Here is a 110377-nt window from a genome sequence, read left to right on the forward strand (position 1 = left end):
CAGGAACGGCTGGACCTGGAGCACTACCTGCGCCCCCACCACGACGACCCGGACGGCACGCTGATCCGCTGGGCGCATCAGTTCCTGCACACCGATGCGCCCAACAGCACGCGCGAGACGCTCACGCGCATGAACGCCCACATCAGCCAGAGCCTGAGCTACCAGGCCCGCGAGGAGGAAGGCACCCAGACACCGCTGGAGACGCTGGCCATCGGTGGCGGCAGCTGTCGCGACTACGCCCTGCTCATGATGGAAGCCGCGCGGCGGCTGGGCATCGCCACCCGCTTCGTCTCAGGCTACCTCTACGACCCCATGCTCGACGACGGCAACGACGCGCAGGAGGACCAGGACGGCCCCGCCGAGCGCGTCGTCGGTGCCGGCAGCACGCATGCCTGGCTGCAGGCCTACCTGCCCGGCGCGGGCTGGGTGGCCTTCGACCCCACCAACAACATCATGGGCAGCGGCCGCCTGATCCGCGTGGGCGTGGCACGCGACCCGGCCCAGGCACCGCCCATCGCCGGCAGCTGGTTCGGCGAACCCGAGGCTTATGCGGGCATGGAGGTGGTCGTGAAGGTCACCAAGCGCCGCGACTGAGCGGCCTCGTTCCGAAATCGCGCCGGCCTGTAGGACCCGTCCCCGACATGACACCGGCGGGGGCAAATCCCGAGCCCCCCGGCGCGACGCCGCGCTAGGCTGGCGCGCCGCTCGAGGGCGGAACGAATCACAAGTCTTGGAGACATTTCCCATGGATGCATTTCAGCGCCAGCCCCTGCGGCTGATCACGGCTGCGGCCGTCCTTGCCCTAAGCGCCTGCGGCGGCGGGGGCGGCTCGAACGTCGCCTTTGCGCCCCTGCCGGCCCCGGCACCGAGCCCTGCGCCGTCGCCGGCCCCCACGCCGGCCCCGGCCCCCGTCCCCGAAGAAACCCGCCTGCAGGACGGCCGCAACAGCTTCGTGCCCGCCGAGCCCACGGCCACCACCTTCACGGCACTGGCCGCCGCCCCGGGCGACGCGGTCGATGTCAGCACCACCAGCCGCTGGGCGGGCGTGATGGGCGGCGCCGCCTACCGCGTCGAGGTGCCCGCCAACTGGAACGGCAAGCTGGTCATGTACGCCCATGGCTATGCCGGCACCGGCAACACGCTCGCGGTGAGCAACCCGTCCATCCGCCGCTACCTGATCCAGAACGGCTATGCGTGGGCAGCCTCCAGCTACACCAAGAACTACTACGACGTGCGCGCCGGCGTGGAAGACACCAACGCCCTGGCCCTGGCCTTCACCGACATCGCCAAGGCACGCGGCCGCGCACTGGCCACGCCTTCGCGGGTCTACATCACCGGCCATTCGATGGGCGGCCACATCACGGCGTCGGCCATCGAGGCCGAGACGCAGGCCACCGCCGTGCACAAGGTGAGCTACGCCGGCGCGGTGCCCATGTGCGGCGTGCTGGGCGACACCGAACTCTTCGACTACTTCTCGGCCGCCCAGCTCACGGCCCAGGCTCTGGCCGGCGTGCCCAAGTACCCCCTGACGAACTGGAGCGACATCCAGAACCTGGTGCTCGGCCAGCTGTTCTCCACCGTCACGGCGACCACGCTCACGCCCACCTCACCGCTGGGCCTGCAGTACGCCTCGGTCATCAAGAACCTGACGGGCGGCGAGCGGCCACTGTTCAGCATCGGTTTGACGCAGGGCGGCTCCTTCCAGGCGCCGCTGGGCCTGTTCGGCAGCGATGGCACGGTCGCGGGCATCCTGAACAAGAACGTGACGGACACCAACCGCTTCACCTACACCATCGACGGCGATGCGACCGCCTCGGCGGCACTGAATGCGTCGGTGCAGAAGCTCACCGCCGACACCGACGCCAACCGCCTGCGCCGCGACGGCCTGCGCTGGATCCCGCGCAACAACGGCGACATCAAGATCCCGGTGGTCACGCTGCACACGCTGGGCGACCTGTTCGTGCCCTTCAGCATGGAGCAGATCTACCGCCAGCGCGTGGTGGCCAAGGGCAACGGCAACTGGCTGGTGCAGCGGGCGATCCGCGGCATCACGCACTGCGACTTCACGGTCGCCGAGCAGGAGGCCGCCTTCGACGCCATGATCAAGTGGGAGCGCGACGGCGTGAAGCCCTCCGGCGACGACGTGCTGACCGCGGGCACCGTGGCCAACACCAACTATGGCTGCGTGTTCACCAACAACACCCTGGGCCAGGACGACAGCCAGCAGGTGGCCGCCATCCGGACCGTCCTGGCCGGCGCCGCCCCCTGCCCCCAGTGAAGTGAGGGCCGACGGTAGCCGGCGCGGGCAGCCGCGTCGATGGCTGCGATGACATGACAGCAGAACGCCGGCCCTCGGGCCGGCGTTGCGCATCTGGGGCTTCGCTCGGGGCCCCGCTCAGGTGTGCCGCGACTCAGGCGGGCTGCACGCCGGCCGGCCGCGGCCGTTGAACGGACTGGCGGCCGCCGACATAGCGGTCCACCGCCAGGCCGTCGGTGCTGATCTCCGGCCGCTGGCCGGTCACCAGGTCCGCGGTCAGCTTGCCCGAGCCACAGGCCATGGTCCAGCCCAGGGTGCCGTGGCCAGTGTTGAGGAACAGGTTGCCCCAGCGCGTGCCGCCGATGATGGGCGTGCTGTCGGGCGTCATGGGGCGCAGCCCGGTCCAGAAGCTCGCGGCCCGCAGGTCGCCGCCCGGGAACAGCTCGCCCACCACCTTCTCCAGGGTGGCGCGGCGCGCCGGCTTCAGGCTCAGGTCGAAGCCCGACAGCTCGGCCATGCCACCGACGCGGATGCGGTCGGCGAAACGGGTGACGGCGATCTTGTAGGTCTCGTCCAGCACGGTGGACTGGGGCGCCAGCGATTCGTCCAGCAGCGGCACGGTCAGCGAATAGCCCTTGACGGGGTACACCGGCAGGTCCAGGCCCAGCGGCTCCATGAGGGCGCGCGAGTAGCTGCCGAAGGCCAGCACATAGCGGTCGGCTTCGAGCCATCGGCCGTCGACCTGCACGCCACTGATGCGGCCACCATCGGTGCCCAGCGCCTGAACCTGGCTGCCGTAGCGGAATTCCACGCCCAGGCCCCTGGCCAGTTCGGCCAGCCGGGTGGTGAAGAGATGGCAGTCGCCGGTCTCGTCGTTGGGCAGGCGCAGGCCGCCGACCAGGGCGCCGCCGGTGCGGGCCAGTGCCGGCTCCACGCGCGCCAGGCCTTCGCGGTCCAGCAGTTCATAGGGCACGCCGCATTCCTGCAGCACGGCGATGTCGCGCTGCACGGCGTCGAGCTGCTGCTGCTTGCGGAAGAGCTGCAGCGTGCCGCCGGTGCGCTGCTCGTAGTCGATGCCGGTGTCGGCGCGCAGGCTGCGCAGGCAGTCGCGGCTGTACTCGGCCACGCGCATCATCCGTTCCTTGTTCACGGCATAGCGCTCGGCGGAGCAGTTGCGCAGCATCTGGGCCATCCAGCGCAGCTGGAACAGGCTGCCGTCGGCGCGGATGGCCAGCGGCGCATGCTTCTGGAACATCCACTTGAGCGCCTTGAACGGAATCCCGGGCGCGGCCCAGGGCGTGGAATAGCCCGGTGACACCTGCCCGGCATTGCCGAAGCTGGTCTCCAGTGCGGCGCCGGGCTGGCGCTCCAGCACCGTCACCTGGGCGCCCGCACGGGCCAGGTAGTAGGCCGTGGTCGTGCCGATCACACCGCCGCCGAGAACAATGACTTTCATGGCCAATCCCGCTGAGAAAGAAGACTCCAGGAGTCGATTGCAGGACTTTATTCAGGCCACGCCCGAAGATTTGATGGTTCTTCTGGTGATCTGCAGCAAAATCCGCTGACCAACCCTGTGCATCCGCCCGCCGACCCGCCGACCCGACGACATGCCCGACTTCGCCACCCTGGACCGCATCGACCGCAAGATCCTGGACATCCTCCAGCGCGAGGGCCGCATCGCGATCACCGACCTCGCCCAGCGGGTGGGCCTGTCCACCTCACCCTGTTCCGAGCGGGTCAAGCGACTGGAGCGCACCGGCGTGATCAGCGGCTATCACGCCCGCGTGGCGCCGGAGGCGCTGGGCAAGATGCTGCTGGTGTTCGTGGAGATCAAGCTCTCGTCCAAGTCGGCCGATGTCTTCGACAAGGTGCGCAACGAGCTGCTGCACATGCCGGAGGTGCTGGAATGCCACTTGGTCTCGGGCGGCTTCGACTACCTGGTCAAGGCCCGGCTGCGCGGCATGGGCGAATACCGGCACCTGCTGGGCGACATCCTCAAGAAGCTGCCCGTGCCGGCCGAGTCGCACAGCTATGTGGTGATGGAGGAGGTCAAGGAGACGCTGGTCCTGCCGGTGGACCGTTGAGCGCTGCAGCGCCGCCCGCGGCGGCTCACTGCGAGGCTTCTGCCTTCATCGCCAGCTGCACCCGGCCGCCGGCCGTGTGGAAGCTGATGGTCGGCGCGGTGAAGTCCGACAGCGGCGCACCCAGGCTGATCTCGCCGCTGCCATGCAGCATGCACTCGTCCCGGCGTAGCGCGACCTCGCTGCTGCTGCCGTCGGCATCGCGGAAGCGCACCCAGGTGCCGTAGCTGCTCACGTCGGTCAGGATGCAGCTGCCGTTGCGGGCCTCGATGCGCGCATGCAGGCGCGAGACCCGCGGATCGTTGACCACGAAATCGGCCTCGTTCACCCGGCCCAGGTGGATGGGCAGGTCGCGCGCGCCGAAGGCGGCATGCACGTCCAGCCACGACAGCTCGATCTGCCCGAAGGCCGTGTCGATGCCGGGGCGCGCCAGCGTCGACAGCGCCGCCGGCAGCGTGAGCAGGTCCACCACCTCGTCCTGCCAGTCGATGCGGTGGACGGTCGGCGTCTCCTGCCGGCCGCGGATGCTGATCGGGCCCAGGCTGCGATGCCGCACCTCGGGGCCGATGCGCTGGTCCACCACCGATTCGGTCGCCCAGATCTGGCCCGGGCCCGCGAGGTCGCTCAGCCGCGAGGCCACGTTGACGGCGTCGCCATAGAAGTCGCCATCGACCTCGACCACCTCGCCGCTGGCGATACCGATCTGCAGGTCCATGCGCAAGGCCTCGGGCCACTTGAGCAGGCGCTTGTGGTGGCTGCGCTGAACCTCGAGCATGGCGGAGATCGCCGGTGCACCGGCCGGGAAGAGCGCGAAGATGCCGTCGCCCAGCTTCTTGATCACCCGGCCGCCATGGGCTTCGCACACATCTCCGACCCATTGCACCAGCCGCGTGACGGTGTCGGTGGCCCGGGCGTTGCCCATCGCCTCGAAAACCCGCGTGCTGCCGGTCAGGTCCGCGAAAACGACCGTGGTTGCCATCGTCAAAGTTCAACGAATTGTTTCCAGCAATTATCTCCAGACGTACGAAATCGCGCGAGTGCGGGGCCTGAATTGACTTAAGTCAACTGCTTTGGATGTTGCTTTGTCCACAATGCCACCTTGATCCCCCGCTTTGGGGGCGCGAAGTTTCCCCTGGATCCGCGTGGAATGCCCGCGCCGGCGCCAGCGGCCCATGGAAAGGCAAATTTGTGGAAACTTTTATCTACGTTGCGGTGGGCCGCGCGGCTGCGTAAGGTGTTCGTCAGGCGACCTCGCATCACTCCATGAAGTCCTTGAACGCGATCTCCCGCTGGCTCCGGGCTCCGGCCCAGATGGCCGCGCAGACAGGCACCGAGCGCACGCTCCAGCAGGTGCGCGCCGCCATGCTTGCCGCCCTCGAACGGCATGGCCTCCTGGCGCAGTGGCGCCGCCTGGCGGACCGGGTGACCTACGCCACCGAGCTCGAAGCGCTGTGGTACCTGCGGCAGGATCTCCTGGCGGCGCTGATGCCCGCCTGCGGCGAAGTGCGCGCACGGCAGGAGATGCAGCCGATCAACGCCCTCTTCGGCCGCTCCGAGGCCTTCCGGCCCCGCTTGCGCGCCGGGCTGCGGATGCCCTGAGCGGCCTCGGCCGGGGATCGACGGCCGGCCGCGTGCCGGCGCCGCCCTTCAATGCGCGTGACCGTGATGGTCGTGCGTTGCGGCATGGCGGCTGCCACCCACGCCGTGCCCCCAGACGACAAAGGCTTCCTTGCCCTCCACCGCGAGATCGACGGTGGCCCCCACCGGCAGCAGCACCTTGGTCGGTACATGGCCGAAGGGCAGGCCCGTGAGCACCGGCGCCTTGAGCTGGCTGCGCAGCCGCTCCACCACCGTCTGCAGCTTGAAGCCCCGGTCGTGCGGCGCGGCGCGGTAGCCGGTGAACTGGCCCAGCACCACGGCCTTCTGACGGGCCAGCACACCGGCCAGGCGCAGCTGCTCCAGCATGCGCTCGATGCGGTAGGGATGCTCGCCCACGTCCTCCAGAAAGAGCACGCCCTTGTCCACCTGCGGGAAGTACGGCGTGCCCAGCAGGCTGCACAGCACGGCCAGGTTGCCGCCCCACAGCGTCGCGCCGCGAATGGGCCTGAAGCCCGGCACCTCGTCACGTGCCGGCAGGCGCCAGCCGGTGCCTTCGCCGTAACCCTCGACCAGGTCGTCGAAGCAGGCGGCGGTGATCTCATCGATGCCTTCCTCGGCACCGAAGTCGCTGCACAGGGTCGGACCGGACCAGGTGGCGGCGCCCGTGCGCGCCAGCACCGCGAGCTGGAAGGCCGTGAAGTCGCTCATGCCGACGAAGGCCGTGCCGCGCTCGATGGCCTTGGCCACGGCCTTGTAGGGAAGGCCGTCGAGGATACGGGTGAGGCCATAGCCGCCGCGCGAGGCCAATGCCACGTCCGCGCCGCTGGCCGCGGCCCGTGCGATGGCGGCGATGCGGGTGGCGTCGTCGCCGGCGAATCGCTGCTGCGCGGACAGCGCGGCCTCGTCGATCTCCACCTCATGGCCCTGGGCCCGCAGCCAGGCCACACCGCGGCGGAAGGCCGGCTTCTCGCGCACGGCGCTGGAGGGGGAGTAGATGTAGATGTGCTTCTTGTTCACTCGCGGGAGTATCCCATCGGCCCTCGGCGGGCCCGCCACTGGTCGGCCAGCGCGCGGGCCGCGTCCGGGCGCAGGTCCTGAACGGGGCGGCGGCGGGCACCCCATGCGCGCAGGGCCGCCTCATGGCCCTTGTCGGGGAAAGGCGCCGCCCAGGCGCGCGCCGCGTCCTCGGCCGCAGCAGCGTCCACGGCCAGGGCCGATGGCGAGATGACGAGCGGCGGGCCGGCGATGGCACCCTGCCCGGCCAGAAGGCCGGCCAGGTCCGCCATGTCGGGATGCAGGATCAGTCCGACCTCGCCGACACCCAGCGCCGCCAACCACTGCCGCAGCACTTCCGCATGCCATTCGCGCGTGTGCAAGGCTTCCTTCTTGGGCTTGTCGCTGCGACCGAAACCGATCAGGTCAGGGATCAGCACGCGATGGCCCGGCAGCAGGTCCGGCAGGTGCCGGAACAGGTGGCCCCATTGGCCCGCACCGTGCAGGCACAGCACCACGGGGCGGCGTTGCGTGCAATCGCCCGCAACGCCGCCCCGGTCGACATAGGCCAGCCGCAGGCCGCCCAGCGCCGGCAGTTCGCTGACGAAGGCATGCGGCTCGTCGAAACCGGCGAAGCGCGCCTCGGGCGTGCGCAGCGCGTCGTCGCGCACCGGCTGCGCCTGCGCCCGGGCCTGGGCACGCCGCCCGCGGAAGAAGTCTTGCAGCAGCGCCCCGCATTCCTCGTCCATCACGCCGCCCTGCACCGCGGTGTGGTGGTTGAGCTGGCCGATGCCGAAGAGGTCGAGCACCGATCCTGCCGCGCCGGTGCGCGCATCGGCCGCACCGAAGACCACACGGTCCAGCCGCGCATGCAGCATGGCGCCGGCGCACATGGCGCAGGGCTCGAGCGTCACGTAGAGGGTGCAGCCGTCGAGCCGGTAGTTGCCCAGCGCCTGCCCGGCCGCCCGCAGTGCCGCCATCTCGGCATGGGCGCTGGGGTCGTGCGTGGCGACCGGTGCATTGCGCCCGGTGGCCACCATGCGGCCGTCGCGCACCAGCACGGCACCCACCGGCACCTCGCCTGCGGCGGCGGCGGCGCGGGCCTCGTCCAGCGCCAGTGCCATCCAGCGATGGTCCTCATCCTGCGGTGCACCGTCCGCGGGCAGCCCGGCTGAGGTCTGGGACAGCGGCTCGACCATCGGCATCAGCGTCCGACGCCGGCCCGGTCCATCCAGGCCTCCAGCCCCGCGGCCTCGCCGCCCTGCGCGGCATGCAGGCGCCGCATCGCCGCATGGGCTTCGGGCCGATGCTGGTTGAGCTTGAGCTTGCATTGCCAGCCGACGACCTTCAGCTCGAAGGCGACGATGCCGGCCAGCATGCGGCGCTGGTAGTCCTCGCCCAGATCGCGCCATTGCTGTGCATAGGGCGGCTCGTGCTGGCCGATGAGTTGCTTGAGCAGGGCGTCCTTCGTGTCGGCCTCCGGCAGCAGGGTGGCGCGCACGCGGCAATGGACGGCGACGTAGTTCCAGGTCGGCACCCGCTGGCGGTCCGGGTAGACCGTCGGCGAGACGTAGCCGTGCGGCCCCAGGAAGACCACCAGCGCCTCGGGCCGCGCCTGCAGCTGCTTCCACTGCGGATTGGCGCGCGCCACGTGGCCCAGCAGCGTCCACTCGCCCGTGTCGTTCGAGGTCAGCACCAGCGGCAGGTGGGTGACGAAGGGAAAGCCGTCGTCGTCGTTGGTCACGAGGCTGGCGAAGGGATGCTCGCGCATCAGCTGCTCGGCGAGCGCGGGATCCTCGGCGTCAAAATGGGCGGGCAGGTACATGGCGGACCTTGAAAGGCGAAGCGGGCGATTGTCCCGCCTGCCATGCCCGAGCCCCGCACCCGCCCTCTCTCTTCGCATGCAGGACTCACTTTTCGGCGACGACCTTCCCCTTCCCGCGCCCCCGCGCCCGGCACCGGCCGACGTGGGGTCAACCGCCGCGCCGCCAGCCGCGGACGAGGCGGCCCCGCCCAAGCGCCGTGCCAAGGCCGGCATGCCCAAGGTGGAGCCGGCCGATGTCGACGAGCGCCTGCGCGATCAGGCCGTGCGCCTGCCGCCGTTGCTGCGCCTGGGCAGCTCTTCCTGGCATTTCCCGGGCTGGGCAGGCCTGGTGTGGAACGGCGACTACGAAGGCTCGGTGCTGTCGCGCCACGGCCTTGCGGCCTATGCGCAGCATCCGCTGCTGCGCACCGTGAGCCTGGATCGCAACTTCTACCGCGCGCTCACCGCCTCGCAGTTCGCCGCCTATGCGGCGCAGGTGCCGGAGGACTTCCGCTTCGTGGTCAAGGCGCCGTCGGCTGTCAGCGATGCCCTGGTGCGCGCCGAGGATGGCCGGGGCCAACGCCCCAACCCGGCCTTCCTCAACCCCCAACTGGCGGTGCAGGACTTCGTGGAGCCGGCCCTGCAGGGCCTCGGCACCAAGCTGGGTGCGCTGGTCTTCCAGCTCAGCCCCCTGCCGGGCACGATGCTGGCGCACATGCCCGAGGTGCTCGCGCGGCTCGACGCCATGCTGGCCGCCCTGCCCCCGCTTCAGCCCGCCGCGCCGGACGCGGTGGTGGCCGTGGAAGTGCGCAACCCCGAGTTCCTGACGCCCGACTTCGCACGCGTGCTCAAGGCCCGCGGCGCCACCTACTGCCTGGGCCTGCATCCGAAGCTGCCGCCCATCGAGGACCAGTTGCCACTCCTGCGCGCCCTGTGGCCCGGCCCGCTGGTCTGCCGGTGGAACCTCAACCGCCTGCACGGCGCCTACGGCTACGAGGAGGCCAAGGGCCTGTACGAGCCCTTCAACCGCCTGGTCGATCCCGATCCGCATACCCGCGGCCTGCTGGCCCGCGTGATCGCGGGCACCACCGGCGCCGGCCATACGGCCTACGTGACCATCAACAACAAGGCCGAGGGCAGCGCCCCGCTGTCGGTGCAGGCGCTGGTGGACGCGGTGCTGGGCGAGACGTCCTGACCGCCTGACGGTCTCACTCCCTCGCCGCCTGATCGCATGGGCGCCTGGGAGACCGGGCGATCAGCCCGGCGCCGCCGGGCACGCCGCCGGCTGACCCGCCTGCAGGGCCGCGATGTGCCGGGCGATGGCGTCGGACACCTTGGACACGATGCGCTGGCCCGCCTGCGCCACGCCGTCGATGCCGCCCGGCGCCGCTTCGCTGCCGCGCCAGCTGCAGGTGCTGCGCTGGCTGCTGTCGGCGCGGCGCACCGTCCAGCTCAGGGCCGCCTCGACCTGCGCGCCCTGCGTGGCATCGAAGCGCTGGACCTGCACCGCGATCCGCCAGGGCAAGACTCCGGCCACGCCCGGTCCGCGGGTCGCATCGGTGGCGCCGAGGCGCGCCGCCACGCCGGCAGCGAGCGCGTCGCGCAGTTCCTGCTCGAAGGAGGCCGCCCAGCGGCTCTGCTCCAGCACCTGCACTTCGGCGCCGGCCGGGCCGCGCACCACCATCTGCGGCCGCGCCAGGCGCTCCGGCACGGCCAGCGGCGCCATCTCGATGGCCAGGCCGCCGGCCGGCGGCGCCACCAGCGGCTGGGGCGCGGCCGGCTCTGCCAGCGTGTAGTAGCGGTCGGGCTCGGAGGCACAACCTCCGAGGACGGCCACGGCAAGCGCCAGGGCGGCGGTCGCGCCGATGCGTCGTGTTGCAAAGCGGCTCATCGCTTCTTGTCCTCGGGTTTGCCGCGCAGCAGCGATTCGGGGTGGCGCTCCAGGTAGTCCGTCAGCACGCGCACCGAGCCGGCCGCGCGCGTCAGTTCCTGCAGCGTCGCGCGCAGGTCCTGCTGCACCGGTGCGTCCTCCGACAGCGTGCGGGTGGCGGCGTCGATGGTCTTGCGCGCGTCCTTGACGGCGGCGGCGATCTCGGGGGTTACGTCGTTGTTGATGCGCGTGACGGTGGCCTCTGCGCTGCCCAGCGTCTTGTCGAGCGTGGCGAGGGTCTTGCGCAGGTCGCCCGCGATCTCCTGGAAGGGAATCTTGTTGACCTTGGTCGCGATCTCCTGCAGCTGCTCCTGCAGCTCGTCGAAGCTGCCGGCCACGGTGGGGATCTGGATCGGGTCCTGGTTGGTGTCGACCTTGACCGGCTTCTCCTTGGGGAAGAAGTCCAGCGCCACATAGAGCTGGCCCGTCAGCAGGTTGCCGGTACGCAGCTGCGCACGCAGGCCGCGGCTGATGAGGAAGCGCGTGCGCTCCTGCTGCGTGAATCGCGGCTCCACCGGCAAGGGCGCCTGCTTGCCATCGCGCGTGTCGGAGCGGCGCAGACGGTCGGGGTAGACCGTGACCACCACCGGCATCAGGAACTCCCGCTCATTGCGGTCGAACTGCACGCCGATGGACTTGACCTCGCCAATGATCACGCCCCGGAAGTCCACCGGCGCGCCGGGCGCCAGGCCGCGCAGCGACTGGTTGAAGTACATCAGCAGCGTCTGCGGCGGCCCGTCCGGCGGCTTCATGGCCGTGGCTTCGTCGTCGGCCAGACCGAAGACCGTGTTCTCGTCGGCCTGCGGGCCGCGCACGTCGTCAGGCGCGGCGAAGGCGATGCCGCCCAGCACGATCGAGGCCAGGGACTGGGTGCGCACCTCGAATCCGCTGGCGCCCGCCTGCACCTGCAGGCCGCTGGCATGCCAGAAGCGTGTGTTGGCTCCGACGAAGCGGTCGTAGGGCGCATCGATGAAGACGCGCAGCGCCACGCCGCGGCCATCGCCATCGAGTTCCACCGAGGCCACCTGCCCCACCCGCACGCGTCGGAAGTACACCGGCGAGCCGATGTCGAGCGAACCCGCATCGCGCGAATGCAGCTGGAACTGCCGGCCGCTGGCGTCGCGCGTGATGATCGGCGGCTGCTCCAGGCCGGCGAACTCGCTGGCGGTTTCTTCCTCGGCACCCGCATCCGCGCCGATATAGGCGCCCGAGAGCAGCGTGTTCAGGCCCGAGACGCCCGAGGTGTCGAAGCGCGGCCGCACCACCCAGTAGCGCGCGTCCTTGGCGGTGAAGCCCTCGGCGGCGTTCTTGTCCAGCTCGACCGTCACGCGCACATGCGAGCGGTCGCGCGCCAGGCGGATGTTGTGCACGGTGCCGATCTGCACGTCCTTGTATTTCACGGCCGTCTTGCCGGCCTCCAGGCCCTCGGCAGTCTTGAAGGTGATGACGATCTCGGGCCCGCGGTTCCAGAGCACCTTGGCCACCAGCGTGATGCCCACCATCGCCGCGACGATGGGGATCAGCCAGATCAGCGAGGGCACCCAGTCGCGGCGGCGTACAACGCGGGGGCGTGCCAACGCAGGCGGCGCGGCGGGCGCGCCGGCATCGGCAGGGGTCTGGCCTTCGCGAGGCCCGGGTTCACTCATTCACTCTCCTATGCCCTCGCGGGCGCACTTCGGCCGACCTGATCGGCGGCCTCTTCGTCGTCGGGCATGCCGGCGTCCCAGATCAGCCGCGGGTCGAAGCTCAGCGAGGCCAGCATGGTCAGCACAACCACGGCACCGAAGGCAGCAATCCCCACGCCAGCCTGCACCACGGCGAAGCCCTGGATGCGCACCAGCCCCGCCAGCAGCGAGACCACGAACACGTCGAGCATCGACCAGCGGCCGATGAACTCCAGCACCTGGTAGAGCCGCGCGCGCTCGCGCTGGCGCCAGCGGCTGCGGCGCTGCGTGGTAATCACCAGCACGGCCAGCGCCGCCAGCTTGAACAGCGGCACCAGGAAGCTGGCCGTGAAGATCAGCGCCGCGAGCCCGTAGGAGCCCGAGATCCAGAAGAAGATGATCCCGCTCAGGATGGTGTCCTGCTGCGTGCCGAGCAGGCTCTTGGTGATCATCACGGGCAGCAGGTTGGCGGGCAGGTACAGCACCACCGCGGCAAGCAGGTACGCCCAGGTGCGCCGCAGGCTGTCGGGCTTGCGGGCGCGCAGGCGTGTGCCGCAGCGGCCGCAGTGCTCACCCGGCTGGGCGCCTTCCCACACGGTGCCGCAGCGGTGGCAGTCCAGCAGGCAGGCGTCGTGCGCGGTGACGATCGCGCCGCCGCCCTCTTCCACCGGCAGGTGCGGCGTGGCCTGGCCCGCGAGCCGCGCCAGGCGCTCGCGCGTGGCGCGGGTCCGGCTCCTCAAGGCGCGCCCCCGGCGGCGGCTTCGCGCTCGAAGGCCATTTCCCAGAAGCTGCGCGGATCGAAGGACAACAGCGTGGTCAGCAGCACCGTCAGGCCGACGAAGGCCCACAGCGCGGGGCCGAGCACCACCGTCGCCATGCCGAAGAGCTTGACGATGGCCACCAGCACACCGAGCAGGAAGACCTCGACCATGCCCCAGGGCCGCAGCGACTGCAGTGCCCTCACCAGCACGGCAAAGCCGGGGGGGCGCTGCGATGGCGCAGCCGCCGCATCGCCATCGGCCTGCCCGGCCTTCCACACCCGCGGCGCAACCTGCAGATAGAACAGGATGCACAACTGCGCCAGCGGAAAGATCAGCGTCGTCGCCAGCACCAGCAATGCGACGGGCGACATGCCTTCTCCGGCCAGCACCACCACCGCACCGGCCAGCGTGGTCTGGCTCGTACGGCCCTGGAGTTCGATCTCGACGATGGGAAAGAGATTGGCGATGGCGAAGAGGATGAGGCTGGCCAGCGTCAGCGGCAGCAGGCGCTCGCGCTGCTGGCCAGGGTGACGCGCCAGCTCGGTGCCGCAGCGGGGGCAGTGCGCGATCTCCCGGGGACGAAGCCGCGGCGCGCGGAACACCGCGTCGCATCCTTCGCATACCGTCACGTCGGGCACCACATTCATCGGCGGGCATTCTGCCAACACGCCGTGAAGTCAGCGGGGCGGCAGGCGCACCAGCCCACGGCATCCGCCGGCCAGTCCTGCTGTAGGACGGTGGCTCGCCCTATTTTTACCCGGGCACATTGCATACTCGATTTCAGCCGGGTAATATTCGACGCATCATGGATGCTCCCAGTGCGCCGCAGCTGACGGCTTTTCTCGGCTACCAGCAGATCGCCCACGGTCCGCGCGAGTCGGTGCTCGCCGAATTGCGCCGCCGTCAGGACAACCCGCCCGCCATCGTGTTCGACGACCACAGCGGCGAGCGGGTGGAGCTGGAGGCGGCCCCCGGCTGCGGCACGCCCTGCCCCGCGGAGGCCGACATCGCCGGCAGCACCCGCCACGCCCGTGGCGTGGGCCGGCCGCGGCTTGGCGTGGTGGCACGCGAAGTCACGCTGCTGCCGCGGCACTGGGAATGGCTCAGTCGCCAGCCGGGCGGCGCCTCGGTGGCGCTGCGCCGCCTGGTGGACGACGCCCGCCGCGTCTACGCGGACCGCGACGCGGTGCGCGCCTCGCGCGAATCGACCTACCGTTTCCTGAGCACCGTCGCGAGCGCCCTGCCCGGCTTCGAGGAAGCCGCGCGCGCCCTCTTCGCCGGCGATCCGGCGCGCTTCGCCGAGCAGACCCGCGACTGGCCGGAGGACGTGGCCCGATACGCCCGCCACCTGTCGGCGAACAGCTGGGCCACCACGCCGGAGCAGACCGCATGAGCGCGGGCCCGGCCGCTCCGAAGGGCGCTCCCGCCAACCGTCCGCTCTGGAAGACCTTCCTCTTCTTCCTGCTGCCCATGCTGCTGTCCAACGTGCTGCAGTCGGCATCGGGCACGATCAACAACATCTACCTGGGGCAGATGCTGGGCGTGCATGCGCTTGCCGCCGTCTCGGGCTTCTTCCCGGTGATGTTCTTCTTCATCGCCTTCACCATCGGCCTGGGCGCGGGCGCCTCGGTGCTGATCGGCCAAGCCTGGGGCGCGGCCGAGCCCGAGCGGGCACGGGCCGTGGCGGGCACCGCGCTGTCGGTGGTGCTGGTGTTCGGGCTGCTGGTGGCGGTGTTCGGCGGGCTGTTCACGCGACCGCTGCTGCATGCGCTGGGCACGCCGCCGGACATCCTGCCCGACGCCACCGCCTATGCCCGCATCATCCTGATCGCGATGCCGGGGCTGTTCGTCTACCTGCTTTCCACGGCCATGCTGCGCGGCGTGGGCGACACCATGACGCCCCTCTACACGCTGGCCATTTCCACGGCCACCGGCCTGCTGCTCACCCCCGCCCTGATCCGCGGCTGGCTGGGCCTGCCGCAGCTGGGTGTGGCGAGCGCGGCCTGGGCCACGGTGGTGGGCTTCGTGCTCGCCAGCCTGTGGATGGGCCTGCACCTGCGCCGACGCGGCAGCCCGCTGGCGCCCAACCGGGTCCTGCTGCGGCACCTGCGCATCGACTGGCAGTTGCTGCGCGCGGTGCTCAAGGTGGGCGTGCCCACGGGCGTGCAGATGATCGTGGTCTCGCTGGCGGCGGTGGTGCTGCTGTCGCTGGTCAACGGCTTCGGCTCGGCCGCGACGGCGGCCTATGGCGCGGTCAACCAGGTCATCGCCTATGTGCAGTTCCCGGCCATCTCCATCGCCATCACGGCCTCGGTGCTGGGGGCGCAGGCCATCGGCGCCGGCAAGGCCGATCAGCTGGGCCGCATCACGGCCACGGCGCTGGGCATGAACCTGGCGCTGACCGGCGGGCTGGTGCTGCTGGCCTACCTGGCCTCGCGGCCGTTGATGGGCCTGTTCATCACCGACCCGGCGGTGATCGAGGTGGCGCAGCAGCTGCTGCACATCATGCTGTGGAGCCTGGTGGTCTTCGGCATGGGCTCGGCCCTGGCGGGCGTGATGCGCGCCAGCGGCTCGGTGCTGGTGCCGACGGCCATCACCATCGGCGCCGTGCTGCTGGTGGAGGTGCCCGCCGCCTGGTGGATGAGCCACCGCTTCGGGCTCAAGGGCATCTGGATGGCCTACCCCCTGGGCTTCTGCGCCATGCTGCTGATGCAGACGGCGTACTACCGCGGCGTGTGGCGGCACAAGAAGATCCGGCGGATGGTCTGAGAACGCAGTCGCGGATGGCCAGGTCTTCCGGCCACCCGCTCATGTGTCCCGGCCGGCTCCCTTGTCAGGCCGCGGCGTGCCCGCTGGCCGTCTTCAGCCGCAGCGAACTGCACACGCCCGACACCGCCGCGAAGGCGGCCGCCACGCCCAGCGCCACCTCGGGGCCCATGCGCAGGTGCGGGTCCCACACGCTGAAGATGGTGGCGAGCACCACCGCGCCCACGGTCTGCCCCGTCAGACGCGCCGTACCCAGCATGCCGCTGGCGGCGCCACTGCGGTGCGGCGGCGGCGCAGTCACGATGGTGTGGTTGTTGGGCGATTGGAAGAGCCCGAAACCCACGCCGCACAGGGCCATGCGCCAGGCGATGTCGCCGTTGGTGGGCGCATCGGGCAGCAGGGCCAGCAGCGACAGGCCGACGGCCAGCAGGCCCAGGCCGATGCCGCCCAGCAGCCCGTCGGGCACGCGCCCGATCAGGCGGCCCGCGATGGGCGCGGTGGCCACGATGGCCAGCGGCCACGCGGTCAGCAGCAGGCCGGCCTGCACATGCGTGCGGCCGAAGGCGTCGAGCAGCAGGAAGGGCAGCGCGATGTAGGCCAGCATCTGCGCCGCGAAGGCACTGACGGAGGTGCCCATGGACAGCGCGAAGACCGGAATGCGCAGCAGGTCCACCGGGAACAGCGGCACCCGCATCGACCACTGGCGCCGGATGTAGACCGCGCCGAGCAGCAGGCCGCCAGCCAGCCACAGCCAGCCGTCGAGGCGCCCGCCCGTCTGGCCGTCCTGCACGCCCAGGCGGTCCACCCCCAGGAAGAAGAGGGAGAACATGCCGATGTTGAGCAGCACGTCAAGCACCCGCATGCGGTCGCCCAGCGCCGGGCCGACGTTGGCCGGCAGCGCCCGCCAGCCCAGCCACAGCACCGCCACGCCCAGCGGGATGTTGATGGCGAAGAGCCAGGGCCAATCGGCCACCGCCAGCACCGCGGCCGCCACCGACGGGCCGGCCACCGACGAGGCCGCCACCACCATCGAGTTGATGGCCATGCCCTTGCCGAGCTGGCTGCGCGGATAGGTCAGGCGCACCAGCGCCGCGTTCACGCTCATCAGCCCGGCCGCACCCACCCCCTGGACGGCGCGCGCCGCAATCAGCCAGCCCAGGCTACTGGACATCAGCGCGCCCAGCGAGGCCACCGTGAAGAGCGCCATGCCAGCCATATAGACGCGGCGGAAGCCGATCTGCTCGCCCAGCCGCGCCAGCGGCAGCAGCAGCACCAGCGTGGCGATCTGGTAGGCGTTGACCACCCACACCGCATGGGCCGGGCTGGCGTTGAGCGACCGGGCGATGCCAGGCAGCGCCAGATTGAGGATGGTGCCGTCGAGCACCGACACGATCATGGCCACGATGATCACGGCCATCGCGCGGCCGCGCTGCGGTTGCGGCAGGCCGTCGTAGGCCGGGCCCTCGGTCGCCGCCGGGGTCATGCGCCGCTCCGTGCCGCCAGATCGGGATGCGTGGAGACGATGTCAGGCGGCGGGCAAAGGGAGGGCGTCGGCATCCGGCGATTCTGCGCCGCGCGCCGCCACGGTGCGCGCCCGCGGGTCGATGGCCGAGTGCGCGCCGGGGTGGTGCGCGCTCGGCAATGCAGGAAGCTCAGCGTTCGTCGAAGAGCGGCTCGCTGCCCGAGGGCCGGGCACCCTCGATGGCCAGCATCCGCAGCTTGAGCAGCGCCCCGCCGGGCGCCGAGAAGCCGCCCGGCCGGCCGTCCGCGCCCAGGATGCGGTGGCAGGGCACGACCGGCGCGAAGGGGTTGTGGCCCAGGGCCTGGCCCACCGCCCGCGCCCTGCCCTTGCCGCCCAGCGCCTCGGCCAGTTCGCCGTAGGTGCGGGTCTGGCCAGGCGGGATCTGTCGCGCCAGCGCATAGACGCGACGGTGGAAATCCGGCACGCCGCGCTCGTCCAGCGGCAGCTCGCACAGGTCGCGCGGCTCGCCCGCCAGCAGGGCGCGGATGCCGTCGATGGCCTTCAACACCCAGTCGGGGGGCGGCACGGCATACGACGCGTCCGGGCAGCGCCGCAGCAGGTGGGCCCGCACGCCGCTGACGCTGCCGTCGACCTCGGGCAGCAGCACGCTGCGCAGGCCGGCCTCGCCCCAGGCCAGGCCGCAATGGCCGATGGCGGTGTCGAAGACGACGAGGCCGGTCATCCCAGGCTCCGGTTCAGGCGATCAAGCCGGCGATGGCAGCCGTCGGCCGCGCACGCCCAGCGTCACCAGCGTGAGCGTCAGCGACAGGTACAGCCCCGCCGCCATGCCCAGCACCATCGGCAGCGGCCGGCCGTCGTTGAACAGGCTGACCACCGCCATGCCCACCGCGCCGCCCAGCATCTGCAAGGTACCCATCAGGGCCGCCGCCGTGCCGGCGATGGCGCCGTGGTTCTCCAGCGCCAGCACCGCGGTGGTCGGAATCACCAGCCCCATGAAGGCGCTGGCCACGAAGTACAGGCCGATGAGCACGGCCAGCGAATCGCCCCCCGTCAGGTAGTGGGCCAGCATCAGGCTGATGGCGACGCTGGCGCCCACGACGCCCACGCGCACCAGCGGCACCAGGCCGAAGCGGGCCGACAGCCGGCCGTTGAGCTGCGCCGCGCCGAAAAAGGCCGCCGCGTTCACGCCGAAGGCGATGCTGTACTGCGTGGGCGTGAGGCCGTAGTGGCCGATCATCACGAAAGAGGACGTCGACAGGTAGATGAAGAAGCCCATCATCGCGAAGCCGCCGATGAAGACCAGGCCGAGGAAGTGCGCGTCCAGCAGCAGCCGGCCGTAGGCGCGCAGGGCGCTGCCCAGGCTGCTTTCCACGCGGGCCGAGGGCGGCCGCGTTTCTTCCAGGCTGAAGGCCAGCAGCGCCAGCCCGGCCACCGCAGCCACGGCGATGGCCCAGAAGACGGCACGCCAGCCCGCCACCGCGATCACGCCGCTGCCGGCCAGAGGCGCCAGGATGGGCGAGACGCTGAACACCAGCATCAGCAGCGACATCAGCCGCGCCGCATCGGGCCCGGTGTGCAGGTCGCGCACCACGGCGCGCGGGATCGCCATGCCCGCCGCCGCGCCCAGGCCCTGGACGAAGCGCAGCACGATCAGCGTGTGGATGTCGGTGGCCAGCGCGCAGCCCACGCTGGCCAGCGCGAACAGCGCCATGCCGAAGAACATGGGCGGCCGCCGGCCCACCATGTCCGACACCGGGCCGTAGAGCAACTGGCCGATGCCGATGGAGATGAAGAACACCGTCAGGCTCAGCTGCGCAGTGCCGAAGTCGGTGCCCAGCTGTTGGCCGATGGCCGGCAGCGCCGGGAGGTACATGTCGATGGCGAAGGGGCCGATGGCCGAGAGCAGGCCGAGGACGACGGCGATGCGGAGGAACCGGGGAGACGAAGACATAGGCGGCGCATTCTCCCGGCTTGGGCACGAGGCTGCCCGTCGACCCGGCTGCGGCCCCGGGCTGTCACGGGCATTGGGCCAGACCGGGGCCAGGCGCCAGCGGCAAGCCTGTCCAGCCAGATGACGGACAGGGCTGGAGGCGGCGCCCTTCCCTGCCCGCCGCAGCCGCCGCCTCAGAGCCGTCGCGCGCCCTCGGCGTCGAACAGGTGCACGCTTTCCGCGCCCCATTGCAGGTGCACCGCCTCGCCCACGCGGGCGCGCAGCGTGCCGGGCACGCGCACCGTCAGCAGTCCCAGCGGCGTGGCCACCTCGGCATAGGTCTCGGGACCGGTCGGCTCGATCAGCTCCAGCACGCCCTCCAGGCCGGCATCGGCGAAGACGACGTTCTCGGGCCGCAGGCCATAGAGCAGCCGCGTGCCGGCCGGCTGCGTTGCCAGCGCCGGGTGGCGCGACGGGTCGCAGGGCATGACCAGCCCGCCCGCCTCCACCCCGCCTTCGGCGCCCGTCGCGGCATCGATGAAGTTCATAGCGGGCGAGCCGATGAACTCCGCCACGAAGCGATTGGCCGGGCTGCCGTAGATCTGCTCGGGCGTGCCGAACTGCTGCACGATGCCGTCCTTCATCACCGCGATGCGGTCGCCCAGCGTCATGGCCTCGACCTGGTCGTGCGTGACGTAGACGGTGGTGGTCTTCGTGCGCTGGTGCAGACGCTTGATCTCGGCCCGCATCTCCACCCGCAGCTTGGCGTCCAGGTTGGACAGCGGCTCGTCGAAGAGGAAGAGCGCCGGGTCGCGCGCCAGCGCCCGGCCCATGGCGACGCGCTGGCGCTGGCCGCCCGAGAGCTGGCCGGGCTTGCGGCCCAGCAGCGCCTCCAGCTGCAGCATCTGCGCCACGCGCTGTACGGTGGCCTCGCGCTCGGCCTTGGGCACCTTGCGCAACTCCAGGCCGAAGGCGATGTTCTGCGCCACCGTCATGTTGGGGTACAGCGCATAGCTTTGGAACACCATGGCGATGTCGCGGTCCTTGCTGGGCAGGTTCGTGACCTCGCGCTCGCCGATGTGGACCGAGCCCGAGGTCGGCGCGTCCAGGCCCGCGATGATCGACAGCAGCGTGGACTTGCCGCAGCCCGAAGGGCCAACCAGGATCAGGAACTCGCCGGCCTCGATCTCCAGGTCGATGCCCTTGAGGATGTGCGTGTTGCCCGCGTAGGTCTTGTGCAGTTGGCGGATGCCGAGTGCGCCCATGGTGTTCATCCCTTCACCGCGCCGGCCGTCAGCCCGCGCACAAAATACTTGCCTGCCACCACGTAGACGAAGAGCGTCGGCAGCGCAGCGATCAGCGCCGCGGCCATGTCCACGTTGTATTCCTTGACCGAGCTGGTGGTGTTGGCCAGGTTGTTCAGGCCCACCGTCACCGGCTTGCTGTCGGCGCCGGAGAACACCACGCCGTAGAGGAAGTCGTTCCAGATCGCCGTGAACTGCCAGATGACCGTCACCACCAGGATGGGCACCGACAGCGGCAGAACGATGCGCCGGAATATCTGCCAGAAGCTGGCACCGTCGAGCATGGCCGCCTTGACCAGCTCGGGCGGCAGGCCCACGTAGTAGTTGCGGAAGAACAGCGTGGTGGTGGGCAGCCCGGCCAGCAGGTGCATGAGGATCAGCCCCCAGATGGAGCTGGCGATGCCCAGCCAGCCCAGCACCTGGCTCATGGGCAGCAGCACCACCTGCATGGGCATGAACACGCCGAAGAGCATCAGCGCGAACATCGTCTCGCTGCCGCGGAAGCGCCACTGCGCCAGCACGTAGCCGTTGAGCGCGCCCAGCAGCGTGGAGAGGGCCACGGCCGGCACCACCATCAGCACCGAGTTCATGAAGAAGGGCTGCAGGCCGCGGCAGTCGGTGCCGGTGCAGGCGGAGCTCCAGGCCTTGGTCCACGCCTCGAAGGTGGGATGCGTGGGCAGCGCCACCATGCTGGTGGCCCGCACCTGGTCCATGTCCTTGAAGGAGGTGACCAGCATCACGTACAGCGGCGCCAGGAAGTAGGCCGCGAAGAGCAGCAGCAGCGCCCAGAGGATGGTGCGGTGAACGACGCGCATGGGTGTGTCCTCAGCCCTTCTTGGTCCGCAGTTCGGAGTACAGGTACGGCACCACCACCGCCGCCACGGTGGCCAGCATGACGGTGGCGCTGGCCGCGCCCAGGCCGATCTGCCCGCGGGTGAAGGCCATGGCGTACATGAAGGTGGCCGGCAGGTCGGTGGCGAAGCCCGGGCCGCCCGCAGTGAGCGCCATCACCAGGTCGAAGCTCTTGATGGCCAGGTGGCTCACCACCAGCACGGTGCTGAAGAACACCGGCCGCAGGCTGGGGATGATGATGCGCCAGTAGATGCGCGGCAGGCTGGCACCGTCCACCTGCGCCGCCTTGATGATGGCGTCGTCGATGCCGCGCAGCGCCGCCAGGAAGAGCGCCATGACGAAGCCTGCGCTCTGCCACACACCTGCGATCACCACGCAGTAGATGGCGCGGTCGGGGTCGACCAGCCAGTCGAAGCTGAAGCCGGCGAAGCCCCAGGACTGCATCAGGTGCTCCAGCCCCATGCCGGGGTTGAGCATCCACTTCCAGGCCGTGCCGGTGACGATGGCCGAGATGGCCATGGGGTACAGGTATACCGTGCGCAGCACGCCCTCGGCGCGGATCTTCTGGTCGAGCAGGATGGCCAGCAGAAGGCCCAGCAAAGTGCTGCCGCCGATGAAGAGCACGCCGAAGATCAGCATGTTCGTCATCGCGACACGGAAGCGTTCGTTCTCCCACAGCGTGAGGTAGTGGTCCAGCCCGGCGAAGTCGTAGTTGGGCAGCAGCCGCGACTCCGACACCGACAGGTAGCCGTTCCAGGCGATCAGCCCGTAGATGAACAGGAAAGCCAGCACAAAGCTGGGCGCGATGACCAGCTTGGGCAGCCAGGGCGTGGGCAGGCGGGAAGGCGCGGACATGGGGGCTCCCTGGTCGGTCGATTGCGCGGCAGGCCCCGGCGCGCGCGGCGCCCGGAGGCCTTGCCCTTCATTCAGGCGTGCGGATGCCTCTCAGCGGGCCTTGGCCGCGGCCGCGATCTTGGCAACGGCGTCCTGCGCGCTCATCTTGTCGCTGTTCCAGTACTGGCTCACGGCGTCCTTCAAGGCGCCTTCTACGGCCGAGGGCACCGCCATGCTGTGCGCCGCGCTGGGCACCAGGGCGCCCGACTTGGCGGTGGCCGCGAAGTCCTTGGCCGAGAGCTTGGCGCAGTCGTCGAACTTGTCCATGGGCACGTCCAGCCGCACCGGGATCGAGCCCTTGGCCAGGCTGAAGGTCTCCTGGAAGGCCGGTGACATGATGGCCTCGGCCAGGTCGTTCTGGGCCTTGATGCGGTCGTCGCCCTTGACCTTGAACATGGCGAAGGAATCGATGTTGAAGGTGAAGGCCTGCGCGGTGCCCGGCGCGGCCATGCACAGGAAGTCGGTGCCCGGCTTCTTGCCCGCGGCCACGAATTCGCCCTTGGCCCAGTCGCCCATGAACTGCATGCCGGCCTCCCCCTTGATGACCATCGCGGTGGCCAGGTTCCAGTCGCGGCCGGATGCGGCCTTGTCGGTGTACGGCTTGATGCGCTTGAAGGTCTCGGCGGCCTTGATCATGGTGGGGCTCTTGAGCGCCTCCTGGTCCAGTTGCACCAGCGCCTTGCGGTAGAAGTCGGCGCCGCCCACGCCCAGCACCACCGTCTCGAAGGTGGTGAAGTCCTGCCAGGGCTGTCCGCCGTGGGCCACGGGCGTGATGCCGGCCTTCTGCAGCGCGTCGGCGGTGGCGAAGAACTCGTCCCAGGTGGTGGGCGCCTTGGCCTTCGCCTTCTTCAGCGCCTCGGGATTGATCCACAGCCAGTTCACGCGGTGCACGTTGACCGGCGCGGCCACGTAGTTGCCCTTGTATTTCATGATGGCGGCCACGGTGGGCGGCAGCGCGGCGTCCCACTTGTTGGCCTTGGCCACGCCGTCGATGCTGGTCAGCACGCCTTCTCGCGCCCATTCCTGGATGGCCGGGCCCTTGATCTGGGCGGCCGAGGGTGCGTTGCCCGACACCACGCGTGACTTCAGCACCGTCATGGCCGAATCGCCACCCCCGCCGGCCACCGCGAAGTCCTTCCAGGTGTCGCCCTTGGCCTGCAGCGTGGCCTTGAGCGCGGCCGCGGCCTTGGCCTCGCCGCCGCTGGTCCAGTAGTGCAGCACCTCGACCTCGCCGGCCTGGGCGGCACCGGCCAGCGCCAGCAATGCGGCCGCGGCGGCGGTGCGGGTGATGGAAGCAGTCGGATGGTTGCGCATGGCCAGGTCTCCTTAAGTCGCCCCGCGGGGCCGTTGAGTGGTCGGCGTCGTCGCCGCGGCCGGATTATTAAAGTCTCTTTAATTTATTAATCTAAGGTTAAACCCGAGGCCGAAGCGGCCCTGCTTCGTTAATCTAGTCGCCATGCACATCCTGCTTGCCGAAGACGACGCCCTGCTGGCCGACGGACTGGCGGCCCAGCTGAAGGGCGCCGGCTTCGCGGTGGAGCACGCGCCCAACGGCGCCGTGGCCGAATACCTGCTGGGCCGCCATGCCTTCGACCTCGCCATCCTCGACCTGGGCCTACCACTGCTGGACGGCCTGAGCCTGCTGCGCAAGGTGCGCACCGAGCAGCCGCTGCTGCCCATCGTCGTGCTCACCGCGCGCGACAGCCTGGAGGACCGCGTGAGCGGCCTGCAGGCCGGCGCCGACGACTATGTGACCAAGCCCTTCGACTTTCCCGAGCTGGAGGCGCGGCTGCATGCCCTGCTGCGCCGCACCCGCGCGCGCGGCAGCGGCCTGCAGGTCGGCGGAATGCTGCTGGACCGCGACAACCGCCGCGCTACCGTGGGCGGCGAGGCCATCGAGCTGAGCGGCCGTGAATGGACCATGCTGGAACTGCTGGCCGAGCGCGCTGGCGAGGTCGTGACCAAGGACGAGATCGTGCGTGCCTGGATGGGCGACGAGGGCGACAGTGCCGCCGTGGGCAATGCCGTGGAGGTCTACGTGCACAAGCTGCGGCGCAAGCTGGAGAAGCCGGGCCTGGTGATCCGCACGGTGCGCGGGCTGGGCTACCTGCTCGAAAGCCCGGCGCCGGGGCCGACTGCGGGCGCGCGTGGCTGAGTCGCCCTCCCCCGCGCCCGGCCGCTTCGCGCCCACCCTGCGCCGCCAGCTGCTGCTGTGGCTGCTGCTGCCCCAGCTGGTGTTGTGGCTGGCCGGCGGATTGGCGGCCTACCAGCTGGCGGAGCGCTACACCAATGCGGCTGTGGACGCGAGCCTGCTGCAGGCCTCGCGCGCCCTCGCCCGCCAGCTGCGCCCGCTGGACAACGGCCTGCTGATCGACTTTCCTCGCGCCGCGCAGGACGTGCTGGAAGCCGACCCCGACGACCGGCTGCACTACATGGTCAGCACGCCGCCCGGCGCCTTCATCCTGGGCAACCACCAGCTGCCGCTGCCGCCGGCCGCCGTGATGGCCCGGCCGCCCATTGGTCAGCCCTACTTCTACGATGCGCTGCTGCCGCCCGCCAACGACGAGGTCGGCACGCGCCAGCCGCTGCGCGTGGCCGCCCTCTTCCTGCGCCAGGGCGGCCGCGACGACCCCGACGCGGTGCTGCTGGTGCAGGTGGCGCGCAGCCGCACCAGCCGCGAGGAACTGGCGCGGGGCATCCTTTGGGACACGCTGCTGCCCCTGGCCGGCCTGATCCTGCTGATGACCACGGTGATCTGGCTGGGCATCCGTGCCGGCCTGGCGCCGCTGCTGCGCCTGCGCCGCGAAGTGGAAGGCCGCGCGCCCACCGACCTCGCCCCGATCCGCCTCGACGCCGCGCCGGGCGAGGTGCGCGCGCTGGTGATGGCAGTCAACGGCCTGCTGGCCGCAGTCCAGCACAACCTGGCGCAGCAGAAGCGCTTCATCAGCGATGCCGCGCACCAGATGCGCACGCCGCTGGCCGGCCTCAAGTCGCAGGCCGAAGTGGCGCTGGCCCTGGCCGGCGACGAGGCCCAGCGCGAGCGCCTGCGCCGCGTGCACGAGAGCGCCGACCGCAGCGCGCACCTGGTCAACCAGCTGCTCACCCTGGCGCGCGCCGAGCCCGACACCGCCGCAGCCCGGGGCTCGCCGGTGGACCTGCGGGCGCTGGCGCAGGAGCTCACCGCCACGCTGGTGCCGCGGGCGCTGCGCGAGGGCATCGACCTGGGCTTTGCGCCCGTGGAGGAAGAAGGAAGCCCGGTGGATGAGATCGCGGCAAATGCTTCCGACGCCGCCGGCAATGGCGATGCCAATGCCGACGAAACGATGGACTCCGCCGCAATCGCCGCGCCCGCCGCGGCGTCACCTCTCATCGTCGTCGGCCATGCCTGGCTGCTGCGCGAGGCCCTCAGCAACCTGATCGACAACGCCCTGCGCTACGCCGGACGTGGCGCGGTCGTGACGGTGGATGTTCAGCGCGAGGGCGACGAGGCCGTGCTGAGCGTCACCGACGACGGCCCGGGCATCGCGCCCGAGGACCTGCCACGCGTCTTCGAGCGCTTCGTGCGCGCCACCGACCAGGGCAACGGCTGCGGCCTGGGCCTGCCGATCGTGAAGGAGATCGTGGAGCGCCAGGGTGGGCGCGTGACGCTGGCGCCGGTCCAGCCGCGCGGGCTGTGCGCCCGCACCCATCTGCCGCTTGCGCCGACAACCTGAAACCTCGCGCCGCGGCCAATGCCGGCCGATCGTTCAAGAACCGTTCGGGCTGAGCCTGTCGAAGCCGGGGCACAAGCCCTTCGCCCCGCTCAGAGCGACAGCGTCGAGTGACCAGGATTGCGCGCAAAGACAGCGCTCAGGCCGCAGGCACCGGCACCCGGTCCGCCCCCTCGAAATCCGCATGCGCCGCCAGGAAGTCCAGTACCGCCCGCACCCGCGCCGGCAGCCGCCCGGGCCGGCCCAGGTAGACGGCATGCAGCGGCTCCAGCTCGTGCGGATTGAAGGCCTCCATCACCGGCACCAAGCGCCCGGCGCGCAAGTCGGGCAGCACGTGATAGATGGACAGACGCGCCAGCCCCACGCCTTCCAGCGCCAGCAAGCGCAGCGCCGCACCGTCGCTGGCGCGGGCGGTGCCCACCACCGGCATGGCGACCGCACGGCCATCGACGACCAGCGGCCAGTCGGGCACGTTGCGGCGGTAGGTGGAGCCCAGGCGGTTGTGGCGCGCGAGTTCCTCCACCGTGGTGGGCATGCCGTGCAGCGCCAGGTAGTCAGGTGAGCCGACGATGGCCTGCGCCGTGTGGCCCAGCAGCCGGCCCACCAGATCCGAAGGCGGCAGCTTGCCCCAGCGGATCGCGATGTCGCAGCGTTCCTCCATCAGGTCGACCACGCGGTCGGTCAGCAACACGTCCACCTGCAGCTCCGGATAGGCCTCCAGCAGCCGCGGCACCAGCGGCAGCAGCAGCCGATGCCCGAAGGGAATGCTGGCGTTGATACTGACCCGCCCCCGCGGTGCCGCGCCGGCGCCCACGCAGCGCTCGGCCTCGTCCAGGTCGGCCAGCACACGCAGGCCGCGCTCGTAGAAGAGCTGCCCTTCGGCCGTGAGCTGCAGCTTGCGGGTGGAGCGGTGCACCAGTTGCACCGAGAGGCGCGCTTCCAGCCGCGCCACCAGCTTGCTGATGGCCGAGGGCGTCAGGCCCAGGTGCCGGGCTGCGGCCGAGAAGCCGCCCCGGTCCACCACCTGCACGAAGGCCTCCAGTTCGCCAGCGCGGTTGACCTCGACCCGCGCGTGAGCCGATTTGTGAATTGGCTTCACAGCTGCTTGTCCAGAGAGCGTCCTAGTCATCGTGACGCGATCAGACCACAGTCACGGCCATCATGCCTCTCGCACTTCTTGCCCTCACCGCCGGCGCCTTTGGCATCGGCACCACCGAATTCGTCATCATGGGCCTGCTGCAGCAGGTCGCGGCCGACCTGCACGTGTCCATCACGGCGGCCGGCCTGCTCATTTCCGGCTATGCGCTGGGCGTCGCCGTGGGCGCGCCGGTGCTCACGCTGGCCACGCGGCGCCTGCCGCGACGCACGGTGCTGATCGCGCTGATGGGCGTGTTCACCGCCGGCAACATCGCCTGCGCCCTGGCGCCGGACTACGCCACGCTGATGGCCGCCCGGGTGCTCACCTCGCTGGCGCACGGCACCTTCTTCGGCGTCGGCGCCGTGGTGGCGGCCGGCTTGGTGGCGCCCGAACGGCGCGCCTCCGCCATCGCGCTGATGTTCACCGGCCTCACGGCCGCCACGCTGCTGGGCGTGCCGGCCGGCGCCTGGATCGGGCTGCAATGGGGCTGGCGCGCCACGTTCTGGGCCGTGGCCGTGGTCGGCGTGGTCGCGCTCGCGGTGCTGATGCGCTTCGTGCCGCGGCAGGTGCAGGCCGAGGCGCCCGCCACGCTGGCCGAGGAGCTGTCGGTGCTGGCCCGGCCGCAGGTGTGGCTGAGCCTGGCCATCACCATCCTGGGCTTCGGCGGCGTGTTCGCCTTCTACACCTACGTGCAGCCGGTGCTGACGCAGGTGACCGGACTTTCCGTCGCGGCCGTGTCGCCGCTGCTGCTGGTCTTCGGCGGCGGGCTGGCGGTGGGCAACATCCTCGGCGGCCGGCTGGCCGACCGGGCGCCGATGCCGGCCGTGATCGGCACCCTGGTCGCGCTGGCCGTGGTGCTGGCGCTGGCCCCGCTCGCCATGCCGCATCGGGTAACGGCGGCGGTCTTCCTGGCCGCCCTCGGCGTGGCTGCCTTCGCCACCGCCGCGCCGCTGCAGGCCCGCATGCTGGAGCAGGCGGCCGGCGCGGGTCAGAACCTCGCGTCCAGCCTGAACATCGCCGCCTTCAATCTGGGCAACGCCCTGGGCGCGTGGGTGGGCGGCGCTGTCATCGACCACGGGCCCGGGCTGCAGGGCCTCGGTCCCGCAGCCGCCGGGCTCACGCTGGCCGGGCTGGCGCTGGCGCTGGTCAGCCGGGCGATGCAGCGTCGTCGCCTGTCCGCCGACACGCCTTCCGCGCCGCGCCGCTGCAACGCTTGACCTTCACATCCAAGGAGAAACCACCATGGAACACCGACTGCTTGGCCGCTCCGGCTTCCGCGTCCCCGTGCTCGGCTTTGGCGCCGGCACCTTCGGCGGGCAAGGGCCGCTCTTCAGCGCCTGGGGCCGCACCGACGTGGACGAGGCCCGCGAGATGATCGCCATCTGCCTGGAGGCCGGCGTGTCGCTCTTCGACACGGCCGACGTCTACTCCGACGGGGCCTCCGAACGCGTGCTGGGTGAGGCGCTGCAGGGCCGGCGGCACGAGGCCATTCTGTCGACCAAGCTCACGCTGCCCGCCGGGCCCGGGCCCAACGACCGGGGCTGGTCGCGCCATCACCTGATCAACGGCGTGGACGCCGCGCTGCGCCGCCTGCGCACCGAACACATCGACATCCTGCAACTGCATGCCTTCGACGCCGCCACGTCCGTCGAGCAGATGCTGCGCACGCTGGACGACCTGGTGCGCAGCGGCAAGGTGCGCAGCATCGGCGCCTCCAACTTCGCGGGCTGGCAGCTGATGAAGGCACTGGCCGCGGCCGACCGGCTCGGCACGGAGCGCTTCGTCGCCAACCAGACGTACTACTCGCTGGTGGGCCGCGACTACGAATGGGAGCTGATGCCGCTGGGCATCGACCAGGGCCTCGGCGCCATCGTCTGGAGTCCGCTGGGCTGGGGCCGGCTCACGGGCCGCATCCGCCGCGGCCAGCCGCTGCCCGAAGGCAGCCGCCTGCACCAGACGGCCGGCTTCGCGCCGCCGGTGGAGGACGAGCGCCTGTTCCGCGTGGTCGAGGCCATGGACACCGTGGCCGAGGAAACGGGCCGCACCCTGCCCCAGATCGCCATCAACTGGCTGCTGCAGCGGCCCACGGTGAGCAGCGTGCTCATCGGCGCGCGCGACGCGACGCAACTGCGCCAGAACCTCGGCGCCATCGGCTGGCAGCTGAGCGCCGCGCAGATGGCCCGCCTGGACGCCGCCAGCGCCGTAACGCCACCCTATCCCTACTACCCGTACTGGAACGGCCAGTTCACCGAACTGGCACCGCCAGCCGTGCCGCGGGGTTGAGGCCAGGCGCGCGCAGCGACCTCGGCCTTGCTCGCCTGCAAGCGAGCCCTCCGCCGAAGGCAGTCCCGCTCAACCGCCGCGCAGTTGCGCCTTCAACTGCGCCCCCACCTCCGGCCGCTCCAGGAAGGGATCGGCCGGGTTCTGGATGGCGACGATGTTCTCCATGCGGCTCTTCACGTTGCCCAGGGCCTTGGCGCCCGTGTGGCTGAAGACATAGAACTGGTTGTCGCTGATGGCCTGGAAGACCTTGTGCGCCACTTCGGCCGCCGTGACCTTGCCGCTGGTGACGGCCTTCTCGGTCATCGCCTGGCCGATGAGCTGGCTCTTGGTCAGCTGGCCTTGCGCGAGCGAGCCGCCGGGCCGGTTGCGCTCGCTGTGGGTGATGCCGGTGGGCACGAAGTACGGGCACAGCAGGCTGGCGCCCACCTGGTCGGTCACCAGGCGCAGGTCCTGGTACATCGTTTCGGTCAGGCTCACCACCGCGGCCTTGGCGGCGTTGTAGATGCCCATGTTGGGCGGCGTCAGCAGCCCGGCCATGCTGGCCGTGTTGGTGATGTGGCCGCGGTAGGCCGGATCCTTCTCGGCGGCCTCCAGCATCATGGGCACGAACAGGCGCACACCGTGCACCACGCCCCACAGGTCCACGCCCAGCACCCACTCCCAGTCGGCCACGGTGTTCTCCCACACCAGGCCGCCGGCGCCCACGCCCGCGTTGTTGAAGACGAAATGCGGCGCGCCGAAGCGCTCCTTCACCGCGGCGGCCAGCGCCTCCATTTCGCTGGCGCTGGAGACGTCCACCTTGCGCGCCATCACCTGCACGCCGGCGGCCTTCATCTCGGCCTCGGCCTTGTCGAGTGCATCCTGCTGCACGTCGACCAGCACGAGGTTCATGCCGCGCGCGGCACCGATGCGCGCGCACTCGAGGCCGAAGCCGGAAGCGGCGCCGGTCAGCACCGCGGTCTTGCCGTGGAAGTCCTGGATCATGGAAGTCGGTCCTTTTGCCGTTGTCTCTGAATGCGGATGAAAGCCGCTGTGCGAGCGATTGGAGCGCCCGCGGTGCCGGCGGGCTGTCCTGCAGGCGACGTTGACAGACTGGTCGCCAACCGCCCTGGTTGCGGTCAGCCCGCGTCCGCCGCCTTCAGCACATAACCCGTACGCGGAAAGTGCACGTGCAGTGCGCCCGCGCGCTCATCCTCGCGTGCCAGCGTGAAGTGCGTGCGGGTGGCCGCCACGAGCGTACCGGCGGTTTCTTCCAGGCCGAAGCTTTCGGCACGGATCGTCACCGCGCTGCCCAGCGGGATGCCGTGGTCGTCCTGGAAGGTGCTGTCGGTCAGCAGGGTCTTGGGTGCGGCGGCCTTGGCGATGGCCAGCGCATCGGCCGAGCTGATCTTCTCGAAACTGCCGTGGCCGATGGCCTTGATGCGGTCCATCCAGTCGACCACCGCCGGCGTGAGCTGAAGGATGGACTTCACGGCATTCACGCGGCTGGTGTACCAGAGCGGGTGATAGGCCGCGAAGTCGGCGATGCACGGCACCTCGCCCAGCAGGTGGCTGCGGTCGTCCAGCATGTCGGACAGGCGCCGCAGGTAGTTTTTGTACGCCGCAGCCGCATCGGCCGGCCGGATGCGCGTCATGTTGCCCGCGCTCATCTTGCCGCGGTCCTCGCCGAAGACCTTTGCCGCTTCGGCCGGGAGGTTTGCAAAAAGTTCGGCCGCGCCTTTGGGCTGAAGGTTCCAGGCCATGGCGGCCCAGAACAGCGTGCTGTCGGCCCATTGAGCCACGATGCGGGCCAGGCCCTTCTCGGGCTCCGGGTAGAGCGTGGGTTCCGGATGCAGGTGTTCGAGCACATCGGCGATGAGAGCAGTATCGCAATACACGTCGGCCCCCACCTGAAGCACCGGCGTGCGGCGGTAGCCGCCGGTCAGCGCCACAAGGTCAGGCTTTGGCATGACCGAGGGAATGATGACCGATTTCCAGGCCAGCTTCTTGTGGCCGAGCAGCAGGCGCACCTTCTCCGAGAAGGGTGAGGCGGCGTAGTGGTGCAGGATGATGTCTGCCATGGAGACTCCGGAAAAGGCGGCGGCATGGCGCCGGATTCAGCGGCGCAGGCCGCTGCGTGGGTCGGATGCGAAGAACGGTGGGCCGGACCGGCGATGCGGCCCGGCAAAGGGCCCGCTCAGCGCGGCATGGCCCGGGCCAGGATGGCATCGAAATCGGCGCCCTCGCCCAGTGTGCCGAAAGTCTGGCCCCAGTCGCCACCGATGCGCGAGGCACAGAAGGCTTCGTGCACCGCGGCGGGTGCCGTCTGCACCAGCAGGGCCGCCTGCACGGCGAGCGCCACGTCCTGCGCCAGGCGACGGGCCTGCGTCTCGGTGGCCATGGCCTCCACGCGCATGGGCAGGGCGTCCATCAGCCGGTCGAGCGCGGGATGCGCGCCGCGGGCGGGAGCGAGTTCCTCGGCCAGCGCGGCGGCGATGTCGCCCTTGCGCAGGGCGCGCAGCAGGTCGATGGCCATGATGTTGCCGGCGCCCTCCCAGATGGAGTTGACCGGCATCTCGCGGTAGATGCGGGCCAGTACGCCTTCGCCGCCCTCCTCCACGTAGCCGTTGCCGCCCAGGCATTCCATCGCTTCCTGCGCCAGCGCGGCGCCGCGCTTGCAGATCCAGAACTTGGCGATGGGCGTGAGCACGCGGGCCAGCAGGCGCTCGCGCGGATCCTGCGTGCGGTCGAAGGCGCGCGCGAGGCGGATCGACAGGGCCACGGCCGCTTCGCTCTCGAGCGCCATGTCGGCCAGCACGTTCTTCATCAACGGTTGCTCGATCAGCGGCCGGCCGAAGGCGCTGCGCTGCGCCGTGTGGTTGAGGGCCTGCGCCAGCGCCTGCCGCATCAGGCCGCTGGTGCCCAGCGAGCAGTCGAGCCGAGTCATGGTGCCCATCTCGAGGATCTGCGGCACGCCTCGGCCTTCCTCGCCCACCAGCCAGGCCGTGGCGCCGTGGAACTCGACCTCGGAACTGGCATTGGCCTTGTTGCCCAGCTTGTCCTTCAGGCGCTGGATGCGCAGTGCGTTGCGCGTGCCATCCGGCAGCACCCGCGGCAGGAAGAAGCAGGTCAGCCCGGCCGGCGCCTGCGCCAGCACCAGGAACGCATCGCACATGGGCGCCGAGAAGAACCACTTGTGGCCGGTCAGCACATAGCGCTCGCCCCAGGCATCGGCGCCGTCGCGCACCGCCTGCGTGGTGTTGGCCCGCACGTCCGAGCCACCCTGCTTCTCGGTCATGCCCATGCCCATGGTCACGCCCGGCTTGTCGCGCCAGACGGCCAACTGCGGGTCGTACCAGCGGCTCTGAAGCTTGGCCGCCCAGTCGGCGTAGATGGCGGAATTGCCGCGCAGGCCGGGCGTGGCCGCATAGGTCATGGAGATGGGGCAGAGCATCGAAGGCTCCAGCTCGGTGAAGAGCATGAAGCCGGCGGCGCGCTGCACGTGCGGCGAGCGGCCTGCGCCGGCCGATGCCGGATCGCCCGCCTCCGCCCACGGCGTGCCGTGCAGCCCCGCGCCCACGGCGGCCGTCATCAGCGCGTGGTAGCTGGGATGGAACTCCACCTCGTCGATGCGCCGCCCGAAGCGGTCGTGCGTGTGCAGCACCGGCGTGTGCACATTGGCCAGGCGCGCATGCTGCTGCATCTGCGCCGTGCCCACCTCGCGACCCAGCGCCAGCAGGGGCGCCAGTTCCAACGCCGGCGCGTTGAAGCGCAAGGCGTCCTGCAACGCGCGGTTGGTGGCGAACAGGTCGTAGTCCACCAGCGGTTCAGGCTGGTTGAAGACCTCGTGCGTGACAAAGGGGTTCATGCCTGCCTCCTGGCCTCGGTGCCGGTTGCGGTGCCCGGCGCTCCGGCCGGGCGGGATCAGCACGTCAGATCAGACCAGCTTGACCAGCTGCTTGCCAAAGTTCTTGCCCTTGAGCAGGCCCAGGAAGGCCTCGGGCGCCTTCTCGATGCCTTCGGCGACAGACTCGCGCGGGCGCAGCTTGCCGGTGGCCACCAGTGTGCCCAGCTCCTTGAGCGCCTCGGGCCACACCTCCATGTGCTCGCTGACGATGAAGCCTTCGAGCTTCACGCGGTTGATCAGCAGCAGCGTGGGGTTCTGGATGGGCAGCGGCTGGCCGTCGTAGCCGGCGATCATGCCGCACAGTGCGATGCGGGCAAAGGCGTTCAGGCGCAGCAGCACCGCGTCGAGGATGTAGCCGCCCACGTTCTCGAAGTAGCCGTCGATGCCGTCGGGGCAGGCTTCCTTGAGCGCGGCGCTCATGCTCTTGACGTCGGGGTGCTGCCGGTAGTCGATGCAGGCGTCGAAGCCCAGCTCGTCGGTCACGTACTTGCACTTGTCCGGACCGCCCGCGATGCCGACCACGCGGCAGCCACGGGCCTTGGCCAGCGCGCCGAAGGCGCTGCCGACGGCGCCGCTTGCGGCCGTGACGACCAGCGTCTCGCCCGCCTTGGGCGCGATGATCTTGACCAGGCCGTACCAGGCCGTCACACCGGGCATGCCCACCGCGCCCAGGTAGTGCGACAGCGGCACATGCGTGGTGTCGACCTTGCGCAGCACGCCGGGCTGGTTGGCGTCGACCACGCCGTATTCCTGCCAGCCGCCGAAGCCGACCACCTTGTCGCCGACGGCGAATTTGGGATGGCGGCTCTCGACCACCTCGCCCACCGTGCCGCCCTGGAAGGTCTGGCCCAGGGGCTGCGAGGCGGCATAGCTCTTGGAGTCGTTCATGCGGCCGCGCATGTACGGGTCCAGGCTGAGGTAGTGGTGGCGCACCAGCACCTGGCCGTCGGCCAGAGCCGGCGTCTCGCCCACGACGAGCTTGAAGTTCGACAGCTCGGCCTCGCCGGTCGGGCGGTTGTCCAGATGGATCTGCTTGTTCTGCGGCATGGTTGGCTCTCTCTGTCAGTCGGTGGAAAGGGGTTTGAGGTCATGCACGCCCCGGCCATCGACCGGCAGACGCTTGACGTACTTGAAGGTGCCGGTAGCGTGCGTGCACAGCCGGCCGGCTGCGTCGACGATGCGCGCCTCAGTGAAGGCCATGGTGGCCGTGCGGTGCATCAGGCGGCCATAGGCCACCAGCGGTCCGCGGGCGGGCTGCATGAAGCTGGTCTTCATCTCGATGGTGACAACGCCGATCTCCCGCTGCACGCTGCGTGCGGCGGTGGCCATGGTCACGTCGAGCAGCGTCATGCAGGCGCCGCCGTGCGCCACCTGGAAGCTGTTGAGGTGCTCATCGGCCGGCGTGTAGTGCAACTCCGATTCCCCGCCCTCGAAGCGGTGCATCGTGAAGCCCAGGTGGTGGACGAAGGGAATGTCGACGCCGAAGGAAATGTTCATGGTCTGGAAGGCTGCCGCACGAGGCGGCGCGGGTTCGATGGAAAGGCGGGCTCAGGCCGCGCCCAGCACGACACTGGTGCCGCCATCCACCGCCATCCACTGGCCGGTGATGTGCTTGCCCGCGTCGCTGGCGTACAGCAGCGTGATGCCCTTGAGGTCTTCATCATCGCCCAGGCGATTGAGCGGCGCGGCGGCCTTCATGTTGTCCTCGCCCAGCTGGTCGATCAGCCCCGAGGCCATCTTGGTGCGGAAGAAGCCCGGACAGATGGCATTGACGTTGATGCCATGGCGGCCCCACTCGGCGGCCAGCGTGCGGGTGAAGCCGATCACCGCGGTCTTGGAGGTGTTGTAGGCCAGGGTCTTCATGCCGATCGGATTGCCGTTGAGGCCCGCGATGGAGGCGATGTTGATGATGCGCCCGGTCTTCTTGGGGATCATGTAGCCATTGGCGATCTGCTGGCTCAGGATGAAGTAGCCGCGGACGTTGAGGTTCATCACCTTGTCCCAGGCAGCCACCGGATGCTCCTCGGCCGGGGCACCCCAGCTGGCGCCGGCGTTGTTGACCAGGATGTCCACGGCGCCCATGCGCTCCAGCGTCTCGTCGGCCAGGCGGCGGGTGTCCTCTTCCTTGCTGCAGTCGGCAGCGATCCAGCGCGCATCGATGCCGGCCGCCTGCAGCTCGGCCGCGGCCTGCTCCAGGTCCTCGGCCTTGCGCGAACTGAGCATGACCCGCGCGCCGGCCTCGCCCAGCGCATGGGCCATCTGCAGGCCCAGGCCGCGGGAGCCGCCGGTGATCAGGGCGACCTTGCCCTTGAGGTCGAACAGTTGCTGGACGGTGCGTGCGGTCATGGGTGAAAGGTCTCCAGAATTAGGGCCGCGGACGGCCTCAGGGCTTGATGCGGGAACGGATGTAGATCAGCACCACGCCGGCCAGCACGGCCACGCCGCCCGGCACGCCGATGGACCAGCCCAGCGGCTCGTCCTGGCGGGCGGTGGCGATGCCCAACACCACCGTGAACAGGCCGGCATAGATCAGGATCCAGCTCAGCTTCTCGGTCCAGTGGCGTTGCTTGGGCGGGCGGACGGGTGCTTGGGAGGTCATCAGAAGGCGTCTTCGGGAAGGTCTGCGCAGACCGGTTCGCGGCTCTCGACCACGTTGAGCCAGGCGCCGATCTTGGGCAGTTCGTAGCGGAAGAAGTAGGTCGCGGCGCCGAGGCGGCCGGTGGTCGACACCGAGGTCGCGCCATTGTCCTTCTCGATGGCCTTGTCAGCGACATCCAGCCACATCCACGCCAGGACCATGTGGCCGAAGGCCTGCATGTAGGGCACGGCGTTGACCAGCGCCTCGGCCGGGTTGCCGGTGGACCAGGCGGCCTGGATGGCGGCGGTGACGCGGCCGAAGGCCTGGCCCAGCGCATCGGCAAAGCCGGCGAGCTCGGGCCGGGCCGCGGCGCGGCCGATGGTGGCCTGCACGCGGGCGCCCAGCAGTTGCAGGCCCTTGCCGCCTTCCATCAGCACCTTGCGGCCCAGCAGGTCGGCGGCCTGAATGCCGTGCGTGCCCTCGTGGATCATGTTCAGGCGGTTGTCGCGCCAATACTGCTCCACCGGGAAGTCGCGCGTGTAGCCATAGCCGCCGTGGATCTGGATGGCCAGCGAATTGGCCTCCAGACACCATTCGCTGGGCCAGCTCTTGGCGATGGGCGTCAGCACTTCCAGCAGCAGGCGGGCGTCGTCCGCGGCCTCGGGCCTGCCGGTCTTCTGCTCGTCCACCAGGCGCGCGCAGTACAGCTGCAGCGCCAGCGCGCCTTCGCAGTACGCCTTCTGCGCCAGCAGCATGCGGCGCACGTCGGCGTGCTCGATGATGCGCACCTGGGGCCGGGTCGCGTCCTTGCCGGCGGGGCCCACGGGCCGGCCCTGCGGCCGGTTCTTGGCATAGTCCAGCGAAGCGTGATAACCCGCCATGCCGAGCATGACAGCGGCCGTGCCGACGCCGATGCGGGCCTCGTTCATCATGTGGAACATGCAGGCCAGGCCCTGTCCCGGCTTCCCGACCAGGTAGCCCACCGCGCCGGCGTTGCCGCCGACGGGGTACTTGCCTTCGCCGAAGTTCAGCAACGTGTTGGTGGTGCCGCGCCAGCCCAGCTTGTGGTTGAGGCCGGCCAGCGCCACGTCGTTGCGCTCGCCGGTCAGCCTGCCCTCGGTGTCCACCATCTTCTTGGGGACGATGAAGAGCGAGATGCCCTTGACGCCGGGGATCAGCTTGCCCTCGGCATCGGGGATCTTCGCCAGCACGATGTGGACGATGTTCTCGGTCAGCTCATGGTCGCCGGCGGAGATCCACATCTTGTTGCCCTTGAGCCGGTAGCGCGGGCCGAGCGGATCGTTCTCGAAGCCCTCGCCGTCCGGCACCGCCCGCGTGGCCACGTCCGACAGCGAAGAACCGGCCTGCGGCTCCGACAGGCACATGGTGCCGGCCCAGCGGCCCGAGAACTCGTTGAGCGCGAACACCTGCTTCTGCATCTCGGTGCCATGCACCATCAGCAGGTTGGCATTGCCGCTGGTCAGCATGTTCGAGCCGATGCTCACCGAGGCCATGGCGAAGAAGGAGTTGGCCGCCGCCTGCACCGTATAGGGCAGCTGCATGCCGCCGATGTCGTAGTCCTGCGCGGCGGCCATCATGCCGCTCTCGACGAAAGCCGCATGGGCCTCGTGCGTGGCGCGGGGCAGGATCACCTTCTCGCCGTCGAAATGCGGCTCCTCCACGTCCACCGTGCGATTGGCCGGCGCGTACTTCTCGCGGGCGATGCGCTCGCAGGTGTCCAGCACGGCATCGAAGGTCTCGCGCGAATGGTCGGCGAAGCGCTGACGCTCGTTCAGGCGCTCGGCATGGAGCCAGTCGTACAGCAGGAAGTCGAGGGTGTCGCGATAGCTCATGGTTGTCTCGTCGTGAAGAAGACCGCGCCCGTGCTTGACGCGGGTTTGGCGCAGTAGCGGCCTGGACGCCTTGTGTTCAGCCCTGCGCCGAAATCAGGGCCATCGTGCCAGCCGCCTTGACGGCCAGCGTGCGCTGCCCATCGGCTGCGACGGCGTAAACCTCAGCCTCGGCGAAGCTCAGCTGACGCCCCGCACGCAGCACCCAGGCCTCGCACTCCAGGCGCACACCGCGGGCGCCTCGCAGGAGGGTGGTCTTGAACTCAGCGGTGACGATCCAGAAACCGTCGGGCGCCATGGTCTGTGCCGCAGCCCCCATGGTGTGGTCCGCAATGGAGGCCATCACACCCGCATGCACCACGCCCGTGTGCTGCAGGTGGCGCGGCGCGAGCGTGAGCGCCGTGCGCACCCGCCCTGCTTCGCCGCCCGTGGCCTGCACGCCCAGGTCGGCCATGAAGGGCGCACTGGCGAAGAAGCCCTGCAGCGTGGGCAGATCGACCTTCATCGCCATGCCTTCGGTACGCGTCCGCTGAGGATCAGAGAACCTCGAACACGCCGGCAGCACCCATGCCGCCGCCGATGCACATGGTCACCACCACCTTCTTGGCACCGCGGCGCTTGCCTTCGATCAGCGCATGGCCGGTCAGGCGCTGGCCGCTCACGCCGTAGGGATGCCCCACCGCGATGGCGCCGCCGTTGACGTTCAGGCGGTCGTCCGGCAGGCCGAGCTTGTCGCGGCAGTACAGCACCTGCACGGCGAAGGCCTCGTTCAGCTCCCACAGGTCGATGTCATTGACCGTCAGGCCCAGCTTCTTGAGCACCTTCGGGATGGCGAAGACCGGGCCGATGCCCATCTCGTCGGGCTCGCAGCCGGCCACCGAGAAGCCCAGGAAGCGGCCCAGGGGTTTGAGGCCCTTGCGCTCGGCATAGGCTTCGTCAACCACCACGCAGGCGCCGCCGCCATCGGAGAACTGGCTGGCATTGCCGGCCGAGATCAGGCCGCCGGGGATGGCCGGGCGGATGCCGCTGATGCCTTCCTTGGTGGTGCCGGGGCGGATGCCTTCGTCGTTCTCGACGGTGACTTCCTTGGTGATCAGGCCCAGCTGGCCGTCGGCCACGCCGGCGAGCACGGTGATGGGGGCGATCTCGTCCTTGAACTTGCCGGCTTCCAGCGCGGCGGTGGCGCGCTGCTGGCTGCGCGCGCCGTACTCGTCCATGGCCTCGCGACCGATGTTGTAGCGCTTGGCCACCTGCTCGGCGGTCTGCAGCATGTTCCAGTAGATCTCGGGCTTGTTCTTCACCAGCCAGGGATCCGTCAGCATGTGCTTGTTGGCCTCGTTCTGCACGCAGGAGATGCTCTCCACGCCGCCGGCCACGTACACCTCGCCCTCGCCCGCGATGATGCGCTGGGCGGCGGTGGCGATGGTCTGCAGGCCCGAGGAGCAGAAGCGGTTGATGGTCATGCCCGAGGTGGTGATGGGCAGGCCGGCGCGCAGGGCGATCTGGCGCGCGATGTTGCTGCCGGTGGCGCCTTCGGGCGTGGCGCAGCCCATGATGACGTCGTCGACCTCGGCGCCATCGATGCCGGCGCGCTGCACCGCGTGCTGCACGGCATGGCCGCCCAGCGTGGCGCCGTGGGTCATGTTGAAGGCACCCTTCCAGCTCTTGGCGAGCGGCGTACGGGCGGTGGAAACGATCACGGCGCGGGTCATGGTGTCTTCCTTTGAATGGAGGCGGAAACGGAAGCGGGCTGCGACGCGTTGCGCAGCAGCTGCTGGTAGAAGCCGATCATGTCGCCGTAGGCGGCGATGCTCAGGCGTTCGTTGGTGCCGTGGAAGCGAGGCAGGTCCTCGTTGTTCACACGGATGGGCGAGAAGCGGTAGACCGCCTTCGAGATGCCCGTGAAATGGCGCGAGTCGGTGGCGGCGGTCATCAGGCCGGGAGCCACCACCGCATCGGGAAAGCGCTCGCGGATGCTGCGCTCGATGAGCGCGTAGCCCGTGCTGTCGGTGGGCGAGACCGGCGACGGCTCGGCGTTGCCGGGATAGGCCTTGATCTGGATGTCGTCGTCGGCCAGCGCCTTCTTCAGGTGGGCCTGCACGCTTTCCAGCGTGTCGCCGGGCAGCACGCGGAAGTTGACGGCGGCCTCGGCGCGACCGGGCAGCACGTTGTCCTTGTTGCCGGCACGCACGATGGTCAGTGCGGTGGTGGTGCGCAGCATGGCGTTGCTGCTGGGGCTCTTTTCGAGCTGGCCGCGCACCAGCGGCTCGGTGAGCCACAGGTTGGAGAGCATCACACGATTGAGCGGGCTCATCTCCGGTGCCAGAGTGCCGAACATCTGGCCTGCCACGCCGCGGATGCCGCCCGGCATGGGCGCCGCTTCGAGCCGCGCCAGCGCCGCGCTCATGCGGCCGATGGCGCTGTGTGCGGGCGGCATGGAGGAATGGCCAGGCGAGGTGTCGAGCGTGAGGAAGAAGGTGCCATAACCCTTCTCCGCCAGGCCGATCAGCGCCGCCGGCTTCGACAGGCCGGGCAGCACGCCGTCGAGCACCAGCAGGCCCTCGTCGAGCACCCACTCCAGCTCGACGCCGCGCGACTGCAGCAGCTCGGCGATGGGCTTGGCGCCGCGCAGACCGCTGACTTCCTCGTCGTCGCCCATCACGAAATAGAGGGTCTGGCGCGGCTGGAAGCCGGCGGCCAGCAGCGACTCCACAGCCTCCAGCTGGGCGAGCAGGTTGCCCTTGTCGTCCATGGTGCCGCGGCCCCAGATGAAGCCGTCCTTCACCTCGCCAGCGAAGGGATCGACGCTCCAGGCACGCTCGGTGCCGGGCGCGATGGGCACCACGTCCTGGTGCGCCATCAGCGCCGCCGGCATGGCCTTGGGGTCACGCCCTTCCCAGGTGAAGAGCAGCGCATGCCGGCCCACCACCTCCTTGCGCAGCGCACCGTGCACGCGCGGGAACTGCTGGGCCAGGTATGCCTGGAACTTGTCGAACTCAGCGCTGGACTCGCCGGAGCCGTCCATCGCCGAGATGGTGCGAAAGCGGACCGCGCCGGCCAGCCGCTGCGCCGCCGAAGCGAGGTCGACGTCCGCCTTCGGCGCGGGCGCCACGGCAATCTGCCGCGAGCCCTGGCGCCAGGTGTTGATGCCCAGCGCCGCGGCAAGAAGCACCAGCGCGGCGAGAACGATCAGCAGAAGGCGGCGGATCATCGGCGGTCGGTTCAGCGGCGTTGCGGCCTCAGGCCTGGTCGAAGCCCTTGCCTTCGGCTGCCAGCTTGCGGATCAGGCCCGCCGGCTCCCAGAACTTGGCATCGTCGTTCGGGTTGCGCCCGAAGCGCTGCATCGCCTGCACCACGTTGAACAGGCCCTGCTGGCTGGCGTAGTGCATCGGGCCGCCGCGGAAGATCGGGAAGCCGTAGCCCGTGATGTAGACCATGTCGATGTCGCTGGCCTTGCTGGCGATGCCGTCTTCCAGGATGTGCGCGCCCTCGTTGACCAGCGAATACACCAGGCGCTGCACGATCTCCTCGTCGCTGATCTTGCGCGGCGTGATGCCCAGTTGCTTGCGGTGCTCGGCAATCATGTCCTCCACCAGCTTGGACGGGATCGCGTCGCGCTTGCCCGCCTGGTAGTCGTACCAGCCGGCGCCGGTCTTCTGGCCGAAGCGGCCCAGCTCGCACAGCTTGTCGGCCGTGCGGCTGTACTTCATGTCGGGCTGCTCCACCGAGCGGCGCTTGCGGATGGCCCAGCCGATGTCGTTGCCCGCCAGGTCGCCCATGCGGAACGGGCCCATCGCGAAGCCGAACTTCTCGATGGCCTTGTCCACCTGCGCCGGCGTCGCGCCTTCGTCCAGCAGGAAGCCCGCCTGGCGGCTGTACTGCTCGATCATGCGGTTGCCGATGAAGCCGTCGCACACGCCCGAGACCACGGCCGTCTTCTTGATCTTCTTGGCCAGGCTCATCACCGTGGCCAGCACGTCCTTGCCCGTCCTGGCGCCGCGCACCACTTCCAGCAGCTTCATCACGTTGGCCGGGCTGAAGAAGTGCATGCCGATCACGTCCTGCGGACGCTTGGTGAAGGCTGCGATCTTGTCGACGTCGAGCGTGGAGGTGTTGGACGCCAGGATGGCGCCCTGCTTGGCCACGGCATCGAGCTGGGTGAACACCTTCTCCTTGACGCCCAGCTCCTCGAACACGGCCTCGATGATCAGGTCGCAGTCCTTCAGGTCGTCGTAGCTCAGCGTGGTCTTGAGCAGCGCCATGCGCTCCTCGTACTTCTCGGGCTTGAGCTTGCCCTTCTTGACCTGGGCCTCGTAGTTCTTTCGGATGGTGGCCACGCCGCGGTCCAGCGCTTCCTGCTTCATCTCCAGGATGGTCACCGGAATGCCGGCGTTCAGGAAGTTCATGCTGATGCCACCGCCCATCGTGCCGGCACCGATCACGCCCACCGTCCTGATGGCGCGCTGCGGCGTGTCGTCGGGCACGTCGGCGATCTTGCCAGCCGCGCGCTCGGCCATGAACAGATGGCGCAGCGCCGCCGATTCGGGCGTGAACATCAGGGCGATGAAGTTCTGGCGCTCGAAGGCCATGCCGTCGTCGAACTTCATCTTGGTGGCGGCCTGCACCGCCTCCACGCACTTGAGCGGCGCGGGATAGTTCTTCGACATGCCGCCCACCATGTTCTTGGCGAACTGGAAGTAGGCATCGCCCTGCGGATGGCGGCAGGGCAGGTTGCGCACCAGCGGCAGGTCGCCGCCCTTGGCGGCCACCTCGCGGGCGAAGGCGATGGCTTCTTCGAGCACCGACTCAGCCGAGCCGGCCATCTTGTCGAACAGCTTCTGGCCCGGCAGGCCGGCCAAGCGCTCGCTCTTGACCGGCTCGCCGCTCACGATCATGTTGAGGGCGGCCTCGACGCCCAGCACGCGCGGCAGGCGCTGCGTACCGCCAGCGCCGGGGATCAGGCCCAGCTTGACCTCGGGCAGCGCCACGTTGGTGCCCGGTGCGGCCACGCGGTAGTGGCAGCCCAGGGCCAGTTCCAGCCCGCCACCCATGCAGACCGAATGGATGGCGGCCACCAGCGGCTTGGTCGAGGCTTCGAGCGCGAGGATCACCGACAGCAGGTTGGGCTCGGCCAGCGCCTTGGGCGAGCCGAATTCCTTGATGTCCGCGCCGCCGGAGAAGGCCTTGCCCGCGCCGGTGATCACCACGGCCTTGACGGCCGAGTCGGCCAGGGCCTTGGCCAGGCCGTCGGTGATGCCGATCCGCGTGGCATAGCCCAGGCCGTTGACCGGCGGGTTGCTCATGGTGATCACGGCCACGTCGCCGTGGACTTTGTATTCAGCCGTCATGCTGCGTTCCTTGGGTTGCGATGAGGGAGCGTTCGGAGCCTTGCGCAGGTCGCCGGCGAGCCCGGCGTGCGCTGTTGTCTCCTAAAAAAGCACGAGTGTTCTTTTCGGGGCATTCTAGGCAGATCGCATGTCGCGACAACCGGCGCCAGTCGCTCCCGGGACAAACAGCCGCGAGCTTGCACCGGCGACCGCTCGAAGGCAAAAAAGAAGGGGCTCGCGCCCCCACTTTCGGCAGGGCCAAGGCCCTTGCATGGAAGCTTCAGACCTCCAGCCATTCCTTGCGGATGTTGGCGTCCGCCCGCAAGCCGTCGGGGGTGCCGTCGTACACGATGCTGCCGTGGCCCATGACCAGCGCCCGGTCGGAGATGTGCATGGCGATGGTGAGCTTCTGCTCGATGAGCAGCACCGACACGCCCTTGTCCTTGAGCGTGCGCAGGTACTGGCCCACCAGCTCGACGATCTTGGGCGCCAGGCCCTCGGTCGGCTCGTCGATGATGATGAGTTCGGGGTCGCCCATCAGCGTGCGGCACAGCGTCAGCATCTGCTGCTCGCCGCCCGAGAGCACGCCGGCCTCGGTGTGCTGGCGCTCCTTGAGGCGCGGGAACATCTGGTACATGTCGTCGAAGCCCCAGCGGCTGCCCTTGCCCGCGCCCTTCTGGCCCAGCATCAGGTTCTGGTGCACGGTGAGCTTGGGGAAGATGTCGCGGTTCTCCGGCACGTAGCCGATGCCCAGATGTGCGATCTCGTAGGCCTTGCGGCGCAGGATGTTCTGGCCTTTCCAGTGCACCGCGCCCTCCCCGTGGACCAGCCCCATGATGGCCTTGGCCGTGGTGGAACGGCCCGAGCCGTTGCGCCCCAGCAGCGCGACGATCTCGCCCGGCTGGATGGCGAAGGAGACGCCATGCAGCACGTGGCTCTTGCCGTAGTAAGCATGCAGGTCTTCGACCTTGAGCGTCATCTCAGTGTCCTCCTTGTTCGTCGGCCACTGGCGATCCCAGGTAGGCCTCCTGCACGCGCGCGTTGGCGCGCACGGCCTCGGGCGTGTCGAAGGCGATGACCTCGCCGTACACCACCACCGCGATCTTGTCGGCCAGGCCGAAGACCACGCCCATGTCGTGCTCCACCGTGAGCAGCGTCTTGCCGACGGTCACTTCCTTGATCAGGTTGATGAAGTGCGTGGTCTCAGTCTTGCTCATGCCGGCCGTGGGTTCGTCCAGCAGGATCACGCTGGCGCCGCCGGCGATGGTCACGCCGATCTCCAGCGCGCGCTGCTCGGCATAGGTCAGGTTGACGGCCAGCACGTCGCGCTTGCGCTCCAGCCCCACCTGGCGCAGCAGCACCTCGGTGCGCTCGTTGGCATCGTCCAGCCGCGAGAGGAAGCGCAGGAAGGTGTAGCGGTAGCCCAGGCTCCACAGCACGCCGCAGCGCAGGTTCTCGAACACCGACAGCTTGGGGAAGATGTTGGTGATCTGGAAGCTGCGCGACAGCCCCTTTCGGTTGATCTCGTACGGCTGCTGGCCATCGATCCGTTCGCCGTGCAGCAGTACCTCGCCGCTGGTGGGATGCAGCCGGCCGCTGATCAGGTTGAACAGCGTGGACTTGCCCGCGCCGTTGGGGCCGATGACCGCGATGCGCTCGCCGGCGCGCACCGCCAGGTTGGCGCCGCGGATGATCTCGGTGCGGCCGAAGCTCTTGCGAAGGTCCTTCAGTTCGATCGCGTATTCGCTGTTGCTCATGCTTGGCTCTCCACGCGGGCCATTGAATGTCGGGGTGCCATGTTCATGCCCTTCATGCGGCCGTCTCCTGACGCTTGATCTGCGCCTCGATCTCCTCCTGCGCCTGGCCCCAGCGGCGGGCGAAGCGGCGGCGGACCTGGTCGAACAGTGCCAGACCCACCAGCGCGACGGCGGCGACCAGCGTCCAGTGCGTGGCCGAGGACGTGTCCAGGGCGATGCCAAAGAAGCTCACCGTCGGCCCGAGCGCCGCATTGAGCTGCATGTGGTAGAGCATCTCGACGATGCCCGCGAAGCCCGCCGCCATCAGCGCGCCCGTGGCCGCCAGGCCGACATAGAGCCAGGTGAAGCGACCCAGCTTGCCGAAGCGCGCCACCCGCACGTTCATCATGATCAGGCTGGCCACGCCGCCGGGCGCGAACATCACCATGAACAGGAAAACCAGCCCCAGATAGAGCAGCCAGGCCTTGCTCAGCTCCGACAGCAGGATCGATGCGAACACCAGCAGCACGGCGCCGATGATGGGACCGAAGAAGAAGGTCGCGCCGCCGAGGAAGGTGAACAGCAGGTAGCCGCCCGAACGGATCGTGGAAAGGCTGTCCGACGCGTTGACGATCTCGAAGTTGATGGCAGCCAGCCCGCCACCGATGCCGGCGAAGAAGCCCGCGATGATGAACGAGAGATAGCGCACGCGCTGCGTGTTGTAGCCCACGAACTCGACGCGCTCCGGGTTGTCGCGCACCGCGTTCAGCATTCGGCCCAGCGGCGTGCCGGTGAAGGCGAACATCAGCGCCGTGCAGATGAAGCAGTAGACGGCGATCAGGTAGTACACCTGGATCTGCGGCCCGAAGTTCCACATCAGGAACTTGCCGTAGACGCGGTCGGTGGTGATGCCGCCCTCGCCGCCGAAGAAGCCCGGGAACATCAGCGACATGGCCGCCACCAGTTCACCGATGCCCAGGGTGATCATGGCGAAGGTGGTGCCCGACTTCTTGGTGGTGACGAAGCCGAAGAGGGCCGCGAAGAAGGCGCCCGCCACGCCGGCCACCACCGGGATCAGCACCAGCGGCATCGGGATCTGGCCCTTGGAGGCCATGTTCATCGCATGCACTGCGGCGAAGGAGCCCAGGCCAGTGTAGACGGCATGGCCGAAGCTCAGCATGCCGCCCTGCCCCAGCAGGATGTTGTACGACAGGCAGATGATGATCAGGTAGCCGATCTGCGAGAGCATCGTCAGCGCCAGGCTGCTGGTGAACACCAGCGGCGCCACGATCAGCACCAGCGCGAACAGGCCCCACACGAGGATGCGGCCGAGGTTCAGCGGCTTGAAGCGGTAGTAGGTCGTCGGCGAAGTCATGGGAAGGGCACTCATCGATCAGTCCTCACGGGTTCCAAGCAGGCCCTTGGGCCGGAAGATCAGGATCAGCACGAGGAAGAGGTAAGGCAGGATGGGCGCCACCTGCGAGATCGTGAGCTTGAGCAAGGGATAGCCGAAGGTCTGCTCGGTCACCGCCATGCCCAGGGCACGCAGGCCGGAGGCCATGGACTGGTCCAGCGCCACGGCGAAGGTCTGCACCACACCGATCAGCAGCGAGGCCAGGAAGGCACCGGCCAGCGAACCCATGCCGCCCACGACCACCACCACGAAGATGATCGACCCCACCGAGGCGGCCATGGCCGGCTCGGTGACGTAGGTATTGCCGCCGATCACGCCGGCCAGGCCGGCCAGCGCGGCGCCGCCGCCAAACACCAGCATGAAGACGCGCGGCACGTTGTGGCCCAGTGCCTCGACCATCTCCGGATGCTTGAGCGCCGCCTGGATCACCAGCCCGATGCGGGTGCGGGTGAGCAGCAGCCACACGGCCAGGAGCATCAGCAGCGCCACCAGCATGATGAAGGAGCGCGACTTGGGGAACTGCGTGCCGTACAGCGTGAAGAGCGGCCCCTGCAGCGCCTCGGGCAGGCCGTAGGGCACTGTCGAGCGGCCCCACACCAGTTGCACCACTTCGAGGATGAGATAGGACAGGCCGAAGGTGACCAGCAGTTCGGGCACATGGCCGAACTTGTGGACCCGGCGCAGGCTGTAGCGCTCGAAGGCCGCGCCCAGCACCCCCACCAGCAGCGGCGCGATGAACAGCGCAGGCCAGAAGCCGAGCACGCCCGAGAGCGTGTACGCGAAGTAGGCACCCAGCATGTAGAAGCTGGTGTGCGCGAAGTTGAGCACCCCCATCATGCTGAAGATGAGGGTCAGGCCGGAGCTGAGCATGAAGAGCAGCAGCCCGTAGCTCACGCCGTTCAGAAGAGAGATGAGAAAGAATTCCACTGTCGTCGAGCCTCAGGAAAACAACCGGCCCCGGGACCGGAGTCGGTCTCCGGCGGGCGCGGTGAGCATGGCCGGCGCGGCGCGCCGGCTGGCAGCGGAGGGGCCGCATCCGGGCCGGCGCGCAACATGCCGGCGCGGCCCGTGCTACCCGACGGTATCAGGACGGCCGCTTCATCTGGCAGCTGGTCGGCGTGCTGGCCACGTAGGGCTCGTAGTACTTGACCGGCGCCAGCGTGTAGCCCGTGTTCTCGGGGCTGTAGGGGTACTTGGCGCTGGCCTTCTCCCAGCGGGTGATCCACAGGCCCTGCTGCAGCTGGTGGTCGGCCTTGCGCATCTCGACGTCGCCATTGAAGCTCTTGAACTTCATGCCTTCCATGGCGGCCGCCACCTTCACCGGGTCGGTGGACTTGGTCTTGACGAAGGCCTCGTTCAACATGGAGAAGGCCGTGTAGATCACGGTCGTGTACATGTCGTCGTTGAACTTCTTCTTGTAGGCCTCGGTCAGCGGCTTGATGGGACCGTCGGCGTTGTAGTGGCTGTAGCCGACCTGGTAGACCTTGCCATCCGACGCTGCGCCCATGGCCGTGGGCGTGCCGCTGGTGACGGCGTAGTAGGTGTAGTACTTGACGTTGAGGCCGGCGTCGTTGCCCGCCTTGATCAGCAGCGCCAGGTCGGAGCCCCAGTTGCCGGTGATCACCGTGTCGGCGCCCGACTGCTTGATCTTGGCGATGTACGGCGCGAAGTCGCGCACCTGCGCCAGCGGATGCAGGTCGTCGCCCACGATCTGCACGTCGGGCCGCTTGCGGGCCAGGTTCTCCTTGGCGAACTTGCTGACCTGCTGGCCGTGCGAATAGTTCTGGTTGATCAGGTAGACCTTCTTGATGTCCGGCTGATCCTTCATGTAGGTGGTCAGCGCCTCCATCTTCATGGAGGTGTCAGCGTCCAGGCGGAAGTGCCAGTAGCTGCACTTGCTGTTGGTGAGGTCCGGGTCCACCGCCGCGTAGTTGATGTAGACCACCTCCTTGCCCGGGTTGCGCGCGTTGTGCTTCTCGAGCGCGTCCATGATGGCCAGGGCCGGGCCGGAGCCGTTGCCCTGCACGACATAACGCGCGCCCTGGTCCATGGCCGAGCGCAGCGCGGCGGTGGTCTCCTGCGGGCTCAGCTTGTTGTCGATGCCGATGATCTCGAACTTGACGCCGGCCGCATTCTTCTTGTTGAACTCCTCGGCCAGGAACTGGAAGGTCTTGAGCTGGTTGGTGCCCACCGCCGCCATCAGGCCCGACAGCGGGTCGAGCCACGCGATCTTGACGGTCTCGCCCTGCTGGGCGAAAGCGGGGGCGCCGAAAGCCAGGATGCAGGCGGCGGCAGTCAGGTTGAAAGAGGTCTTCAAGGCATGTCTCCTGTGTGGTGTCCCGGGTGCCGGAACTTGCACGAGCGTACAGTGCTTCACTGCGCGCTCGCTAGGGGAAAGCCCCGCGATTCCCCTCTGGAGAAAGCCTTTTCTATCACCCGGGCGACAGCCGCCGCCGCACCATTTCTACCCTCGGGTAGCACACGACTGGTGCATGCGCGTCAGGGCCGCTTCATCTGGCAGCTGGTGGGCGTGCTGGCCACGTAGGGTTCGTAGTACTTGACCGGCGCGAAGGTGTAGCCGGTGTTCTCCGCGTCGTACGGATACTTGCCGCCGGCCTTCTCCCAGCGCGTGATGTACAGGCCCTGCTGCAGCTGGTGGTCGGCCTTGCGCATCTCGACTTCGCCGTTGAAGCTCTTGATCTTCATGCCCTCCAGTGCCGCGGCCACCTTGACGGGGTCGGTCGACTTCGTCTTCACAAAGGCCGCATCCAGCAGCGCGAAGGTGTGATAGATCGAGTTCTGCGTCATGTCGTCGTTCATGCGCTTCTTGAAGTCGGCCATCAGCGGCTGGATCGGCGGGCCCATGTTGTAGTGGCCGTAGCCCACCACGTACACCTTGCCGGCGGCCGAGGCGCCCATGGCCGTGGGCGCGCCCGAGCCGAAGGCGTAGTAGGTGTAGAACTTCACCGTGTCCAGCAGGCCGGCGTCGTTGGCGGCCTTGATGAGCAGCGCCAGGTCGGAGCCCCAGTTGCCGGTGATCACCGTGTCGGCGCCCGACTGCTTGATCTTGGCGATGTACGGGGCGAAGTCGCGCACCTGCGCCAGCGGATGCAGGTCGTCGCCCACGATCTGGATGTCGGGCCGCTTGCGCGCCAGGTTCTCCTTGGCGAACTTGCTCACCTGCTGGCCGTGCGAGTAGTTCTGGCCGATGAGGTAGACCTTCTTGATCTCCGGCTGGTCCTTCATGTAGGTGGTCAGCGCCTCCATCTTCATGGAGGTGTCGGCGTCCAGGCGGAAGTGCCAGTAGCTGCACTTGCCGTTGGTGAGGTCCGGGTCCACCGCCGCGTAGTTGAAGTACACAACCTCCTTGCCGGGATTGCGGGCGTTGTGCTTTTCGAGCGCATCGATGATGGCCAGCGCCGGACCGGAGCCGTTGCCCTGGGTCACGTAGCGTGCGCCCTGGTCCATGGCCGAGCGCAGCGCGGCCGTGGTCTCCTGCGGGCTCAGCTTGTTGTCGATGCCGATGATCTCGAACTTGACGCCCGAGGCATTGGTCTTGTTGAAGTGTTCGGCCAACAGCTGGTAGGTCTTGAGCTGATTGGTGCCGACCGCAGCCATGAGACCCGAGAGCGGGTCCATCCAGGCGATCTTCACGGTCTCGCCCTTCTGGGCGAAGGCGCTGGTGGCCATCACGGCCAGCGCGGCGGCGGCAAGGTGCTTCAAGCGGACATTCATCGGTGTTGTCTCCGGGTGTTGGGTCCGCGCAGCGTAGCCACCGGGCCGCCGCCGGCGCTCAGGGAACACCCGAAAAAAAGGCCGCGGATGCGGCCTTCCCTATCGCGCAGGCGACAGCCCGCCGTGAATGGCTCAGAGCCCGGGCAGCTTGTAGTCCTTGAGCAGCTCGCGGATGCGCGTCTTGAGGATCTTGCCGGTGGCGCCCAGCGGGATCGCGTCGACGAACACCACGTCGTCGGGGATCTGCCACTTGGCCGTCTTGCCTTCGTAGAACTTCAGCAGTTCCTCGCGCGTGACCTCGGCGCCGGCCTTCTTTGCCACCACGACGATGGGCCGCTCGTCCCACTTGGGGTGGAACACGCCGATGCAGGCCGCCATGGCCACGGCGGGATGGGCCACGGCGATGTTCTCGATGTCGATGGAGCTGATCCATTCGCCACCGGACTTGATCACGTCCTTGCTGCGATCGGTGATCTGCATGAAGCCGTCAGCGTCGATGGTGGCTACGTCGCCGGTGGGGAACCAGCCGCCCCCGCGCAGCGGGTCGCCGCCCTCGCCCTTGAAGTACTCCTTGACGATCCACGGGCCCTTGACCAGCAGGTCGCCGTAGGTCTTGCCGTCCCAGGGCAGCTCCTCGCCGTCGTCGCCGACGATCTTCATGTCCACGCCGAAGATGGCACGGCCCTGTTTCATGCGCAGCGCCAACTGCTCCTCGGCAGGCAGCGACAGGTGCTTGTTCTTGAGCGTGCACAGGGTTCCCAGCGGGCTCATCTCGGTCATGCCCCAGGCATGCAGCACGTCCACGCCGTACTGCTCGCGGAAGGCGTTGATCATGGCCGGCGGGCAGGCAGAGCCGCCGATCACCGTGCGGTTGAGCTTGCTGAACTTGAGGCCCTGCGCCTGCATGTGGCCCAGCAGCATCTGCCAGACCGTGGGCACGCCGGCCGCGAAGGTCACACCCTCGGCCTCGATCAGCTCGTAGACCGACTTGCCGTCCAGCGCCGGGCCGGGGAACACCACCTTGGCGCCCACCAGCGCCGCGGAGTACGGAATGCCCCAGGCATTGACGTGGAACATGGGCACCACCGGCAGCACCGAATCGCGCGCCGACAGGCACATCACGTCGGGCAGGCAGGCGGCGTAGGCGTGGAGGATGGTCGAGCGGTGGCTGTAGAGCGCGGCCTTGGGGTTGCCGGTGGTGCCACTCGTGTAGCACATGCTGGAGGCCGAGTTCTCGTCGAAGCTGGGCCAGTCGTAGGTATCGGCCTGGCCCCCGATCCAGTTTTCGTAGCTGACGAGGCCGGGCACGCCGGTGTCGGGCGGCAGCCTGTCGGCATCGCACAGGGCCACCCACTTCTTCACCGTCGGGCAGCGCGCGTGCACGGCCTGGACCAGCGGCAGGAAGCTGAGGTCGAAGCACAGCACCTGATCTTCGGCATGGTTGGCGATCCAGGCGATCTGGTCGGGATGCAGGCGCGGGTTGATGGTGTGCAGCACGCGGCCGCTGCCCGAGACGCCGTAGTACAGCTCCAGGTGGCGGTAGCCGTTCCAGGCCAGCGTGGCCACCCGGTCGGAGAACAGAAGGCCTTCGGCCTCCACGGCGTTGGCCACCTGGCGGGCGCGGCGTGCGCAGTCGGCCCAGGTGTAGCGGTGGATGTCGCCCTCGACACGGCGCGAGACGATCTGGCCGTCGCCGTGATGGCGCTCGGCGAACTCGAGCAGGTTGGAAATCAGCAGGGGGCGGTCTTGCATCAGGCCCAGCATGTGGGAGGCTCCTTGGTGGCGAAGGCGAAGGGGATCGTGTGTCGCATGGCTGCGCGGCAGCCCGGGCGTGGAATGCTGGCGCCGGGCGCGCCGGCCATGGACAAGGCCGGCCGAGTATTGCGCAGTGCAGCATGCGCACCCCATCGGGAATCCCCGTAAATCCGGCGGGCGAAAGGGCTTCACGGACAATCTGGCGATGAGTTCCCTGCCCTCGTCCAGCCCCTTCGTGCCCAGCGTGGAGGGCCATGCCGCACCGCACTGGCGCGAAGGCTTCGCGAGCCTCGGCCCGGCCTTCTTCACCCGCCTGCGCCCCACGCCCCTGCCCTCGCCGACGCTGATCGCCACCAGCGAGCCGACGCGGCAGTTGCTGGGCTGGTCGCGCGACTGGCTCGAATCGCCCGAAGCCCTGCAGGCCCTGGCCGGCAATGCCGTGCTGGAAGGCAGCGATCCGCTCGCCACGGTCTACAGCGGTCACCAATTCGGCGTCTGGGCCGGGCAGTTGGGCGACGGCCGTGCGATCCTGCTCGGTGAGACCGACAGCGGCTTCGAGGTCCAGCTCAAGGGCGCGGGCCGCACGCCCTACTCGCGGATGGGCGACGGCCGGGCCGTGCTGCGCTCCAGCATCCGCGAGTTCCTGTGCAGCGAGGCGATGCATGCCCTGGGCATTCCCACCACGCGGGCGCTGGCACTGGTCGGCTCGCCCGCGCCGGTCGCCCGCGAAAGCATCGAGACCGCCGCTGTCGTGACCCGCGTCGCGCCCAGCTTCATCCGCTTCGGCCACTTCGAGCATTTCGCCGGCCGCGGGCAGCACGAGGAACTGCGCCAGCTGGCCGATTTCGTCATCGACCGGTTCTACCCCGATTGCCGCGGCGACACCCGCTTCGGCGGCAATGCCTACGCCAGCCTGCTCAATGCCGTGAGCGAGCGCACCGCCGCACTGATGGCGCAGTGGCAGGCCGTGGGCTTCTGCCATGGCGTGATGAACACGGACAACATGTCCATTCTGGGCCTGACCATCGACTACGGGCCCTTCCAGTTCCTCGATGGCTTCAACCCGGCCCACGTCTGCAACCACAGCGATTCGCAGGGCCGCTACGCCTACAACGCCCAGCCCAACGTCGCCTACTGGAACCTCTTCTGCCTGGCGCAGGCCCTGATGCCGCTGATCGGCGAGGAGGAACTGGCGCTGGCCGCGCTCAAGTCCTACCGCGAGGTCTTCCCTCTGCGCTTCGAAGCCGCCATGCTGGCCAAACTGGGCCTCGCCCAGCCCGTGGCCGGCGATGCCGCCCTGCTGGAGGCGCTGCTGCGCGTGATGGCGGCCGAGCGCATCGACTGGACCATCTTCTGGCGCCGCTTCGCCCACTACCGCGCCGGCGGCCCGGCCGATCCGCTGGACGACCTGTTCGTCGACCGCACGAGCTGGCGACACTGGCTGTCGGCCTTCGAGCGCCGCCCGACCGAGGCCGACGCGGCGGCGGCCGTGGCTACACTGCGCGCCAATCCGCGCTTCGTGCTGCGGAACCACCTGGGCCAGCAGGCCATCGAAGCTGCTCAGAAGGGCGACTTCTCCGGCGTCCACACCTTGCTTGCGCTGCTGGAGGCCCCATTTGACGAGCATCCCGGCATGGACGCCTATGCCGACTTCCCGCCCGACTGGGCATCTGCCATCGAGATCAGTTGCTCCTCATGACCGAACCGACCATCCGCAAGACCGACGCCGAGTGGAAGGCCCTGCTGGCCGAAAAGGGCGCCGAGCCCGCCGCCTTCAACGTCACCCGCCATGCCGCCACCGAGCGGCCCTTCACCGGCAAGTATGAGGCCCACTGGGCCGACGGCAGCTACCACTGCATCTGCTGCGGCGCCAAGCTGTTCGACTCCGACACCAAGTTCGACGCCGGCTGCGGCTGGCCCAGCTTCTCGGCCGAGGCCGTGCCCGGCGCCATCACCGAGCACGTGGACCGCTCGCACGGCATGGTGCGCACCGAGACCGTCTGCAGCCAGTGCGGCGCGCACCTGGGCCACGTCTTCCCCGATGGGCCGGCGCCCACCGGCCTGCGCTATTGCATGAACTCGGCCTCGCTGGACTTCAAGCCCGAAGACGGCGAATGAGCCACCACGAAGGCGCCCACCCATTCCCTGCATGAAAGCCCTGCTCGACTTCCTGCCGATCGTCCTGTTCTTCGGCGCCTTCAAGTTCTATGGCATCTACGTCGCCACCGGCGTGCTGATGGCCGCCACGGTGGTGCAGATGGCCATCGTCTACGCCATGGAGCGCCGGCTGCAGCCCATGCAGAAGGCGACGCTGGTGCTGATCCTGCTGTTCGGTGGCCTCACCCTGGCGCTGCACGACGACCGCTTCATCAAATGGAAGCCGACGGTGCTCTACGGCGCCATGGCCCTCGCGCTGGCCGTGGCCCTGTGGGGCATGGGCCGCAACGTGCTCAAGATGCTGCTGGGCAGCCAGCTGGTGCTGCCCGATCGCATCTGGCGCCGCCTGGGCGTGGCCTGGGTGTTCTATTGCGCCTTCATGTCGGCCATCAACGCCTACGTCGCGCTGTACTTCAGCACCGACGCGTGGGTCAACTTCAAGCTGTGGGGCTACGTCTTCCCCATCGCATTCCTGGTGGCGCAGGGCCTGTATGTGGCGCCGCATCTGCAGGCCCAGCCGGACGATAAGGAGTCGGCATGACCGGGGTCACTTCGGGCCTGCCGCGCGTGGAGGAACTCGAGGCCGCATTGCGCGCGCTGCTGCAGCCCACCCATCTCGAAGTGCTGGACGAAAGTGCCGCCCACGCGGGCCACTCCGGTGCCAGTCCGGCGGGCTGGGGCACCCACTTCCGCGTGCGCATCGCATCGCCGCTTTTCGAGGGCCGCACGCGGGTGGCGCGGCATCGCCTTGTGTATGATGCCGTCCAGCCTTTTGTTTCACGCGGCCTGCACGCGATCGCCATCGAGACACTTTGAGCAAGCGCTGCGCCGGTCCCACCGGCACCTGCCGCCAGGCCTCTTTCCCCCTCCCCTCCATCGGCCCGATTCCGGCGCCAATCCGACCCTCCTAGCCGTTTTCCGATCATGAAAAAACAAGTGCTCCACGTCCTGGCCGCTGCCGCGCTGGCGGCTTCGCTGCCTGCCCTGGCGCAGAACGCCGCCATCGTCAACGGCAAGCCCGTACCGAAGGCACGCATGGAGGTGCTGGCCCAGCAACTGGCCGCCGCCGGCCGGCCGGTGACGCCCGAAATGCAGGACCAGCTGCGCGAAGAAGTGATCACGCGCGAAGTCTTCATGCAGGAAGCGCAGAAACAGGGCCTGGACCGCAGCGACGAGTTCAAGGCGCAGATGGAGCTGGCCCGCCAGGCCATCCTGATCCGCCAGCTGTTCGACAACTACCGCAAGACCAATCCGGTCACCGACGCCGAGATCCAGGCCGAGTACGACAAGATCGCGGCGGCCAACAGCGGCAAGGAATACCACGCCCGCCACATCCTGGTGCCGACCGAGGACGAGGCCAACAAGATCCTGGCCGAGCTCAAGAAGGGCGCCAAGTTCGAAGACCTGGCCAAGAAGTACTCGAAGGACCCGGGCTCCGGCGCCAACGGCGGCGACCTGGACTGGACCACCCCGGCCAGCCTGGTGCCTGAGTTCTCGCAGGCCATGGTCAAGCTCAAGAAGGGCGAGACCACTGCGGCGCCGGTCAAGTCCGAATTCGGCTGGCACATCATCCGCCTGGACGACACGCGCGAGATGCAGTTCCCCAAGCTGGACGAGGTGAAGGCCCAACTGACGCAGCAGATGCAGCAGCAGAAGCTGCAGAAGTACCAGGAAGAGCTGCGCAGCAAGGCGCGCGTCGAATAAATCCGCCGGCCACCGCCGGGTGGCGACGGTTCGGGGCGCCCGGCGCCCGACTCGTCAATTCATGAATCGCGGCCCGGATGCTTCCTGCGTCCGGGCCGTTTCGCCATCTGGCGCCGCCAGGCCCCACCCGCCGCGCTCCGCGCCCTGCAACAGCAGGGTCTGCAAGGCCGTGGCCGCCGCAGCCGGCACGTTCAATTCCACGTCGCGGCCATCGGTGGTGCGCCAGCGGATGGTCAACTGGCCTGCCGCATCGCTGCCCACGGGCACCGACAGCGTGACCTCGCCCACCACCGGGATGACCCCTTCGAGCAGCGAGCGGGATCCGGCGGGCGCCTGGGGCGGTGTGGCGAAATCCGCATCGCGCAGCGCCTGTGCGCGCGCGGATTCGGCCAGCAGATCCGCCGCCCCTTCGGGCAACGGCACCGCGCCCCATTCCGCCGCCACATGGGCGCGCGAAACCGCCTGGTGCAACGGGCCGTAGAGCGCCAGCAGCAGGCGGCGCGTGATCCAGAGGCTCAGCCGCTCCCCGGTCTGCGTGCTCAGGTGCAGCAGCAGCCGGTCTTCCGGCGCGACGTACTCGACGGTGATCTGGTGCAGTTGCATGGGCGCGAGTATGCGCGCCCTGCCCTGCCGCTCAGCCGACCCAGCGGCGTGCGTTGCGCCAGATCTCCATCCAGGGGCTCGGCGCCGCGCGGTCGCCCGAGGTCCAGCTCATCTGCACGTTGCGGAACACGCGCTCCGGGTGCGGCATCATGGCCGTGAAGCGGCCGTCGGCCGTGGTCACCGCCGTGAGGCCGCCCGGGCTGCCGTTGGGATTGAGCGGATAGCGTTCGGTGGCCTGCCCCGCATGGTCCACGAAGCGCATGGCGGCGATGGCGCGGCCCGCGTCGCCGCGGTGGCGGAAGTCGGCATAGCCCTCGCCATGGGCCACGGCGATCGGAACGCGCGCGCCGGCCATGCCGGCGAAGAACAGGCTGGGCGAATCCAGCACCTCCACCTGCGACAGGCGTGCCTCGAAGCGCTCGCTGCGGTTGGTGGTGAAGCGCGGCCAGTCCTGCGCGCCCGGGATGATGTCGGCCAGCTCGGCGAACATCTGGCAGCCATTGCACACGCCCAGGCCGAAGGTGTCGGCGCGGCCGAAGAAGTCGCCGAACTGCTGCGCCAGCCGCGGGTTGAAGGTGATGCTGCGCGCCCAGCCGATGCCGGCGCCCAGCGTGTCGCCGTAGCTGAAGCCGCCGCAGGCCACGATGCCCTGGAAGCGGGCCAGATCGGCCCGGCCGCTCTGCAGGTCGGTCATGTGCACGTCGACCGACTCGAAGCCGGCCTCGTGGAAGGCGTAGGCCATCTCCACATGCGAATTGACCCCCTGCTCACGCAGGATGGCCACGCGCGGCCGGGCACTGCCCACGAAGGCAGGTGCAGTGCCGAAGCCTTCCGGCAGATGCAGGTGCAGCCCGGTGTCGGCCGGGTCGCCGGCGGCGGCGTGCTCGGCATCGGCGCAATCGGGGTTGTCGCGCTCGCGGCAGATCTTCCAGCTCACGCTGTCCCATACCTGGTGCAGGTCGGCCACGGTGGCGCTGAACACGGCCTTGGTGTCGCGCCAGACCTCGACCTTGCGCTTGCCGGCGTCGATGGGCGAGCTCTCAGGCCGGGTCTTGCCGACGAAGTGGCTGAAGACGGACAGGCCGTGCGCCCGCAGCGTCTGCATGACCTCGTTGCGCTCGGCCGTGCGCACCTGCAGCAGCAGGCCCAGCTCTTCGTTGAACAGCGCCTTGAGCGTGAGCTCCTCGCGGCGGGCGCTGACCTGCTGCGCCCAGTTCTTGGCGTCGCCGGTCTCCATGCGGCTGTCGCTGATGCCGTCGCCCTCGGTGACGAGCAGGTCGACGTTGAGCGACACGCCCACGTGGCCGGCAAAGGCCATCTCGCAGGCGGCGGCGAACAGGCCGCCGTCGCTGCGGTCATGCAGGGCGAGCAGCTTGCCTTCAGCGCGCAGCTGGTTGACGGCGTCCACCGTCTTGACCAGCAGTTGCGGGTCGTCCAGGTCGGGCACGCGGTCGCCGGTCTGGCCCAGCACTTGGGCCAGGATGCTGCCGCCCATGCGGTGCTGGCCGCGGCCCAGGTCGATGAGCACCAGCGTGGTGTCGGCCTCCTGCGCGTCGAGCTGCGGCGTGAGCGTGCCGCGCACGTCGTCGATGCTGGCGAAGGCGCTGACGATCAGGCTCACCGGCGAGCTGACCTTCTTCCTGTCGGTGCCCTCGGCCCACTGCGTGCGCATGGACAGCGAATCCTTGCCGACGGGAATGGAGACACCCAGCGCCGGGCACAGCTCCAGGCCCACGGCCTTGACCGTCTCGTACAGCGCGGCATCCTCGCCCGGCTCGCCGCAGGCCGCCATCCAGTTGGCGGACAGCTTGACGCGCGCCAGTTCGATGGGCGCGGCCAGCAGGTTGGTGATGGCCTCGGCCACGGCCATGCGGCCCGATGCGGCGGCGTCCATGGCGGCGAGCGGCGTGCGCTCGCCCATGCTCATGGCCTCGCCGGCGAAGCCACGGAAGTCGGCCAGCGTGACGGCGCAATCGGCCACCGGCACCTGCCAGGGGCCGACCATCTGGTCGCGGTGCGTCAGACCGCCCACCGTGCGGTCGCCGATGGTGACCAGGAAGCGCTTGGAGGCCACGGTGGGATGGGCCAGCACCTGGATGGCGGCCTGCTGCAGGTCCACGCCCGTGAGTTCCAGCGGCTTGAAGTTGCGGTGGATGCGGGCCACGTCGCGGTGCATCTTGGGCGGCTTGCCCAGCAGCACGTCCATGGGCATCTGGACGGGTTGGCTCCCTCCCCCGCTGGGGGAGGGCTGGGGTGGGGGCACGCTGCCCCCATCCCCGCCTTCCCCCAGGGGGGGAAGGGGCAAGACCACGTCGCCGACGACGAGTTCGCGCTCTTCCGTAGCCACGCCGACCACGGCGAAGGGGCAGCGCTCGCGCTCGCAGAAGGCACGGAACTGGTCCAGCGACTCCGGCGCGATGGCCAGCACGTAGCGCTCCTGGCTCTCGTTGCACCAGATTTCCTTGGGCGCCAGGCCGGACTCTTCCAGCGGCACGGCACGAAGGTCGAAGCGGGCGCCGCGGCCGGCGTCGTTGGTCAGCTCGGGAAAGGCGTTCGAGAGGCCACCGGCGCCGACGTCGTGGATGGCCAGGATGGGGTTCTTGTCGCCCTGCTGCCAGCAGTGGTTGATGACCTCCTGCGCCCGGCGCTCGATCTCGGGGTTGCCCCGCTGCACCGAATCGAAGTCCAGCTCGGCCGCGTTGGCGCCCGTCGCCATGGAGCTGGCGGCGCCGCCGCCCATGCCGATGCGCATGCCGGGGCCGCCCAGCTGGATCAGCAGCGTGCCGGCGGGGAACTGGATCTTGCGGGTCTGCGTGGCGTCGATCTGGCCCAGGCCGCCCGCGATCATGATGGGCTTGTGGTAGCCGCGCTGGACGGTATCCACGTCGCTCGCGACCGTCTGCTCGTACTCGCGGAAGTAGCCCAGCAGGTTGGGCCGGCCGAATTCGTTGTTGAAGGCCGCGCCGCCCAGCGGGCCCTCGGTCATGATCTGCAGCGGGCTGGCGATGTGGGCGGGCTTGCCGTAGCTGCCCTCCTCGGGCCACAGCTTGCTGACGGTGAAGCCCGTCAGGCCCGCCTTGGGCTTGGAGCCGCGGCCGGTGGCGCCCTCGTCGCGGATCTCGCCGCCCGCGCCGGTGGAGGCGCCCGGGAACGGCGAGATGGCCGTCGGGTGGTTGTGCGTCTCCACCTTCATCAGCACATGGTGCAGTGCGTCTTCCTTGGCGTAGGCAGGCGCGTCGGCGCCCAGTTCGCTGCGGGCCACGAAGCGCTCGATGGCATGGCCCTCCATGACCGAGGCATTGTCCGAATAGGCGATGACCGTGTGCTGCGGACTCGTCTTGTGGGTGTGGCGGATCATGCCGAACAGGCTCATCGGCTGGCGCTCGCCGTCGATGGTGAAGTCGGCATTGAAGATCTTGTGGCGGCAGTGCTCGCTGTTGGCCTGCGCGAACATCATCAGCTCGACGTCGGTCGGGTTGCGGCCGAGCTTGCCGAAGGCGTCGACCAGGTAGTCGATCTCGTCCTCGGCCAGCGCCAGGCCGAAAGTGGTGTTGGCCTCGACCAGGGCGGCGCGACCGCCGCCCAGCACGTCCACATGGGCCATGGGCTGTGGCGGCAGCTCGGCGAACAGGGCGGCGGCACCGTCCACGCCCGGCAGCACCGATTCGGTCATGCGGTCATGCAGCAGGCCGGCCACCTGGGCCAGGGCCGTGGCGTCCAGCACCGGCGCGCGGCCCAGCAGGGGCGCCTTCAGGCCGATGTGGTACTGCGTGACACGTTCCACGCGGCGCAGCGCCAGGCCGCAGTTGCGGGCGATGTCGGTGGCCTTGGAGGCCCAGGGCGAGACGGTACCCAGCCGTGGGCTGACGACCAGGGTGGCGCCCTGGGGCGCAGCACCGGCATCGAAAGGCTCGCCGTAGGTCAGCAGCGCGGCGAAGCGCTCGCGCGTCGCGGCATCCATCTCGGCATCGGCCAGCACCAGGTGCACGAAGCGCGCCGTGATGGCATTGATGCGCGCATCCACCGCCTGCAGGCGGGGCAGCAGCTGGCGTGCGCGGAAATCGCTGAGCGCCGCCCCTCCTTCGAAGATGGTCACGACGGGAGGAACGGTGGATGCGGGCTGCGTCACGGTGGGCGGGGCCTGGGGCCGGAAGAACAGAAGGGAGAGAGCGGCAACCGGCCGCTGACTGGGGCCGTTCGCGAAAACCCGGCATTTTAGGGGGCGAGTGGGATAATCCCTGGATGAGCATTACCTACCACGACGCCGAAGGCATTGCCGCGATGCGCGTCGCCTGCCGCCTTGCGTCCGAGGTGCTGGACTACCTGACGCCCTTCATCAAGCCCGGCATCACCACCAATGAGATCGACCGGCTGGCGGCCGAGTACATGGTCACGCAGGGCACGACCTCCGCCACGGTGGGCTACAAGGGCGCGGGCGACGTGCCTTTTCCCAAGTCGCTGTGCACCTCGGTCAACCATGTGGTGTGCCACGGCATCCCCGACGACAAGCCCTTGAAGAAGGGCGACATCATGAACATCGATGTCACCGTCATCAAGGACGGCTGGTACGGCGACAACAGCCGGATGTTCGTGATCGGCGACGCCTCCATCGCCGCCAAGCGGCTGTGTCAGGTCACCTTCGAGGCCATGTGGCACGGCATCCTGCAGGTCAAGCCCGGCAACCACCTGGGCGACGTGGGCCATGCCATCCAGCGCTTCGCCGAGGGCAACGGCTACTCGGTGGTGCGCGAGTTCTGCGGTCACGGCGTGGGCCGCACCTTCCATGCCGAGCCCCAGGTTCTGCACTACGGCCGCCCGGGCACGATGGAAGAACTCAAGCCCGGCATGATCTTCACCATCGAACCGATGATCAACGCGGGCAAGCGCGACATCAAGGAAGACCACCGCGGCGGCCGCTACGACGGCTGGACCATCGTGACGCGCGACCGCTCGCTCTCCGCGCAGTGGGAGCACACGGTGCTGGTCACCGAGACGGGCTACGAGGTGCTGACCCTGTCCGCCGGCAGTCCGCAACCCCCGGCCTTCGTGCCTGCCGCCAGCGGCCAGGCGGCGCCCCTCGCCGCCTGACGCGCCCGGCTGGCATGGGTTTCTCCGTCGCCGTCGACCTGCCTGCCAGCCTGCGCGAGCAGCTGCGCGCCGGCAAGAGTGCCGTGTTCGAGCGCCTTCTGGCGCCGCAGGGCGTGCGCAACATCCACGCCGTGCTCAAGGAGTTGGCGGCCGAGGCCGATGCCGCCTTGCGCGCCTTGTGGCAGGACGCCGGTTTCGGCGACCAGTTGGCCCTGGTGGCCGTCGGCGGCTATGGCCGTGGGGAGCTCTTTCCGTATTCGGATGTCGACGTGCTCCTGCTGCTGCCCGAGGGCGGCGAGGTCGAGCCGGCTCGGCTGGAGGCCTTCATCGGCCGTTGCTGGGACGCCGGCCTCGAAATCGGCTCCAGCGTGCGCACACTGGGCGAGTGCCTGAGCGAATCGGCGAAGGACGTCACGGTGCAGACCGCGCTGCTGGAGTCCCGCCTTGTCTGCGGAAGCAAGCGTCTGTTCGCCGCCTTCCGCAAGGCCTTCGACGAGGCCATGGACCCGCATGCCTTCTTCCTGGCCAAGTCGCAGGAGATGCGCCACCGCCACCTGAAGCACGACGGCACGCCCTATTCGCTGGAACCCAACTGCAAGGAATCGCCCGGCGGCCTGCGCGACCTGCACGCCGTGCGCTGGGTGGCGCAGGCGGCCGGCTTCGGCAAGCGCTGGGAAGACTACGCCCGCGACGGTCTGGCCACCCCCTTCGAGGTCAAGCAGATCAAGCGCAACGAGGCGCTGTTGTCGCTGATCCGTGCCCGCCTGCATGCCGTGGCCAAGCGGCGCGAGGACCGGCTGGTGTTCGACCTGCAGACGGCCGTGGCCGGGACCTTCGGCTACGAGAACGAGTCGGGCCGCCGCGCCAGCGAGGCGCTCATGCGCCGCTACTACTGGGCAGCCAAGGCGGTCACGCAGCTCACCGAGATCCTGATGCTGAACATCGCCGAGCGACTCAACCCGCAGTCGGCCACGCTCACGCGCATCAACGACCGCTTCTTCGAGAAGGGCGGCACCATCGAGGTGGCCAGCGACGACCTGTACGAGAAGGATCCGCACGCCATCCTCGAGACCTTCCTGCTCTACCAGAAGACCATCGGCGTCAACGGGCTGTCGGCGCGCACGCTGCGTGCGCTCTACAACGCCCGCGGCCGCATGGACAGCCGCTTCAGCAACGACCGGGTCAACCATGCGACCTTCATGCGGATGCTGCTGGAGCCGCGCGGCATCACGCATGCCATCCGGCTGATGAACCAGACGTCGGTGCTGGGACGCTACCTGCGCGTGTTCCGCGGCACGGTGGGGCAGATGCAGCATGACCTGTTCCACGTCTACACGGTGGACCAGCACATCCTGATGGTGCTGCGCAACGTGCGGCGCTTCTTCATCGCCGAGCATGCGCACGAGTACCCCTTCTGCTCGCAGTTGGCAGCCGGCTGGGACAAGCCGTGGATCCTGTACGTGGCGGCGCTCTTCCACGACATCGCGAAGGGCCGCGGCGGCGACCACTCCGAGCTGGGCGCGCGCGACGTGCGCCGCTTCTGCCAGAAGCACGGCATCGGGCGCGAGGACACCCGGCTGATCGAGTTCCTCGTCGCCAACCACCTGGTGATGAGCAATGTCGCTCAGAAGCAGGACCTGTCCGACCCCGAGGTGATCGGCGCCTTCGCCCAGCGCGTGGGCAGCGAGCGCTACCTGACGGCGCTCTACCTGCTGACGGTGGCCGACATCCGTGGCACGTCGCCGCGCGTGTGGAATGCCTGGAAGGGCAAGCTGCTCGAAGACACCTACCGCCGCACCTCGCGCGCGCTGGGCGGCCACCTGCCCGACCCCGACGCAGAGGTGGAGGCCCGCAAGCGCGAGGCGCTGACGCTGCTGCAGCTGCATGCCCAGCCCTTCGAGGCGCACAAGGCGCTGTGGGACACGCTGGACGTGAGCTACTTCATGCGCCACGACGCGGGCGAGATCGCCTGGCACGCCAAGAAGCTGTCGCGCTTCGTGGCGCCCAAGGGCATTCCGGCCGATCCCCATGCCAAGTCCATCGTGCGGGCGCGCCTGTCGCCGGTGGGCGAAGGGCTGCAGGTGGTGGTCTACACGCCCGACCAGCCCGACCTGTTCGCACGCATCTGCGGCTATTTCGACCAGGCGTCGTTCAGTATCCTGGACGCGCGGGTGCACACGGCCACCAACGGCTATGCGCTGGACACCTTCCAGGTGGTGACCACCTTTTTGCCCGAGCACTACCGCGAGCTGATCAGCATGGTGGAGACCAACCTGGCGCAGACGCTGGACGCCTGGGGCGAGCTGCCCGCGCCCAGCCGGGGCCGGGTGTCGCGGCGGGTGCGCAGCTTTCCCATCCAGCCGCGGGTCTATCTCACGCCGGACGAGAAGGCGCAACGCTGGCTGCTGACCATCTCGGCCAGCGACCGGGCCGGCCTGCTCTACAGCGTGGCCCGGGTCCTGGCCCGCCACCACCTGCACCTGCAACTGGCGAAGGTGACGACGCTGGGCGAGCGGGTGGAGGACAGCTTCCTGATCAGCGGTCCCGAGCTGTATGGCCAGAAGGGGCAGTTGGCGATCGAGACGGAGCTGATCGACGCGCTCGAAGCGGCCTGAGCGCGGGGGGGCAAGCGGCTGCTGTCTTCCGGTCGCGCAAGTGGCTGGAGCAGTAACCCGGCGGAGGACGTCGGCATGCGCGCTCCCGGTGCACGCTCGCGCTGACCGACTTGGCGCACAAGCTGTGTGCTCGCTGTCCATCGACGTGCTTTGGGCACTGCACGGCGCCGCGAATGGCACCTCCGCACGCACACCGCCATCCCCCGCCTCGACGCTGCGCACGAATCCCTCCAGTTCGACGCTGCGCGCGAGCCCTTCCCTTTGGGCCCGAAGGTTCACGGGATCTCTTGGGCAACTTGGGTCAGCCAACCCCGACCGTTCGGGCTGAGCCTGTCGAAGCCCCGCGCGGGCGCTGCGTCGCACCGGTCAGGGCGGGTCGGACGTTGGCGCCGCGCGCCGTCATGCCCTTCGACAAGCTCAGAGCGAACGGACTCGGAGGCCCCTGGCGGCAAATCCGGCGGTTCGGGACCAACGTCGAGGCGGGGGATGGCGGTGTGCGTGCGGAGGTGCCATTCGCGGCGCCGTGCAGTGCCCAAAGCACGTCGGTGGAGAGCGAGCACCCGTGTGGTGAGGCAAGCCGGTCAGCGCGAGCGTGCACCGGGAGCGCGCATGCCGACGTCCTCCGCCGGGTTAGCGGTACACCGCTGGTGCGCCCCGACATAGCGCGCCGCACCGAGCTGCTCTGCCCTCGGCTCGGCTCGGCTCGGCTCGGCTCGGCTCGGCTCGGCATCACCATATCCATGGCCATAACCATCGCCATACCGATGCCACCGGCCGATCGCTGAGGCAGACCCCGCGGCGCCCCCGATCGCATACCCCCGCGTCTCGATCTTTACGCCGTTTTGATACGGCACCGGCCAGTCTCTACACCGTCTTGAGGCGCCCCTTCAGACACTGCCAGCCATCGTCTTTTCGATGACTGGAGTGAGAAATGGACATCGTCTGGCTCGTCGCCATCGCCGCCCTGTGGGCCGGCATGGTGGCGCTGGTGTATGCGCTGGCCGCCATGGAGCGGCCGAACGGGAGCCGGCCATGATGTCGCTCGCCGCCCTCTACGGACTGGCCGGCACGCTGGCCGCCCTGCTGCTGGCCTACCTGGTCTATGCACTGATCCGGGCGGAGGACTTCTGATGACCGCCTCCGCCTGGACCCTCCTGGCCGTCTTCCTCGGCCTGCTGCTGCTCCTCGCCTGGCCGCTGGGCCGCTGGCTCGCCGCGCTCTGCGAAGGCCGCATGCCGCGCTGGATCGCACGCGTCGAAGCCCCGCTCTACCGCCTGGCCGGCGTGGAGCCCAATGCCTCGATGGGTTGGATGAGCTACGCCCTCGCCCTGCTCGCCTTCAATGCCCTGGGCGCCCTGGTCGTCTACGGCCTGCAACGCCTGCAGGCCCTGCTGCCGCTCAACCCGGCCGGTCTGCCGGCCGTCTCGGGCGACTCGGCCTTCAACACCGCACTCAGCTTCGCCACCAACACCAACTGGCAGGGCTACGCCGGCGAGAGCACCATGAGCTACCTCACGCAGATGCTGGCGCTGACGGTGCAGAACTTCCTCTCGGCGGCGACCGGCATCGCCGTGGCCTTCGCGCTGATCCGCGGCTTCGCGGCCCGCGGCGAGGCGGGCCGCCGCAGCGCCCGCTTCGGCGCCATCGGCAATGCCTGGGCCGATCTCACGCGGCTCACGCTGTGGCTGCTGCTGCCGATCGCCTTCGTACTGGCACTCGTCTTCGTCAGCCAGGGCACGATCCAGAACTTCGACGGCTACAAGACCGTCACGACGATCGAGGCGACCGTCTACCAGGACCCGCAGAACGGCCCCGACGGCCAGCCGCTGAAGGACGCCGCCGGCAATCCCGTCACCAAGGAAGCCACCACGCAGTCGCAGACCCTGCCCATGGGCCCCGTCGCCTCGCAGGAGGCCATCAAGATGCTGGGCACCAATGGCGGCGGCTACTTCAACGCCAACTCGGCCCATCCCTTCGAGAACCCGACGGCGCTGACCAACCTGCTGCAGATGCTGGCCATCTTCGCCATCCCGGCAGCGCTGTGCCTGGCCTTCGGCCAGGTGGTGGGCGACCGGCGCCAGGGCTGGGCGATCCTGGGTGCGATGACAGCGATCTTCGTCGTCGGCGTGATCGTCGCCACGGGCGCCGAGCAGGCCGGCAACCCACTGCTGGCCGCCCTGGGCGTGGACCCGTCGGCCGGCAACTGGGAGGGCAAGGACCTGCGCTTCGGCATCGCCGCCTCGGCCCTGTTCGCCGTGGTCACGACGGCGGCCTCATGCGGCGCGGTGATCGCCATGCACGACTCGCTCACACCGCTGGGCGGGCTGGTCACGCTGGTCATGATGCAACTGGGCGAGGTGGTGTTCGGCGGCGTGGGCTCGGGCCTGTACGGCATGCTGGTGTTCGCCATCCTGGCGGTGTTCATCGCCGGCCTCATGATCGGCCGCACGCCGGAGTACCTCGGCAAGAAGATCGAGGTCTACGAGATGAAGCTGATCGCCATCGCCATCCTGGTGACGCCCATCCTGGTGCTGCTGGGCACGGCCGTGGCGGTGAGCGTGGAGGCTGGCCGCGCCGGCATCGCCAACCCGGGGGCGCATGGCTTCTCGGAGATCCTCTACGCCTTCACCTCGGCCGCCAACAACAACGGCAGCGCCTTCGCGGGCCTGTCGGCCAACACGCCCTTCTACAACACCATGCTGGGCGTGGCCACCTGGCTGGGCCGCTTCGCCGTGATGGTGCCGGTGCTGGCCATTGCCGGCGCCCTGGCCGCCAAGCAGCGCCTGCCGGTGACGGCCGGGACGCTGCCCACCCACGGACCGCTGTTCGTGGTGCTGCTGATCGGCACGGTGCTGCTGGTCGGCCTGCTCAACTATGTGCCGGCGCTGGCCTTGGGCCCCATCGTCGAGCAGCTGATGCTCTGGAAGTGAGGCGCGCCCCATGAACAACAACACGCTTTCCCTGTTCGACGGCGCGCTGGTGCGCCCCGCGCTCGTCGCGTCCTTCACCAAGCTGAGCCCGCGCGTGCAATGGCGCAACCCGGTGATGTTCGTCGTCTACGTCGGCAGCATCCTGACCACGCTCTTGTGGGTGCACAGCCTCAACTTTCCCGGCGACACCGGCATGCGGCCCGGCTTCATCCTCGCGGTGTCGCTGTGGCTGTGGTTCACCGTGCTCTTCGCCAACTTTGCCGAGGCGCTGGCCGAGGGCCGCAGCAAGGCGCAGGCCGCCTCGCTGCGCAGCCTGCGCAAGGACACCTGGGCCAAGAAGCTCGAAGGCGCGCCGCGCGAGATGGCACGGCTGGCCGAGCAGCTGGCCCGCGTGCGTGCCGAAGGCGCCGCGCCCGAGCCCGCCACGGCCGATTCCACCAGCGCCATCTGGCGACCCGAGCGCGCCACCAACCTTCGCAAGGGTGACGTGGTGCTCGTCGAAGCCGGCGACATGATCCCGCTGGACGGTGAAGTCATCGAAGGCGTCGCCTCGGTGGACGAATCGGCCATCACCGGCGAATCGGCGCCGGTGGTGCGCGAGTCCGGCGGCGACTTCTCCTCCGTCACCGGCGGCACCCGCGTGCTGTCGGACTGGCTGGTGGTGCGCATCGGCGTCAACCCGGGCGAGTCCTTCCTGGACCGCATGATCGGCATGGTGGAAGGCGCCAAGCGCGCCCGCACGCCCAACGAGATCGCGCTGACCATCCTGCTGGTGGCGCTGACGCTGGTCTTCCTGATGGTGACGGTGACGCTGCTGCCCTATTCGCTCTTCAGCGTGCAGGCGGCGGGCACCGGCACGGTGGTGTCCATCACCGCGCTGGTGGCGCTGCTGGTGTGCCTGATCCCGACCACCATCGGCGGCCTGCTGTCGGCCGTGGGCGTGGCCGGCATGAGCCGCATGATGCAGGCCAACGTGATCGCCACCTCGGGCCGCGCCGTCGAGGCCGCGGGCGACGTGGACGTGCTGCTGCTGGACAAGACCGGCACCATCACCCACGGCAACCGCCAGGCCTCGGCCTTCCTGCCGGCGCCGGGCGTGAACAAGGCGCGCCTGGCCCATGCGGCGCAACTGGCCTCGCTGGCCGACGAAACGCCCGAGGGCCGCAGCATCGTCGAACTGGCCCGCCGCGAGGGCGTGGATGTCGCCCCCGTCGACGGCGCCGTCTTCGTGCCCTTCACCGCCCAGACGCGCATGAGCGGCGCCGACCTGCCCGCCGCCGCGCTGGACCTGGCGGGCGACCCCGTGCCGCTGCGCAAGGGCGCGGTGGAGGCCGTGCGCCGCCATGTCGAGACCCTGCGCGGCACCATGCCGCCCGAGCTGCTGCGTGCCGCCGACGAGGTGGCCCGCCGCGGCAGCACGCCGCTGGCGGTGGCCGAGGGCGCCCGCGTGCTGGGCATCGTGGAGCTCAAGGACATCGTCAAGACCGGCATCCGCGAGCGCTTCGCGCAGCTGCGGCGCATGGGCATCCGCACGGTGATGATCACGGGCGACAACAAGCTCACCGCCGCCGCCATCGCCGCAGAGGCGGGCGTGGACGACTTCCTGGCCGAGGCCACACCCGAGGACAAGCTCAAGCTGATCCGCCAGTACCAGTCCGATGGCCGCCTCGTCGCCATGACGGGCGACGGCACCAACGACGCCCCCGCCCTGGCCCAGGCCGACGTGGCCGTGGCCATGGGCAGCGGCACGCAGGCCGCCAAGGAGGCCGGCAACATGGTCGACCTGGACTCCAACCCCACCAAGCTGCTGGAGGTGGTGGAGACCGGCAAGGCCCTCTTGATGACGCGCGGCGCGCTCACCACCTTCAGCATCGCCAACGACGTGGCGAAGTACTTCGCCATCATCCCGGCCATCTTCGTGAGCACCTATCCGCAGCTGGCGGCGCTCAACGTGATGCGGCTGGAAAGCCCCTCCTCGGCCATCCTGAGCGCGGTGATCTTCAACGCGCTGATCATCGTCTTCCTCATCCCGCTGGCGCTCAAGGGCGTGCGCTACCGGCCCATCGGCGCCGCCGCGCTGCTGCGCCGCAACCTGGCCATCTACGGCCTGGGCGGCCTGCTGGTGCCCTTCGTCGGCATCAAGCTCATCGACCTGCTGCTGGCCGCGGTCGGCCTGGTCTGAACCTTTGGAGATGTCCATCATGACGAAGCAGAACCTCGTGCGTCCCTGCCTGGTGCTGTTCACGGCCCTGAGCGTGATCACCGGCGTGGTCTATCCCGTGGCCGTGACCGGCGTGGCCGGCGCGCTGTTCCCGAAGCAGGCCGCCGGCAGCCTGGTGGAGCAAAACGGCAAGGCCGTGGGCTCCGCGCTCATCGGCCAGAACTTCAGCGACCCCGGCCATTTCTGGGGCCGGCCCTCGGCCACCGCGCCGCAGCCCTACAACGGCAGCGGCTCCTCGGGCTCCAACCAGGGGCCGCTCAACCCGGCGCTGACCGATGCCGTGAAGGCCCGCGTCGAGGCCCTGCGCGCCGCCGACCCGGGCAACACGGCGCCGGTGCCGGCCGACCTGGCGACGGCCTCGGCCAGCGGGCTCGATCCGCACATCAGCCCCGAGGCGGCGCGCTACCAAGCGGCACGGGTGGCGCGGGTGCGCGGCCTGAGCGCCATCCAGGTCCAGCAACTGATCGACGCGCAGGTGCAGCGGCCCGCGCTGCCCTTCCTGGGCGAGCCGACCGTCAATGTGCTGGCGCTGAACCTGGCGCTGGACGCGCTGGCCAAGCGCTGAGCGACGAGGCCATCCATGGGCTACGCCGCCTACCGTGAGCATCCGGGCCGCCTGCTGCCCGTGCACCAGACGCGCTTCCAGGTCCTGGACGTGACGGTGCCCTGCACGGCCGCCTGCGGCATCCGCCGCGCCCTCGCCACCTGCCCCGACGCGGGCGTGCTGCGCTGCGAGCCGCTGCTGCATGAGCCGCCGACCGCGCGCCACGACGTGCTGCGCGTGCGGCTTGCCATCCGCCTGCCGGCGCTGCGCTACGCGCAGGTGCTGCACCTGCTGCTGGACACCTGCCCGACCGGCGAGATCGGCCGCCTGATCGGCTGGCGGGAACACCTCGACCGCTGCCGCCCGCGCCATGCTGGCTGACCTGCTGGCCGCCGGGCTGGCCTTCGCGGCCGTGCTGCTGCCGGCCGGGGTGGCTTGGTTGATCGTGCGCGGCTGTGAGCGCCATGCGCGCCGCCGCCGGCCGCACTGACACGGCCCACCGTTTCCGCCCTCCGTTTTTTCCTTTGCATCGACGATGCCTTCCCTCATGTCTTTTCGCGCTTCTTCCTTCTGCTTTCTCTGTACAGGCCTGATCGCCTTCGCCGCCCATGCCCAGTCCGAGACGCCGACGCCCGCCGCCGCACAGGCGCCCTCGCTCATCACTGTGAACATCTCGCTGACCACCAACTACAAGTTCCGTGGCCAGGACCAGGACGCGCTGGGCAACAACGGCTTCTACAAGACCAGCGCCGTCAAGCCCGCCGTCCAGGGCGGCTTCGACTACGCCCACGAAAGCGGCTTCTACGTCGGCAACTGGAACTCCAGCGTGAACTGGCTGGCGGGCAACTCCATCGAGAGCGACATCTACGGCGGCTACAAATTCAAGGCCGGCCCCTTCGACCTCGACTTCGGTACCCTGACCTACATCTATCCCGGCAACCGCAACGGCAACACCACCGAGCTGTACGGCGCCGCCACCTGGAGTGACGAGGCCATCGGCGCCTTCACCGTCAAGTATTCCAGCACCGTCTCCAAGGACTACTTCGGCTTCGCCAGCAACCGCACCACCGGCTGGAAGGGCCGCGGCACCGGCTACCTGAACATCGCGTACAGCAAGGAAATCTTCCCGAAGGTCACGCTGAAGGCCGCCGTCGGCTACACCGCCCTGTCCAGCGACATCCGTCGCAACACGCCCTACAAGAGCTACGTGGACTACAACGTGGGCGCCACCTACGACTTCGGCGGCGGCCTGAGCCTGACCGGCGCCATCGTCGGCGCCAACAAGAAGGACGCCTACCAAGCCACCACCGGCCAGCTCGTGCTGCCCGCCGGCACCTTCACGACCAGCGAGTCGCCCAACAAGGCACGCTTCATCGCCACGCTGACCAAGACCTTCTAAGGTCGGCCAGCCCGCTGCTAACCTGCCGACCCGATGACCGAGCGCGAACGCCCCGACCCCGACGCCCTGCTGGCCCAGATGCAGGCGCAGGAGGGGCGGGCCCGCCGGGGCCGGCTGCGCATCTACTTCGGCGCCAACGCCGGCGTGGGCAAGACCTGGTCCATGCTCAGCGCCGCCCAGCGCGAGCGCGCCGCGGGCCGCGATGTGGTGGTCGGCGTGGTCGAGACTCACGGCCGCGCCGAGACCGCCGCGCTGCTCCACGGCCTGGAGCAGTTGCCACTGCGCCAGACGCCGCACCGCGGCCATGTGCTGCGCGAGTTCGACCTGGACGCCGCCCTGGCGCGTCGCCCGCAGTTGCTGCTGGTGGACGAGCTGGCCCACAGCAACGCCCCCGGCTCGCGCCACGGCAAGCGCTGGCAGGACGTGCAGGAGCTGCTGGAGGCCGGCATCGAGGTCTGGACCGCCCTGAATGTGCAGCACCTGGAAAGCCTCAACGGCACGGTGGGCGCCATCACCGGCATCCGCGTACACGAGACCGTGCCCGACGGCGTGCTGGACGAGGCCGACGAGGTGGTGCTGGTCGATGCCACACCCGACGAGCTGCTGGCCCGCCTGGCCGCCGGCAAGGTCTATGTGCCGCATCAGGCGCGGCAGGCGCAACAGAACTTCTTCCGCAAGGGCAACCTGATCGCGCTGCGCGAGATCGCCCTGCGCCGCACGGCCGAGCATGTGGAGGACGACGTGCGCGGCTGGCGGGTGGAGCAGTCCGGCGCCCGCGCCGACGGCCAGACGCCACCGGCCTGGAACACCTCGGGCGCGCTATTGGCGGCCATCGGCCCAGGCGAAGCGGCGGCCCACACGGTGCGCGTGGCGGCGCGCATGGCCGGCCAGCTCAACGTGCGCTGGCATGCCGCCTATGTGGAGACGGCGCGGCTCGCGCGCCTGCCCGCCGCCCGGCGCGACCAGGTGCTGGCCGCGCTGCATCTGGCCGAGGAGCTGGGCGCCGAAACGGCCGTGCTCACCGACGAGGACGTGGCGGGCGCACTGGCCGCGCAGGCGCGGCGCCTCAACTGCGCCACGCTGATCCTCGGCCCTGCGGCCGGCAGCGCGGACGCGCCCGCCTGGGACCGCTGGCTGGCCCGCATCCGCCGGCCGCTGGCCGAGCGCCTGGGCCGCCGCGCGCCCGACCTGGACCTGGTCTGCGTGGGCCGCGCCGACAGCGCCCGCCGCCTGGCCCGCTCGCCCGCCGGCCTGCGCCATGCGAGCACCGAGGACGAACCCGCCCGTGCGGCGGGGCCGTGGAAAGGGCTGGCCTGCGCCGTGGCCGTCTGCGTGGGCGTGACGCTGCTGGCCACGCCCCTGTCGGGCGTGCTGGAGCTGTCGAACATCGTCATGCTCTACCTGCTCGGCGTGGTGGGCGTGGCCTGGCGCTTCGGGCGGACGCCGGCGGCCTTCGGTGCGCTGCTCAACGTGCTGGCCTTCGACTTCTTCTTCGTGCAGCCCACCTTCTCCTTCGCGGTGAGCGACGTGCAGTACGTGCTGACCTTCGCCGTCATGCTGGGCGTGGGCCTGCTGGTGGGCCAGCTCACGGCCGGGCTGCGCTTCCAGGCCGCCGTGTCGGCCAGCCGGGCGCTGCGCACGCAGTCGCTGTTCGAGCTGACGCGCGACCTGTCGGCCGCGCTGGAGCGAACACAGGTGGCGGACATCGGCGCCGCCGCCGTGCAGCGGCATTTCGGCGGCGAGGCGCTGGTGCTCACCGCCGACGCGCAGGACCGGCTGCAGCCGCCGGCCGCCGCGCCCGCGGGCTTCGACTTCAGCGTGGCCGACTGGGCCTGGCAGCATGGCCAGAGCGCAGGCCTGGGCACCGGCACGCTGTCGGCCCAGCCCTGGCACTACGTGGCGCTCAAGGCACCGATGCGGGTGCGCGGCGTGCTGGCCCTGCGACCGGCCGAGCCGCGCTGGCTGCTGGTGCCCGAACAGGCCCAGCAACTGGAGACGCTGGCCCGCCAGATCGCCATCGCCGTGGAGCGGGTGCACTATGTGGAGGTGGCGCAGCAGGCCGTGGTGGACATCGAATCCGAGCGCCTGCGCAATGCGCTGCTGGGCGCCCTGTCGCACGACGTGCGCACGCCGCTGACGGCGCTGATCGCGCTGGCCGAATCGCTGCAGCGCCTGCCCGGCGCCGATGCCTCGCCCGCCATCGGCGAGGCCACACAGGCCATCGTGGCGCAGGCCCGGGCGCTGAGCGCCCTGGTCAACAACCTGCTGGACATGGCGCGGCTCGAAAGCGGGGCGGCCGGCGGCGCTGTGAGCCTGCGGCGCGACTGGCAGTCGGTGGAGGAAGTGGTGGGCAGTGCCATCCGCGCCACGCGCTCCGTGCTGCCCGCGGGTGCCGTTCGCACGTCCCTGCCCGCCGACTTGCCGCTGGTCGAGTTCGACGCCGTGCTGCTCGAGCGCGTGCTGGTCAACCTGCTGGAGAACGCGGCCCGCTATGGCGCGCCGCCGGTGCTGATCTCGGCCCGCGCGCTGCCGCAGACGCTGCAGCTCACGGTGCGCGACCATGGCCCAGGCCTGCCCGCATCGCTGCAGGGCCAGCCGGACCCGCTCTTCGAGAAGTTCACCCGGGGCCATGCCGAGTCGGCCACGCCCGGCGTGGGCCTGGGCCTGGCCATCTGCAAGGCCATCGTGCAGGCCCATGGCGGACAGATCCATGCGGCCGATGCGGTGCCGGACGAGGCCGGCGGCGGCGCAGAATTCACCGTCGTGCTGCCGCGGCGCGACCCACCCGCCGCGCCCGCCTGAACCCTTCCGCCATGCCTGTCGCCGCCCCGCCCGCTTCCACCCCCAGCCCCACTGCCGTCGTCATCGAGGACGAGCCGCAGATCCGCCGCTTCGTGCGCGGCGCGCTGGAGGCCGAGGGCTGGCAGGTGCACGAGGCCGGTGATCTGCGCGAGGGCCTGGCCATGGCCGGCACCCGCCAGCCCGACCTGCTGGTGCTGGACCTGGGCCTGCCCGATGGCGATGGCGTCACGCTGATCCGCGATGTGCGCGGCTGGTCGGGCGTGCCGATCATCGTGCTCTCGGCCCGCAGCGACGAGGCCGACAAGATCGCCGCACTGGACGCCGGCGCCGACGACTACCTCACCAAGCCCTTCGGCACCGGCGAGCTGCTGGCGCGCGTGCGGGCCAACCTGCGACGGCCCCGCGCGGTGGGCGAGACGCCGGCCGATCCCGTGTTCCGTTTCGGCGAAGGCGAAGGCGCGGTCGAAGTCGACCGCCTGGCGCGACAGGTGCGCCGCAACGGGCAATTGCTGCACCTCACGCCCACCGAATACCGCCTGCTGTGCACGCTGATCGCCAATGCCGGCCGCGTGCTGACCCATCGCCAGCTGCTGCGTGAGGTGTGGGGCCCATCGCATGCCGAACAGAGCCACTACCTGCGCGTCTACATGGGCCATCTGCGGCAGAAGCTGGAACTGGACCCGGCTCAGCCGCGGCACCTGTTGACAGAGACCGGCGTGGGCTACCGGCTGGTGCTGCAGCCAGGCTAATGCCAATTCGGCCCGGGCGGACGTGGGACAGGCCGCACACGCGACACCGGCAGGCGCGGTCAGGAACGCAAACGCGGCCGGGCTATCATGATTGGCTGGGTGCGAGGCGCAGACGGGCGCCACGCAGGAGTCGCGAAGGTCGGGCCGCCTCGCGGATTGCTCCTGGAGATCCGTCCCATGCATCGGACCGTCGCCCCCCACGCCCTTCCGCGCGCACAGCGCATCGCCCAACGCGCCTTTGCGGCCTTCGAACGCTTTCTCCACATCGAAGCCGTCAGCGGCATCGTGCTGCTGGCTGCGGCCGCCTTCGCCCTGCTGTGGGCCAACTCGGAATGGCGGGACAGCTACGACGCGCTGTGGCACCTGCCCGTGGGCGTGGCCGTCGGTGCCTGGTCAGCGGCGCCCTCGCTGCACTTCTGGATCAACGACGGCCTGATGACGCTGTTCTTCCTGGTCGTAGGCATGGAGATCCGCCGCGAGATCCACGAAGGCGCGCTCTCCAACCTGCGGCAGGCGCTGCTGCCCATCGGCGCCGCGCTGGGCGGCGTGGCCGTTCCGGCGCTGCTGTATCTGGCGCTCAACCACGACCCGGTGCGGCAATCCGGCTGGGCCGTGCCCACGGCCACCGACATCGCTTTCGCCGTCGGCGTGCTCGCCCTGCTGGGGCGCGGCATTCCGGGCAACGTGCGCGTCTTCCTGCTGGCCCTGGCCATCATCGACGACGTGATCGCGGTGCTGATCATCGCCCTCTTCTACTCCGGCGGACTGGCGCCGGCCGGCTTCGCGGTGGCGGCCATTGGGGTGCTGATGGTGCTGGGCCTGCAGCGCATCGGTGCCGGCTCGGCCTGGGCCTATGTGCTGCCGGGCGCGGTGCTGTGGGGCGGCATCCTGATGACCGGCGCGCACCCGACCCTGGCCGGCGTGGTGCTGGGCCTGATGACGCCCGTGCGTCCCGGCCGCCTGGGCCAGCCGGCGCAGGCGCTGATCGACGAGGCGGCGGCCCGGCTGCGCAGCGCGGCCGCCGATGCGCGCCTGGGCGCCGCGCCGGCCGCGCTGCTGCATCCGCGGCGCCAGCTGCTGCAGGCCCAGCGCGAGCTCGTGCCGCCGGTCTCGCGCGTGCAGATGACGCTGCATCCCTGGGTCGCCTTCGGCGTGATGCCCATCTTCGCGCTGGCCAATGCCGGCGTGCACCTGGGCGGTGGCGGCGGCGATGCCGGCGCGGCGGTCTGGGTGATGGCGGGGGTGATGGTGGCCCTGGTGGCCGGCAAGCCGCTGGGCGTCGTCGGCGCGAGCTGGCTCATGGTGCGCAGCGGCCTGTGCCGGCTGCCGCCTGGCGTGGACTGGGGCGGCATCTGGCTGGTGGGCCTGCTGGCCGGCATCGGCTTCACCATGTCCATCTTCATCGCCATGCTGGCCTTTGCAGACCCAGACCTGCTGGCCGCCGCCAAGCTGGGCGTGCTGGGTGCCTCGGTGGTGGCGGCCGTGCTGGGGCTGGGCTGGGGCGCGGTGTATCGTCGCCGCGCAGCGCGGACGGACGCCGTGCCGCACGACCTTTCCCACCCCTCCCTGGCCGACGACCGCCCATGATGACCACCCTGCCCGGCCCTGACGGCCACGAACGCTGCCGCTGGTGCGCCGCCACGCCACAGTACGGCGCCTACCACGACGACGAATGGGGCTACCCCGTGGCCGACGACCGGCGCCTCTTCGAGAAGCTGTGCCTGGAAGGCTTCCAGTCCGGCCTGAGCTGGCTGACCATCCTGAACAAGCGCGAGAACTTCCGCGCCGCCTTCCACGGCTTCGACATCGCGCGCGTGGCCGCCTTCGGCGAGTCGGATGTCGAGCGGCTGCTGCAGGACGCGGGCATCGTGCGCCACCGCGGCAAGATCGAGGCGGCCATCCACAACGCCCGCTGCGCGCAGGAACTCATCGCCCGCGAAGGCTCGCTGGCCGCCTATGTGTGGCGGCACGAGGTGCCGGCCGATCGCGGCGATGGCGTGACGGTGCGCGCCACCTCGCCCGCCTCCATCGCCATGTCCAAGGACCTCAAGAAGCGCGGCTGGAAGTTCGTCGGCCCCACCACGGTGTACGCATTCATGCAGGCGATGGGACTGGTCAACGACCATGCGGCGGGCTGCGCCTTCCGCGAGAAGGCGGTGCAGGCGCGGGCGCGCTTCCAGCCACCCACGGGCCGCGGCTGAACGGCTGCGGCTGAGCGCCGGCCGCGACGTCGCGTCGCCCTGTCCCGCCCGCAGGCGCGTGGTTTGATGAGGCGCTCAGTCGGCGGGCGGCGCGACCCCCAGGGCCTTGAGCCGCCGATAGAGGGTGCGTTCGCTCAGGCCCAGCTGCTGCGCCAGGGCCTTGCGGCTGAGGCCGCGGTCGGCGGCCAGGCGCTGCAGTTCGGCGTCGCTCGGGCCGGAGGCCCAGGGCGCGGCGGCGACTGCGCCTGTCGCCGATGCTGCACCCGCCTGGGTGGCGGCGAGGAGCGCATCCGGCAGGTGCTCCTCGCGCACCTCGCCACCATCGGCCAGCAGCTTGGCGCGCTCGATCACGTTGCGCAGCTCGCGCACGTTGCCGGGCCAGGCGTAGCGCGCCAGCCGCGCCATGGCGGCCGCGTCGATGCGCCAGGCGTTCAGGGGCGACTCCTGCTGCAGCAGGGTCTGCACCAGCACCGGCAGGTCCTCCACCCGCTCGCGCAGCGGCGGCAGATGGATGGGAAAGGCGCTCAGACGGAAGTACAGGTCCTTGCGGAAGCGGCCGGCCTGCATCATGGCCTCCAGCGGCAGATGGGTGGCAGCGACCAGCCGCACGTCCGCCCGCTGCATCTGCACGGCGCCCACGCGGCGGAAGGTGCCGCTTTCCAGCAGGCGCAGCAGCTTGACCTGCAGCGCCAGCGGCACGTCGCCGATCTCGTCCAGGAAGAGCGTGCCGCCCTCGGCCGTCTCGACCAGTCCGGCCTTGCGCGCATGGGCGCCCGTGAAGGCGCCCTTCTCGTAGCCGAAGAGCTCGCTCTCGAACAGCGTCTCGGTCAGGCCCGAGCAGTCCACGATGACGAACGGCCCCTGCGCGCGGTCGCTCGTCTCGTGCACGGCCCGGGCGAAGAGCTCCTTGCCCGTGCCCGATTCGCCCTGCAGCAGCACGGGCAGCCGCGAGGGCGCCACACGCTGCACGGCCGAAAGGGCCTTGTTGAAGGCGGCCGAATGGCCGATGAGCCGCGCACGGCTGGCCTGGGGCGAGGCATGGCGCAGCGCGGTCAGCCGCTCCACATAGGCGGCGATGGTGCCGTCGGCGGCCAGGATGGGCCGCAGTTCCACATCCACATGCTCCGGGCCGCGCGGCGTGTGATGCACATGGAGCACGCGGTCGGGCGCGCGGGTGTCGCGGGCATGCTTCATCGGGCAGTGCTCGCCCGACTGGTCGCAGGGGGCGTCGTAGCCGTGCGAGACCCGGTAGCACTTCTGCCCGAGGAAGGGGCGCGCCTTGACGCCGAACTGCCGGCGATAGGCCGCGTTGCCCGCCAGGATGGTGTAGTCCGGGTCCATCACGATGGTGGGCACGGCGTCGTGCTCCAGGTAGTTGACCAGGCTGTCGATGGCGGGAGCGGCGGGCGCGGGCGACGGGGACATGGGGCATTCCTTGTGCAAGGCTGCCATTCTGGCGGTGCCAGGATGGCAGCTCAACTGCCATGACAGGCGCAGCCGCGCCATCGCGCCGTGTCACCCCGCGCAAGAAATTCTTTTATCTCCACCACTTGCGCGTTTTCCTCGGCGGGCGGCCGCGTGGCATGGATATTGGATTGATCCAGGGCAAACCATCTGCCAAGGAGACGCCATGCCATCCGCTGCCACCCTGCATATCGAGCATTTCTTCGACCCGGACACCTGGACGCTGAGCTATCTGGTGCTCGATCCCGCCACGTACCAATGTGCCCTGGTGGACAGCGTGCTCGGCTACGACCCCAAATCGGGCCGCACCTCCCACGCGCCCGCCGACCGCCTCATCGCCCGGGTTCGCGAGCTGGGCGCCACGGTGGCCTGGATCCTGGAAACGCATGTGCATGCCGACCACCTCACGGCCGCGCCCTACCTGCAGCAGCAACTGGGCGGGCGCATCGGCATCGGCAACCGCATCACGCGCGTGCAGCAGGTCTTCGGCGCACTGTTCAACGCGGGCGAAGGCTTCGCCAGCGACGGCCGGCAGTTCGACCACCGGTTCGAGGATGGCGAGGCCTTCCAGGTCGGCAAGCTGCAGGTGGAGGCCATGCACACGCCGGGCCACACGCCCGCCTGCATGACCTACGTCGTGCGCTCCGGCCCCGGCGAGGACGCCGACATCGCGGCCTTCGTGGGCGACACGCTGTTCATGCCCGACTACGGCACGGCCCGCTGCGACTTTCCGGGCGGGGATGCGCACACGCTGTTCCGCTCCGTCCGCCGGGTGCTGACCCTGCCGCCACGCACGCGGCTGTACATGTGCCACGACTACCAGCCCGGCGGCCGCCCGCTGCAGTGGGTGAGCACGGTGGCCGAGCAGCGCACGCACAACGTCCATGTGCACGACGGCATCGACGAGGACCACTTCGTCGCCATGCGCCGGGCGCGGGACGCGACGCTGGCCATGCCGGTGCTGATCCTGCCCTCGGTGCAGGTCAACATGCGCGCCGGCCACCTGCCCGAGCCGGAGGCCGATGGCCGGCGCTACCTGAAGATCCCGGTGGATGCCCTCTGAGCACCACCGCCCGGACGCCCCACCAGGAGACACGCCATGGACATCAGGACCCTGAACGCCGAAATCGCCGTCGGCCCGCAGATCACGCCCGCCGACGTCGCCGCGCTAGCCGCCGCGGGCTACCGCGCGATCCTCTGCAACCGCCCGGACGGCGAAGGTGCCGACCAGCCCGGCTTCGCAGAGATCGCCCAGGCCGCGCAGGCTTGCGGCCTGCCGGTGCATCACCTGCCGGTCGAATCGGGCACGGTGCGCGACGAGGACGCCCAGGCCTTCGGCGTGCTGCTGGCCAGCCTGCCCAAGCCGGTGTTCGCCTACTGCCGCACAGGCACGCGCTCGGCCACGCTGTGGGCGCTGTCGCAGGCCACGAAGCTGACGCTGCCCGAGATCCTGCAGCGCGCCCGCTCGGCCGGCTATGACCTGCAGGCCGTGGTCCGCCGCGTGGCCAACGGCGGCCAGACGCCCAGCGATGCGATCGATGCCACGCACGACATCGTCATCGTGGGCGGCGGCGCCGCCGGCGCGGCCGTGGCGGCCAGCCTGCTTGCGCGCCGCCGCGACCTGGACATCGCCATCATCGACCCGGCCGAGGTGCACTACTACCAGCCCGGCTGGACCATGGTGGGCGCCGGCGTGTTCAAGCCCGAGGTGACGGCGCGCACCATGGCGTCGGTGCTGCCGCGCGGCGTGCGCTGGCTCAAGGGTGCCGTGGCCGCCTTCGAGCCCGAGCGCGACGCCGTCGTGCTCGACGGCTGCCGCGTCGTGCGCTACCGGCAGCTGGTGGTCTGCCCAGGGCTCAAGCTCGACTGGCAGGCCATTCCCGGCCTGCCCGAGACGCTGGGCCGCCATGGCGTGACCTCCAACTACCGCTACGACCTGGCGCCCTACACCTGGGAGCTGGTGCAGCGGCTGCGCGGCGGCAAGGCCGTCTTCACCCAGCCGCCCATGCCCATCAAGTGCGCGGGCGCGCCGCAGAAGGCGATGTACCTGTCGGCCGACCACTGGCGGCGCCAGGGCGTGCTGGACCAGGTCGACATCGATTTCTGCAATGCAGGCGCGGTGCTCTTCGGCGTGGCCGACTACGTGCCCGCGCTGATGGAATACATCGCGGCCTACGGCGTGCACCTGAACTTCGGCCACCAGCTGGTGGCGGTGGACGGGCCGGCCCGGCGGGCCACCTTCATCCACACGCATGCGGACGGTCGGAAGGAAGCCGTGCTGAAGGACTTCGACCTGCTGCATATGGTGCCGCCACAGACCGCCCCCGACTTCGTGCGCGTGAGCCCGCTGGCCGACGCGGCCGGCTGGGTGGACGTGGACCCGGCCACGCTGCGCCACAAGCGCCATGCCAACATCTTCGCGCTGGGCGACTGTGCCAACACCACCAACGCCAAGACTGCTGCCGCGGCGCGCAAGCAGGCGCCGGTGGTGGCGCACAACCTGCTGGCTGCGCTGGGCCACGCCAAGGGCGAGGCGCGCTACGACGGCTACGGCTCCTGTCCGCTCACTGTGGAGCGCGGCAAGATCGTGCTGGCCGAATTCGTCTACGGCGGCAAGGTGGCGCCGACCTTTCCGAACTGGCTGATCGACGGTACGCGTCCATCGACGCTGGCCTGGTACCTGAAGGACCGGGTACTGCCGCCGATGTACTGGTCCGGCATGCTCAAGGGCCGCGAATGGCTGGCCGAGCCGGCCCTGACCGAGTGAGGGTGGCGCCATGACTGCCCTGCTCATCAGCCTGTCGATGGGCGCCGCCGTGGGCCTGATGCTGGCCCTCAGCGGCGCGGGAGGCGGCATCCTGGCGGTGCCGCTGTTGGTCTTCGGCCTGCACCTGAGCATGGTGCAGGCGGCGCCGGTGGGCCTGATCGCGGTGGGGCTGGCCTCGGCCCTGGGGGCGGTGCTGGCGCTGCGCGAGGGCAAGGTGCGCTACCGCGCCGCGGCCATCATCGGCGTGACGGGCATGGCCTTCGCGCCGTTGGGCGTGATGCTGGCGCACCGGCTGCCCAATGCGCCGCTGATGGTGGGCTTCTCGCTGGTGCTGGCCTGGGTGGCGGTGCGCAGCATCCGGCAGTCGCTGGCGCCCGTGCCGGCCGGGCCTTCCGCGCCGTCTGCGCTGCAGGTGTGCCGGCTCGATCCGGTGCGTGGGCAGCTGCGGCTGGTGTCGCCCTGCGTTCTCGCGCTGGGCGCCACCGGCGCGCTCTCGGGCCTGCTGAGCGGGCTGCTGGGCGTGGGTGGCGGCTTCGTCATCGTGCCGATGCTGGGCGCCTTCTCCAATGTACCGATCCGCGGCATCGTCGCCACCTCGCTGGCCGTGATCGCACTGGTGTCGGTGGGCGGCGTGGCCGGCGCCGCCTCGCAGGGCGCCGTCGCCTGGGACGTGGCCCTGCCCTTCGCCGCCGGCGCCGTGCTGGCCTTGCTGGCCGGCCGCCGCCTGGGCGCGCGGCTGGCGGGGGCGCGACTGCAGCAGGCCTTCGGCGCAACGGCCGCCGCGGTCGCGGTGCTGGTGTTGCTGCGCGGGCTGGGGGTGTTGGCGCTGTAGGGAGGCCAGGAATCGCACCGCGGCAGCCGGCTGGCGCTGGGGTAGCCGGTGGGGGACTCCTCAGCAGCGGCATGGACACCTATGGCGTTGCTGCGACGGTCGTCGCTGCGGCGCTCCGTCGAATGGATGAAGCCTTCGCGCCAAGCAGTCTCCGGCCGTGTGAGACTGGCACGATGAATCGCGCCTTGCTGCTTCTCGTACCCCTGACGGCGCTGGTCCTCACGGCGCCACCCGTGCACGCCCAAAAGGCGGTCTACAAATGCGTCACTCAGGGCAAAGTCGAATACAGCCACACGCCATGCGTCGGCGCCATCGAGATCGATGCCACCCCCACCCAGGGCGCCGACCGCTGGAGCGGCCAAAGCCGCAAGGGCCGGGACGTCCAGCGACTGGAATTCAACGAGCAGATGGGCCGGGCTGTGCGCCCCTTGACCGGCATGGACGATGCCCAATGGAAGACCGCCACCCACCGCCAGGCGCTCAGCCCTTCGGCCCGGCAGGAATGCGATCGACTGGACCCGATGCTGGCCGCGCAGAGAAGCCGGACCGACGCTGCGACAGTCGAAGAACGTGGCCGTGCCGATGTCCGCCTATGGCAGTTGAGACGCAGGTTCGCCGATCTTGACTGCTGAAGCCTAGCTTGCTGGCGGTGTCGGAGCATCCAGCGAAGCGGACGCGACCGCCTCGCCAACTCCTGAGTGCTGCGCGCCCCGCAGCGCCCGAACCGTGCAAGCAGCATGGGGGCACGATCAAGGTGCCATCGGGTCAGCAGGCCCGTACACCCTACGCTGGCCACAGCACGCCCACCGGCGGCGCGAGGCGCGAGTGGGCGCAAGAAGAGAAAAGTGGCGGTGCGGGGGCGGTGGGAAGACGTGAACCTGCGCGCCGGCACGATGCGCGTGCACCGGGCGCGTGCTGACCGAGGACAGGGCCCGCACCAAGACCACACCGCGAGCGGCTGGTGGAGCTCAACCACCGCGCTACATCGATGAGCGGTCGCAACGCCGCGCTTGGCTGCAAGCCCGGCTGGCGGCAGGTGTGCGCTATCGCCCGCCAAAGGAATGCCGCGACACGAGTGTGACGCTGGCACTGATGGCCGGCGCCAATCCGGTGTGGGTGGCCATGCAGCATGGCCACTCGGTGCAGGTGATGATGCGCGACTACGCGAAGTGGATTCCATCCGCCGACCGAGGCGCGAACCTGGCCGCGGTGAACGCCACGCTGGGCGCTGCGACCGAGGGCCCGCAGGGCCGGGAATGAGCGATTCAGGGATGGTTTAGGGCCAGCAGCGCGCGAGGCCAACCCCGGAAATGAAAAAAGCCGTTGAAGATCAACGGCTTTCTATGCGAAGGGCTTGGCGGAAACGGAGGGATTCGAACCCCTAAGACCAGGTTTCAGGCGTGCTGCAGCGTGTGCGCTCCGAGGGAGCTACTACGCTAGGCGCTGCCGGAACTCTCCGATTTAGGACCAGATTTAGGGATAACCGCTCGGCAACTCTGGTGGCAGGAAGGGAGTCGGCGCATGCGGCCGACCGTCTTGCCATCCACCAAGACACCGACGGCTTTCCGGTGTGTTGGAGTTCCCTAGCACCCGCAACCATAGCACGCTAACTGGCCCCCTAGGCGCTAGCTACATTTAAACAGCCGAGCTTAGACGAATTACTATTTAACAGAATATAAATTTCTGCGCTAGAAGCGCTCTGGTAGCGAAAATGTTCCGTATCGTATTAAAAGATATACCGCGAAGCAACTCCATGAAACGGGGAACAGCAAGCTTTGCACCCATACGTAATAACGCGCGAGCCATGTTAAGGTCGAGAATCGCGTTCCGGCTCCTTTCAGACGCGCAGTGTAAAGCTTGGCATTTAATTCGAAATCCTTCAACGCCTTTCGGTCCTTGTCGGCAATCTCATCCTTGCTGATAGGGAAGTTACCCAAAGCCTCTAACGTATGGAGGCGGACTAAGAGAGGAACAGCCCCTTGTAAAAAGGCCTTGTCGATTTTTAAGTTTGTACCGAACTGACTCCAGATGGAGGCCTCTGTATACCAAAGTCGAAAAACTGCGATATCGAACAGCCAGTTGACAAACAGGGAATATAAATAATACAGAACCAGCCCTAGGAGGGCTGTGTCTACCAACGCCGCAGGCAGGTCCATCCCTAACGCCTTAAGATCATTGAAAGGGACGTTGTAGAGCTTCGTCAGCACGGCCACCGTTGCCACTATCAACGCTCTATTCAAGACCTTTTCCGTTGTCTCGGAGATCAAGTTCTTCCCGCTCACCTTTGGCATATTTCCCTCCCCAGGAGCATGTCCGCCGTCATGGCCGGCTCAACCGCTAGCCGCCGTCAAATAATACGTATTTGTTCGTAGTGGAAGAAGCGCAGTTCCCCCTAAGCCCTCCCCCGCTGACCCGACCGATTGGCAAGGGGGAAACATCCCGGAAAAACATGCACATCAAGAGGGCAGGCGCGGTGGGGGCTCGTCTGCGCGCCGGGGGGCAGGAGCGACTGCTTCGACGGACTGGCGGGCGGTGGGGTAGCGTCCGGAGGGCGCTGCGGCGTGCGTATGGCCTGCAGGGCAGGCGCGCCGCCTCCCGGCAGGGGGCGGCGAGGTACGGACGAAAAAAAGCGCCCTGGGGGCGCGCGATGCTCCGGCCGTGCGCAGTCGGTGCGGAGCTATCCGGCGGCGGGCAGCTCGTAGGGTCCGAAGCGCACCACCTCCTGGCCGAGCCAATCGTTGACGGCCATGAGGCGCTGCTGGAGCGGGGCGATCTCGTTCTGGATGAAGACGCGCGTGGCCTCCCCCGCGTTGCCGAAGCCGCCGGTGTTGTTGGGGATGATGCCGAGCAGGCCAGGCGGCACGCGGTGCGCGGCGAGCACGTCGTCTCGGCTGGCGTTCTTGATGGCCAGGAAGTCGTCCTTCGCGGCCACCTCGCTGACGGGGATCAGCTTCAAGCCGTCCGCCTTGCCGTTGGGCGCCTGCAAGAAGAGATTCCGAAAGTTGCCTGGGCCTTTGCTCTCCCTCAGCGCCTCACGCAGCTGGTCAACATCGGTCCCTGAAACCGAAGCATCGGTCAGGTACAGGATGAAGCCCGCATGGCTGCCGTTCTCGTAGTAGCGGCGGCGGAAGACGGTGGCCGCCTCGTTTAGCCAAGTGGCGTGGAGCGCGCTCAGGTACTCGGGCAGACCGTACACCTCCTGGGCCAAGTCATCCTCCTGCAGCTGGAACACCGAGCCGCGCGCAAACTCGTGCTCCTGCTGGTAGCTGGGCACGAAGAAGAACTGCCCTTCTTCCTTCCCGCGCCGCGTGTACAGCGCCAGGCTGCGGCGCAGCTCCAGCACGCTGCCCGTCATCGAGCGGGGCGCTTCGAGGTAGGCGTTGCCGAAGATCAGGAAATCCAGAACCCACGCCGCGAAGGTGCTGCGCGACAGCAGCGGATGCGGCTGGAACAGCGACACCAGCAGGTTGCGCTTGAGGTAGATCGAGCTGCTGTGATGCGGCGCCGCGCGAAACGCCCGGGCCATGCCGTCGAGCGGCAGCGGGGGCTCGTACCACCGGCCATTGAACATGGCCTCCACGTAGTCCATGAGCCGCAGCCGCGAGACAGGTTCAGGGTCGCCGAAGGTGAACGCCACCGGCGCGGCTGGCGAAGCGGGCTCGGCCGGCGCCCCGCTCTCAGCGGCTGCCGAGAGGACGCGCGCGGCGCTGCTGCTGGTGATGCTGGCACTGCCATGGCGTGCACGTCGTTTGCTCATTCGAAGATCTCCATGAAGGAACGGCCGCCGACGACATCGCCGGCCAAGGTTTCGTAGTCCAGCGCATGCATCGTGGCCCAGGCCAGGTCGGCGTGGCCGGCCTCCTGCGAGCGGCCGGCGTCGTAGGTCACGCTGCGACCGCTGGCCGTCAACGTCTTGCGGATGGCCATGAAGGCTGCGGCCAGGTCCGTCATGCCCACGTCGAACTGCAGGCGCCCCTTGCTGATGACCTGCTTGGCCTTGAGCACCAGACGCGCCTTGACCTCGGGGCTGTACTTGTAGGCCCGCGCGTTGGGAAAGAACTTCGCCACGATCTGGTGGACGCCCTCCCCCATGCCCGTGGCATCGATGCCGATGTGCACCACGTTGTACTGCAGGGTCACGCGGCGGATGGCCTCGGCCTGGGCCTCGAAGTCCGCGCCCTTGAACTGCTCGCGATGCAGCACGCGGAAGGGATCGCCCGGGGCGCGCGGCAACGCAAGCACCACCAGCGCCGCGGCGTCGCCCGTGTCCGATGGGTCATAGCCCACCACCACGGGCTCGTGCCCGAAGGGACGCAGGGCGAGGGGCTTGAAGTCCGCCGCCCACTCCTCCCACGAATCCACCATGCACCCCTGCATCTCCGCCAGGCTGAACAGCGAAGCGCTGTCGTCGATGAACTCGCACATGAAGAGATTGGCGAACTCCTCGGCCGTGTACTCCTGCCGCAGCTCTTCGATGTCGAACAGGTCGAAGCCCGCCGCGGCCGCATCGGCCACCGTCACGATGTGCCGCCACTTCCGATCCGCGCACAGCACGCCACCGCTCAGGGCCTTGTGGCTGGTGTCGATGCGGACATGGTCCTTCTTGGCCTTGCCCTTGTTGCGGTCCTCGCCGGTCCAGAACGCATAGGCCTCGTGCGACATCGCCGAGGGCGTGGAGAAGTACGTCTTCCGCCAATGCTTGTGCGCTGCCATCGCGCTGGCCAGCTTGTTGATGACCTTGAAGCGCGGCACCCAGAAGAACTCATCGAAGTAAAAGTCCCCGTGGTAGCTTTGCGCGGTCATCGCGTTGGTGCCCAGGAAGATCAACTCCGCGCCGTTCCAAAGCTTGATGTTCTCCCCCCGCAGCTCCACGCCCACCTGCTTGGCGAAGTCCACGATGTAGCTGCGGAACTGATGCGCCTGTGCCTTCGAGGCGCTCAAGAAAAGCTTGTTGCGCCCCTCCTTCGCCGCACTCAGCAGCGCCTCATGCGCAAAGTAGAAGGTCGCCCCAATCTGCCGCGACTTGAGCAGCATGCGCAGCCGCTGCCGCTGGTTCTCGTACCACGTCTGATGGAACGGATAGTTCTGCTCCAGCAGCAGCGCCTCCAGCTGCTCGATCTGCTCGGGCGTGAACTCGTTACGCCCCCGCTTGCGCGGCGCCGCGTTCATGGCCTTCGTGCGCTCCGCAATTGCAGGATTCAGGTCGCCTTCCTTGCCCGTGTGCTGATAGCGCTCCACGCGCGCCGTGCGCTCCAGCTGACGGCCCAGCAGGTCGATCTCCTTGAAGTCGCCGCCGGTCTTCTGGTCTTTCAACACCAGCTGCACCAGCCGCATCTCCAGCGCGCCATTCACACGCTCCAGCGGTGCGGCCTCGTCCCAACGCTCGGCGTCCTTCCACCCATACACGGTCGAAGGCGGCAGCTGCAGAAACTCCGCGATCTGCTTGCACCGCCAGCCCTGAAAGTAGAGGAAGCGCGCATGCGTGCGGCGTCCTTGCGGATTGCTGCCGCCCGTGGCAATCTGATCGGACAGCGCGGCGGCCACCGACCCGGCCGCAAGCCCGGCCCCTGCGGCTTTCTCAATGCTGGAGCCCTTCGCGCGACGCGCGGGGCTCTCTCCCTGTGGTGTGTGCATGGCACCTAGCGTGCCTACCGCAACCCCGCATCTCCAGCCCTTCGATCTCTACCCGGCACACGGCGCAACGCCGTGCGTTGAACGTGCGCGGCACGGCGTCCAACATGGGACCACCCATCCAAAACGCCACCACACACCGCACCGCACATGGCCGCCAAATCCAAGTTCTTCCGCGTCGCCGTCGAAGGCGCCACCTCCGATGGCCGCACCATCGAACGCTCCTGGCTGGAGCAGATCGCCGCCAGCTACAGCCCCGCCACCTACGGCGCCCGCGTCAACCTGGAGCACTACAAGGGCATCCTCCCCGACAGCCCCTTCCGCGCCTATGGCGACGTGCTAGCCGTCAAGACCGAAGAGGTCGACATCGGCGGCACCAAGAAGCTGGCCCTCTTCGCGCAGATCGACCCTACGCCCGAGCTGGTGGCCCTCAGCAAGAAGCGCCAGAAGATCTACACCAGCATCGAGGTGGCACCCAAGTTCGCCGACACCGGCAAGGCCTACCTCGTCGGCCTGGCCGTCACCGACAACCCCGCGAGCCTGGGCACCGAAGCCCTCGCCTTCGCCGCCCAGCACCCCAACGCCAGCCCCTTCACCCAGCGCAAGGCCCACCCAGAGAACCTCATCAGCGAGGCCCTGGAGTTCACCCTGGAACTGGAAGGCGCCGACGAAGACACCGGCGCCCTGGCCAAGTTCAAGGCCAACATCACCGCCGCCATCGAGCGATTCACCGGCAAGGCCAAGACCGACGACGAGCGCTTCGGCTTGGTGGCCGAAGGCTTCAAGAAGATCGGCGACGCCTTCACCGAGCACGCCGACCACACCGCCGTCGGCATCAAGGCCAACACCAGCGCCATCGAGTCCCTGCAGGCCGAGGTCAAGACCCTGCGCGAGAAGTTCGCCGTACTCGACAAGACCCCCGCCAACCCCGGCCGTCCCACCGCCACCGGCGGCGCCGGCCAGGTGCAAACCGAGTTCTGAGCCCGCCCGGCGCACACCCGCAACCCTCACCGCACGCACGCACATGCACCAGCTCACCCGTCCCTTGTTCTCCGCCTATCTGGCCCGCCTGGCCCAGCTCAACGGCGTCCACGCCGACGACGTCACCAAGACCTTCACCGTCTCCCCTTCGGTCCAGCAGAAGCTGGAGACCAAGATGCAGGAGTCCAGCGACTTCCTCGGCCGCATCAACATGGTGGGCGTCACCGAGCAGCAGGGCCAGAAGCTCGGCCTCGGCCTGTCCGGCCCGGCCGCCAGCCGCACCGACACCAGCCAGGCCGACCGCCAGACCCGCGACATCACCACGCTCGACCAGCGCGGCTACATCTGCACCAAGACCGACAGCGACACGCACATCGGCTACGCCAAGCTTGACGCCTGGGCCAAGTTCCCCGACTTCCAGACCCGCGTGGCCAACGCCATCCTGCAGCGGCAGGCGCTCGACATCATGTGCATCGGCTTCAACGGCACCAGCATTGCCGCCAACACCAACCTGGCACAGAACCCCCTGCTGCAGGACGTCAACAAGGGCTGGCTGCAGCACCTGCGCGAAGACGCGCCCGAGAACGTCATGGCCAGCGGAGCGACCGCCGGCAAGGTCAAGATCGGCAGCGCCGCCGGCACCGACTACAAGAACCTCGACGCCGCCGTCTACGACGCCATCACGCTGCTCGATCCGTGGTTCCAGCAAGACCCCGGCCTCGTGGCCATCCTGGGCCGCAAGCTGCTGCACGACAAGTACTTCCCGCTCGTCAACACCAGCCAGGCGCCCACCGAAACGCTGGCCGCCGATGTCGTCATCAGCCAGAAGCGCGTGGGCGGCCTGCAGGCCGCGAGCGTGCCCTACTTCCCCGACAACGCCATCCTCATCACCACCTTCGACAACCTGTCGCGCTACTACCAGACCGGTGGCCGCCGTCGCATGGTCATCGAGAACCCCAAGCGCGACCGGATCGAGAACTTCGAATCGAGCAACGACGCCTATGTGATCGAGGACAACGGCCGCGCCGCCCTCATCGAAAAGATCGAGATCGCCAACGCCTGACGCGGCCCGCCATGCTCAGCCCCGCCCAACGCCACCGCGCCCGCGTGCTGCAGGAGAAGGCCCAACAACAGGCCGCCGCCGCAGACCCGCACGGCGAACTCACCGGCGACGCCTACCAGCTCATGCTGGCCAAGCTCGCCGCCGACCGCCGCCACCTCAAGGGCCTGCAGTCCATCACCCGCAAATGCGAGGTCAAGGCTCAGCTGCTGCCCGCCTACTTCGACTGGATCGCCGAGGCCCTGCGCAGCGGCACCGGCGCGCAGGACCGCGTGCTCAGCACCTGCATGGTGTGGGCCATCGACGCCGGCGCCTACACCCTCGCGCTCGACATCGCCGCCTATGTGCTCACGCACGGCCTCACCCTGCCCGACCAGTTCGAGCGCACGCCCGCCGTGGCCGTCATCGACGAGCTTTCCACCGCCTACCTCACCGGCAAGTGGGCTCCGCTCGAAGTCGGCCACACCGACGACGGCAAGCCCGCCCTCGTCGGCACGGCCTACACCAGCGCGAGCCCCGCCGAGCAGCTGGCCACCACCGCCCGCCTGCTCATGCGCGCCCTGGAGCTGACCACCGGGCACGACGCGCCCGACCAAGCCCGCGCCAAGCTGCACAAGGCCATTGCCTATGCCGCCCTGGGCAAGGTGCAGACCGCCGAAGACCCCGACCTTGGCGCCCTCAGCCCCGAGCGCCTGGCCATCGCGCAGGAGCACCTGCAGCGCGCCCTGCAGCTCGCCAGCGACAGCGGCGTCAAGAAGGACATCGAGCGCGTCACCCGCCGCGCCGCCGCCCTGCAGGCCCAGGCAGAAGCCGAGGCCAAGGGCCAGGCCAGCGCGCAACTGCAGCCCGACAGCGCCGCCAAGCCCGCGGCCCCCGCTGACGGCAGCGCCGCCACCACCGAACACCCCGCCGACCCACCCAGGCCTCGCACCCCCAAGCGCGGCCCGGCCAAGTCGCGCGGCCACTGAGCACCCCCACGTGCCGGGCGGCCCGCAGCGCCGCGCCAAAGGCTGAGCCTTCACGGCAACGCGCTGCGGCCACCGCCCACCTACACCCCCACCCGCCATGTCCCTGATCGCCGCCGCCCCGCCCCTCGTGCGCACCACGCCCCCGCAAGACCCGGCCCCGCTCGGCACCCTGCAGGCCGGCGATGCCTTCTGGCCCGTCATCGACCTGGCCGAGCTGCGCGACACCCAGCGCCTGGACGGCACCGTCAACGCCGCCCGCCTGCAGCACGCCGCCACCGAGGCCCTGGCCCACACCATGGCCGAACTCAGCGCCTGGGCCGCCGTCCAGCAGCTGGAAGGCCACGCCACCCTGGCCGACGTGCCCGCCCCCAGCATCAACAGCACCAGCGTGCAGGTGCTGCGCTTTCGCCGCGCCGTGTACAGCCTGGCCCACGCCAACCTGCTGGAGCGCTATGCGGACTACGACAGCACCGGCCGCGCCCGCAAGGACGACGAAGACGCCACCCGCAACCTGCAGGCCGAGCAGCACCGCCGCGACGCCCGCTGGGCCATCCGCGACATCCTGGGCCTCAGCCGCACCGCCGTGGAGCTGATCTAGCCATGCCCCAGACCGTCACCGCGCGCCAGGGCGACACCCTCGACCTGCTGTGCCTGCGGCACCTGGGCACCACCGCCGGCGTCACCGAGGCCGCCTATGCCTTGAATCCCGGCCTCGCCGCCCTCGGCCCCGTCCTGCCCCTGGGCCAGGCCGTCACCCTGCCCGATCCGCCCACCACCCCCGCCGCCACCGCCAACACCATCCAGCTCTGGGATTGAAAGCCGCCCCCATGTCCGAACCCACCACCACCGCCGCTGGCAGCGTCGCCGGCTACAAGCTCGCCCTGCTCACCCTGCCCGTCGTCGCCTCGCTCATCGCCTTCTGGCTGGGCCTGCGCTACGTGCCCCTGCGCGCCGACGCGCCGCACAAAGACCTCGTCAACCGCGTCACCGCCTGCCTGGTCAGCAGCTTCGTGGTCGGCACCGCCGCCCTCGTCGCGCTGGTGCACCACTACCCCGAGGCCTTCACCGCCGCCGAGGCCCTGGCCAGCCACGCGCTGCTGCCGCCGGTGGCCGGCTTCTTTCTCGTCAGCGGCTGCGTCTTCGTGGTGTGCTCCATCCCCGGCCCGTGGATCGTGGCCGCCGTCTTCACCTGGCTGGAGCGGCGCAAGGGCCGCGACATCGCCGAGCTGGCCAGCGACGCCGTGAGCGACGCACGCGGCGCCCTCGCCGGCACCGCCACCAACGCAGCCAAGGGCACCGGCCAATGAGCGCGCGCGCCCTGCTCACCCTGCCGGCCCTCATCGCCGCCGGCATCAACCCCACCGCCGCGCGCACCTTCCTGGCCCCGCTGGCCGACGTGTGCGCCGCCTACGCCATCGACACCCCGCGCCGCCTGGCCGCCTTCATCGGCCAGTGCAGCCACGAGTCCGCCGGCTTCACCCGGCTGGAAGAAAACCTGTTCTACACCACGCCCGAGCGGCTCCTGCAGGTCTTCCGCACCCGCCTGCGCGGCCTGGACGATGCGCGCACCTACCTGCGCAACCCCAAGGCCCTGGCCAACCGCGTCTATGCCGGCGTCAACGGCAACGGCGACGAGGCCAGCGGCGACGGCTGGCGCTACCGTGCCCGCGGCCTCATCGGCAACACCGGCCGCGACAACTACGCCCGCGTCCAGCAACAGACCCGCCTGCCCGTCGTCGCCTCGCCCGACCTGCTCACCCAGCCCCTGGCCGCCACCCAGGCCGCCGCGGCCTACTGGGTCGACAACGGCCTCAACGCCCAGGCCGACGCCTGGGCCATCGACGCCATCACCCGGGCCATCAACGGCCGCGCCATGGCCGGCGCCCAAGACCGGCGCGAGCGCTGCGAGCGCGCCCTCGAAGCGCTGGCCGCCACCGCCGCCATGCCCGCCTGAACCGCCATGGCCACCGCCCTGCCCCTGCTGCTGCGCCTGGCCCTCGCCGCCCTCGTCGGCGCCGTGCTCTGGGCCACCCACGCCGCCGGCGTCCAGTCCGGCCGCAGCGCCGTGCTGGCCGACTGGAACGCCGACAAGGCTCGCACCGCCCAAGGCACCGCCACCGCCGCCACCCAGGCCCTGCAGCACAGCGCCGAACTCGGCGACACGCTGGCGCAGCTCATCACCGACCACCAGAAAGCCAAGGCCCATGACAACCAAGCCCTCGCGACTCTTCTTGCTGGCGTGCGCGCTGGCACTGTCCGCCTGTCAGTCCCTACCCGCGAGCCCGCCGCCAGCGTCGGCGCAGCTCTGCCCGGTGCTGCCCCCGCTCAACCTGGCCAGGCGCGCGCCGAACTTGCGCCAGAGGCTGCTGCAGACCTTGTCGCCATCGCCGGAGACGGCGACGACGCTACCCACGACCTCAATGCCTGCCTCGACGCCTACGACGCCGCCCGCGCCCGAGTGAACGCCGCCGCTGGCCACGCCCCGCCCAGCAACATCGCCCAGCCATGAAGAAGCCCGCCAGCCTGCGCCGCTACCTCGAAGAGGCCGTGCCCCACCTGCAGGCCAACCCCGACCGGCTGACCGTCTTCATCGAGTCCGGCCACCTGGTGGCCGCCGGCGGCCCCTCGCTCTCGTTCCGCTACGAGTACACGCTCGTCCTCACCGTGCTCGACTACGCCGGCGACCTCGACACCCTGGCCGTGCCCCTGCTCGCCTGGCTGCGCACCTGCCAGCCCGACATTGCGCTGAACCCTTCGCTGCGCGAGAAGGCCCTGCGCTTCCATGCCGAGCTGCTCAACCACGACACCGCCGACGTGGAGATCCAGGTGGACCTGTCGGAAACCGTGGCCGTCAAGGAATCCACCGAGCCCGGCGGCCGGCGCCGGCTCGACGTGCGCCACGTGCCCGAGCCCTACCACCCCGCCCCCTACGCGACGGGCGATTACGCCCTGTACCTGGGCGAGCAGATCGGCGCCGAGTGGCATGTGGCCGAGGAGATCCGCTGATGGCCGCCGACCCGCTCGACACCCTGGCCGGCTGGGCCGGGCCGCTGCTGGCCCGCCTGGCGCCGCAGCGGCGCCGCCAGCTCATGGCCGAGATCGGCACCACGCTGCGCCAGAGCCAGGCCGCGCGCATCGCCGCGCAGCGCAACCCGGACGGCAGCGCCTACCAGGCGCGCAAGCCCCGCACCATCCGCCGGCGCAAAGGGGCCATCCGCCGCGGCATGTTCGAGCGCCTGCGCACCGCCCGTTTCCTCAAGAAGTCCGCCACCGCAGACCGCGCCACGGTCGCCATCGACCCGCGGGCCGCGCGCATCGCCCGCGTCCACCAGTACGGCCTGCGCGACAGCGTGGACTGGCGCCGCGCCGGCAGTCCGACCGTGCGCTACGCGCGGCGCGAACTGCTGGGCCTCACCGAGGCAGACGTGCGGGCCATCGAGGCCCAACTGGCCGCCGCCCTGGGGGCCTGACACCAGTTGCCCCTCAGCGCCGCCACGCAGGCGCGAGCCAGTAGGCCAAACCCCCGCGGCTTCCAGCGCTCATCGACATGACCGCCGCGGCCAACATGCCCTGGGGCGCTACACAGAGCCGGACGGCAGCAGGCCTATGCGCTCCATGTATTCGCGTGAAGATCGCATGCGCCAGTCCTCCTTCGCCCCTGGCAAAGCGGCCGGGCCGGCCGCCGGCGTCTCATCGAAAAGGACCGGCAAACACCACCACGTCTGTGCGAAGCGCTCACGCCGGATCGACTTCGGATCGACCGCAGATTCGCGCAGCTCGAAGCCAGCGATCAAGACCCCGCGGTCGATGATCTTGACCACCCTGGCCGACTGGAGCGGCGGGATCACAAAGCCCTCGCGCGAATCTGGCCAGTCCAGAAATGCCCCCATGCGCTTGCGCGACGGCCGAGGGTCATAGTCGCGCTCCTGCAGGCGCAGCCTGCCCACGTTGACGTCCGCGACTACCCATTCCTTGTGCATCCGGACGCCACGGCTCCTAAGTCGGTGTACTGCCCACATACCGGCATCAGCACGATCAGCGCCGCCACGCTGGCGCAAGCCAGTAGGCCCAAGCGCCGCGCATCCAGGCCGCCGTGTACAGCAGGGCCAGCGCGAACATGCCCCACTGCCCGGCCCCCCACGTCGCGGCCAGAAAGAAGGGCTGACTCGCCAGCCCGAACAGGCAAGCCCACCGCGCCCGGCCGCGCCGCGTGTCCTGCGACAGCCAAGCCGCCAGGGCCCCACACACGGCAATCAGCAGCTGCTCAACCGCCATGCGGCGCCTCGATGGGCGCAAGCCAGCGCGAGGCCGCCAGGCTGGGGGCCAGCGCGCGCAGCTGGGTGTCATGCGCAATCTCGCGCGCCGTCGCCTCCAGCTCGATGGGATCGACCGTGCGCCAGTGCAGCTGAAGGCGGTGCGCGCAGGCCGCGATCCAGGTTTCGTCGTCTTGGGTGTTCATGCGGCCAGTCTAGCCAAACACTGTACATTTGCACAGTATTCGGCAACCCTAGTTGACATCGCCTAGACCCTCCCATGAGCCTCTTCGGACACCCCACCCTGCTGCGCGTGCCGGCCTGGTACAGCGACCACGTGCAAGACGAGATCGTGCTGCCGCTCCCGCCCGAGGAGTACGACGTCGAACCCGGCCAAGGCATCAATGGGCGATGGGTGGTGACCAGCTCCAGCGGGGCGGTGGTCTACAACGGGATTGGGCCGGTGGAGGTGGTGCGGTCGCCTGCGCCGTTCTGATTCGCAACGGCAAGGCACACCATCGGTAGCGTTACAGCCTTGAGACGAAATACAGACCCATCACTACCATGCTCAGTGCCTACGTTGGAGCGCGCGCATCTACGACAAACAGATGAGTTCGGGCCGGGGATCAACTGTCAAGATGCGCCTGACGTAAAGACAACCGTGTTGCCAAGCGTCATCAAACGACCCAACTATTTAGGAAATCAACATGAAACCGTCCCAACGCATCATTGATAACGTCTTTGGAAATGACAAATCCAGATTTAAGACGGTTAGAGCGTCTGTCGGGGGCGAAATAATTCCTGGAACCTTGATGAAGGTTCTTTTTGAAAATTGTGAAGCGAGGATCGTCAAATATAAAAAAGGCGCGACGATACCCCGTCATAAGCACACTAGTGAGACATTAAAGTTCGTTCTAAAAGGGTGTATCGAAACACGAGAGGGCGAGCGACTCGTACCCAGCATTGGCGATTACAAATGTGGCGGGTTTGAATACGGTCCTTGGAAGGTACTAGAAGAAACATATATTCTTGTCCTCCAGCAGCCAGGAACGGTCGCATTGAAGGGCAAAGCGAAGCCTTGAGCTAATTGGACAATAAGGCCGCGCACCCAACGAGGGGAAAAAATAGAAGCCGCATTTCAACACAGCGCGTTTCTGCCCGGCACCCTCAGATAAGCAGTTCCTCGCGCGCGCACGCCTCCCCCGGCAAATTGGTCGCATGGACATCGACCTGTTGCTGCCGGACGTGCTGCGCAAGCTGGAGAACCTCGTGCGCACCGGCACCATTGCCGAGGTGCGCCACGAGCTGCCCGGCGCCCTGGTGCGCGTGCGCACGGGCAAGAACCTCACGGACTGGCGCCCCTACCACGAGCTGCGCGCCGGCAACACCCGCACCTGGAACCCGCCCACGGTCGGCGAGCAGGTCACGCTGCTCTCCCCCGGCGGTGACCTGGCCGGCGCTCTGGTGATCGGCGGCATCCATCAGAACGACCACCCCGCCCCCAGCACCGACCCCAACAAGACCGTCACCGTCTACCCGGACGGCGCCACCGTCAGCTACGACCACGCCGCGCACGCCCTGGCCATCACGCTGCCCGCCGGCGGCACGGCCGACATCACCGTCCCCGACCGCATCACCGTCCACTGCACCACGGCCGACGTCACAGCCAGCGACAGCGCCACGGTCCATTCGCAGCAGATCACCCTCGACGCGCCGCAGACCACCACCACCGGACACCTCACGGTCATGGGCCTGACCACCATGCTCGGCGGCTTCAGCGCCTCCGGCGCCTCGGCCGTGCCCGGTGCGCAAAGCGTGGGCCGCATGAGCATCCCACTGCTCTCCACGCGCGAGATCGAGACCACCAGCACCGTGAGCGCCGACACCGACGTGCGCAGCGGCCCCATCAGCCTGCGCACCCACACCCACGACAAGGTGCAGCAAGGCACCGACCTTTCGGGCCTGCCGCAATGATGTCCGCCAGCACCGGCCGCGCGCTGGCCTATGCCGACCACATCGGCCAATCCATCGCCGACATCCTCACCACGCCCATCGGCTCGCGCGTCATGCGCCGCAGCTATGGCAGCTTCATCCCCGAGCTGATCGACGCGCCCACCACGCCGGCCAACCGCCTGCGCCTCATCGCGGCCAGCGCGCAGGCCATCATGAAGTGGGAGCCGCGCACCACCGTGCGCCGCATCACCCTGTCCACGGCCAGCGACGGCACCACGCAACTCAACATCGAGCGCGTGGACCGCAGCCAGGCCGCCACCACGCTGCAGACGGTCAGCATCGGGGGCCTGGCCGCATGAGCACGTCCCAGCTCATCGACATGAGCAAGCTGCCGGCGCCCGCCGTCGTGCAGGTGCCCGACTTCGAGGCCGTGCTCGCCGACCTCAAGGCCGACCTCGTGGCCGCCTACCCGCCGGCCGCGCCCGTCATCGAGCTGGAATCCGAGCCGCTCACCAAGTGGCTGGAGCGCACGGCATACCAGATCGTGGTGGAGCGCAGCGCCCGCAACGACTCGGCCCACGCCGTCATGCTGGCCTATGCGCAGGGCAGCGACCTCGACCAACTCGCCGCCTTCTACGACGTGCAGCGCCTGGTCATCACCCCGGCCGACCCCGCCGCCGTGCCGCCCGTCGAAGAGGTGATGGAGAGCGACGACGACTTCCGCGCGCGCATCCAGCTCGCGCCGCGCGGCTACAGCGTCGCCGGCCCTGTGGGCGCGTACATCTTCCACGCCAAGAGCGCAGACGGCCAGGTGCTCGACGCCTACCCCGTCAGCCCCACGCCCGGGCAGGTGGTGGTGAGCGTGCTTGCCCGCGATGGCGAGGGTGTGCCCACCCAGGCCCTGCTCGACAAGGTCTATGCCGCGCTCACCGCGCAGGACGTGCGCCCCCTCACCGACGAGGTGTTGGTGCAGCCCGCCGGCATCGTGCATTACCAGATCGCCGCCACCGTCTACATGCTGCCCGGCCCCGATGCGTCCAGTGTCATGGCCGAGATCCAGACCCGTGCCGAGCAGTACGCCGCCGCCATGCACCGCATCGGCCGACTGCCCACGCTGTCGGGCATCTATGCCGCCCTGCACATCGACGGCGTGGCCCGCGTGGTGCTGCACAGCCCCGCCGCCGACGTGGCCGTGAGCAACACCCAGGCGAGCCACTGCACCGCCATCGACCTGGCTTTCGGGGGTGTGATTGACTGACAGCCTCCTGCCCCCCAACGCCACCGCGCTTGACCGCGCGGTTGAGGCCGTGGCCGTGCGCGCCCTGCAGGCCATTCCTCAGCCGCACCGCAGCCTCTGGAACGCCGACACCTGCCCCCTGCCGCTGCTGCCCTGGCTGGCCTGGAGCATGGGCGTGGAAGGCTGGCGTACCGACTGGCCCGAGGCCGTCAAGCGCGCCGTGGTGCGCAACGCCATCGCCATCCAGCGCCGCCGCGGCACCTACCGCAGCGTGGCCGATGCCGTGGCCGCCTTCGGCGGAAACATCGCCATCCGCGAGTGGTGGCAGACCACGCCGCGCGGCCTGCCCCACACCTTCGAACTCGTCTTCACCCTCACCGACCAGACGGGCGCCGGCGTCAGTGCCGCTTTAGTGGAAGACGTGATTGCCGAGGTGGCCCGCGTCAAGCCGCTGCGCAGCCACTTCACCGCCATCCAGGGCCTGGCCGCCGCCCCTGCCCTCAGGGCCGTGGCGGTGGGCCGGCCCGTCGTCTACGCGCGGCTCGCGCTGCAGGTCCAGTAAGCCATGGCCATCCTCTTCAAGCTCACCGACGCCGGCCGCGCCGCGCTCGTCAACGCCGGCCACACCGGCACCAATGCGCGCACGCTCGTCAGCGTGGGCCTCACCGCCCAGGCCTTCGCACCCGCGGCAGGCCTGGCCGCGCTGCCCGGCGAGTTCAAGCGCCTGGCCACCATCGCCGGCGACGTGGTGGCGGGCGACACCATCCACGTCACCATCCGCGACGACGGCCCCGACACCTACACCGTGCGCGGCTTCGGCCTGTGGCTGGACAACGGCACCCTGCTGGGCAGCTACGGCCAGGCCGAGCCCATCGTGGAGAAGTCCGCCGCCGGCATCATGATGCTGGCCACCGACCTGCGCGTGCTCGACGGCAGCGCGGACATCAGCACGCTCCAATTCGGGCAGACCAGCTTCATCAACCCGCCGGCCACCACCGAGCGCCTGGGCGTCATCGAGATCGCCACCGACGCCGAAGCCGACGAGGGCACCGACGACGTGCGGGCCATCACCCCGCGCACACTGGCCCTGGGCCTGGCCCGCAAGGCGCAGGCCGCGCGCAAGCTCATCGCCGGCACCGGCCTGACGGGCGGCGGCGACCTCACCGCCGACCGCACGCTGACGCTGGCCGACACCGCCGTGGTCGCCGGCAAATACGGCAGCGCGACCGCCGCGCCCACCTTCACTGTCGATGCGCAGGGCCGCCTCACGGCCGCCGGAACCGTCACCATCAAGCCGACGTGGGCCAGCGTCACCGACAAGCCCACCACCGTGGCCGGCTACGGCATCACCGATGCGGCCCTGGCCAGCCGCAAGCTCACGGCCGGCACCGGCCTGACCGGCGGCGGCGACCTGAGCGCCGACCGCACCCTGAGCCTGGCCAATACCGCAGTGGCCGCCGGCAGCTACGGCAGCGAGACCACGGCGCCCACCTTCACCGTCGATGCGCAGGGCCGCCTCACGGCCGCCGACAGCAAGACCATCAAGCCGGCGTGGGGGAGCATCACCGGCAAGCCCACCACGCTCGACGGCTACGGCATCACCGACGCCATGCGCAGCAACGCCTTCGACAACCACGTCCTGGCCCCCATCGGCTCGCAGCCGATGCCCGCCGGGCTGATCGTGCAATGGGGCGGTGCCACCGTGGGCAGCAACGGCAACACCTACGTCACCTTCAGGGAGCCCTTCCCGAACAGCGTGTTCGCCATCGTCCTGGGCGGCAACAACACCGCGCTCTGCGTCTACACGTACCAAGGCCAGTCCGCCGCCGGCTTTCTGCTGCAGGCGTGGACCAAGAACGGCGACGCCGCGCCCAACCAAACCGCGTTCTGGATCGCCCTGGGCCGGTGACGCGTGCCCACGCTCCCCCTCCCGCTCTGCCCTTACCCATGCCCACCATCCGCACCCTCACCGTCACGGCCGAATCGGCCGCCTTCATCCTCGACTGCCTGGCCGCCCGCCCCTACCGCGAGGTGGCCCCCCTCATCGAAGAACTGAGCGCGCAGATCCGCACGCAAGAGGCCACGGGCCACGCCCAGGCCGCCCCGCCCGGCCTCCCCGCCGCCCCCGCCCTGGCGCACGCACCAGACGCCGCCCAGGCCTGACCCCATCCAACCGCTGTCACACCCCAAGCAAGGAACCCCATGGCATCCACCGAGTACCACCACGGCGTCCGCGTCATCGAGACCACGGGCACCGGCGCCGCCATTCGCGTCGTCTCCACCGCCGTCATCGGCCTGGTGGCCACCGCGCCCAATGCCGACGACGACGCCTTCCCCATCAACACCCCGGTGCTGCTCACCAACCCCGCCGGCAGCATCGGCAAGGCCGGCGCCGGCGGCACGCTGGCGGCTGCGCTGCGCGCCATCGGCAACCAATGCCGCGCCGTCGTCATGGTGGTGCGCGTCACCCCGGGCGCCGACGCCGCGGCCACCACCACCAACGTCATCGGCACCGTGGGCGCCGATGGCCACCCCACCGGCATCCAGGCGCTGCTCTCGGCCGAGAGTGCGCTGGGCGTCAAGCCGCGCATCCTGGGCGCGCCGGGGCTGGACACCAAGGCCGTCACCAACGCCCTGGTGACGGCGGCGCAGGCCCTGCGCGGCTTCGTCTACGCCGCCGCGCGCGACCCCAACGGCAACCTCGCCAAGACCAAGGAGCAGGCCACCACCTACCGCGCGGAATTCGGCGCGCGCGAGCTCATGGTGCTGTGGCCCGAGTTCCTGGGCTGGAACACCGAGACGAACGACGTGACATCGCTCAGCGCCGTGGCCAACGCCCTGGGCGTGCGCGCCAAGATCGATCAGGACATCGGCTGGCACAAGACCCTGTCGAACTACGTCGTCAACGGCGTGGAAGGCATCAGCGTGCCGGTGTTCTTCGACCTGCAGAACCCGGCCAGTGACGCGGGCTACCTCAACGGGCTGGAGGTCACCACCATCATCCGCCGCAGCGGCTACCGCTTCTGGGGCAACCGCACCTGCGAGGCCAAGGGCGGCAAGTTCCCTTTCGAGAACTACACCCGCACCGCCCAGGTGCTGGCCGACACCATCGCCGAGGCGCACTTCGTCTTCATCGACAAGCCCATGCACCCCAGCCTCGTGCGCGACATGCTGGGCTACATCAACAGCCGATTCCGCGACCTGGTGACCGGCGGCTACCTGATCGGCGCGAGCGCCTGGTTCGACCCCGACCTCAACCAGAAGGAAGACCTCGCAGACGGCCGCCTGCAGATCAGCTACGACTACACGCCCGTGCCGCCGCTGGAGAACCTGATCTTCAACCAGTCGATCACCGACAGCTACCTCGCCCAGTTCGCCACCGCCATCCAGGCCAACTGAGCCCGCCGCCCACGTAGGAGCCCCTTTCCATGTCCATCCCTTCCAGCCTCAAGAATTTCAACCTCTTCGGCGACGGTGCATCCTGGGTCGGCCTGGTGCCCAGCGTCACCCTGCCCAAGCTCACCCGCAAGACCGAGGAATACCGCGCCGGCGGCATGCACGGCCCCATCGAAATCGACCTTGGCCACGAAAAGCTCGAACTCCAGTTCACCGCCGGCGGCCTCATTGTCGATGCGCTGCGCAGCTTTGGCGTGGTGGCCCACAACGCCAGCCAATGGCGCTTTGCAGGCGCCTACCAAGACGACTCGGACGGCAGCGTGCACGCGCTGGAAATCCTGACCCGCGGCCGCCTCAAGGAAATCGAGCTGGGCGACGCCAAGACCGGCGAGAAGACGGAGCACAAGTACAGCTGCGCCCTCAGCTACTACAAGCTCACCGTCGACGGTGCCGAAGTCATGGAGATCGACGTGCCAGGCCTGATCTTCCGCGTCAACGGCACCGACGTGCTGACCGACATCCGCCGCGCCATCGGCCTATGACACGCCGCATCGCCACGCCCCCGCCCGCCCCTTCCGCGCCCCATTGCCCATCCAAGACCATGACCACCCAAGCCACCCCCACCCCGGCCGACGCCAACACCATCACCCTCGACGAGCCCCTGCAGCGCGGCGACACCACCATTGCCACCGTCACCCTGCGCAAGCCCCGCGCCGGCGAGCTGCGCGGCCTGAACCTGGCCGAGGTGCTGCAGCTCAACGCCAACGCCCTGCAGCAGCTGCTGCCGCGCATCACCACGCCCACGCTCACCCCGCACGACGTGGAACAGCTCGACCCCGCCGACCTGGTGGAGCTGGGCGCGCGGGTGGCCACTTTTTTCGTGCGCAGGAGCATCCGGGCGGACTTCCCGCAGACGTAGAAGACCTCATGGCCGACATCGCGCTGGTGTTCGGCTGGGCGCCCTGCCACATGGACGGCATGGAGCTGCCCGAGCTGATGCGCTGGCGTGAGCGCGCCCGCGTCCGCCACGAGGCCAAGCCCCCCGAGTAGCCCCACACCAACGACAACACAGCACCCCCGCCATGGCAGGCCCTCTGAAACTCGAAATCATCCTGTCCATGGTGGACAAGGCCATGGCCCCGCTGCGCGGCGTGGACCGCCAGAGCAAGGCCCTGGCCGCCAGCCTCAAGCAGTCGCGCGAGGCGCTGCGCGCGCTGGAGCGTCAGCAGCAGCAGGTCGAAGGCATCCAGCAGCAGCAGGCCGCGCTCGACCAGCAGACCCGCAGCCTCAAGGCGCTGGACGCGCAGCTCGGCGCCGTCATCGCGGCCGAGGGCGTGCACAGCAAGCAGGCCGCCAAGCTGTCGCAGCAGCTCACCACCCAGACCATCGCCTACAACCGCCAGCGCGAGCGCCTGGACGAGCTGCAGGCCACCGCGCGCAAGGCCGGCCTGGGCAACCTGGGCGCGGCGCAACAGCGCCTCAAGGCCGACATCGAGGCCACCAACGCCAGCATGGCCGCGCAGCGCGCCCGGCTGCAGGCCCTGGCCGAGGTGCGCGACAAGCGCAGCCAGGCCCTGGGCCGCGCCGCCATGCTCGGCGCCACGGGCGCGGCGGCCGTGGTGGCCGGCCGTGCCGCCGCGGCGCCGGTCCAGCGCACCCTGGGCGCCTACAGCGATCAGGAGAACGCCGCCACCCAGCTCAAGGCCAGCATGATGGTCGCCGATGGCAGCGCACCCGAAGAGCTGCAACGCATCACCGAGCTGGCCACGCGCCTGGGCGACCGCCTGCCCGGCACCACGGCCGACTTCCTGGAGATGATGACCATGCTCAAGCGCCAGGGCCTGAGCGCGCAGACCATCCTGGGCGGCACCGGCGAGGCCGCGGCCCTGCTCGGCGTGCAGCTGCGCATGCCGGTGACCGAGGCCGCCGAGTTCGCCGCCAAGATGCAGGACGCCACCCAGAGCACCGAGACCGAGATGCTCGGCCTGATGGACATGATCCAACGCACCTTCTACCTGGGCGTGGACTCCGGCAACATGCTGCAGGGCTTTTCCAAGATGTCGCCCGTGCTCGGCATCCTCAAGCAGAAGGGCGTGCAGGCCGCCAACACCCTGGCCCCGCTGCTGGTCATGATGGACCAGACCGGCATGCGCGGCGAATCCGCCGGCAACGCCATCCGCAAGATGTTCCAGGCCGGGCTGGACGAGAAGAAGGTGGGCAAGGCCAACAAGATGCTCGCCCAGGCGCATGCCGGCTTCGCGCTCAGCTTCACCGACAAGGCGGGCAACTTCGCGGGGCTGGACAACCTCTTCGCGCAGCTCGAAAAGCTCAAGACCATCGGCAGCGACACCAAGCGGACGTCGATCATCAAAGAGGTGTTCGGCGACGACGCCGAAAACCTGCAGGTCATCAACACCATCATGGAGAAGGGCCGAGCCGGCTATGAAGAGGTGGCCGCCAAGATGGCCGCCCAGGCCGACCTGCGCAAGCGCGTGGACGTGCAACTGGCCACCCTGTCGAACGTGCTCGAAGCCGCCCAGGGCAGTGCCACCAACGTACTGGCCAGCATCGGCGAGACCATCGCCGGCGACGCCAAGGGCCTCATCCAATGGCTGGGCGACACCTCGGCCGCCATCGGCAACTGGGTGAAGGAACACCCGGCGCTGACCGCCGCCATCGTGCGCACCGTGGCCGCCATCGCGGGGCTGCTGATGGTGTTCGGCCTGCTCAAGATCATGGCCGCCGCGGTGCTCGGCCCCTTCGCCATGATGCGCGCCGTGTTCGGCCTGCTGGGCCTCAACATCGGCACCGCCAGCACCGCACTGCGCGGGCTGGCCGTGGTGATGCGCGGGCTCATGTTCACGCCCATGGGCCTGGCCATTGCCGCGCTGGCCGTGGCCGCGTATCTGCTCTACACCCGGTGGGACGACGTGCGCGCCGGCGCCATCGCGCTGTGGCAAGACCTGTCGGCCGCCTTTGCCGCCGGCGTGGCCGCGGTGGGCGCTGCCTTCGACCGCCTCATGGGCTGGGCGCAGCGCGCATGGCAGGGCATCAGCACCACCCTGGGCGGCTTGTGGAGCGACATGGCGGCCACGCTGGCCGCCCTGCCCCAACGCTTCTTCGAGTTCGGCGCCAACATCATCCAGGGCCTGGCCAACGGCATCACCAACCGCATCGCGCTGGTGCGCGACGCCATCGGCCAGGCGGCAGACGGGGCCGTGGGCTGGTTCAAAGACAAGCTCGGCATCCGCTCGCCCAGCCGCGTGTTCATCCAGGCCGGCGCCGACATCGCCCAGGGCGCCGCGCTGGGCATCGACCGCACCGCGCCGCAGGTGCGCGCCGCGGCGCTGGGCATGGCCGCCGCCAGCCTAGTGGCCCTGCCCGCCATGGCGCTGCCGGCCGTGGGCCAGCCCGCGGGCCTGGGCACCCCGGCCCCCGCCCACGCCCCGCTGGCCAGCGCACGCAACACCGGCCCCAGCCTGGTGGTGCAGGGCGACACGGTGCACCTCACCATCCAGGCGGGCGCCGGCGTGGACCCGGCCGCCATCGCCCAACTCGTGCGGGCCGAGCTGGCCAGGCACGAGCAGGCCAAGGCCGCCCGCCTGCGCGGCGCGTATGTCGACTACGGCAACTGACCCACCCCGGAGCCCTCAGCCATGATGATGTGCATCGGCCAGTTCGTGTTTCAGCTCGACACCCTGGCCTATCAGCAGTTCAAGCGCCGCACGGCGTGGAAGCACCCCACGCAGGCCCTGGTGGGCGCGCGAGACGCGTCGCAGTACCTCGGCCCGGGCGAAGACACCATCAACCTCGACGGCAGCGTGGTGCCCGAGTTTGCGGGGAGCCACCTGCACCTCGATGACCTGCGCTACATGGCCAACACCGGCCAGGCCTATGCGCTGGTGGAAGGCACCGGCACCATCTACGGCGCCTTCGTCATCACCGAGATGGAAGAGACCAAGTCCCTGTTCTTCGAGGACGGATCGCCGCGCAAGGTGGAGTTCTCCATCGGCCTGCGCCGCGTGGACATGGACGATGACGGCCGCGCCGACGCCATGGGCGACCTGGTGACGCCCGAGCAGACCGCCCTGCAGTGATGAGCACCACCACCAACACCAGCAGCACCACCGCCGCCGGCGGCGACGTGGACGCCATCGCCGCCACCCTGCCCGCCACCAGCACCACGGGCCTGAGCCCCGCGCGCGGCGGCCCGCACCTGCGGCCGGTGTGGCGCGTCACCGTCAACGGCCAGGACATCAGCGCCCGCGTGGCGCCGCGCCTGGTCAGCCTGACCATCACCGACAACCGCAGCCAGGACGCCGACGAGGTGGAGCTGGTCATCAGCGACCACGACGGCCGCGTGGCCCTGCCCAGCACCGGCGACACCCTGACCGTGGCCGTGGGCTGGGTGGCCGACACCGCCGGCGCCCCGGGCCAGGCCGGCACCGGGGCGGCGTCGGGCGGCTTTCCGCTGGGGCTGGTGGACAAGGGCAGCTACACCATCCAGGCCGTCGAATACAGCGGCGCGCCCGACACCATCACCCTGCGCGCGCACGCCGCCAACCTGCTGGACGGCCTGCGGCAGCTGCGGGAGATCAGCTACCACCAGACCACCCTGGGCCAGATCGTGGCCGCCATTGCGCTGCGCAACGGCCTCAAGCACAGCATCGACAAGGCCGTGGGCGCCCGCAAGGTGAAGCACGCCGACCAGGCGCAGGAGAGCGATGCGAGCTTTCTGCGCCGCCTGGCCAACACCTTCGACTGCATCGCCACCGTGAAGGCCGGCACCCTGCTGCTATCGCAAAAGCGCCTGCCCCGCACCCCCAGCGGCAAGGCCCTGCCGCCCGTGCTGCTGGTGCGCAGCAGCGGCGACAGCCACCGCTACGCCCGCGCCGACCGCGACAGCTACAGCGGCGTGCGCTGCTGGTACAACAACCACAAGACGGGCAAGCGCACAGCGGTGGTGGCCGGCATCAGCGGCCGGGCCAAAGACCTGCGCACCACCTACGCCAGCGAGGCCGACGCCCTGGCCGCGGCGCGGGCGGAATGGGCGCGCATTCAACGCGGCATCTACAGCTTCGAGATCACCCTGGCCTACGGCCGCGCCGACCTGGGCCCGCAGCGGCCGGTGGTGGTGCGCGGCTACAAGCCGCAGATCGACGCTACGCCGTGGCTCATCACGGGCGTGCGGCACACGGTGGCGGGTGGCGGCTACACGTCCGCCCTGACGCTGGAGACGCTGCAGGCGGAGGGGGTGGAAGGTGGGGATGAGGCGGGGGACGTGGGGGACGAGTAGCGCTCTACTGTTGTAGTGATTGACAACATGCCCAGGTGTTGGAAAAATCTACAACATGAAGGCCACTCAACTGCTCAAGAGCCGCGAAGCGCTGGACGAAATCAGCTTCGTGGAACGGGTGGTGTGGCTGCTGCCCGCGCCGGCCAAGGGCAGCACGCACCCGCTCAAGTACCGCCTGGCCTACGTCGAGGCCGGGGTATGCGTGGTGCGCTACGACAACGAAGCCGGCAAGGGGGATCACCGGCATGTGGGCAGCGAAGAACTGCCTTATGCCTTCACCAACGCCGAACGCCTGCTGGCCGACTTCTGGCAGGACGTGCAGAACTGGAGAAACACCCCATGAACACCGTCACCATCGAAGTGGCTGACCGCCACACCTCTGACGCGCGCTTTCTGCAGGCCATGACCACCGGCCGCCCCGTGGGCGCGTACATCACCTTCCCGACCGTGCAGGCGCTGTGGGGCACCCTGACCGTCAAGCGCTGGGACATTGTGCGGGCCATGTGCAGCGCCGGCCCGCTGACGCTACGCGAGGTAGCCAGGCGCGTGGACCGCGACGTGAAGGGCGTACACACCGACGTGCATGCGCTGCTGGATGCGGGCGTGCTGGAGAAGGCGGAAGACGGGCGGATCGTCTTCCCCTATGACGCGGTGCATGTGGACTTCATGATGCAGGCGGCGGCCTGACTCGGCAGAGGGCGGCCGCATGAGCAGCGAACGCATCCGGGTTGACGATCTGCCCCCGTTCAACGCGGCCGAACACCTCGACAGTGTTCCGGCCGTCACCGCCTACCTGACGGACACACTTCGAACGGATAGCCCCGAGCTGCTGAACGCCGCAACGCGGGACGTTACGCAGACCCTCCACAAGAGAGAAGGCCTGAGCGGCCTGGATGTTGAGGCCATCGCCCGCGCCATCGAGGCGAACGCGGGTGCCCCTCTTCCCGAACTTCGGCAAGCCCTGGCGGAGTTCGACGCAACACGCACGCGCGTGCACGCTCAACGATCAGCAGCCCGCCGCCGCACTGTGCAGCTAAACACGCCCGAGGAAGATGCGGCGATCAACGCGGGCATTGAGGCCGACCCGGACACGCTGGAAGTCACGGACGAGATGGCGGCCCAGATGCGGCACTTTCGTCGCGCTGCCTCGTTGGTGGGCTATCCCGCTCGCCTGGAAGCTCAGCCGGAAGGCGGCTACACCGTCACCTTCCGCGATGTGCCCGAGGCGATCACCCAAGGCGACACGCGCTCCGAAGCCATGCTGAACGCGGCGGATGCGCTGGCTTCTGCGATGAGCTTCTATGCCGAGGACGGACGGCCGCGCCCCGAGCCAAGCCCGCTCCAACCCGGCGAAGCGCTGATGATGCCCAAGCACGGTGACCACGACTGACATTCACCTGCGGCTGGTGGCTCCCAGCCGGGTGGCATGCTCGGAAGCAGAGCGCCGGCCCAGCCGTTCGTAAGAGGCTGGAAACCGCGTCGGAGTCCGGCGCGTATGCGGTACATGGCCGCTGCGCACCTTGATACGGCAGCCCTTGGCGTCAGCGCCCAGCTCCTAAAACTGCAAGGAAATCTCGATCTCAGCTATTCATGATCGAGGAAGACAATGAGTCTCGAATAACGGAAAGCACTGACTCTGAAGGCTCAGAATCGAATCGAGCTACTGCCGTGTTCGTCAGCAACAGAGTTCGATGCGCCTTGGGAAACTTAATTTGAAGTTTTTCTATGGTGTGCTTTTTTTTAGCAACCAAAAGATCAATCGCTTCCAAAACGTCCGTCTGCCCTTTGACTACTGCCTTAGCCTGCACGCCAGGTGATAACTCTATTGAGCCAATCTGAGCGGATTCAATCACGCCGTTCATAGCGAGACCTTCTTCAATCCTTTCAGTCCACTCCAACACATTGACCGAGAGATTGCTAATAGCAAGTGAAAAATCGGTTACCTCTGATAGCTGGCTAACCATTACCTGCACCCCACGCGGCGCATCAATCAATTCAAGCCCAGGTCCCTCCAATGAAGCTCGAAATTCGCATTTTCTATATTCGACCCGCGAGAATTTAGATTCAGCTCCGAATGGATCAACGATAGTATCCTCCAATTCCATTTTTTGGAAAAAACGAGCATCGATAAAATCGTTTCGGACACGATCTAGAACAAACCCATCTATAAAATCGCTTTTGAAGCTTTTTGTACGCAGCTTTTTCGCCAAAATCTGCATTGGCATTGGCCACTGAGCTTTAAGCCATTTGTACCGCTTCATAAAGCCTCCTTCAGGCTGGATTCGCCTCTTCTAGCAACTCATCTAGAACACTGCGCGCAGTTGCTTCTATCATACCAAGTATCCGCGCCTTTTCAACTGCATCGACCGGACGAATATTTTTGGTATAGACACCATTTCTTAGCTTGAGCGCCCCGTGAACTGAATAGCGAAATTTCTTTCCCGATTGCCCATCTTCAAAACCAGCATCACATTCCACTATTATATGAGGTGCTACCTTTTGCCTGGCGCGCCAAGTAATAGCCGTGATAAAAAATCCCTTACTTTTAAGTTCCTGATACATTTCCGACGCGACCAGATTTTCGCCACTCAGCGCGACGTTTTCGACAATGCCGATCAACTTGTCAGCAACGTCATCCGGGTCTTCTCCTTCCAGATCAATGCTATCTCCCTCGGCAAACGAAACGGAGGAGTGCGCAACCCGCAAGCGTGAAACCGTTTCAAGCGAAAAATTCGGAAGCGAAGATATCAAGCGAGTGAAAAATGTAGTCCGGTGGTCGGCGCTGGCAAGATCGGTCAGTTCAATCTCTTTGATTGCGATTTCCTTCTTCTTGAGCGTTTCGGCCCGACCTTTGATCTTTTCAAGTATTCCTCGGGACCGATCATTCGCTGGCAGTCTAACCTTTGTCCCTCCAGGCACTTTCTCAAAAATGATCTCTGACTCCTGCTCCTGACGCTGCAGCAGTTTAGTCTTTGAGTAATCGAATTCGGAATAGGTAACATTCATTACATATTCCGTTTCGCTCTTCTTGTGCGACCGAACTATCTCTTGATCCTCATCCTTCTTATATCCGGCAATAATCACCTTCAATTCATCGGGACCGAGTTCAACGGGAAGCGTCGCAGCGGTGTATTTCTCTCCACGTCGTCCCGTTTCTCGCTTTTCCATCACTCCGCAAACATCGAGGTAGTCGTGCGTAAGGAGCGACAGATATTCCACGAGAGCGTCCCGAGATTCTGCGGGGGAACAAAATATCCCTCGGTCACGAAGCAGTTCATGGAGGACGCCTTCTGTGATCTTCTGTTTTGCCGAGGCTAGGAAATCATGTATTTCCTTGTTTGTTGCGTAATATAGTTGTCGTTGATCACGCATAATCCATTCCCAGCTCGATCGAAGAAAATGATGTAACGATGTTTGGCATACTCGCAAACGTTATTGCAGCAACTTTTTCCCCTAGTTCTGTAGATCTTCCAAATTCACTGAGGCTTTCGGTATATCTCTGTTTAGCCTTCTGAAACCGGGCAGCGGCGGCCGCGTCCGGATTTAAGGCCCTGACCTGCACTGTGGAGGCGTCCTCCAGAACCTGATAGCGACGTAAAAAATCTATGAGATACATAAACTCTTCTTCTGTATCTCCTTCTCTACGATAGAAAATAACGTAGCCCTTTTCTTCTCCCTTGGCACCCTTTTTGTACTCTAGGACAATCCAAGGTGATGTGAGCATTTCAAGCGTTGCTGCTCTTGCCTTCTCTGGTTGCAAATTTGCCCGTCCATCAAGCTGTGGATAAAAATACTT

At 69.0% G+C, this 110377-nt stretch carries 109 protein-coding genes (2 of these 109 only partly in view); 61 read left to right on the forward strand and 48 right to left on the reverse strand.

Going from position 1 to position 110377, the window contains the following annotated elements; translation table 11 throughout:
* Together ACT54X_RS01695 and ACT54X_RS01700 are read left to right on the forward strand one after the other, a co-directional pair.
* A protein-coding gene (locus ACT54X_RS01695; protein WP_294373996.1) for a transglutaminase family protein crosses the window boundary here: on the forward strand, positions 1-594 show its 3' portion. 321 nt of this gene lie to the left of the window's left edge; the window shows 594 of its 915 coding nt (coding positions 322-915); its start codon lies beyond the left edge, outside the window; its stop codon occupies positions 592-594.
* 151 nt (positions 595-745) lie between these two features.
* The gene (locus ACT54X_RS01700; protein ID WP_476344655.1) at positions 746-2278 is read left to right on the forward strand and encodes an alpha/beta hydrolase; all 1533 of its coding nucleotides are present in this window, start codon (positions 746-748) and stop codon (positions 2276-2278) included.
* A 133-nt stretch (positions 2279-2411) separates the two neighbouring features.
* Here ACT54X_RS01700 and ACT54X_RS01705 read toward each other — a convergent pair whose 3' ends face one another.
* On the reverse strand, positions 2412-3713 hold the full coding sequence (locus ACT54X_RS01705; RefSeq protein ID WP_476344657.1) for a D-amino acid dehydrogenase: 1302 nt from the start codon (positions 3711-3713) through the stop codon (positions 2412-2414).
* 151 nt (positions 3714-3864) lie between these two features.
* Here ACT54X_RS01705 and ACT54X_RS01710 point away from each other — a divergent pair, with 151 nt between their 5' ends.
* Positions 3865-4341 (forward strand): winged helix-turn-helix transcriptional regulator, encoded by a 477-nt coding sequence (locus ACT54X_RS01710; protein ID WP_114804309.1) that lies wholly within the window; start codon positions 3865-3867, stop codon positions 4339-4341.
* Between the two features lie 25 nt (positions 4342-4366).
* Here the strand turns inward: ACT54X_RS01710 and ACT54X_RS01715 are convergent, their stop codons facing one another.
* The gene (locus ACT54X_RS01715) at positions 4367-5317 is read right to left on the reverse strand and encodes an adenylate/guanylate cyclase domain-containing protein (RefSeq protein WP_370645870.1); all 951 of its coding nucleotides are present in this window, start codon (positions 5315-5317) and stop codon (positions 4367-4369) included.
* 284 nt (positions 5318-5601) lie between these two features.
* On the opposite strand from ACT54X_RS01715, the gene ACT54X_RS01720 reads away from it, so the two are divergent.
* Positions 5602-5937: a hypothetical protein gene (locus ACT54X_RS01720; RefSeq protein ID WP_294374015.1), complete on the forward strand. Its 336-nt coding sequence runs from the start codon at positions 5602-5604 to the stop codon at positions 5935-5937.
* 48 nt (positions 5938-5985) lie between these two features.
* Here ACT54X_RS01720 and ACT54X_RS01725 read toward each other — a convergent pair whose 3' ends face one another.
* From ACT54X_RS01725 to ACT54X_RS01735, 3 genes are read right to left on the reverse strand one after another with little or no spacing between them, the layout of a single operon-like run.
* A complete protein-coding gene (locus tag ACT54X_RS01725) occupies positions 5986-7059 on the reverse strand; it encodes an LD-carboxypeptidase (protein WP_476344660.1) in 1074 nt (357 codons plus the stop codon).
* Positions 6951-8129 carry a tRNA adenosine(34) deaminase TadA gene (gene tadA / locus ACT54X_RS01730; protein WP_476345094.1) on the reverse strand — a complete coding sequence of 393 codons (1179 nt, stop codon included), beginning with the start codon at positions 8127-8129 and terminating at the stop codon, positions 6951-6953. The genes ACT54X_RS01725 and tadA overlap by 109 nt, the downstream gene beginning before the upstream one ends.
* A 5-nt stretch (positions 8130-8134) precedes the next feature.
* Entirely contained in the window at positions 8135-8755 is a 621-nt protein-coding gene (locus tag ACT54X_RS01735) for an FMN-binding negative transcriptional regulator (RefSeq protein ID WP_294374021.1), read from the reverse strand.
* A gap of 76 nt (positions 8756-8831) precedes the next feature.
* Between ACT54X_RS01735 and ACT54X_RS01740 the strand changes: the two genes are divergently transcribed.
* On the forward strand, positions 8832-9929 hold the full coding sequence (locus ACT54X_RS01740; protein ID WP_294374024.1) for a DUF72 domain-containing protein: 1098 nt from the start codon (positions 8832-8834) through the stop codon (positions 9927-9929).
* A gap of 60 nt (positions 9930-9989) precedes the next feature.
* Here the strand turns inward: ACT54X_RS01740 and ACT54X_RS01745 are convergent, their stop codons facing one another.
* The 4 genes from ACT54X_RS01745 to ACT54X_RS01760 all read right to left on the reverse strand — a co-directional run bounded on the left by ACT54X_RS01745 (position 9990) and on the right by ACT54X_RS01760 (position 13736).
* Entirely contained in the window at positions 9990-10625 is a 636-nt protein-coding gene (locus ACT54X_RS01745) for a PqiC family protein (RefSeq protein ID WP_294374026.1), read from the reverse strand.
* Positions 10622-12310 (reverse strand): PqiB family protein, encoded by a 1689-nt coding sequence (locus ACT54X_RS01750; protein WP_294374029.1) that lies wholly within the window; start codon positions 12308-12310, stop codon positions 10622-10624. Before ACT54X_RS01750 ends, ACT54X_RS01745 begins: the two co-directional genes overlap by 4 nt.
* 8 nt (positions 12311-12318) lie before the next feature.
* The gene (locus tag ACT54X_RS01755) at positions 12319-13002 is read right to left on the reverse strand and encodes a paraquat-inducible protein A (protein WP_476345096.1); all 684 of its coding nucleotides are present in this window, start codon (positions 13000-13002) and stop codon (positions 12319-12321) included.
* A gap of 62 nt (positions 13003-13064) precedes the next feature.
* A complete protein-coding gene (locus ACT54X_RS01760) occupies positions 13065-13736 on the reverse strand; it encodes a paraquat-inducible protein A (protein WP_294374033.1) in 672 nt (223 codons plus the stop codon).
* Between the two features lie 158 nt (positions 13737-13894).
* Here ACT54X_RS01760 and ACT54X_RS01765 point away from each other — a divergent pair, with 158 nt between their 5' ends.
* Complete coding sequence (locus ACT54X_RS01765; RefSeq protein ID WP_294374036.1) at positions 13895-14482, forward strand: DUF2239 family protein; 588 nt, start codon at positions 13895-13897, stop codon at positions 14480-14482.
* Positions 14479-15858, forward strand: coding sequence for an MATE family efflux transporter (locus ACT54X_RS01770; protein WP_294374038.1), 1380 nt, complete (start codon positions 14479-14481; stop codon positions 15856-15858). The genes ACT54X_RS01765 and ACT54X_RS01770 overlap by 4 nt, the downstream gene beginning before the upstream one ends.
* A 64-nt stretch (positions 15859-15922) precedes the next feature.
* Here the strand turns inward: ACT54X_RS01770 and ACT54X_RS01775 are convergent, their stop codons facing one another.
* From ACT54X_RS01775 to ACT54X_RS01805, 7 genes are all read right to left on the reverse strand, one after another.
* On the reverse strand, positions 15923-17338 hold the full coding sequence (locus ACT54X_RS01775) for an MFS transporter (RefSeq protein WP_476344664.1): 1416 nt from the start codon (positions 17336-17338) through the stop codon (positions 15923-15925).
* 169 nt (positions 17339-17507) lie between these two features.
* Positions 17508-18059 carry a methylated-DNA--[protein]-cysteine S-methyltransferase gene (locus ACT54X_RS01780; RefSeq protein WP_294374043.1) on the reverse strand — a complete coding sequence of 184 codons (552 nt, stop codon included), beginning with the start codon at positions 18057-18059 and terminating at the stop codon, positions 17508-17510.
* A 21-nt stretch (positions 18060-18080) separates the two neighbouring features.
* Complete coding sequence (locus tag ACT54X_RS01785; RefSeq protein ID WP_294374046.1) at positions 18081-19289, reverse strand: multidrug effflux MFS transporter; 1209 nt, start codon at positions 19287-19289, stop codon at positions 18081-18083.
* Positions 19290-19462: 173 nt separating this feature from the next.
* Positions 19463-20533: an ABC transporter ATP-binding protein gene (locus tag ACT54X_RS01790; protein ID WP_354321477.1), complete on the reverse strand. Its 1071-nt coding sequence runs from the start codon at positions 20531-20533 to the stop codon at positions 19463-19465.
* Positions 20534-20538: 5 nt separating this feature from the next.
* Entirely contained in the window at positions 20539-21387 is an 849-nt protein-coding gene (locus tag ACT54X_RS01795) for a carbohydrate ABC transporter permease (protein WP_476344667.1), read from the reverse strand.
* Positions 21388-21397: 10 nt separating this feature from the next.
* On the reverse strand, positions 21398-22279 hold the full coding sequence (locus ACT54X_RS01800; protein WP_234192152.1) for a carbohydrate ABC transporter permease: 882 nt from the start codon (positions 22277-22279) through the stop codon (positions 21398-21400).
* A gap of 90 nt (positions 22280-22369) precedes the next feature.
* Entirely contained in the window at positions 22370-23632 is a 1263-nt protein-coding gene (locus ACT54X_RS01805; RefSeq protein WP_294374061.1) for an ABC transporter substrate-binding protein, read from the reverse strand.
* A gap of 142 nt (positions 23633-23774) precedes the next feature.
* Between ACT54X_RS01805 and ACT54X_RS01810 the strand changes: the two genes are divergently transcribed.
* Entirely contained in the window at positions 23775-24473 is a 699-nt protein-coding gene (locus tag ACT54X_RS01810; RefSeq protein WP_294374064.1) for a response regulator transcription factor, read from the forward strand.
* The gene (locus ACT54X_RS01815; RefSeq protein ID WP_354321474.1) at positions 24466-26031 is read left to right on the forward strand and encodes a sensor histidine kinase; all 1566 of its coding nucleotides are present in this window, start codon (positions 24466-24468) and stop codon (positions 26029-26031) included. Before ACT54X_RS01810 ends, ACT54X_RS01815 begins: the two co-directional genes overlap by 8 nt.
* Before the next feature lie 136 nt (positions 26032-26167).
* On the opposite strand, the gene ACT54X_RS01820 is transcribed toward ACT54X_RS01815, so the two are convergent.
* Complete coding sequence (locus ACT54X_RS01820) at positions 26168-27157, reverse strand: LysR family transcriptional regulator (RefSeq protein WP_476344671.1); 990 nt, start codon at positions 27155-27157, stop codon at positions 26168-26170.
* Between the two features lie 32 nt (positions 27158-27189).
* On the opposite strand from ACT54X_RS01820, the gene ACT54X_RS01825 reads away from it, so the two are divergent.
* Together ACT54X_RS01825 and ACT54X_RS01830 are read left to right on the forward strand one after the other, a co-directional pair.
* On the forward strand, positions 27190-28383 hold the full coding sequence (locus ACT54X_RS01825; RefSeq protein WP_476344673.1) for an MFS transporter: 1194 nt from the start codon (positions 27190-27192) through the stop codon (positions 28381-28383).
* 25 nt (positions 28384-28408) lie between these two features.
* Positions 28409-29449, forward strand: a complete 1041-nt coding sequence (locus ACT54X_RS01830; protein WP_476344675.1) for an aldo/keto reductase — start codon at positions 28409-28411, stop codon at positions 29447-29449.
* A gap of 69 nt (positions 29450-29518) precedes the next feature.
* Here the strand turns inward: ACT54X_RS01830 and ACT54X_RS01835 are convergent, their stop codons facing one another.
* The 19 genes from ACT54X_RS01835 to ACT54X_RS01925 form a co-directional block, all read right to left on the reverse strand.
* Complete coding sequence (locus ACT54X_RS01835; protein WP_294374078.1) at positions 29519-30433, reverse strand: SDR family oxidoreductase; 915 nt, start codon at positions 30431-30433, stop codon at positions 29519-29521.
* A gap of 134 nt (positions 30434-30567) precedes the next feature.
* Complete coding sequence (locus ACT54X_RS01840) at positions 30568-31509, reverse strand: glutathione S-transferase family protein (protein ID WP_294374081.1); 942 nt, start codon at positions 31507-31509, stop codon at positions 30568-30570.
* Positions 31510-31625: 116 nt separating this feature from the next.
* Positions 31626-33296, reverse strand: coding sequence for an isovaleryl-CoA dehydrogenase (locus tag ACT54X_RS01845; RefSeq protein ID WP_476344678.1), 1671 nt, complete (start codon positions 33294-33296; stop codon positions 31626-31628).
* Between the two features lie 69 nt (positions 33297-33365).
* Positions 33366-34382 (reverse strand): NADP-dependent oxidoreductase, encoded by a 1017-nt coding sequence (locus tag ACT54X_RS01850; protein WP_476344680.1) that lies wholly within the window; start codon positions 34380-34382, stop codon positions 33366-33368.
* 15 nt (positions 34383-34397) lie between these two features.
* Positions 34398-34832, reverse strand: a complete 435-nt coding sequence (locus ACT54X_RS01855) for a PaaI family thioesterase (protein ID WP_476344682.1) — start codon at positions 34830-34832, stop codon at positions 34398-34400.
* Positions 34833-34883: 51 nt separating this feature from the next.
* Positions 34884-35681, reverse strand: a complete 798-nt coding sequence (locus tag ACT54X_RS01860; RefSeq protein WP_476344683.1) for an SDR family oxidoreductase — start codon at positions 35679-35681, stop codon at positions 34884-34886.
* 37 nt (positions 35682-35718) lie between these two features.
* Positions 35719-35934, reverse strand: a complete 216-nt coding sequence (locus tag ACT54X_RS01865; protein WP_295524613.1) for a hypothetical protein — start codon at positions 35932-35934, stop codon at positions 35719-35721.
* Positions 35934-37766: an acyl-CoA dehydrogenase gene (locus ACT54X_RS01870; protein WP_476344686.1), complete on the reverse strand. Its 1833-nt coding sequence runs from the start codon at positions 37764-37766 to the stop codon at positions 35934-35936. The genes ACT54X_RS01865 and ACT54X_RS01870 overlap by 1 nt, the downstream gene beginning before the upstream one ends.
* A gap of 76 nt (positions 37767-37842) precedes the next feature.
* Entirely contained in the window at positions 37843-38268 is a 426-nt protein-coding gene (locus ACT54X_RS01875) for a PaaI family thioesterase (RefSeq protein WP_294374101.1), read from the reverse strand.
* 31 nt (positions 38269-38299) lie between these two features.
* Positions 38300-39475, reverse strand: a complete 1176-nt coding sequence (locus ACT54X_RS01880) for an acetyl-CoA C-acyltransferase (protein WP_294374104.1) — start codon at positions 39473-39475, stop codon at positions 38300-38302.
* Complete coding sequence (locus ACT54X_RS01885; RefSeq protein ID WP_476344689.1) at positions 39472-40974, reverse strand: M20 family peptidase; 1503 nt, start codon at positions 40972-40974, stop codon at positions 39472-39474. The genes ACT54X_RS01880 and ACT54X_RS01885 overlap by 4 nt, the downstream gene beginning before the upstream one ends.
* 28 nt (positions 40975-41002) lie before the next feature.
* A complete protein-coding gene (locus ACT54X_RS01890; protein WP_294374112.1) occupies positions 41003-43111 on the reverse strand; it encodes a 3-hydroxyacyl-CoA dehydrogenase NAD-binding domain-containing protein in 2109 nt (702 codons plus the stop codon).
* A gap of 259 nt (positions 43112-43370) precedes the next feature.
* Entirely contained in the window at positions 43371-44069 is a 699-nt protein-coding gene (locus ACT54X_RS01895; RefSeq protein ID WP_076512112.1) for an ABC transporter ATP-binding protein, read from the reverse strand.
* 1 nt (position 44070) lies between these two features.
* The gene (locus tag ACT54X_RS01900; protein ID WP_294374120.1) at positions 44071-44847 is read right to left on the reverse strand and encodes an ABC transporter ATP-binding protein; all 777 of its coding nucleotides are present in this window, start codon (positions 44845-44847) and stop codon (positions 44071-44073) included.
* A 52-nt stretch (positions 44848-44899) separates the two neighbouring features.
* Entirely contained in the window at positions 44900-46216 is a 1317-nt protein-coding gene (locus ACT54X_RS01905; protein WP_294374123.1) for a branched-chain amino acid ABC transporter permease, read from the reverse strand.
* Positions 46217-46219: 3 nt separating this feature from the next.
* On the reverse strand, positions 46220-47167 hold the full coding sequence (locus ACT54X_RS01910; RefSeq protein ID WP_294374125.1) for a branched-chain amino acid ABC transporter permease: 948 nt from the start codon (positions 47165-47167) through the stop codon (positions 46220-46222).
* A 157-nt stretch (positions 47168-47324) separates the two neighbouring features.
* The gene (locus ACT54X_RS01915; RefSeq protein WP_294374127.1) at positions 47325-48557 is read right to left on the reverse strand and encodes a branched-chain amino acid ABC transporter substrate-binding protein; all 1233 of its coding nucleotides are present in this window, start codon (positions 48555-48557) and stop codon (positions 47325-47327) included.
* A gap of 182 nt (positions 48558-48739) precedes the next feature.
* Positions 48740-49975, reverse strand: a complete 1236-nt coding sequence (locus tag ACT54X_RS01920) for a branched-chain amino acid ABC transporter substrate-binding protein (protein WP_294374131.1) — start codon at positions 49973-49975, stop codon at positions 48740-48742.
* A 132-nt stretch (positions 49976-50107) separates the two neighbouring features.
* Positions 50108-51739 (reverse strand): 3-(methylthio)propionyl-CoA ligase, encoded by a 1632-nt coding sequence (locus tag ACT54X_RS01925; protein WP_294374134.1) that lies wholly within the window; start codon positions 51737-51739, stop codon positions 50108-50110.
* Positions 51740-51935: 196 nt separating this feature from the next.
* On the opposite strand from ACT54X_RS01925, the gene ACT54X_RS01930 reads away from it, so the two are divergent.
* The 5 genes from ACT54X_RS01930 (at position 51936) to ACT54X_RS01950 (ending at position 55591) form a co-directional block, all read left to right on the forward strand.
* A complete protein-coding gene (locus ACT54X_RS01930; protein ID WP_294374136.1) occupies positions 51936-53429 on the forward strand; it encodes a protein adenylyltransferase SelO in 1494 nt (497 codons plus the stop codon).
* Positions 53426-53848 carry a peptide-methionine (R)-S-oxide reductase MsrB gene (gene msrB / locus ACT54X_RS01935; protein ID WP_294374138.1) on the forward strand — a complete coding sequence of 141 codons (423 nt, stop codon included), beginning with the start codon at positions 53426-53428 and terminating at the stop codon, positions 53846-53848. The genes ACT54X_RS01930 and msrB overlap by 4 nt, the downstream gene beginning before the upstream one ends.
* 31 nt (positions 53849-53879) lie before the next feature.
* Complete coding sequence (locus tag ACT54X_RS01940; RefSeq protein ID WP_234192178.1) at positions 53880-54428, forward strand: septation protein A; 549 nt, start codon at positions 53880-53882, stop codon at positions 54426-54428.
* Positions 54425-54703, forward strand: a complete 279-nt coding sequence (locus ACT54X_RS01945) for a BolA family protein (protein WP_476344695.1) — start codon at positions 54425-54427, stop codon at positions 54701-54703. The genes ACT54X_RS01940 and ACT54X_RS01945 overlap by 4 nt, the downstream gene beginning before the upstream one ends.
* Positions 54704-54811: 108 nt before the next feature.
* Positions 54812-55591: a foldase protein PrsA gene (locus ACT54X_RS01950; RefSeq protein WP_043114965.1), complete on the forward strand. Its 780-nt coding sequence runs from the start codon at positions 54812-54814 to the stop codon at positions 55589-55591.
* Positions 55592-55645: 54 nt separating this feature from the next.
* Here the strand turns inward: ACT54X_RS01950 and ACT54X_RS01955 are convergent, their stop codons facing one another.
* On the reverse strand, positions 55646-56194 hold the full coding sequence (locus ACT54X_RS01955) for a hypothetical protein (RefSeq protein WP_354321458.1): 549 nt from the start codon (positions 56192-56194) through the stop codon (positions 55646-55648).
* Between the two features lie 31 nt (positions 56195-56225).
* Positions 56226-60323 (reverse strand): phosphoribosylformylglycinamidine synthase, encoded by a 4098-nt coding sequence (purL, locus tag ACT54X_RS01960; RefSeq protein WP_476344697.1) that lies wholly within the window; start codon positions 60321-60323, stop codon positions 56226-56228.
* Between the two features lie 113 nt (positions 60324-60436).
* On the opposite strand from purL, the gene map reads away from it, so the two are divergent.
* The 12 genes from map (at position 60437) to ACT54X_RS02020 (ending at position 76743) form a co-directional block, all read left to right on the forward strand.
* Complete coding sequence (gene map / locus ACT54X_RS01965; protein ID WP_294374149.1) at positions 60437-61282, forward strand: type I methionyl aminopeptidase; 846 nt, start codon at positions 60437-60439, stop codon at positions 61280-61282.
* 14 nt (positions 61283-61296) lie between these two features.
* Positions 61297-63897 carry a [protein-PII] uridylyltransferase gene (locus ACT54X_RS01970; protein ID WP_476344699.1) on the forward strand — a complete coding sequence of 867 codons (2601 nt, stop codon included), beginning with the start codon at positions 61297-61299 and terminating at the stop codon, positions 63895-63897.
* Between the two features lie 1032 nt (positions 63898-64929).
* On the forward strand, positions 64930-65028 hold the full coding sequence (gene kdpF / locus ACT54X_RS01975) for a K(+)-transporting ATPase subunit F (RefSeq protein WP_017757755.1): 99 nt from the start codon (positions 64930-64932) through the stop codon (positions 65026-65028).
* Positions 65028-66827, forward strand: a complete 1800-nt coding sequence (gene kdpA / locus ACT54X_RS01980) for a potassium-transporting ATPase subunit KdpA (protein ID WP_294369238.1) — start codon at positions 65028-65030, stop codon at positions 66825-66827. Before kdpF ends, kdpA begins: the two co-directional genes overlap by 1 nt.
* 10 nt (positions 66828-66837) lie before the next feature.
* The gene (gene kdpB, locus ACT54X_RS01985; protein ID WP_476344701.1) at positions 66838-69009 is read left to right on the forward strand and encodes a potassium-transporting ATPase subunit KdpB; all 2172 of its coding nucleotides are present in this window, start codon (positions 66838-66840) and stop codon (positions 69007-69009) included.
* Between the two features lie 19 nt (positions 69010-69028).
* Entirely contained in the window at positions 69029-69613 is a 585-nt protein-coding gene (kdpC, locus tag ACT54X_RS01990; RefSeq protein WP_476344702.1) for a potassium-transporting ATPase subunit KdpC, read from the forward strand.
* Between the two features lie 15 nt (positions 69614-69628).
* On the forward strand, positions 69629-69973 hold the full coding sequence (locus tag ACT54X_RS01995; RefSeq protein ID WP_294369246.1) for a hypothetical protein: 345 nt from the start codon (positions 69629-69631) through the stop codon (positions 69971-69973).
* 166 nt (positions 69974-70139) lie between these two features.
* On the forward strand, positions 70140-70991 hold the full coding sequence (locus ACT54X_RS02000; RefSeq protein ID WP_476344704.1) for a TorF family putative porin: 852 nt from the start codon (positions 70140-70142) through the stop codon (positions 70989-70991).
* A gap of 33 nt (positions 70992-71024) precedes the next feature.
* A complete protein-coding gene (locus ACT54X_RS02005) occupies positions 71025-73793 on the forward strand; it encodes a DUF4118 domain-containing protein (RefSeq protein ID WP_476344706.1) in 2769 nt (922 codons plus the stop codon).
* An 11-nt stretch (positions 73794-73804) separates the two neighbouring features.
* A complete protein-coding gene (kdpE, locus tag ACT54X_RS02010) occupies positions 73805-74542 on the forward strand; it encodes a two-component system response regulator KdpE (protein WP_294369255.1) in 738 nt (245 codons plus the stop codon).
* A 177-nt stretch (positions 74543-74719) separates the two neighbouring features.
* Positions 74720-76129, forward strand: a complete 1410-nt coding sequence (gene nhaA, locus ACT54X_RS02015) for a Na+/H+ antiporter NhaA (protein WP_294369260.1) — start codon at positions 74720-74722, stop codon at positions 76127-76129.
* Positions 76126-76743, forward strand: a complete 618-nt coding sequence (locus ACT54X_RS02020; protein WP_294369263.1) for a DNA-3-methyladenine glycosylase I — start codon at positions 76126-76128, stop codon at positions 76741-76743. The genes nhaA and ACT54X_RS02020 overlap by 4 nt, the downstream gene beginning before the upstream one ends.
* A gap of 75 nt (positions 76744-76818) precedes the next feature.
* On the opposite strand, the gene ACT54X_RS02025 is transcribed toward ACT54X_RS02020, so the two are convergent.
* A complete protein-coding gene (locus tag ACT54X_RS02025; protein WP_476344708.1) occupies positions 76819-78168 on the reverse strand; it encodes a sigma-54 interaction domain-containing protein in 1350 nt (449 codons plus the stop codon).
* A 205-nt stretch (positions 78169-78373) separates the two neighbouring features.
* Here ACT54X_RS02025 and ACT54X_RS02030 point away from each other — a divergent pair, with 205 nt between their 5' ends.
* The 5 genes from ACT54X_RS02030 (at position 78374) to ACT54X_RS02050 (ending at position 83066) form a co-directional block, all read left to right on the forward strand.
* Entirely contained in the window at positions 78374-79270 is an 897-nt protein-coding gene (locus tag ACT54X_RS02030; protein WP_476344710.1) for an MBL fold metallo-hydrolase, read from the forward strand.
* Between the two features lie 36 nt (positions 79271-79306).
* Positions 79307-80974 carry a bifunctional protein tyrosine phosphatase family protein/NAD(P)/FAD-dependent oxidoreductase gene (locus tag ACT54X_RS02035; protein ID WP_476344712.1) on the forward strand — a complete coding sequence of 556 codons (1668 nt, stop codon included), beginning with the start codon at positions 79307-79309 and terminating at the stop codon, positions 80972-80974.
* Between the two features lie 10 nt (positions 80975-80984).
* A complete protein-coding gene (locus ACT54X_RS02040; RefSeq protein WP_476344714.1) occupies positions 80985-81806 on the forward strand; it encodes a sulfite exporter TauE/SafE family protein in 822 nt (273 codons plus the stop codon).
* A 173-nt stretch (positions 81807-81979) separates the two neighbouring features.
* A complete protein-coding gene (locus ACT54X_RS02045; RefSeq protein ID WP_476344716.1) occupies positions 81980-82438 on the forward strand; it encodes a DUF4124 domain-containing protein in 459 nt (152 codons plus the stop codon).
* Positions 82439-82718: 280 nt separating this feature from the next.
* Entirely contained in the window at positions 82719-83066 is a 348-nt protein-coding gene (locus tag ACT54X_RS02050) for a hypothetical protein (RefSeq protein ID WP_354318542.1), read from the forward strand.
* 428 nt (positions 83067-83494) lie between these two features.
* On the opposite strand, the gene ACT54X_RS02055 is transcribed toward ACT54X_RS02050, so the two are convergent.
* The 3 genes from ACT54X_RS02055 to ACT54X_RS02065 form a co-directional block, all read right to left on the reverse strand.
* Positions 83495-84088, reverse strand: a complete 594-nt coding sequence (locus tag ACT54X_RS02055) for a hypothetical protein (RefSeq protein WP_476344718.1) — start codon at positions 84086-84088, stop codon at positions 83495-83497.
* A gap of 395 nt (positions 84089-84483) precedes the next feature.
* Positions 84484-85563, reverse strand: a complete 1080-nt coding sequence (locus tag ACT54X_RS02060; RefSeq protein ID WP_476344720.1) for a phage portal protein — start codon at positions 85561-85563, stop codon at positions 84484-84486.
* A complete protein-coding gene (locus ACT54X_RS02065) occupies positions 85560-87350 on the reverse strand; it encodes a terminase large subunit domain-containing protein (RefSeq protein WP_476344721.1) in 1791 nt (596 codons plus the stop codon). Before ACT54X_RS02065 ends, ACT54X_RS02060 begins: the two co-directional genes overlap by 4 nt.
* 237 nt (positions 87351-87587) lie before the next feature.
* Between ACT54X_RS02065 and ACT54X_RS02070 the strand changes: the two genes are divergently transcribed.
* The 10 genes from ACT54X_RS02070 (at position 87588) to ACT54X_RS02115 (ending at position 93916) form a co-directional block, all read left to right on the forward strand.
* Positions 87588-88418 carry a GPO family capsid scaffolding protein gene (locus ACT54X_RS02070; protein WP_476344723.1) on the forward strand — a complete coding sequence of 277 codons (831 nt, stop codon included), beginning with the start codon at positions 87588-87590 and terminating at the stop codon, positions 88416-88418.
* A gap of 43 nt (positions 88419-88461) precedes the next feature.
* Positions 88462-89481, forward strand: a complete 1020-nt coding sequence (locus ACT54X_RS02075) for a phage major capsid protein, P2 family (RefSeq protein ID WP_476344725.1) — start codon at positions 88462-88464, stop codon at positions 89479-89481.
* 11 nt (positions 89482-89492) lie between these two features.
* Entirely contained in the window at positions 89493-90446 is a 954-nt protein-coding gene (gpM, locus tag ACT54X_RS02080; protein WP_476344727.1) for a phage terminase small subunit, read from the forward strand.
* Positions 90447-90543: 97 nt separating this feature from the next.
* Entirely contained in the window at positions 90544-91044 is a 501-nt protein-coding gene (locus tag ACT54X_RS02085; protein WP_476344729.1) for a head completion/stabilization protein, read from the forward strand.
* A 2-nt stretch (positions 91045-91046) separates the two neighbouring features.
* Positions 91047-91262 (forward strand): tail protein X, encoded by a 216-nt coding sequence (locus tag ACT54X_RS02090; protein WP_476344731.1) that lies wholly within the window; start codon positions 91047-91049, stop codon positions 91260-91262.
* 11 nt (positions 91263-91273) lie between these two features.
* Positions 91274-91753 (forward strand): hypothetical protein, encoded by a 480-nt coding sequence (locus ACT54X_RS02095; RefSeq protein ID WP_476344733.1) that lies wholly within the window; start codon positions 91274-91276, stop codon positions 91751-91753.
* On the forward strand, positions 91750-92400 hold the full coding sequence (locus ACT54X_RS02100; protein ID WP_476344735.1) for a glycoside hydrolase family 19 protein: 651 nt from the start codon (positions 91750-91752) through the stop codon (positions 92398-92400). The genes ACT54X_RS02095 and ACT54X_RS02100 overlap by 4 nt, the downstream gene beginning before the upstream one ends.
* 6 nt (positions 92401-92406) lie before the next feature.
* Entirely contained in the window at positions 92407-92955 is a 549-nt protein-coding gene (locus ACT54X_RS02105; RefSeq protein WP_476344737.1) for a hypothetical protein, read from the forward strand.
* The gene (locus ACT54X_RS02110; RefSeq protein ID WP_476344739.1) at positions 92952-93452 is read left to right on the forward strand and encodes a phage tail protein; all 501 of its coding nucleotides are present in this window, start codon (positions 92952-92954) and stop codon (positions 93450-93452) included. Before ACT54X_RS02105 ends, ACT54X_RS02110 begins: the two co-directional genes overlap by 4 nt.
* Positions 93452-93916, forward strand: a complete 465-nt coding sequence (locus tag ACT54X_RS02115) for a phage virion morphogenesis protein (protein WP_476344741.1) — start codon at positions 93452-93454, stop codon at positions 93914-93916. Before ACT54X_RS02110 ends, ACT54X_RS02115 begins: the two co-directional genes overlap by 1 nt.
* A gap of 108 nt (positions 93917-94024) precedes the next feature.
* Here the strand turns inward: ACT54X_RS02115 and ACT54X_RS02120 are convergent, their stop codons facing one another.
* The 3 genes from ACT54X_RS02120 to ACT54X_RS02130 are packed head-to-tail and all read right to left on the reverse strand — an operon-like array spanning position 94025 to position 94905.
* Positions 94025-94426, reverse strand: a complete 402-nt coding sequence (locus tag ACT54X_RS02120) for a hypothetical protein (RefSeq protein ID WP_476344743.1) — start codon at positions 94424-94426, stop codon at positions 94025-94027.
* 55 nt (positions 94427-94481) lie between these two features.
* On the reverse strand, positions 94482-94721 hold the full coding sequence (locus tag ACT54X_RS02125; RefSeq protein ID WP_476344745.1) for a hypothetical protein: 240 nt from the start codon (positions 94719-94721) through the stop codon (positions 94482-94484).
* Positions 94711-94905 (reverse strand): hypothetical protein, encoded by a 195-nt coding sequence (locus tag ACT54X_RS02130; RefSeq protein ID WP_114804243.1) that lies wholly within the window; start codon positions 94903-94905, stop codon positions 94711-94713. The genes ACT54X_RS02125 and ACT54X_RS02130 overlap by 11 nt, the downstream gene beginning before the upstream one ends.
* Before the next feature lie 74 nt (positions 94906-94979).
* Between ACT54X_RS02130 and ACT54X_RS02135 the strand changes: the two genes are divergently transcribed.
* The 18 genes from ACT54X_RS02135 to ACT54X_RS02220 all read left to right on the forward strand — a co-directional run bounded on the left by ACT54X_RS02135 (position 94980) and on the right by ACT54X_RS02220 (position 107971).
* Entirely contained in the window at positions 94980-95195 is a 216-nt protein-coding gene (locus ACT54X_RS02135) for a hypothetical protein (protein WP_476344747.1), read from the forward strand.
* 211 nt (positions 95196-95406) lie between these two features.
* Positions 95407-95781 carry a cupin domain-containing protein gene (locus ACT54X_RS02140; RefSeq protein WP_476344749.1) on the forward strand — a complete coding sequence of 125 codons (375 nt, stop codon included), beginning with the start codon at positions 95407-95409 and terminating at the stop codon, positions 95779-95781.
* Between the two features lie 136 nt (positions 95782-95917).
* On the forward strand, positions 95918-96673 hold the full coding sequence (locus ACT54X_RS02145; protein WP_476344750.1) for a phage baseplate assembly protein V: 756 nt from the start codon (positions 95918-95920) through the stop codon (positions 96671-96673).
* Positions 96670-97011: a GPW/gp25 family protein gene (locus tag ACT54X_RS02150; protein WP_476344752.1), complete on the forward strand. Its 342-nt coding sequence runs from the start codon at positions 96670-96672 to the stop codon at positions 97009-97011. The genes ACT54X_RS02145 and ACT54X_RS02150 overlap by 4 nt, the downstream gene beginning before the upstream one ends.
* Positions 97008-97910 carry a baseplate assembly protein gene (locus ACT54X_RS02155; RefSeq protein ID WP_476344754.1) on the forward strand — a complete coding sequence of 301 codons (903 nt, stop codon included), beginning with the start codon at positions 97008-97010 and terminating at the stop codon, positions 97908-97910. The genes ACT54X_RS02150 and ACT54X_RS02155 overlap by 4 nt, the downstream gene beginning before the upstream one ends.
* Positions 97903-98451: a phage tail protein I gene (locus tag ACT54X_RS02160; RefSeq protein WP_476344756.1), complete on the forward strand. Its 549-nt coding sequence runs from the start codon at positions 97903-97905 to the stop codon at positions 98449-98451. The genes ACT54X_RS02155 and ACT54X_RS02160 overlap by 8 nt, the downstream gene beginning before the upstream one ends.
* Before the next feature lie 3 nt (positions 98452-98454).
* Positions 98455-99798, forward strand: a complete 1344-nt coding sequence (locus tag ACT54X_RS02165) for a gp53-like domain-containing protein (RefSeq protein WP_476344758.1) — start codon at positions 98455-98457, stop codon at positions 99796-99798.
* A gap of 38 nt (positions 99799-99836) precedes the next feature.
* Positions 99837-100052 carry a hypothetical protein gene (locus ACT54X_RS02170; RefSeq protein ID WP_476344760.1) on the forward strand — a complete coding sequence of 72 codons (216 nt, stop codon included), beginning with the start codon at positions 99837-99839 and terminating at the stop codon, positions 100050-100052.
* A gap of 39 nt (positions 100053-100091) precedes the next feature.
* Entirely contained in the window at positions 100092-101288 is a 1197-nt protein-coding gene (locus ACT54X_RS02175; protein WP_476344762.1) for a phage tail sheath subtilisin-like domain-containing protein, read from the forward strand.
* Between the two features lie 29 nt (positions 101289-101317).
* Positions 101318-101827 (forward strand): phage major tail tube protein, encoded by a 510-nt coding sequence (locus tag ACT54X_RS02180; protein WP_476344764.1) that lies wholly within the window; start codon positions 101318-101320, stop codon positions 101825-101827.
* Positions 101828-101886: 59 nt separating this feature from the next.
* Positions 101887-102204, forward strand: coding sequence for a phage tail assembly protein (locus tag ACT54X_RS02185; protein WP_476344766.1), 318 nt, complete (start codon positions 101887-101889; stop codon positions 102202-102204).
* Positions 102205-102212: 8 nt separating this feature from the next.
* The gene (locus ACT54X_RS02190; protein ID WP_114804230.1) at positions 102213-102335 is read left to right on the forward strand and encodes a GpE family phage tail protein; all 123 of its coding nucleotides are present in this window, start codon (positions 102213-102215) and stop codon (positions 102333-102335) included.
* A 32-nt stretch (positions 102336-102367) separates the two neighbouring features.
* Entirely contained in the window at positions 102368-104920 is a 2553-nt protein-coding gene (locus ACT54X_RS02195) for a phage tail tape measure protein (RefSeq protein ID WP_476344768.1), read from the forward strand.
* Positions 104921-104941: 21 nt separating this feature from the next.
* Entirely contained in the window at positions 104942-105382 is a 441-nt protein-coding gene (locus ACT54X_RS02200; RefSeq protein WP_476344770.1) for a phage tail protein, read from the forward strand.
* Complete coding sequence (locus tag ACT54X_RS02205; RefSeq protein WP_476344772.1) at positions 105382-106581, forward strand: contractile injection system protein, VgrG/Pvc8 family; 1200 nt, start codon at positions 105382-105384, stop codon at positions 106579-106581. The genes ACT54X_RS02200 and ACT54X_RS02205 overlap by 1 nt, the downstream gene beginning before the upstream one ends.
* A 55-nt stretch (positions 106582-106636) precedes the next feature.
* Positions 106637-106924, forward strand: a complete 288-nt coding sequence (locus ACT54X_RS02210) for a toxin-antitoxin system TumE family protein (protein WP_476344774.1) — start codon at positions 106637-106639, stop codon at positions 106922-106924.
* A complete protein-coding gene (locus tag ACT54X_RS02215; protein WP_476344775.1) occupies positions 106921-107268 on the forward strand; it encodes an HVO_A0114 family putative DNA-binding protein in 348 nt (115 codons plus the stop codon). Before ACT54X_RS02210 ends, ACT54X_RS02215 begins: the two co-directional genes overlap by 4 nt.
* A gap of 19 nt (positions 107269-107287) precedes the next feature.
* Positions 107288-107971, forward strand: a complete 684-nt coding sequence (locus ACT54X_RS02220) for a type II toxin-antitoxin system HicB family antitoxin (protein ID WP_476344776.1) — start codon at positions 107288-107290, stop codon at positions 107969-107971.
* 190 nt (positions 107972-108161) lie between these two features.
* Here the strand turns inward: ACT54X_RS02220 and ACT54X_RS02225 are convergent, their stop codons facing one another.
* From ACT54X_RS02225 to ACT54X_RS02235, 3 genes are all read right to left on the reverse strand, one after another.
* Positions 108162-108842 (reverse strand): hypothetical protein, encoded by a 681-nt coding sequence (locus tag ACT54X_RS02225; RefSeq protein ID WP_476344778.1) that lies wholly within the window; start codon positions 108840-108842, stop codon positions 108162-108164.
* A 10-nt stretch (positions 108843-108852) separates the two neighbouring features.
* Positions 108853-109800, reverse strand: a complete 948-nt coding sequence (locus ACT54X_RS02230) for a hypothetical protein (protein ID WP_476344780.1) — start codon at positions 109798-109800, stop codon at positions 108853-108855.
* Between the two features lie 145 nt (positions 109801-109945).
* On the reverse strand, positions 109946-110377 hold the final stretch of the coding sequence (locus tag ACT54X_RS02235; RefSeq protein WP_476344782.1) for a PD-(D/E)XK nuclease domain-containing protein. It continues 567 nt past the right edge of the window; only the last 432 of its 999 coding nucleotides appear in the window; the start codon falls outside the window, past its right edge — the gene reads right to left on this strand; it ends in the stop codon at positions 109946-109948.

The organism is Pseudacidovorax sp. DMC4, assembly GCF_056314265.1.

Coding starts and splice junctions, on each gene's coding strand:
- ACT54X_RS01700 (WP_476344655.1), top strand. CDS start 746: ATGGATGCATTTCAGCGCCAGCCCCTGCGGCTGATCACGGCTGCGGCC.
- ACT54X_RS01705 (WP_476344657.1), bottom strand. CDS start 3,713: ATGAAAGTCATTGTTCTCGGCGGCGGTGTGATCGGCACGACCACGGCC.
- ACT54X_RS01710 (WP_114804309.1), top strand. CDS start 3,865: ATGCCCGACTTCGCCACCCTGGACCGCATCGACCGCAAGATCCTGGAC.
- ACT54X_RS01715 (WP_370645870.1), bottom strand. CDS start 5,317: ATGGCAACCACGGTCGTTTTCGCGGACCTGACCGGCAGCACGCGGGTT.
- ACT54X_RS01720 (WP_294374015.1), top strand. CDS start 5,602: ATGAAGTCCTTGAACGCGATCTCCCGCTGGCTCCGGGCTCCGGCCCAG.
- ACT54X_RS01725 (WP_476344660.1), bottom strand. CDS start 7,059: ATGGGGTGCCCGCCGCCGCCCCGTTCAGGACCTGCGCCCGGACGCGGC.
- tadA (WP_476345094.1), bottom strand. CDS start 8,129: ATGGTCGAGCCGCTGTCCCAGACCTCAGCCGGGCTGCCCGCGGACGGT.
- ACT54X_RS01735 (WP_294374021.1), bottom strand. CDS start 8,755: ATGTACCTGCCCGCCCATTTTGACGCCGAGGATCCCGCGCTCGCCGAG.
- ACT54X_RS01740 (WP_294374024.1), top strand. CDS start 8,832: ATGCAGGACTCACTTTTCGGCGACGACCTTCCCCTTCCCGCGCCCCCG.
- ACT54X_RS01745 (WP_294374026.1), bottom strand. CDS start 10,625: ATGAGCCGCTTTGCAACACGACGCATCGGCGCGACCGCCGCCCTGGCG.
- ACT54X_RS01750 (WP_294374029.1), bottom strand. CDS start 12,310: ATGAGTGAACCCGGGCCTCGCGAAGGCCAGACCCCTGCCGATGCCGGC.
- ACT54X_RS01760 (WP_294374033.1), bottom strand. CDS start 13,736: ATGAATGTGGTGCCCGACGTGACGGTATGCGAAGGATGCGACGCGGTG.
- ACT54X_RS01765 (WP_294374036.1), top strand. CDS start 13,895: ATGGATGCTCCCAGTGCGCCGCAGCTGACGGCTTTTCTCGGCTACCAG.
- ACT54X_RS01770 (WP_294374038.1), top strand. CDS start 14,479: ATGAGCGCGGGCCCGGCCGCTCCGAAGGGCGCTCCCGCCAACCGTCCG.
- ACT54X_RS01775 (WP_476344664.1), bottom strand. CDS start 17,338: ATGACCCCGGCGGCGACCGAGGGCCCGGCCTACGACGGCCTGCCGCAA.
- ACT54X_RS01780 (WP_294374043.1), bottom strand. CDS start 18,059: ATGACCGGCCTCGTCGTCTTCGACACCGCCATCGGCCATTGCGGCCTG.
- ACT54X_RS01785 (WP_294374046.1), bottom strand. CDS start 19,289: ATGTCTTCGTCTCCCCGGTTCCTCCGCATCGCCGTCGTCCTCGGCCTG.
- ACT54X_RS01790 (WP_354321477.1), bottom strand. CDS start 20,533: ATGGGCGCACTCGGCATCCGCCAACTGCACAAGACCTACGCGGGCAAC.
- ACT54X_RS01795 (WP_476344667.1), bottom strand. CDS start 21,387: ATGCGCGTCGTTCACCGCACCATCCTCTGGGCGCTGCTGCTGCTCTTC.
- ACT54X_RS01800 (WP_234192152.1), bottom strand. CDS start 22,279: ATGTCCGCGCCTTCCCGCCTGCCCACGCCCTGGCTGCCCAAGCTGGTC.
- ACT54X_RS01805 (WP_294374061.1), bottom strand. CDS start 23,632: ATGCGCAACCATCCGACTGCTTCCATCACCCGCACCGCCGCCGCGGCC.
- ACT54X_RS01810 (WP_294374064.1), top strand. CDS start 23,775: ATGCACATCCTGCTTGCCGAAGACGACGCCCTGCTGGCCGACGGACTG.
- ACT54X_RS01820 (WP_476344671.1), bottom strand. CDS start 27,157: ATGACTAGGACGCTCTCTGGACAAGCAGCTGTGAAGCCAATTCACAAA.
- ACT54X_RS01825 (WP_476344673.1), top strand. CDS start 27,190: ATGCCTCTCGCACTTCTTGCCCTCACCGCCGGCGCCTTTGGCATCGGC.
- ACT54X_RS01830 (WP_476344675.1), top strand. CDS start 28,409: ATGGAACACCGACTGCTTGGCCGCTCCGGCTTCCGCGTCCCCGTGCTC.
- ACT54X_RS01835 (WP_294374078.1), bottom strand. CDS start 30,433: ATGATCCAGGACTTCCACGGCAAGACCGCGGTGCTGACCGGCGCCGCT.
- ACT54X_RS01840 (WP_294374081.1), bottom strand. CDS start 31,509: ATGGCAGACATCATCCTGCACCACTACGCCGCCTCACCCTTCTCGGAG.
- ACT54X_RS01845 (WP_476344678.1), bottom strand. CDS start 33,296: ATGAACCCCTTTGTCACGCACGAGGTCTTCAACCAGCCTGAACCGCTG.
- ACT54X_RS01850 (WP_476344680.1), bottom strand. CDS start 34,382: ATGCCGCAGAACAAGCAGATCCATCTGGACAACCGCCCGACCGGCGAG.
- ACT54X_RS01855 (WP_476344682.1), bottom strand. CDS start 34,832: ATGAACATTTCCTTCGGCGTCGACATTCCCTTCGTCCACCACCTGGGC.
- ACT54X_RS01860 (WP_476344683.1), bottom strand. CDS start 35,681: ATGACCGCACGCACCGTCCAGCAACTGTTCGACCTCAAGGGCAAGGTC.
- ACT54X_RS01865 (WP_295524613.1), bottom strand. CDS start 35,934: ATGACCTCCCAAGCACCCGTCCGCCCGCCCAAGCAACGCCACTGGACC.
- ACT54X_RS01870 (WP_476344686.1), bottom strand. CDS start 37,766: ATGAGCTATCGCGACACCCTCGACTTCCTGCTGTACGACTGGCTCCAT.
- ACT54X_RS01875 (WP_294374101.1), bottom strand. CDS start 38,268: ATGAAGGTCGATCTGCCCACGCTGCAGGGCTTCTTCGCCAGTGCGCCC.
- ACT54X_RS01880 (WP_294374104.1), bottom strand. CDS start 39,475: ATGACCCGCGCCGTGATCGTTTCCACCGCCCGTACGCCGCTCGCCAAG.
- ACT54X_RS01885 (WP_476344689.1), bottom strand. CDS start 40,974: ATGATCCGCCGCCTTCTGCTGATCGTTCTCGCCGCGCTGGTGCTTCTT.
- ACT54X_RS01890 (WP_294374112.1), bottom strand. CDS start 43,111: ATGACGGCTGAATACAAAGTCCACGGCGACGTGGCCGTGATCACCATG.
- ACT54X_RS01895 (WP_076512112.1), bottom strand. CDS start 44,069: ATGACGCTCAAGGTCGAAGACCTGCATGCTTACTACGGCAAGAGCCAC.
- ACT54X_RS01900 (WP_294374120.1), bottom strand. CDS start 44,847: ATGAGCAACAGCGAATACGCGATCGAACTGAAGGACCTTCGCAAGAGC.
- ACT54X_RS01905 (WP_294374123.1), bottom strand. CDS start 46,216: ATGAGTGCCCTTCCCATGACTTCGCCGACGACCTACTACCGCTTCAAG.
- ACT54X_RS01920 (WP_294374131.1), bottom strand. CDS start 49,975: ATGAATGTCCGCTTGAAGCACCTTGCCGCCGCCGCGCTGGCCGTGATG.
- ACT54X_RS01925 (WP_294374134.1), bottom strand. CDS start 51,739: ATGCTGGGCCTGATGCAAGACCGCCCCCTGCTGATTTCCAACCTGCTC.
- ACT54X_RS01930 (WP_294374136.1), top strand. CDS start 51,936: ATGAGTTCCCTGCCCTCGTCCAGCCCCTTCGTGCCCAGCGTGGAGGGC.
- msrB (WP_294374138.1), top strand. CDS start 53,426: ATGACCGAACCGACCATCCGCAAGACCGACGCCGAGTGGAAGGCCCTG.
- ACT54X_RS01940 (WP_234192178.1), top strand. CDS start 53,880: ATGAAAGCCCTGCTCGACTTCCTGCCGATCGTCCTGTTCTTCGGCGCC.
- ACT54X_RS01945 (WP_476344695.1), top strand. CDS start 54,425: ATGACCGGGGTCACTTCGGGCCTGCCGCGCGTGGAGGAACTCGAGGCC.
- ACT54X_RS01950 (WP_043114965.1), top strand. CDS start 54,812: ATGAAAAAACAAGTGCTCCACGTCCTGGCCGCTGCCGCGCTGGCGGCT.
- ACT54X_RS01955 (WP_354321458.1), bottom strand. CDS start 56,194: ATGCAACTGCACCAGATCACCGTCGAGTACGTCGCGCCGGAAGACCGG.
- map (WP_294374149.1), top strand. CDS start 60,437: ATGAGCATTACCTACCACGACGCCGAAGGCATTGCCGCGATGCGCGTC.
- ACT54X_RS01970 (WP_476344699.1), top strand. CDS start 61,297: ATGGGTTTCTCCGTCGCCGTCGACCTGCCTGCCAGCCTGCGCGAGCAG.
- kdpF (WP_017757755.1), top strand. CDS start 64,930: ATGATGTCGCTCGCCGCCCTCTACGGACTGGCCGGCACGCTGGCCGCC.
- kdpA (WP_294369238.1), top strand. CDS start 65,028: ATGACCGCCTCCGCCTGGACCCTCCTGGCCGTCTTCCTCGGCCTGCTG.
- kdpB (WP_476344701.1), top strand. CDS start 66,838: ATGAACAACAACACGCTTTCCCTGTTCGACGGCGCGCTGGTGCGCCCC.
- kdpC (WP_476344702.1), top strand. CDS start 69,029: ATGACGAAGCAGAACCTCGTGCGTCCCTGCCTGGTGCTGTTCACGGCC.
- ACT54X_RS01995 (WP_294369246.1), top strand. CDS start 69,629: ATGGGCTACGCCGCCTACCGTGAGCATCCGGGCCGCCTGCTGCCCGTG.
- ACT54X_RS02000 (WP_476344704.1), top strand. CDS start 70,140: ATGTCTTTTCGCGCTTCTTCCTTCTGCTTTCTCTGTACAGGCCTGATC.
- ACT54X_RS02005 (WP_476344706.1), top strand. CDS start 71,025: ATGACCGAGCGCGAACGCCCCGACCCCGACGCCCTGCTGGCCCAGATG.
- kdpE (WP_294369255.1), top strand. CDS start 73,805: ATGCCTGTCGCCGCCCCGCCCGCTTCCACCCCCAGCCCCACTGCCGTC.
- nhaA (WP_294369260.1), top strand. CDS start 74,720: ATGCATCGGACCGTCGCCCCCCACGCCCTTCCGCGCGCACAGCGCATC.
- ACT54X_RS02020 (WP_294369263.1), top strand. CDS start 76,126: ATGATGACCACCCTGCCCGGCCCTGACGGCCACGAACGCTGCCGCTGG.
- ACT54X_RS02025 (WP_476344708.1), bottom strand. CDS start 78,168: ATGTCCCCGTCGCCCGCGCCCGCCGCTCCCGCCATCGACAGCCTGGTC.
- ACT54X_RS02030 (WP_476344710.1), top strand. CDS start 78,374: ATGCCATCCGCTGCCACCCTGCATATCGAGCATTTCTTCGACCCGGAC.
- ACT54X_RS02035 (WP_476344712.1), top strand. CDS start 79,307: ATGGACATCAGGACCCTGAACGCCGAAATCGCCGTCGGCCCGCAGATC.
- ACT54X_RS02040 (WP_476344714.1), top strand. CDS start 80,985: ATGACTGCCCTGCTCATCAGCCTGTCGATGGGCGCCGCCGTGGGCCTG.
- ACT54X_RS02045 (WP_476344716.1), top strand. CDS start 81,980: ATGAATCGCGCCTTGCTGCTTCTCGTACCCCTGACGGCGCTGGTCCTC.
- ACT54X_RS02060 (WP_476344720.1), bottom strand. CDS start 85,563: ATGAGCAAACGACGTGCACGCCATGGCAGTGCCAGCATCACCAGCAGC.
- ACT54X_RS02070 (WP_476344723.1), top strand. CDS start 87,588: ATGGCCGCCAAATCCAAGTTCTTCCGCGTCGCCGTCGAAGGCGCCACC.
- ACT54X_RS02075 (WP_476344725.1), top strand. CDS start 88,462: ATGCACCAGCTCACCCGTCCCTTGTTCTCCGCCTATCTGGCCCGCCTG.
- gpM (WP_476344727.1), top strand. CDS start 89,493: ATGCTCAGCCCCGCCCAACGCCACCGCGCCCGCGTGCTGCAGGAGAAG.
- ACT54X_RS02085 (WP_476344729.1), top strand. CDS start 90,544: ATGTCCCTGATCGCCGCCGCCCCGCCCCTCGTGCGCACCACGCCCCCG.
- ACT54X_RS02090 (WP_476344731.1), top strand. CDS start 91,047: ATGCCCCAGACCGTCACCGCGCGCCAGGGCGACACCCTCGACCTGCTG.
- ACT54X_RS02095 (WP_476344733.1), top strand. CDS start 91,274: ATGTCCGAACCCACCACCACCGCCGCTGGCAGCGTCGCCGGCTACAAG.
- ACT54X_RS02100 (WP_476344735.1), top strand. CDS start 91,750: ATGAGCGCGCGCGCCCTGCTCACCCTGCCGGCCCTCATCGCCGCCGGC.
- ACT54X_RS02105 (WP_476344737.1), top strand. CDS start 92,407: ATGGCCACCGCCCTGCCCCTGCTGCTGCGCCTGGCCCTCGCCGCCCTC.
- ACT54X_RS02110 (WP_476344739.1), top strand. CDS start 92,952: ATGAAGAAGCCCGCCAGCCTGCGCCGCTACCTCGAAGAGGCCGTGCCC.
- ACT54X_RS02115 (WP_476344741.1), top strand. CDS start 93,452: ATGGCCGCCGACCCGCTCGACACCCTGGCCGGCTGGGCCGGGCCGCTG.
- ACT54X_RS02120 (WP_476344743.1), bottom strand. CDS start 94,426: ATGCACAAGGAATGGGTAGTCGCGGACGTCAACGTGGGCAGGCTGCGC.
- ACT54X_RS02125 (WP_476344745.1), bottom strand. CDS start 94,721: ATGGCGGTTGAGCAGCTGCTGATTGCCGTGTGTGGGGCCCTGGCGGCT.
- ACT54X_RS02130 (WP_114804243.1), bottom strand. CDS start 94,905: ATGAACACCCAAGACGACGAAACCTGGATCGCGGCCTGCGCGCACCGC.
- ACT54X_RS02135 (WP_476344747.1), top strand. CDS start 94,980: ATGAGCCTCTTCGGACACCCCACCCTGCTGCGCGTGCCGGCCTGGTAC.
- ACT54X_RS02140 (WP_476344749.1), top strand. CDS start 95,407: ATGAAACCGTCCCAACGCATCATTGATAACGTCTTTGGAAATGACAAA.
- ACT54X_RS02145 (WP_476344750.1), top strand. CDS start 95,918: ATGGACATCGACCTGTTGCTGCCGGACGTGCTGCGCAAGCTGGAGAAC.
- ACT54X_RS02150 (WP_476344752.1), top strand. CDS start 96,670: ATGATGTCCGCCAGCACCGGCCGCGCGCTGGCCTATGCCGACCACATC.
- ACT54X_RS02155 (WP_476344754.1), top strand. CDS start 97,008: ATGAGCACGTCCCAGCTCATCGACATGAGCAAGCTGCCGGCGCCCGCC.
- ACT54X_RS02165 (WP_476344758.1), top strand. CDS start 98,455: ATGGCCATCCTCTTCAAGCTCACCGACGCCGGCCGCGCCGCGCTCGTC.
- ACT54X_RS02170 (WP_476344760.1), top strand. CDS start 99,837: ATGCCCACCATCCGCACCCTCACCGTCACGGCCGAATCGGCCGCCTTC.
- ACT54X_RS02175 (WP_476344762.1), top strand. CDS start 100,092: ATGGCATCCACCGAGTACCACCACGGCGTCCGCGTCATCGAGACCACG.
- ACT54X_RS02180 (WP_476344764.1), top strand. CDS start 101,318: ATGTCCATCCCTTCCAGCCTCAAGAATTTCAACCTCTTCGGCGACGGT.
- ACT54X_RS02185 (WP_476344766.1), top strand. CDS start 101,887: ATGACCACCCAAGCCACCCCCACCCCGGCCGACGCCAACACCATCACC.
- ACT54X_RS02190 (WP_114804230.1), top strand. CDS start 102,213: ATGGCCGACATCGCGCTGGTGTTCGGCTGGGCGCCCTGCCACATGGAC.
- ACT54X_RS02195 (WP_476344768.1), top strand. CDS start 102,368: ATGGCAGGCCCTCTGAAACTCGAAATCATCCTGTCCATGGTGGACAAG.
- ACT54X_RS02200 (WP_476344770.1), top strand. CDS start 104,942: ATGATGATGTGCATCGGCCAGTTCGTGTTTCAGCTCGACACCCTGGCC.
- ACT54X_RS02205 (WP_476344772.1), top strand. CDS start 105,382: ATGAGCACCACCACCAACACCAGCAGCACCACCGCCGCCGGCGGCGAC.
- ACT54X_RS02210 (WP_476344774.1), top strand. CDS start 106,637: ATGAAGGCCACTCAACTGCTCAAGAGCCGCGAAGCGCTGGACGAAATC.
- ACT54X_RS02215 (WP_476344775.1), top strand. CDS start 106,921: ATGAACACCGTCACCATCGAAGTGGCTGACCGCCACACCTCTGACGCG.
- ACT54X_RS02220 (WP_476344776.1), top strand. CDS start 107,288: ATGAGCAGCGAACGCATCCGGGTTGACGATCTGCCCCCGTTCAACGCG.
- ACT54X_RS02225 (WP_476344778.1), bottom strand. CDS start 108,842: ATGAAGCGGTACAAATGGCTTAAAGCTCAGTGGCCAATGCCAATGCAG.